Origin of the sequence: Sphingomonas hankookensis (assembly GCF_028551275.1) — a bacterium.
GTDB lineage: Bacteria > Pseudomonadota > Alphaproteobacteria > Sphingomonadales > Sphingomonadaceae > Sphingomonas > Sphingomonas hankookensis_A.
On the sequence record NZ_CP117025.1, the window covers coordinates 2,523,192 to 2,635,126 of the forward strand.

Annotated in this window: 114 protein-coding genes, 1 tRNA gene and 1 other RNA gene (2 of these 116 cut by a window edge); 65 read left to right on the forward strand and 51 right to left on the reverse strand. The window is 66.8% G+C overall.

Features of this window, described 5'->3' with window-relative positions; all coding sequences use genetic code 11:
• A protein-coding gene (locus tag PPZ50_RS11840) for an autotransporter assembly complex protein TamA (RefSeq protein ID WP_443018791.1) crosses the window boundary here: on the reverse strand, nt 1-1,407 show its 5' portion. 702 nt of this gene lie to the left of the window's left edge; the window shows 1,407 of its 2,109 coding nt (coding positions 1-1,407); it begins with the start codon at nt 1,405-1,407; its stop codon lies beyond the left edge, outside the window.
• 199 nt (nt 1,408-1,606) lie between these two features.
• Between PPZ50_RS11840 and PPZ50_RS11845 the strand changes: the two genes are divergently transcribed.
• Nucleotides 1,607-2,611: a YihY/virulence factor BrkB family protein gene (locus PPZ50_RS11845; RefSeq protein WP_232307934.1), complete on the forward strand. Its 1,005-nt coding sequence runs from the start codon at nt 1,607-1,609 to the stop codon at nt 2,609-2,611.
• Here PPZ50_RS11845 and PPZ50_RS11850 read toward each other — a convergent pair.
• Nucleotides 2,605-3,066 (reverse strand): MarR family winged helix-turn-helix transcriptional regulator, encoded by a 462-nt coding sequence (locus PPZ50_RS11850; protein ID WP_232307933.1) that lies wholly within the window; start codon nt 3,064-3,066, stop codon nt 2,605-2,607. The two genes, PPZ50_RS11845 and PPZ50_RS11850, sit on opposite strands and share 7 nt — an antisense overlap.
• 103 nt (nt 3,067-3,169) lie before the next feature.
• On the opposite strand from PPZ50_RS11850, the gene gntA reads away from it, so the two are divergent.
• Both gntA and PPZ50_RS11860 read left to right on the forward strand, forming a co-directional pair.
• Nucleotides 3,170-3,856, forward strand: a complete 687-nt coding sequence (gene gntA / locus PPZ50_RS11855) for a guanitoxin biosynthesis heme-dependent pre-guanitoxin N-hydroxylase GntA (RefSeq protein WP_066689791.1) — start codon at nt 3,170-3,172, stop codon at nt 3,854-3,856.
• Entirely contained in the window at nt 3,853-4,440 is a 588-nt protein-coding gene (locus PPZ50_RS11860; protein ID WP_126013383.1) for a DUF1989 domain-containing protein, read from the forward strand. Before gntA ends, PPZ50_RS11860 begins: the two co-directional genes overlap by 4 nt.
• On the opposite strand, the gene PPZ50_RS11865 is transcribed toward PPZ50_RS11860, so the two are convergent.
• Nucleotides 4,437-5,183 carry a prepilin peptidase gene (locus PPZ50_RS11865; RefSeq protein ID WP_066689789.1) on the reverse strand — a complete coding sequence of 249 codons (747 nt, stop codon included), beginning with the start codon at nt 5,181-5,183 and terminating at the stop codon, nt 4,437-4,439. The two genes, PPZ50_RS11860 and PPZ50_RS11865, sit on opposite strands and share 4 nt — an antisense overlap.
• Nucleotides 5,184-5,269: 86 nt before the next feature.
• Here PPZ50_RS11865 and PPZ50_RS11870 point away from each other — a divergent pair, with 86 nt between their 5' ends.
• The 12 genes from PPZ50_RS11870 (at nt 5,270) to PPZ50_RS11925 (ending at nt 20,551) form a co-directional block, all read left to right on the forward strand.
• A complete protein-coding gene (locus PPZ50_RS11870; protein WP_066689788.1) occupies nt 5,270-6,454 on the forward strand; it encodes an acetyl-CoA C-acyltransferase in 1,185 nt (394 codons plus the stop codon).
• A 63-nt stretch (nt 6,455-6,517) separates the two neighbouring features.
• Entirely contained in the window at nt 6,518-8,794 is a 2,277-nt protein-coding gene (locus PPZ50_RS11875) for an FdhF/YdeP family oxidoreductase (RefSeq protein ID WP_066689787.1), read from the forward strand.
• Entirely contained in the window at nt 8,794-9,573 is a 780-nt protein-coding gene (gene fdhD, locus PPZ50_RS11880; protein ID WP_066689786.1) for a formate dehydrogenase accessory sulfurtransferase FdhD, read from the forward strand. The genes PPZ50_RS11875 and fdhD overlap by 1 nt, the downstream gene beginning before the upstream one ends.
• Nucleotides 9,570-10,118 (forward strand): molybdenum cofactor guanylyltransferase, encoded by a 549-nt coding sequence (gene mobA, locus PPZ50_RS11885; RefSeq protein ID WP_066689785.1) that lies wholly within the window; start codon nt 9,570-9,572, stop codon nt 10,116-10,118. The genes fdhD and mobA overlap by 4 nt, the downstream gene beginning before the upstream one ends.
• Complete coding sequence (locus PPZ50_RS11890) at nt 10,118-10,588, forward strand: chemotaxis protein CheW (RefSeq protein WP_066689784.1); 471 nt, start codon at nt 10,118-10,120, stop codon at nt 10,586-10,588. Before mobA ends, PPZ50_RS11890 begins: the two co-directional genes overlap by 1 nt.
• A complete protein-coding gene (locus PPZ50_RS11895) occupies nt 10,585-11,862 on the forward strand; it encodes a CheR family methyltransferase (protein ID WP_198158532.1) in 1,278 nt (425 codons plus the stop codon). Before PPZ50_RS11890 ends, PPZ50_RS11895 begins: the two co-directional genes overlap by 4 nt.
• Nucleotides 11,859-12,371, forward strand: coding sequence for a chemotaxis protein CheW (locus tag PPZ50_RS11900; RefSeq protein WP_066689782.1), 513 nt, complete (start codon nt 11,859-11,861; stop codon nt 12,369-12,371). The genes PPZ50_RS11895 and PPZ50_RS11900 overlap by 4 nt, the downstream gene beginning before the upstream one ends.
• Before the next feature lie 3 nt (nt 12,372-12,374).
• Nucleotides 12,375-14,033 (forward strand): methyl-accepting chemotaxis protein, encoded by a 1,659-nt coding sequence (locus PPZ50_RS11905; protein WP_066689781.1) that lies wholly within the window; start codon nt 12,375-12,377, stop codon nt 14,031-14,033.
• 15 nt (nt 14,034-14,048) lie between these two features.
• The gene (locus tag PPZ50_RS11910) at nt 14,049-16,052 is read left to right on the forward strand and encodes a hybrid sensor histidine kinase/response regulator (protein ID WP_066689780.1); all 2,004 of its coding nucleotides are present in this window, start codon (nt 14,049-14,051) and stop codon (nt 16,050-16,052) included.
• Nucleotides 16,053-16,056: 4 nt separating this feature from the next.
• On the forward strand, nt 16,057-17,097 hold the full coding sequence (locus PPZ50_RS11915; protein ID WP_198158531.1) for a chemotaxis protein CheB: 1,041 nt from the start codon (nt 16,057-16,059) through the stop codon (nt 17,095-17,097).
• Nucleotides 17,094-18,746, forward strand: a complete 1,653-nt coding sequence (locus tag PPZ50_RS11920; RefSeq protein WP_066689779.1) for a response regulator — start codon at nt 17,094-17,096, stop codon at nt 18,744-18,746. The genes PPZ50_RS11915 and PPZ50_RS11920 overlap by 4 nt, the downstream gene beginning before the upstream one ends.
• A gap of 5 nt (nt 18,747-18,751) precedes the next feature.
• Complete coding sequence (locus PPZ50_RS11925) at nt 18,752-20,551, forward strand: response regulator (RefSeq protein ID WP_198158530.1); 1,800 nt, start codon at nt 18,752-18,754, stop codon at nt 20,549-20,551.
• Here the strand turns inward: PPZ50_RS11925 and PPZ50_RS11930 are convergent.
• Both PPZ50_RS11930 and PPZ50_RS11935 read right to left on the reverse strand, forming a co-directional pair.
• Nucleotides 20,526-21,284, reverse strand: a complete 759-nt coding sequence (locus PPZ50_RS11930; RefSeq protein ID WP_066689777.1) for a hypothetical protein — start codon at nt 21,282-21,284, stop codon at nt 20,526-20,528. The genes PPZ50_RS11925 and PPZ50_RS11930 overlap by 26 nt on opposite strands.
• Complete coding sequence (locus PPZ50_RS11935) at nt 21,271-21,885, reverse strand: L,D-transpeptidase family protein (RefSeq protein WP_066689776.1); 615 nt, start codon at nt 21,883-21,885, stop codon at nt 21,271-21,273. Before PPZ50_RS11935 ends, PPZ50_RS11930 begins: the two co-directional genes overlap by 14 nt.
• A 175-nt stretch (nt 21,886-22,060) precedes the next feature.
• Here PPZ50_RS11935 and PPZ50_RS11940 point away from each other — a divergent pair, with 175 nt between their 5' ends.
• Both PPZ50_RS11940 and PPZ50_RS11945 read left to right on the forward strand, forming a co-directional pair.
• The gene (locus tag PPZ50_RS11940) at nt 22,061-22,768 is read left to right on the forward strand and encodes a murein L,D-transpeptidase catalytic domain family protein (RefSeq protein ID WP_066689775.1); all 708 of its coding nucleotides are present in this window, start codon (nt 22,061-22,063) and stop codon (nt 22,766-22,768) included.
• 223 nt (nt 22,769-22,991) lie between these two features.
• Nucleotides 22,992-25,043 carry an NAD(+) synthase gene (locus tag PPZ50_RS11945; protein ID WP_066689774.1) on the forward strand — a complete coding sequence of 684 codons (2,052 nt, stop codon included), beginning with the start codon at nt 22,992-22,994 and terminating at the stop codon, nt 25,041-25,043.
• Between the two features lie 155 nt (nt 25,044-25,198).
• Here PPZ50_RS11945 and PPZ50_RS11950 read toward each other — a convergent pair whose 3' ends face one another.
• A complete protein-coding gene (locus PPZ50_RS11950; protein WP_066689773.1) occupies nt 25,199-26,056 on the reverse strand; it encodes an oxygenase MpaB family protein in 858 nt (285 codons plus the stop codon).
• 103 nt (nt 26,057-26,159) lie between these two features.
• Here PPZ50_RS11950 and PPZ50_RS11955 point away from each other — a divergent pair, with 103 nt between their 5' ends.
• Together PPZ50_RS11955 and PPZ50_RS11960 are read left to right on the forward strand one after the other, a co-directional pair.
• Nucleotides 26,160-27,791: a histidine kinase famiy protein gene (locus tag PPZ50_RS11955; protein WP_066689772.1), complete on the forward strand. Its 1,632-nt coding sequence runs from the start codon at nt 26,160-26,162 to the stop codon at nt 27,789-27,791.
• 85 nt (nt 27,792-27,876) lie between these two features.
• Nucleotides 27,877-30,045, forward strand: a complete 2,169-nt coding sequence (locus PPZ50_RS11960; protein ID WP_272815301.1) for a histidine kinase dimerization/phosphoacceptor domain -containing protein — start codon at nt 27,877-27,879, stop codon at nt 30,043-30,045.
• Between the two features lie 120 nt (nt 30,046-30,165).
• On the opposite strand, the gene rplS is transcribed toward PPZ50_RS11960, so the two are convergent.
• Nucleotides 30,166-30,555 carry a 50S ribosomal protein L19 gene (rplS, locus tag PPZ50_RS11965; protein WP_066689771.1) on the reverse strand — a complete coding sequence of 130 codons (390 nt, stop codon included), beginning with the start codon at nt 30,553-30,555 and terminating at the stop codon, nt 30,166-30,168.
• Nucleotides 30,552-31,289: a tRNA (guanosine(37)-N1)-methyltransferase TrmD gene (gene trmD, locus PPZ50_RS11970; protein ID WP_066689770.1), complete on the reverse strand. Its 738-nt coding sequence runs from the start codon at nt 31,287-31,289 to the stop codon at nt 30,552-30,554. The genes rplS and trmD overlap by 4 nt, the downstream gene beginning before the upstream one ends.
• 62 nt (nt 31,290-31,351) lie before the next feature.
• On the opposite strand from trmD, the gene PPZ50_RS11975 reads away from it, so the two are divergent.
• The 3 genes from PPZ50_RS11975 to PPZ50_RS11985 are packed head-to-tail and all read left to right on the forward strand — an operon-like array spanning nt 31,352 to nt 33,220.
• Nucleotides 31,352-32,293, forward strand: a complete 942-nt coding sequence (locus tag PPZ50_RS11975; protein ID WP_066689769.1) for an NAD(P)/FAD-dependent oxidoreductase — start codon at nt 31,352-31,354, stop codon at nt 32,291-32,293.
• 59 nt (nt 32,294-32,352) lie between these two features.
• Nucleotides 32,353-32,772 carry a hypothetical protein gene (locus PPZ50_RS11980; RefSeq protein ID WP_066689768.1) on the forward strand — a complete coding sequence of 140 codons (420 nt, stop codon included), beginning with the start codon at nt 32,353-32,355 and terminating at the stop codon, nt 32,770-32,772.
• 52 nt (nt 32,773-32,824) lie between these two features.
• A complete protein-coding gene (locus PPZ50_RS11985; protein ID WP_066689767.1) occupies nt 32,825-33,220 on the forward strand; it encodes a BLUF domain-containing protein in 396 nt (131 codons plus the stop codon).
• A gap of 3 nt (nt 33,221-33,223) precedes the next feature.
• Here PPZ50_RS11985 and rimM read toward each other — a convergent pair whose 3' ends face one another.
• The 4 genes from rimM to ffh all read right to left on the reverse strand — a co-directional run bounded on the left by rimM (nt 33,224) and on the right by ffh (nt 35,848).
• Nucleotides 33,224-33,682: a ribosome maturation factor RimM gene (gene rimM / locus PPZ50_RS11990; RefSeq protein ID WP_066689879.1), complete on the reverse strand. Its 459-nt coding sequence runs from the start codon at nt 33,680-33,682 to the stop codon at nt 33,224-33,226.
• A gap of 25 nt (nt 33,683-33,707) precedes the next feature.
• Nucleotides 33,708-33,833 (reverse strand): hypothetical protein, encoded by a 126-nt coding sequence (locus tag PPZ50_RS11995; RefSeq protein ID WP_269746903.1) that lies wholly within the window; start codon nt 33,831-33,833, stop codon nt 33,708-33,710.
• Between the two features lie 89 nt (nt 33,834-33,922).
• Nucleotides 33,923-34,306, reverse strand: a complete 384-nt coding sequence (gene rpsP, locus PPZ50_RS12000; protein ID WP_066689766.1) for a 30S ribosomal protein S16 — start codon at nt 34,304-34,306, stop codon at nt 33,923-33,925.
• A gap of 48 nt (nt 34,307-34,354) precedes the next feature.
• Nucleotides 34,355-35,848 carry a signal recognition particle protein gene (gene ffh / locus PPZ50_RS12005; RefSeq protein WP_066689765.1) on the reverse strand — a complete coding sequence of 498 codons (1,494 nt, stop codon included), beginning with the start codon at nt 35,846-35,848 and terminating at the stop codon, nt 34,355-34,357.
• 243 nt (nt 35,849-36,091) lie between these two features.
• Here ffh and PPZ50_RS12010 point away from each other — a divergent pair, with 243 nt between their 5' ends.
• A complete protein-coding gene (locus PPZ50_RS12010) occupies nt 36,092-37,729 on the forward strand; it encodes a putative bifunctional diguanylate cyclase/phosphodiesterase (protein ID WP_066689764.1) in 1,638 nt (545 codons plus the stop codon).
• Here PPZ50_RS12010 and PPZ50_RS12015 read toward each other — a convergent pair.
• The gene (locus PPZ50_RS12015; protein ID WP_126013350.1) at nt 37,704-38,282 is read right to left on the reverse strand and encodes a DUF924 family protein; all 579 of its coding nucleotides are present in this window, start codon (nt 38,280-38,282) and stop codon (nt 37,704-37,706) included. The genes PPZ50_RS12010 and PPZ50_RS12015 overlap by 26 nt on opposite strands.
• Here PPZ50_RS12015 and mtaB point away from each other — a divergent pair.
• The 3 genes from mtaB to PPZ50_RS12030 are packed head-to-tail and all read left to right on the forward strand — an operon-like array spanning nt 38,281 to nt 41,074.
• A complete protein-coding gene (mtaB, locus tag PPZ50_RS12020) occupies nt 38,281-39,516 on the forward strand; it encodes a tRNA (N(6)-L-threonylcarbamoyladenosine(37)-C(2))-methylthiotransferase MtaB (RefSeq protein WP_272815302.1) in 1,236 nt (411 codons plus the stop codon). The two genes, PPZ50_RS12015 and mtaB, sit on opposite strands and share 2 nt — an antisense overlap.
• Nucleotides 39,513-40,442, forward strand: a complete 930-nt coding sequence (gene ftsY / locus PPZ50_RS12025; protein WP_272815303.1) for a signal recognition particle-docking protein FtsY — start codon at nt 39,513-39,515, stop codon at nt 40,440-40,442. Before mtaB ends, ftsY begins: the two co-directional genes overlap by 4 nt.
• Nucleotides 40,439-41,074 carry a septation protein A gene (locus PPZ50_RS12030; RefSeq protein ID WP_066689760.1) on the forward strand — a complete coding sequence of 212 codons (636 nt, stop codon included), beginning with the start codon at nt 40,439-40,441 and terminating at the stop codon, nt 41,072-41,074. The genes ftsY and PPZ50_RS12030 overlap by 4 nt, the downstream gene beginning before the upstream one ends.
• 217 nt (nt 41,075-41,291) lie before the next feature.
• Here PPZ50_RS12030 and PPZ50_RS12035 read toward each other — a convergent pair whose 3' ends face one another.
• Together PPZ50_RS12035 and pspF are read right to left on the reverse strand one after the other, a co-directional pair.
• On the reverse strand, nt 41,292-41,903 hold the full coding sequence (locus PPZ50_RS12035) for a superoxide dismutase (protein WP_066689042.1): 612 nt from the start codon (nt 41,901-41,903) through the stop codon (nt 41,292-41,294).
• 116 nt (nt 41,904-42,019) lie between these two features.
• Entirely contained in the window at nt 42,020-43,045 is a 1,026-nt protein-coding gene (gene pspF, locus PPZ50_RS12040; protein ID WP_066689047.1) for a phage shock protein operon transcriptional activator, read from the reverse strand.
• A 169-nt stretch (nt 43,046-43,214) separates the two neighbouring features.
• On the opposite strand from pspF, the gene PPZ50_RS12045 reads away from it, so the two are divergent.
• The 10 genes from PPZ50_RS12045 to PPZ50_RS12090 all read left to right on the forward strand — a co-directional run bounded on the left by PPZ50_RS12045 (nt 43,215) and on the right by PPZ50_RS12090 (nt 46,995).
• Nucleotides 43,215-43,358, forward strand: coding sequence for a hypothetical protein (locus PPZ50_RS12045; RefSeq protein ID WP_157092689.1), 144 nt, complete (start codon nt 43,215-43,217; stop codon nt 43,356-43,358).
• Nucleotides 43,359-43,424: 66 nt separating this feature from the next.
• The gene (pspA, locus tag PPZ50_RS12050; protein WP_066689049.1) at nt 43,425-44,093 is read left to right on the forward strand and encodes a phage shock protein PspA; all 669 of its coding nucleotides are present in this window, start codon (nt 43,425-43,427) and stop codon (nt 44,091-44,093) included.
• Between the two features lie 4 nt (nt 44,094-44,097).
• Nucleotides 44,098-44,382 carry an envelope stress response membrane protein PspB gene (gene pspB, locus PPZ50_RS12055; protein ID WP_066689054.1) on the forward strand — a complete coding sequence of 95 codons (285 nt, stop codon included), beginning with the start codon at nt 44,098-44,100 and terminating at the stop codon, nt 44,380-44,382.
• A complete protein-coding gene (gene pspC, locus PPZ50_RS12060) occupies nt 44,382-44,762 on the forward strand; it encodes an envelope stress response membrane protein PspC (protein ID WP_066689058.1) in 381 nt (126 codons plus the stop codon). The genes pspB and pspC overlap by 1 nt, the downstream gene beginning before the upstream one ends.
• Nucleotides 44,763-44,800: 38 nt before the next feature.
• Nucleotides 44,801-45,094 carry a hypothetical protein gene (locus tag PPZ50_RS12065; protein WP_066689060.1) on the forward strand — a complete coding sequence of 98 codons (294 nt, stop codon included), beginning with the start codon at nt 44,801-44,803 and terminating at the stop codon, nt 45,092-45,094.
• Nucleotides 45,095-45,155: 61 nt separating this feature from the next.
• A complete protein-coding gene (locus tag PPZ50_RS12070; RefSeq protein WP_066689169.1) occupies nt 45,156-45,461 on the forward strand; it encodes a hypothetical protein in 306 nt (101 codons plus the stop codon).
• Nucleotides 45,462-45,472: 11 nt separating this feature from the next.
• Nucleotides 45,473-45,736 (forward strand): hypothetical protein, encoded by a 264-nt coding sequence (locus tag PPZ50_RS12075; RefSeq protein WP_066689062.1) that lies wholly within the window; start codon nt 45,473-45,475, stop codon nt 45,734-45,736.
• Between the two features lie 26 nt (nt 45,737-45,762).
• Nucleotides 45,763-45,993 (forward strand): hypothetical protein, encoded by a 231-nt coding sequence (locus PPZ50_RS12080; RefSeq protein ID WP_066689064.1) that lies wholly within the window; start codon nt 45,763-45,765, stop codon nt 45,991-45,993.
• 23 nt (nt 45,994-46,016) lie between these two features.
• Nucleotides 46,017-46,439: a SufE family protein gene (locus PPZ50_RS12085; RefSeq protein WP_066689070.1), complete on the forward strand. Its 423-nt coding sequence runs from the start codon at nt 46,017-46,019 to the stop codon at nt 46,437-46,439.
• A gap of 118 nt (nt 46,440-46,557) precedes the next feature.
• Complete coding sequence (locus tag PPZ50_RS12090; protein ID WP_126013347.1) at nt 46,558-46,995, forward strand: hypothetical protein; 438 nt, start codon at nt 46,558-46,560, stop codon at nt 46,993-46,995.
• Nucleotides 46,996-47,009: 14 nt separating this feature from the next.
• Here the strand turns inward: PPZ50_RS12090 and PPZ50_RS12095 are convergent, their stop codons facing one another.
• From PPZ50_RS12095 to PPZ50_RS12145, 11 genes are all read right to left on the reverse strand, one after another.
• Nucleotides 47,010-47,312 carry a (2Fe-2S) ferredoxin domain-containing protein gene (locus tag PPZ50_RS12095; RefSeq protein ID WP_066689074.1) on the reverse strand — a complete coding sequence of 101 codons (303 nt, stop codon included), beginning with the start codon at nt 47,310-47,312 and terminating at the stop codon, nt 47,010-47,012.
• Nucleotides 47,313-47,322: 10 nt separating this feature from the next.
• Nucleotides 47,323-47,859 (reverse strand): J domain-containing protein, encoded by a 537-nt coding sequence (locus PPZ50_RS12100; protein ID WP_066689076.1) that lies wholly within the window; start codon nt 47,857-47,859, stop codon nt 47,323-47,325.
• Between the two features lie 51 nt (nt 47,860-47,910).
• Nucleotides 47,911-48,315, reverse strand: an RNA gene (gene rnpB / locus PPZ50_RS12105) — RNase P RNA component class A.
• 33 nt (nt 48,316-48,348) lie between these two features.
• Nucleotides 48,349-49,032, reverse strand: coding sequence for an N-acetylmuramoyl-L-alanine amidase (locus PPZ50_RS12110; RefSeq protein ID WP_066689170.1), 684 nt, complete (start codon nt 49,030-49,032; stop codon nt 48,349-48,351).
• Nucleotides 49,033-49,099: 67 nt separating this feature from the next.
• Nucleotides 49,100-49,936 (reverse strand): CheR family methyltransferase, encoded by an 837-nt coding sequence (locus PPZ50_RS12115; protein WP_066689078.1) that lies wholly within the window; start codon nt 49,934-49,936, stop codon nt 49,100-49,102.
• Nucleotides 49,933-50,985: a chemotaxis protein CheB gene (locus PPZ50_RS12120; RefSeq protein WP_241215443.1), complete on the reverse strand. Its 1,053-nt coding sequence runs from the start codon at nt 50,983-50,985 to the stop codon at nt 49,933-49,935. Before PPZ50_RS12120 ends, PPZ50_RS12115 begins: the two co-directional genes overlap by 4 nt.
• A gap of 11 nt (nt 50,986-50,996) precedes the next feature.
• Nucleotides 50,997-51,362, reverse strand: coding sequence for a response regulator (locus PPZ50_RS12125; protein ID WP_066689080.1), 366 nt, complete (start codon nt 51,360-51,362; stop codon nt 50,997-50,999).
• A 64-nt stretch (nt 51,363-51,426) separates the two neighbouring features.
• Complete coding sequence (locus PPZ50_RS12130; protein WP_066689082.1) at nt 51,427-51,867, reverse strand: chemotaxis protein CheW; 441 nt, start codon at nt 51,865-51,867, stop codon at nt 51,427-51,429.
• Between the two features lie 2 nt (nt 51,868-51,869).
• Nucleotides 51,870-54,212: a chemotaxis protein CheA gene (locus tag PPZ50_RS12135; protein ID WP_272815304.1), complete on the reverse strand. Its 2,343-nt coding sequence runs from the start codon at nt 54,210-54,212 to the stop codon at nt 51,870-51,872.
• Between the two features lie 245 nt (nt 54,213-54,457).
• Nucleotides 54,458-55,096, reverse strand: a complete 639-nt coding sequence (locus PPZ50_RS12140) for a histidine phosphotransferase family protein (protein WP_066689092.1) — start codon at nt 55,094-55,096, stop codon at nt 54,458-54,460.
• The gene (locus PPZ50_RS12145) at nt 55,093-55,587 is read right to left on the reverse strand and encodes a Mov34/MPN/PAD-1 family protein (RefSeq protein ID WP_084401383.1); all 495 of its coding nucleotides are present in this window, start codon (nt 55,585-55,587) and stop codon (nt 55,093-55,095) included. The genes PPZ50_RS12140 and PPZ50_RS12145 overlap by 4 nt, the downstream gene beginning before the upstream one ends.
• A 17-nt stretch (nt 55,588-55,604) precedes the next feature.
• Between PPZ50_RS12145 and PPZ50_RS12150 the strand changes: the two genes are divergently transcribed.
• The 3 genes from PPZ50_RS12150 (at nt 55,605) to mtgA (ending at nt 58,394) form a co-directional block, all read left to right on the forward strand.
• The gene (locus PPZ50_RS12150) at nt 55,605-56,558 is read left to right on the forward strand and encodes an RluA family pseudouridine synthase (RefSeq protein ID WP_066689094.1); all 954 of its coding nucleotides are present in this window, start codon (nt 55,605-55,607) and stop codon (nt 56,556-56,558) included.
• Between the two features lie 55 nt (nt 56,559-56,613).
• The gene (gene rpoH / locus PPZ50_RS12155; protein WP_055792879.1) at nt 56,614-57,519 is read left to right on the forward strand and encodes an RNA polymerase sigma factor RpoH; all 906 of its coding nucleotides are present in this window, start codon (nt 56,614-56,616) and stop codon (nt 57,517-57,519) included.
• Nucleotides 57,520-57,668: 149 nt separating this feature from the next.
• Nucleotides 57,669-58,394: a monofunctional biosynthetic peptidoglycan transglycosylase gene (mtgA, locus tag PPZ50_RS12160; RefSeq protein ID WP_066689096.1), complete on the forward strand. Its 726-nt coding sequence runs from the start codon at nt 57,669-57,671 to the stop codon at nt 58,392-58,394.
• Between the two features lie 197 nt (nt 58,395-58,591).
• Here mtgA and PPZ50_RS12165 read toward each other — a convergent pair whose 3' ends face one another.
• The 6 genes from PPZ50_RS12165 to PPZ50_RS12190 form a co-directional block, all read right to left on the reverse strand.
• Nucleotides 58,592-58,840, reverse strand: coding sequence for a hypothetical protein (locus PPZ50_RS12165; protein WP_066689098.1), 249 nt, complete (start codon nt 58,838-58,840; stop codon nt 58,592-58,594).
• Nucleotides 58,841-58,916: 76 nt separating this feature from the next.
• Entirely contained in the window at nt 58,917-59,240 is a 324-nt protein-coding gene (locus tag PPZ50_RS12170) for a YbaB/EbfC family nucleoid-associated protein (RefSeq protein ID WP_066689100.1), read from the reverse strand.
• Nucleotides 59,237-60,883 (reverse strand): DNA polymerase III subunit gamma/tau, encoded by a 1,647-nt coding sequence (locus PPZ50_RS12175; RefSeq protein ID WP_066689102.1) that lies wholly within the window; start codon nt 60,881-60,883, stop codon nt 59,237-59,239. Before PPZ50_RS12175 ends, PPZ50_RS12170 begins: the two co-directional genes overlap by 4 nt.
• 77 nt (nt 60,884-60,960) lie before the next feature.
• Nucleotides 60,961-61,467: a CbrC family protein gene (locus PPZ50_RS12180; protein ID WP_084401378.1), complete on the reverse strand. Its 507-nt coding sequence runs from the start codon at nt 61,465-61,467 to the stop codon at nt 60,961-60,963.
• A gap of 110 nt (nt 61,468-61,577) precedes the next feature.
• Nucleotides 61,578-63,434 carry an ABC-F family ATP-binding cassette domain-containing protein gene (locus PPZ50_RS12185; RefSeq protein ID WP_272815305.1) on the reverse strand — a complete coding sequence of 619 codons (1,857 nt, stop codon included), beginning with the start codon at nt 63,432-63,434 and terminating at the stop codon, nt 61,578-61,580.
• Nucleotides 63,435-64,315: 881 nt separating this feature from the next.
• Nucleotides 64,316-66,043, reverse strand: coding sequence for a class I adenylate-forming enzyme family protein (locus tag PPZ50_RS12190; RefSeq protein ID WP_066689106.1), 1,728 nt, complete (start codon nt 66,041-66,043; stop codon nt 64,316-64,318).
• A gap of 181 nt (nt 66,044-66,224) precedes the next feature.
• Between PPZ50_RS12190 and PPZ50_RS12195 the strand changes: the two genes are divergently transcribed.
• From PPZ50_RS12195 to PPZ50_RS12210, 4 genes are read left to right on the forward strand one after another with little or no spacing between them, the layout of a single operon-like run.
• On the forward strand, nt 66,225-68,249 hold the full coding sequence (locus PPZ50_RS12195) for a 3-hydroxyacyl-CoA dehydrogenase NAD-binding domain-containing protein (protein ID WP_066689108.1): 2,025 nt from the start codon (nt 66,225-66,227) through the stop codon (nt 68,247-68,249).
• Nucleotides 68,246-69,424, forward strand: coding sequence for an acyl-CoA dehydrogenase family protein (locus tag PPZ50_RS12200; protein WP_066689113.1), 1,179 nt, complete (start codon nt 68,246-68,248; stop codon nt 69,422-69,424). The genes PPZ50_RS12195 and PPZ50_RS12200 overlap by 4 nt, the downstream gene beginning before the upstream one ends.
• Before the next feature lie 22 nt (nt 69,425-69,446).
• On the forward strand, nt 69,447-70,574 hold the full coding sequence (locus PPZ50_RS12205; protein WP_272815306.1) for an acyl-CoA dehydrogenase family protein: 1,128 nt from the start codon (nt 69,447-69,449) through the stop codon (nt 70,572-70,574).
• Nucleotides 70,574-71,446 (forward strand): acyl-CoA thioesterase, encoded by an 873-nt coding sequence (locus PPZ50_RS12210; RefSeq protein WP_157092690.1) that lies wholly within the window; start codon nt 70,574-70,576, stop codon nt 71,444-71,446. The genes PPZ50_RS12205 and PPZ50_RS12210 overlap by 1 nt, the downstream gene beginning before the upstream one ends.
• Nucleotides 71,447-71,561: 115 nt before the next feature.
• On the opposite strand, the gene PPZ50_RS12215 is transcribed toward PPZ50_RS12210, so the two are convergent.
• Genes PPZ50_RS12215 through PPZ50_RS12230 form a run of 4 tightly spaced genes read right to left on the reverse strand, consistent with a single transcriptional unit; the run spans nt 71,562 to nt 75,741 of the window.
• Nucleotides 71,562-72,641 (reverse strand): catalase family protein, encoded by a 1,080-nt coding sequence (locus tag PPZ50_RS12215; protein ID WP_066689172.1) that lies wholly within the window; start codon nt 72,639-72,641, stop codon nt 71,562-71,564.
• Between the two features lie 58 nt (nt 72,642-72,699).
• Nucleotides 72,700-73,494 (reverse strand): SDR family NAD(P)-dependent oxidoreductase, encoded by a 795-nt coding sequence (locus PPZ50_RS12220; protein ID WP_232307887.1) that lies wholly within the window; start codon nt 73,492-73,494, stop codon nt 72,700-72,702.
• Nucleotides 73,494-74,507, reverse strand: coding sequence for a phosphotransferase family protein (locus tag PPZ50_RS12225; protein WP_066689118.1), 1,014 nt, complete (start codon nt 74,505-74,507; stop codon nt 73,494-73,496). The genes PPZ50_RS12220 and PPZ50_RS12225 overlap by 1 nt, the downstream gene beginning before the upstream one ends.
• Nucleotides 74,497-75,741, reverse strand: a complete 1,245-nt coding sequence (locus PPZ50_RS12230; protein ID WP_066689173.1) for an acyl-CoA dehydrogenase family protein — start codon at nt 75,739-75,741, stop codon at nt 74,497-74,499. The genes PPZ50_RS12225 and PPZ50_RS12230 overlap by 11 nt, the downstream gene beginning before the upstream one ends.
• A 131-nt stretch (nt 75,742-75,872) precedes the next feature.
• On the opposite strand from PPZ50_RS12230, the gene PPZ50_RS12235 reads away from it, so the two are divergent.
• The gene (locus tag PPZ50_RS12235; RefSeq protein WP_084401380.1) at nt 75,873-77,090 is read left to right on the forward strand and encodes a TetR/AcrR family transcriptional regulator; all 1,218 of its coding nucleotides are present in this window, start codon (nt 75,873-75,875) and stop codon (nt 77,088-77,090) included.
• Nucleotides 77,091-77,093: 3 nt separating this feature from the next.
• On the opposite strand, the gene PPZ50_RS12240 is transcribed toward PPZ50_RS12235, so the two are convergent.
• Nucleotides 77,094-78,668 (reverse strand): long-chain fatty acid--CoA ligase, encoded by a 1,575-nt coding sequence (locus tag PPZ50_RS12240; RefSeq protein ID WP_066689120.1) that lies wholly within the window; start codon nt 78,666-78,668, stop codon nt 77,094-77,096.
• A gap of 47 nt (nt 78,669-78,715) precedes the next feature.
• Nucleotides 78,716-82,306, reverse strand: coding sequence for a DNA polymerase III subunit alpha (gene dnaE / locus PPZ50_RS12245; protein WP_272815307.1), 3,591 nt, complete (start codon nt 82,304-82,306; stop codon nt 78,716-78,718).
• 94 nt (nt 82,307-82,400) lie between these two features.
• Here dnaE and PPZ50_RS12250 point away from each other — a divergent pair, with 94 nt between their 5' ends.
• Both PPZ50_RS12250 and PPZ50_RS12255 read left to right on the forward strand, forming a co-directional pair.
• Complete coding sequence (locus PPZ50_RS12250; RefSeq protein ID WP_272815308.1) at nt 82,401-82,940, forward strand: HdeD family acid-resistance protein; 540 nt, start codon at nt 82,401-82,403, stop codon at nt 82,938-82,940.
• 287 nt (nt 82,941-83,227) lie between these two features.
• Nucleotides 83,228-83,446, forward strand: coding sequence for a hypothetical protein (locus PPZ50_RS12255; RefSeq protein WP_126013317.1), 219 nt, complete (start codon nt 83,228-83,230; stop codon nt 83,444-83,446).
• A gap of 118 nt (nt 83,447-83,564) precedes the next feature.
• Here the strand turns inward: PPZ50_RS12255 and PPZ50_RS12260 are convergent, their stop codons facing one another.
• The 3 genes from PPZ50_RS12260 to PPZ50_RS12270 are packed head-to-tail and all read right to left on the reverse strand — an operon-like array spanning nt 83,565 to nt 85,958.
• The gene (locus tag PPZ50_RS12260; RefSeq protein WP_066689124.1) at nt 83,565-84,044 is read right to left on the reverse strand and encodes a glutathione peroxidase; all 480 of its coding nucleotides are present in this window, start codon (nt 84,042-84,044) and stop codon (nt 83,565-83,567) included.
• Nucleotides 84,041-84,715, reverse strand: coding sequence for an ABC transporter ATP-binding protein (locus tag PPZ50_RS12265; RefSeq protein WP_066689125.1), 675 nt, complete (start codon nt 84,713-84,715; stop codon nt 84,041-84,043). The genes PPZ50_RS12260 and PPZ50_RS12265 overlap by 4 nt, the downstream gene beginning before the upstream one ends.
• Nucleotides 84,708-85,958 carry a lipoprotein-releasing ABC transporter permease subunit gene (locus PPZ50_RS12270; RefSeq protein ID WP_066689126.1) on the reverse strand — a complete coding sequence of 417 codons (1,251 nt, stop codon included), beginning with the start codon at nt 85,956-85,958 and terminating at the stop codon, nt 84,708-84,710. The genes PPZ50_RS12265 and PPZ50_RS12270 overlap by 8 nt, the downstream gene beginning before the upstream one ends.
• A 583-nt stretch (nt 85,959-86,541) precedes the next feature.
• On the opposite strand from PPZ50_RS12270, the gene PPZ50_RS12275 reads away from it, so the two are divergent.
• A complete protein-coding gene (locus PPZ50_RS12275; protein ID WP_066689127.1) occupies nt 86,542-87,030 on the forward strand; it encodes an Hsp20 family protein in 489 nt (162 codons plus the stop codon).
• A gap of 215 nt (nt 87,031-87,245) precedes the next feature.
• Here the strand turns inward: PPZ50_RS12275 and PPZ50_RS12280 are convergent, their stop codons facing one another.
• Nucleotides 87,246-88,895, reverse strand: a complete 1,650-nt coding sequence (locus tag PPZ50_RS12280) for a CTP synthase (RefSeq protein WP_066689128.1) — start codon at nt 88,893-88,895, stop codon at nt 87,246-87,248.
• A 96-nt stretch (nt 88,896-88,991) separates the two neighbouring features.
• The gene (secG, locus tag PPZ50_RS12285) at nt 88,992-89,360 is read right to left on the reverse strand and encodes a preprotein translocase subunit SecG (protein ID WP_066689130.1); all 369 of its coding nucleotides are present in this window, start codon (nt 89,358-89,360) and stop codon (nt 88,992-88,994) included.
• A gap of 225 nt (nt 89,361-89,585) precedes the next feature.
• Between secG and PPZ50_RS12290 the strand changes: the two genes are divergently transcribed.
• The 8 genes from PPZ50_RS12290 (at nt 89,586) to eda (ending at nt 97,598) form a co-directional block, all read left to right on the forward strand.
• The gene (locus tag PPZ50_RS12290; RefSeq protein WP_055761039.1) at nt 89,586-89,912 is read left to right on the forward strand and encodes a MarR family transcriptional regulator; all 327 of its coding nucleotides are present in this window, start codon (nt 89,586-89,588) and stop codon (nt 89,910-89,912) included.
• Entirely contained in the window at nt 89,842-90,738 is an 897-nt protein-coding gene (locus tag PPZ50_RS12295) for a C40 family peptidase (protein ID WP_164523839.1), read from the forward strand. The genes PPZ50_RS12290 and PPZ50_RS12295 overlap by 71 nt, the downstream gene beginning before the upstream one ends.
• The gene (argC, locus tag PPZ50_RS12300) at nt 90,735-91,664 is read left to right on the forward strand and encodes an N-acetyl-gamma-glutamyl-phosphate reductase (RefSeq protein WP_126013311.1); all 930 of its coding nucleotides are present in this window, start codon (nt 90,735-90,737) and stop codon (nt 91,662-91,664) included. The genes PPZ50_RS12295 and argC overlap by 4 nt, the downstream gene beginning before the upstream one ends.
• 123 nt (nt 91,665-91,787) lie before the next feature.
• On the forward strand, nt 91,788-93,248 hold the full coding sequence (zwf, locus tag PPZ50_RS12305; protein ID WP_066689135.1) for a glucose-6-phosphate dehydrogenase: 1,461 nt from the start codon (nt 91,788-91,790) through the stop codon (nt 93,246-93,248).
• Between the two features lie 130 nt (nt 93,249-93,378).
• On the forward strand, nt 93,379-94,083 hold the full coding sequence (gene pgl / locus PPZ50_RS12310; RefSeq protein WP_066689136.1) for a 6-phosphogluconolactonase: 705 nt from the start codon (nt 93,379-93,381) through the stop codon (nt 94,081-94,083).
• On the forward strand, nt 94,083-95,903 hold the full coding sequence (gene edd, locus PPZ50_RS12315; protein ID WP_198158503.1) for a phosphogluconate dehydratase: 1,821 nt from the start codon (nt 94,083-94,085) through the stop codon (nt 95,901-95,903). Before pgl ends, edd begins: the two co-directional genes overlap by 1 nt.
• A gap of 121 nt (nt 95,904-96,024) precedes the next feature.
• Complete coding sequence (locus PPZ50_RS12320) at nt 96,025-96,993, forward strand: glucokinase (RefSeq protein ID WP_066689138.1); 969 nt, start codon at nt 96,025-96,027, stop codon at nt 96,991-96,993.
• Entirely contained in the window at nt 96,990-97,598 is a 609-nt protein-coding gene (gene eda, locus PPZ50_RS12325) for a bifunctional 4-hydroxy-2-oxoglutarate aldolase/2-dehydro-3-deoxy-phosphogluconate aldolase (protein ID WP_066689139.1), read from the forward strand. The genes PPZ50_RS12320 and eda overlap by 4 nt, the downstream gene beginning before the upstream one ends.
• Nucleotides 97,599-97,739: 141 nt before the next feature.
• Here eda and mltG read toward each other — a convergent pair whose 3' ends face one another.
• From mltG to fabD, 7 genes are all read right to left on the reverse strand, one after another.
• Nucleotides 97,740-98,708 carry an endolytic transglycosylase MltG gene (gene mltG, locus PPZ50_RS12330; RefSeq protein WP_066689141.1) on the reverse strand — a complete coding sequence of 323 codons (969 nt, stop codon included), beginning with the start codon at nt 98,706-98,708 and terminating at the stop codon, nt 97,740-97,742.
• A 4-nt stretch (nt 98,709-98,712) separates the two neighbouring features.
• Nucleotides 98,713-99,969, reverse strand: coding sequence for a beta-ketoacyl-ACP synthase II (gene fabF / locus PPZ50_RS12335; RefSeq protein WP_066689178.1), 1,257 nt, complete (start codon nt 99,967-99,969; stop codon nt 98,713-98,715).
• 115 nt (nt 99,970-100,084) lie between these two features.
• Entirely contained in the window at nt 100,085-100,321 is a 237-nt protein-coding gene (locus tag PPZ50_RS12340) for an acyl carrier protein (RefSeq protein WP_055760552.1), read from the reverse strand.
• Between the two features lie 90 nt (nt 100,322-100,411).
• Nucleotides 100,412-100,921: a hypothetical protein gene (locus PPZ50_RS12345; protein ID WP_066689143.1), complete on the reverse strand. Its 510-nt coding sequence runs from the start codon at nt 100,919-100,921 to the stop codon at nt 100,412-100,414.
• Entirely contained in the window at nt 100,918-101,655 is a 738-nt protein-coding gene (gene fabG, locus PPZ50_RS12350) for a 3-oxoacyl-[acyl-carrier-protein] reductase (protein WP_066689145.1), read from the reverse strand. The genes PPZ50_RS12345 and fabG overlap by 4 nt, the downstream gene beginning before the upstream one ends.
• 1 nt (nt 101,656) lies before the next feature.
• Nucleotides 101,657-102,082: a GxxExxY protein gene (locus PPZ50_RS12355; protein ID WP_066689147.1), complete on the reverse strand. Its 426-nt coding sequence runs from the start codon at nt 102,080-102,082 to the stop codon at nt 101,657-101,659.
• 37 nt (nt 102,083-102,119) lie between these two features.
• Complete coding sequence (gene fabD, locus PPZ50_RS12360) at nt 102,120-103,055, reverse strand: ACP S-malonyltransferase (RefSeq protein WP_066689180.1); 936 nt, start codon at nt 103,053-103,055, stop codon at nt 102,120-102,122.
• A gap of 168 nt (nt 103,056-103,223) precedes the next feature.
• Between fabD and PPZ50_RS12365 the strand changes: the two genes are divergently transcribed.
• From PPZ50_RS12365 to PPZ50_RS12405, 9 genes are all read left to right on the forward strand, one after another.
• Nucleotides 103,224-103,601, forward strand: coding sequence for an RcnB family protein (locus tag PPZ50_RS12365; RefSeq protein WP_066689149.1), 378 nt, complete (start codon nt 103,224-103,226; stop codon nt 103,599-103,601).
• A gap of 152 nt (nt 103,602-103,753) precedes the next feature.
• Nucleotides 103,754-104,170 carry a 30S ribosomal protein S6 gene (gene rpsF, locus PPZ50_RS12370; protein ID WP_066689152.1) on the forward strand — a complete coding sequence of 139 codons (417 nt, stop codon included), beginning with the start codon at nt 103,754-103,756 and terminating at the stop codon, nt 104,168-104,170.
• 12 nt (nt 104,171-104,182) lie between these two features.
• Nucleotides 104,183-104,407 (forward strand): 30S ribosomal protein S18, encoded by a 225-nt coding sequence (gene rpsR / locus PPZ50_RS12375; RefSeq protein ID WP_010543816.1) that lies wholly within the window; start codon nt 104,183-104,185, stop codon nt 104,405-104,407.
• Nucleotides 104,408-104,419: 12 nt separating this feature from the next.
• Nucleotides 104,420-105,013, forward strand: a complete 594-nt coding sequence (gene rplI, locus PPZ50_RS12380) for a 50S ribosomal protein L9 (RefSeq protein WP_066689154.1) — start codon at nt 104,420-104,422, stop codon at nt 105,011-105,013.
• 345 nt (nt 105,014-105,358) lie between these two features.
• Nucleotides 105,359-105,433, forward strand: a tRNA-Glu gene (locus tag PPZ50_RS12385).
• Nucleotides 105,434-105,602: 169 nt separating this feature from the next.
• Nucleotides 105,603-106,022, forward strand: a complete 420-nt coding sequence (locus tag PPZ50_RS12390; protein ID WP_066689182.1) for a MerC domain-containing protein — start codon at nt 105,603-105,605, stop codon at nt 106,020-106,022.
• 126 nt (nt 106,023-106,148) lie between these two features.
• A complete protein-coding gene (locus tag PPZ50_RS12395) occupies nt 106,149-107,255 on the forward strand; it encodes an AI-2E family transporter (RefSeq protein WP_066689155.1) in 1,107 nt (368 codons plus the stop codon).
• Nucleotides 107,256-107,324: 69 nt separating this feature from the next.
• Nucleotides 107,325-108,428, forward strand: coding sequence for a Gfo/Idh/MocA family protein (locus PPZ50_RS12400; RefSeq protein WP_066689157.1), 1,104 nt, complete (start codon nt 107,325-107,327; stop codon nt 108,426-108,428).
• Nucleotides 108,425-108,883 carry a cupin domain-containing protein gene (locus PPZ50_RS12405; RefSeq protein ID WP_272815309.1) on the forward strand — a complete coding sequence of 153 codons (459 nt, stop codon included), beginning with the start codon at nt 108,425-108,427 and terminating at the stop codon, nt 108,881-108,883. Before PPZ50_RS12400 ends, PPZ50_RS12405 begins: the two co-directional genes overlap by 4 nt.
• A 45-nt stretch (nt 108,884-108,928) precedes the next feature.
• On the opposite strand, the gene PPZ50_RS12410 is transcribed toward PPZ50_RS12405, so the two are convergent.
• Nucleotides 108,929-111,502 (reverse strand): TonB-dependent receptor plug domain-containing protein, encoded by a 2,574-nt coding sequence (locus tag PPZ50_RS12410; protein WP_066689159.1) that lies wholly within the window; start codon nt 111,500-111,502, stop codon nt 108,929-108,931.
• Nucleotides 111,503-111,758: 256 nt separating this feature from the next.
• Here PPZ50_RS12410 and rplU point away from each other — a divergent pair, with 256 nt between their 5' ends.
• A protein-coding gene (gene rplU / locus PPZ50_RS12415) for a 50S ribosomal protein L21 (RefSeq protein WP_055785208.1) crosses the window boundary here: on the forward strand, nt 111,759-111,935 show its 5' portion. Its footprint extends 150 nt past the window's final position; only the first 177 of its 327 coding nucleotides appear in the window; it begins with the start codon at nt 111,759-111,761; its stop codon lies off the right edge, out of view.

Genomic DNA, 111,935 nt, shown 5'->3' on the forward strand with positions numbered 1-111,935 from the left:
ACGCTTCTGCCAGATCGGCGTCGAATCGTACGACCAGCGGATGCCGAGCGTACCCGTAAACGCTTCGAACGCATCGTAATTGGTGCGGCTGGCATTGGCGAGGATCTGGAACGTCCGGTCGCGGCGACCGGCATTGGACCGGCGGAAGGTGACACCCGCCCCCTGTTCCTGCGTGCCCGCGACCCCGCGCACGATCAGCGCGCCTTCCGGCGGGAACAGGTTGCGATGCGTCCAGGATCCTTCCAGCCGGACGCCCTGCCCGGTGCCATAACCCGCTTCCCCGGCCAGCGTCCGCGCAGGCCCGGCATCCTGCTTGACCAGCAGATTCACATATTCCGTCCCGTCCGGCGCGATCTGCCCGGTGCGCTGCGGCTCGACCGACACGCCGGAGAACAGTCCCGTCGACACGAGCGCGGCGCGAAGGTCGTCGACCTTGCGGTTGTCGTACAACTCACCCTGCTTGAACCGGGCAAGCACGCCGACATGCTCGGCATCGAACGCCAGCTTGCCGGTCGTCGAATAGGTCCCGAACGACGATCGCGGACCGGTGGTGACCGGCAGGGTATAGGCGCCGGTTACGGTCGTATCGTCGAGCAGGATGTCGCGTTGCCCGACCTCGACGAACGGATAGCCCTGCTGCGGCAGCTTCAGGCTGACATTCACCTCGGCTGCCTGGATGCGTTCGGCATCGATCGGATCGCCGACCTTCAGCGGCAATTCGCGCTGGACCAGATCCGGCGGGACGGTCGGCTGGGTATCGATGCGGATCGACCCCAGCGTGAATTGCTTGCCCGGAATGGCGGTCACGACCGCACGCAGCCGCTGCCCCGGCGGCTGTTCGATCGCGGAGGTAGCGGTGCCGTCATAATAGCCCTTGGCCCGCATGATGCGGACCGCGAGTTGCTCGTCCTCCTTGGCACGGGCCTGCACCATCGCGGCGTTGGCCGCCTTGCCGTCGCCTTCGCGCAACGCGGAGAGTTCACGAAATTGCGTCGTGCCGTCGATCTCGTCCAGCCCGTTGACGACGGTATCGTACCGGATTTCCACCGCCTTCTTGTCGTCGACGCCGGCAACCTCGACCGGGGTGACGTCGAACGACGATAGCGGCGTCAGCGGCTGGGCCAGTTCCGGCGCCTCGGGCAACACTGCGTCGGGCAGGGTTTCGGCGGGCACCTGCGCCTCCGTCGTCGGAGCGGTCGGGGTTGGCAGGGGCGGCGTATGCGTGGTCGGTGCGGGCTTCGCATCGAATGCCGACATCGGCTCCAGCGGCGCGTTGATGTCGCCCGACAGGGTCGGCAGTGCGGAGTCGAACTCGCTGTTGGGAACGATCGGTTCGACCGGCGGTTGCTGCGTACGGACTGTCGTAGGCGACGACGCCTGCTGCTGCGCAGAAGCGACCGGGATCATCATCGTGCTGGCAAGCAGCACAACAACTGTCCTTGCGCGAAAATCCCCCAAACCCTGTCCCCGTCCCCTTGGCAGGCGTCGTGACGTACGACCCCCGTTCACCCCGAAAACGCCAAGCAGCGGATTTGGTTCAATTTGTACGCCACGCTGCATCCGATCGACCGGCGCTGCGTTGGTCCGGGCAGCAAGGGGAGCCACATTGACCGACACCGTACCGCCGATCGATCCCGCCAACGTGCCGGGCAGCCAGTCCGAACATCCGTGGCAGCACCCCTGGCCGGCGTGGCGCGCGATCTTCGTCCGTGTCTATACCATGGTCGGCTATCACAATCTGACGCTGATGGCGGCGGGGGTCGCTTTCTATGCCTTCTTGTCGTTCGTTCCGCTGCTGGGCGCGATCGTGATGACCTATGGCCTGATCGCCGATCCCTCGACGGTCGCCCGGCACATGGAGACGATCTTCGACCTCGTACCCGCCGATGCCGCGCGGCTGATTTCGGACCAGTTGATAGCGGTCGTCACTACCGCATCGTCGCAGGCCGGGCTGGGCCTGTTCGTCGCGCTGCTGCTGTCGATCTACGGCGCGATGCGTGCCGCCAGCGCCATCATCCAGGCGCTGAACGTCATCTATGAGGAAGAGGACGAGCGGAGCATCGTCGTCACCACGGCATTGGCGGCGATGCTGACCGTCGCGGCGATCATCGCCGCCATCGTCGGCATCCTGTCGGCCGGCGTATTGACCTGGATCCGGAGCCAGACCCAGTTCCTCGGCACCGCCGGCGCGATCGCGATTCAGGGGGCGACGTGGCTGGTCGCGGCGAGCATCGCCAGTGCCGCCATCGCCTTCGCCTATCGCTATGGTCCGGATCGGGCGCGCGCCAAATGGCGGTGGCTGTCGGTCGGTTCGGTTGCAGCGACGCTGTTGTGGTTGCTGGCGACCGTGCTGTTCGGCGTCTACGCGGCCAATTTCGCCAATTACAACGCGACCTACGGCGCGCTGGGCGCCGTCGTCGTGCTGCTGATGTGGCTGTTCGTGTCGAGCCTGGCGATCCTGATCGGCGCGGAGATCAATGCAGAGGCGGAGCGACAGACGGCGGTGGATTCGACCGTCGGCCATCCCCGGCCGATGGGCCATCGCGGTGCCCGCCTGGCCGATACGCTGCCCAGCAAGCGACAGATGAAGCCTCGCCGCGACCGCTACTGATCGCCGGTGCGTTGCTCCATGGCGTCGGCCGCCGCCTGGACCCGTGCCAACATGTCGCGCAGGACGTCGATCTCCTGCGCGCTGAACGAAGCGAACAGTTCCTGTTCGATCAGCAGCGCCTTGGGCGCCACCTCTTCGTACAAGGCCCGCCCGGACGCGGTGAGCCGTAGCAGGTGCGACCGCTGATCCCCGGCATTGGCGCGTCGTTCGACCAGCCCGCGGTCGACCAGCGCGATCGCGCCGCGACTGACGGTCACCTTGTCCATCCGCGTCGCGACGCACAGCGCCTGCTGCGTGATCCCGTCGCTCTCGGCGATCACCGTCACCAGCCGCCATTCGGGAATGCGCAGTCCGAACAACGACCGATAGGTCGATGCAATCGCATCCGAAACCCGGTTCGATGCGATCGACAGGCGATAGGGAAGGAAGTCATCCAGGAGCAGGCGTTTGTTCACAGCTGCGATTGTTGCCGCCGTCCCCGCCACGCGTCAACCGGGCGGAACCTGTATCGGCCGCGAAACGTAGTGTCGTTCCAATCACCGGGTCGGGATCTCCGCAATGTTCAACTGGAAACACGAGGCACAGGACCGCCTCGAAGCCCTGCTGTTCGCCCATATCGACGACCGCGCATTTCCCTGCGTGGGCGCAAAATCCGCGATGGCGCGGGGTACGCTCGATGTACTCGCCTGCTCCAGCATCGACAGCGCATGGGACGATGTCCGCATTCACGATGCCCTGATGCGACTGGCCGAAGATTATCGCCGCGACCGGGCGATGTACCGTAGCTTCGCGGTCGTGTTCGAAGGGCCGGGCGACCTGTCCGAACCGGAATTCGAACGTGCGCTGTGGCAACGGGTCCAGTCGCTGTCCGACAAGGATGTGTGGCGCGGACAGGACTATGACGCGCGGGTCAGCGCCGACCCGGACAATCCGCATTTCTCACTGAGCTTCGGCGGCGAGGCCTTTTTCATCGTCGGCCTCCACCCGCGCGCCAGCCGTCCGGCGCGACGGTTCGAACGGCCGACGCTCGTCTTCAACCTGCACGACCAGTTCGAACGGCTGCGCGCCGAAGGCAAGTATGAGACGATGCGCGAGAAGATCCTCGTGCGCGACGAAGCGCTGGCGGGCAGCCGCAACCCGATGCTCGCCCGCCACGGCGCCGCCAGCGAGGCGCGGCAATATAGCGGCCGGGTGGTCGACGAACGCTGGGCCTGCCCGTTCCATTATTCGGGGGAGGCGAAGTGAACGTCACCATCCCCGAACGGTCGGGCACGGCGTTTCGCCTGAAAACGGGGGATACGCTGGTCGTGGTCGACCCGCGCGGGTGCCAGGTGGCCGACCTGCTGGCATTCAATGCCGACGACATGGACGAAGTCATCTCGTCCGGGCGGACGCTGGATTATGCCGAGACGATCCGCCTGACGGCCGGCCATAAACTCTATTCGAACCGCAGCCGGGTAATGCTGGACATCACCGACGACACGGTCGGGGTGCATGACTTCCTGCTGACGCCATGCTCCTACGACACATTCCACCATTTCTACCCGGACCTGCCGCCGCATCGCGGCTGTTTTGGCAATCTCGCCGCCGCGCTGGAACCCTATGGCGTGACGCCGGACCGCATTCCGGTAGCGTTCAATTGTTTCATGAACGTGCCGGTGGACGGCACGACGGGCAGGCTCAGCGTCCTGCCCCCGATCAGCAAGGCAGGGGACACGATCACCTTCCGCGCCGCGATGGACCTCGTCATCGGCCTCACCGCCTGTTCGGCTCCGGCGTCCAACGGTGGCAGCTTCAAACCGATCGAATATCGGATCGAACCGGCCTAAAGCGCCCAGCATAGAAAGGCCGCCCCGGCGAGCAGCGTGCCCAGCGGCAAGCGGTCGGTCGCCGTCACCCGGCGGCCGGCGAGCGCCATCGCGAGCACGATGGCCAGCCCGGCAAGCGCCGCCACCAACAGCACCTGCGGCAAGGCGCGCCAGCCGAGCCACAGGCCGATTGCACCGAACAATTTCGGATCGCCGCCGCCCAACCCGACCCGGCCGCGCAACGATCGATAGAGAGCGGCGACCAGCCACAGCACGCCGAACCCCGCAATGCCGCCGATCAGCCGTGCCGAAAGATCGGCACCGAAGCCTCCAACGCCCCCCGTCAAGGCGACGACGGCCAGCGATGCGGTCAGGACGTCAGGCAACCAGAACGCGGCGAGGTCGATCGCCCCCAGCGCCAGCAACAGCCAGCCGCATGCGGCCCCCGCCACCCCTTCCCAACCCGGCGCGGTCAGGCCGGCGACCACGCCGATCCCCGCGCCCAGCAGTTCGGTCACGACATGTCCCGGCGCGATTTGCGTTCCGCACGTCCGGCACCGGCCACGCAGCGCGACGAAGCTAAGCACCGGCACCAGTTCCCACGCAGCTAGCGTCCGCGCGCACCCGTCGCACGCCGATCGCCCGGTCGAAACCGACCGTCCGGCCGGCCAGCGGATCGCGATCGTCGCGATGAAGCTGCCGAACACGGCACCCAGCATCCCCAGCAGGATCGGCCAGAAGGCAGGAGGCAGCGCGGACGACATCGTTCAGCGCCTAGCGCGATTGCGGCGGCGCGGCCATCGCCCTAGATGATAACAAACGAAACAAGAAATATCCCGGAGAGCGTTTCATGTCCGACCCCGTCGTCATCCTGTCCTATGCCCGCACGCCGATGGGCAGCTTCCAGGGGTCGTTGTCGGGTGCCACCGCCACGCAACTGGGCGCGACGGCGGTCGGTGCGGCGGTCGAGCGCGCCGGCCTGTCGGGCGAGGCGATCGAGCGTATCTATATGGGCTGCGTGCTGCCCGCCGGCCTCGGCCAGGCGCCGGCACGACAGGCGGCATTGGGCGCAGGTCTGCCGCAGCATGTCGAGGCGACGACTGTCAACAAGATGTGCGGATCGGGCATGCAGGCGGTGATGATGGCCGCCGATACCATCGCCGCCGGTTCCGCGGACATCATCGTCGCGGGCGGCATGGAGAGCATGACCAACGCGCCCTATCTGTCGCAGCGCCATCGCAGCGGCGCGCGGATCGGCCATGATAGGCTGATCGATCACATGTATATGGATGGGCTGGAGGACGCCTATGAACCCGGCCGGCTGATGGGCAGCTTTGCCGAGGAAACCGCGGTATCCTATGGCTTTACCCGCGAGGCGCAGGACGCCTTCGCGATCGAATCGCTGACCCGTGCGCAGGCGGCGCAAGCCTCCGGTGCGTTCGATCGCGAAATCGTGCCCGTCGAGATCGCCGGTCGCAAGGGAACGACGACCGTTCGGCTCGATGAACAGCCCGCGCGCGGCGACGTGGCCAAGATTCCGACGCTCAAACCCGCCTTTGCGAAGGATGGTACGATCACCGCCGCCAATGCCTCGTCGATTTCGGACGGCGCCGCGGCGCTGGTACTGGCGCGCGCCTCGGTGGCCGACCGGCTGGGGCTGACCCCGATCGCGCGGATCGTCGCCCATGCCGGCTTCGCCCACGCCCCCGCCCGCTTCGCCACCGCCCCGGTCTTCGCGATGCGCCGCGCGATGGAGCGCGCGGGATGGAGCGCGGAACAGATCGACCTGTTCGAGGTGAACGAAGCCTTTGCCTGCGTCACCATGGCGGCGATGCACGACCTGGACCTGCCGCACGACCGGGTGAACGTCCATGGCGGTGCCTGCGCACTCGGCCATCCGATCGGGGCCAGCGGTGCACGGGTGCTGGCGACCCTGTTGTCGGCGTTGGAGACGCGCGGGAAGAAACGCGGCCTCGCCTCGCTATGCATCGGCGGCGGCGAAGCGACGGCGCTGGCGCTCGAATTAGTCGACTGACGAACGGAACATTATCCCCCCGCCCGGCGTAGGCTACGCCACAGGCGTAGAGAAGGAATTGCCGTGGCGGATCGGGACGATGTGGTGGGATATGACGGCCCGGCAGGCGGCTGGGGCTCGGTCAAGGGGATGTCCAAGGTCCTTGCCAAGGAGCGTAACCGCCCCGCCGCGCTGGCGCAACTCGCCCGGCAGAACAAGCCCAAGGGCTTCATGTGCACGTCCTGCGCATGGGGCAAGCCCGCCGAGCCGCACCCGTTCGAATTCTGCGAGAATGGGGCGAAGGCGACGTTGTGGGACCTGACGCCCAACCGCTGCACGCCGGAATTCTTCGCGAAGCATTCCGTGACCGAGCTGAAGACGTGGAAGGATTTCGATCTCGAACATGTCGGGCGGCTGACCCATCCGCTGCGCTACGACCACGCGACCGATCATTATATCGAATGCAGCTGGGACGAAGCCTTCGCCGCGATCGGTGCGGAACTACGCGCGATCGATCCGAAAAAGGCGATCTTCTACGCCTCGGGTCGCGCCAGCCTCGAAACCTCCTATCTCTACGCGCTGTTCGCCAGGCTTTATGGGCACAACAATCTGCCCGACAGTTCGAACATGTGCCACGAAACGACGTCGGTTGCGCTGAAGAAGACGATCGGCGCGCCGGTCGGCACCTCGATCCTCGACGATTTCGAGCATTGCGATGCGATGTTCTTTTTCGGGCAGAACACCGGGTCGAACAGCCCGCGTTTCCTCCACCCCTTGCGCGACGCGGTGAAGCGCGGGTGCAAGGTCGTGACGTTCAATCCCGTCAAGGAACCCGGACTGGTCGCCTTTACCGACCCGCAGAACCCGTTCGAGATGGCGACCCGCAGCGAGACGAAGATCAGCTGCCAATATCATCAGGTGAAGCCCGGCGGCGACGTCGCGGTGATGATCGGCCTCGCCAAGCATGTGCTGGCGGCGGAAGACAAGAGCTGGGCCGAGCACAAGGTCCATGTCCTCGACGTCGACTTCATCGAACAGCACACTACCGGCTTCGCCGAGTTCGAGGCGATGGTCCGCGCAACCGACTGGGCTGATATCGAACGCGAAAGCGGCCTCAGCCGCGCCGATATCGAGGCAGCCGGCCAGGTCTATGTCGAGGCGGATCGGACGATCGGCATCTACGGCATGGGCCTGACCCAGCAGGTCAACGGGTTCGACAATGTCGCGACCTACGTCAACCTGCTGCTGATGAAGGGCAATATCGGTCGCGTCGGCACCGGCATGTCGCCGGTCCGGGGGCATAGCAACGTGCAGGGCCAGCGTACCGTCGGCATTTCGGAAAAGCCCGAACTGGTGCCGATGGACCGGTTGCGCGAACTGTTCGATTTCGAACCGCCGATGGACCATGGCCACAATACCGTGACCGCCTGCGAAGACCTGTTGAAGGGCGAGATCGACGCCTTCCTATCGCTCGGCGGCAATTTCCTGCGCGCGATCCCCGATCTGGAACGGATCGAGGCGGCATGGCCGTCGATGCGCCTGACGGTGCAGATCGCGACCAAGCTCAATCGCAGCCACCTGATCAACGGCAAGGTCGCCTATCTCCTCCCCTGCCTCGTCCGGACCGAAGTCGACAAGCAGGCCGGCGGCGAACAGATCGTCACGATCGAGGACACGTTCAGCCATATCCACGGGTCGATCGCGACCCATGAACCGGCCAGCGAGCATCTGAAGTCCGAAGTCGCCATCGTCGCCGGGATCGCCAAGGCAACGCTCGATCCCCATCCGAAGGTCGACTGGGACGGCTGGACCGGCGACTATGCAAAGGTCCGCAAGCTGATCGAGGCGACCTATCCGGAGGAGTTCCACGATTTCGAGGAACGCATGTTCACGCCGGGCGGCTTCTATCGCGGCAATTCGGCGCGCGAACGCGTGTGGAAGACCGAGAGCGGCAAGGCGGAGTTCACCGTTCCCCGGTCGCTGTCCGGCACCGACATTCCCGATGCGCCGGGTCGGCTGCGGCTGGTGACGCTACGGTCGAACGACCAGTTCAACACGACCATCTACGGCTATGACGATCGCTTTCGCGGCATTTCGGGCACCCGCGATGTCGTGCTGATGAACCCGAAGGAGATCGAGAAGGCCGGCCTGCACAAGGGGCAGGTCGTGACCATCGTCGGCGACAGCGACGACGGGATCGACCGCCGCGTGGCCGGGCTGAAGGTCGTGCCGTTCGACCTGCCCGATGGCTGCATCGCCGGCTATTATCCCGAGCTCAATCCGCTGGTCCCGCTGAACTGGCACGACCACGGATCGCAGACGCCGGCGGCGAAGGCGGTGCCGGTGCGTATCGTCGCCTGATGGATCAGGGGGGTAGCGCCACCCGGCGGTTCGACCGGGTGGCGGCATCGGGGGATGCCGAACGACAGGAACGCGCCATCGCGATCGAGGCACCGGTCGCGATCGAGGTGAATGGCCTGGGCTATGCCGTGCTGATGGCGACGCCGACCGATCTGGCCGACTTGGCTTACGGCTTCGTCTTGTCCGAACGGCTGGTGGATGATGCTGGCGAAGTGGTCGAGGTGTCGACGCACCCGGCGGCATCGGGCACGCTGCTGCGCATCACGCTCAGCGCGGAACGGCACGACCGGGTCGCCGAGCGCGTGCGGCACCGCATCTCCGAATCCTCCTGCGGGCTGTGCGGGATCGAAAATCTCGAACAGGCGCTGCGCCCCCTGCCCGCCGTGTCGGAACGAAGCGGAGCATCGCCCGCCGCCATTGTCGCTGCGGCGGCGGCCTTGCGCGACTATCAACCCCTGGCGCAGGCAACCGGCGCGACCCATGCCGCCGCGCTGTGCGCCATCGATGGCAGTGTCCGGCTGGTGCGCGAGGATGTCGGTCGACACAACGCGTTCGACAAATTGATCGGCGCGATGCGGCGTGCCGGCCAGGACTGGGATGGCGGCTTCGCGCTGCTGTCGTCGCGCTGCTCCTATGAACTGGTCGAAAAGGCGGTGCTGGCAAACTGCCCGCTGCTCGCCACCCTCTCGGCCGCCACGTCGCTGGCGCTCGACCGCGCGGCGAGTGCCGGGCTGCCGCTCCGAACGCTCGTCCGCGGCGACGCGATGCTGGCGATATGACCCGCGTCCTCGGAACGATCCTTGCCGGCGGGCGCTCGACCCGCTTTGGCAGTGACAAGGCATTGGCGACGCTCGACGGGCGCGCCCTGATCGACCGGGTCATGGATGCGCTCGGTCCGCAGGTGGACGCATTGGTCGTGGTCGGTCGCTCGCATCCGGGCGTCCCCTGCATCCCCGACCGGCCGGCACCCGACCTCGGACCGCTCGGCGGAATAGCGGCGGCGTTGCATCACGCCAGGGCGCACGGCTTCGAACAGGTGCTGACCGTACCCTGCGACGCGCCGTTCCTGCCGACTACCCTCCGACAACAGCTGTCCGACGCCGGTCCCGCTGCCTATTACGCCGACCTGCCGGTGGTCGGATGGTGGCCGTCCGGCGCCAGCCCGGTGCTCGACATGCTGCTGGCAGAGGGCGGATCGCGCTCGGTCCGGGCCTTCACCGATCGCATCGGCGCGACGGCCGTGGCCGCATCGGGTGAAATTGCGAACATCAACACGCCGGATGATCTGGCGCTGCTGGCGAAGCGCGATATAGCCGAACGGTGATGACCGCGTCGTTCCTGATCCTGCGTGTCGGCGATACCCGCCTCGCGCTGCCCATGGCGGCAGTGCGGGAAGTGCTGCCGTTGCTGCCGATCGACACGCCGCCCGGTCTCCCGCGCCCGCTGCTGGGCTTCGTGACGCTGCAGGGGCTGCCGGTGCCGGTCCTCGCCCCGCACCTTCTGCTCGATCCGCAGCAGCAGACGGGACCCGTCGACCTGTCCGCCCATCTGGTCCGGCTGCGCGACGATGTCTGCCTGCTGGTCGACCGCGCGGAGGATGTCGCGACCGGCGACGTCGGCCCGCTCGACCCCGGCCATAGCCTGAACGACGCGATCACCGGCGAACTCGCGCTGCCCGATGGGACGGTCCATGTCGTCGCCCCCGACCGCCTGCTGCTGGACAGCGAACGGGCGGTGTTGGCCGAGCTGACCGCCGTTGCCGCCGAACGCCGTTCGCTATGGACCGCGGCATGATCGCCGACGACGCCTTTGCGGAGGTGAAGGCGCTGGTCATCGCGCGGACCGGCCACCATTATTACGTCGATAAGGACAGCCAGCTGGCCGACCGCATCGCGCAGCGGATGGCGGCCACCGGCGATGCGACGCTGGCCGACTATGGCGCCCGCCTGCGTGACCCCACCGATCCCGAATGGCGGCGGCTGGAAAGCGCGGTCACGATCAACGAAACCTTCTTCTTCCGCTTCGCCGAACAGTTCGCGGCGCTGCGCACGACCATCCTGCCGGCGATGATCGATCGCCACCGGGACGACAAAAGGCTGCGCATCTGGAGTGTCGGCTGTTCGACCGGAGCGGAGGCCCACTCGGTCGCGGTGGTGCTGGACGATCTGCTGGGCGAGGCGATCGCGGACTGGCGCATCGCGCTCACCGGAACCGATATCGACGAAGCGGCACTGGACGCCGCGCGGCGCGCGGAATATTCGTCCTGGGCGCTTCGCACCATGGGCGAGACGGAGCGGGCGCGGTTGTTCGACCGCACCGGCGATCGCTACCGCCTGAAGGACCGCTACCGCGGGATCGCGCGGTTCGAACGCCACAACCTGTTGTCGATGATCGACGCGGCAGCGCCGCTGGGGTTCAGCGATTACGACCTGATCCTGTGCCGCAACGTGCTGATCTATTTCCGGCAGGAGGATGCGACCGCGATCGTCGGCGCGCTGGCCAGGCGGCTGGCGACGGACGGCGTCCTGCTGCTGGGGCATGCCGAACCCAATCCCGGCTTCGATGCGGTCGCCGATAGCGAACTGATCGCTGGAATCCTGACCTATCGGACGCTCGGCACCCGGCCGAAGCCGGTGCCGCCCACCCCGCCCGTGATCGAAACCGTCCCCGCGCCACACGTCGATAAATCACGCTCGGCGCCGCTCCCAAGGCCCCCAGCGCCACCCCCGCCGACGCCAAAGACGGAAGCGCCGCTGGTGGTGCGCACGCCCGATGCCGTTGCCCATTATTTCGCGGCCCTCGATGCGCTGGCTGCCGACGACAAGGAGCGCGCCGAACGGGCGTTTCGCGACGCGCTATACCTCGATCGATCCTTTGCGATGGCGCATTACCAGTTCGGCCACTACCTGCTGGCACAGGGCCGCGCGCCCGATGGTCGCCGCAGCCTGACCAACGCGCTGCGGGTCGCCAGCGCGCTTGCGCCCGATACCGAACTGGCCGAAGGCGAAGGCATGACCGCCGGCGCGATGGCCACCGCCATCCGCCACACCATCGGACCCCATCGTTGAGCGCACCGCTGATCCTTGCCGACGGCCTCGATGCCGATGCCATCGCCGCGATCCTGGCCGCACGGCAGCGGGCCGTCGGCAGCACGCGCTCCCTGGACGATCGACCGACCGAAACGCTGCTCGTCTTCGACCTGGGCGGCGTCGCGCATGGCCTGCCGATCGACTGCGTACGTGCGGTCGCGCCGCTGCCCAAGGTGACGCGCCTGCCCCATCCCCCGGCCGCGCTGACGGGGCTGGTCGCATGGCGCGGCACGGTCGTGAACCTGTTCGCGCTGGCGGAGCTGCTCGACCGTGATGCGGCGGGCGCGACGGCGATGATCGTGCTGCGCCACGACGCGCCCCGTATCGCCCTTGCCGTCGATGCCGTGTCCGGCGTCACGACGATTGCCCGCCAGCCGGCCGCCTCGGCGCTTGCCACGCTGGTCGTCGATGGCGACCAAAGGTTGACACGCATCGACCCCGTCATGCTGATCGAACGATTGCTCCCTGCCCGTCTTCAGGAAGGATAAGGTTTGTCCGTCTCTACCCGGATCGCCGCCGGCTTCGCCGCCCTGACCGCGATCCTCCTCGCGCTTGGCGTCTATGCGCTGGTCCAGATCGGCGACGTCCGCCACACCGTCGACATGATCGTCGAACGCGACCTCGCGTCGATGGAGGCGCTCAATCGCATCGACCACGCCCTGTCGCGCAAGGTCGAACAGCGCGCCAGCCTCGTCCAGGCCTTCCTGACCGGCGACAACAGTCGCGTCCGGGAGGCAACGACCGGATGGCGCAACGCCGTCGAGGAAGCGCAGCGCGGCATCGCCGAACAGGAACGCGCCGCCGAAACCTATCGCGACAATTCGGTGACGGGCGCGCGGTCCGAACTCTGGGCACGGATGGCCCGCCAACTGGCCGAGGGCGACCGCGCGCTCAAACAGACTCGGGCGGATGTCGAGACCCAGCTGGCCGCAATCGCTGCAGGCGACCGGGCGGCGGTGCTGGCGACCGAGGCCGATATCGTGCGCGACCATGCCGCGACGGTCGGCCGGATCGGCCAAGCGCGCGAAACGCTTAACGTCGCCATCGAACGTGGGCGGGATGCGACCCGCGACGTCTATAACGCCAGCCGGATTTCCATCATTCTGGGGCTGATGGTCGCGATCGTCGTCGCCATTGCCGTCGCGGTGACGACCCGCCGTTCGATCGTGCGGCCGCTCGATGCGTTCATGGGCTTTGTCGGGCGCATCGGCGAAGGCAATCTGTCGACGACCACCGACGTGACCGGTGCCGACGAACTCGGGCGCCTTGGCCGCACGCTCAACGACATGGTCGGCGGGCTGCGCACCATCGCAACGCAGAACCGCGCAGCGACCAACGACCTGAACGCGGCGACCACCGAAATCCGTGCGTCGACGCAGGAACAGGCGGCGTCGGTCGAGGAGCAGTTGGCCGCGGTGCAGGAAACCGCCGCCACCGTCGACGAGATCACTCATAGCGGCGCGCAGATCACTCGCCGCGCGCAGGAGGTGATCGCGCAGGCGCAGGCGACCGCCCAAGTCAGCAACGCCGGCCTGACTGCCGTCGCCGATACCGCGCGCGCGATGGATGCGATCCGCGAACAGGCCGAAGCGGTGGCGACCAACATCGTCGCCCTGTCGGAAAAGACCCAGGCGATCGGCGACATCATCGCGACGGTCAACGACGTGTCGGAACGCTCGCACCTGCTCGCGCTCAACGCCTCGATCGAGGCGGCGGCGGCGGGTGAACAGGGGCGCAGTTTCGCCATCGTCGCATCGGAGATGAAGCAGCTGGCCGATCAGGCCAAGGGCGCGACACGCAACGTCCGCTCGATCCTGGGCGATATCCAGCGCGGGATCAATTCGTCGGTGATGCTGACCGAGGAGGCGGTGAAGCGCGTCGCGTCGGGCAAGGAACGCACCGATGCCGGCCATGCCGCGATCGAGGAACTGGCGACCCGCGTGCAGGAAAATGTCCAGACCTTCCAGCAGATCGTCGCATCGACCAACCAGCAGCAGATCGGCATCGAACAGGTCACCATCGCCCTGCAGAATATCCGCGAAGCGTCGCAACAGACCGCTGCCTCCACCCGTCAGCTCGATCAGGCGGCAAGCGACCTGGGCGAATTGTCGCGCACGCTGGTCGGCCTGACCGAACGCTACCGCCTGTAACGGCAGGACGCGCGCGTGGACGAGCTTCAGGCCGAATTGCTGGCGGCATTCGCGTCGGAACTGGCCGAACACATGGCCGGCATCCGCGCGGCGCTGGCCGATGCTGATGCCGGCCGCCCGGTCGACCTGCGCGAATTCAGCCGCCGGGCGCACAGCCTGAAAGGCGCGGCGCGCGCGGTTGAACTGCCGGAGAGCGAAGCCGCCGCGCATGAGGCGGAGGCGCTGATCCTCGCCATCGAACGCGGCGAACGGGCGATGGACGGCGCGGCGATCGCCGAGCTCCGCCGCCTCGCCGATGCGATCGAGGACGGCGCCGCCCCGGATACGAACGACAGCGCGACCGACATCGAGCCCGAACGGCGTGTCGCGGTGTCGGGCCACCGGGTCGAGCGGCTCGGCCGTTCGCTGCACGTCATGGCGACGCAGATCGCCGAACAGGGCATGGTCGCCGACCGTTTGAACGCGCTGGCCGAGGATCTTGCCGCACTGTCGCCTCTGCTCGCCACCGCCGGCGACAGCGAAGCCGCACGACGGCTGCGACAGGCGACGGGCGAGCTGGACCGCATCCGCCGCCTGCACGGGCGGCTGCGCGACGCGCTGGACCGGTCGAGCGCCGAACTGGAACGCGATGGCGAGCGGCTGTTGCTGCAACCGGTGGCGACGCTCTTCGACGGCTATGAACGCGCCGTCCGCGACCTGGCGACCGCCGAGGGCAAGGTCGCACGGCTACGAACGACCGAAACGGATGGCGAGGCCGATCGCCGCGTCCTGAATGCGCTGCGCGATCCGCTGCTGCACGTCCTGCGCAATGCCGTGCGCCATGGCATCGAAACGCCCGACCGTCGCCATCGAGCGGGCAAGGAGGACACAGGCACGATCAGCATCGACACGCGGATCGATCGCGGGCGGCTGATCATCACCGTCCGTGACGACGGTGCCGGGCTGGACGATGCGGCGATCGTCGCCCGTGCCCGCGCTGCCGACCTGATCCCCGCCGATGCCCCCCCGCCCAGAGGACAGGCGTTGCATGCGCTGCTGTTCGAACAGGGACTGTCCACCGCCGACCGGCTGGACGAGGTCGCCGGGCGCGGCATCGGCCTGTCGGTCGTGGCGGAGGTCGCCCGCCGCCTGCACGGGTCGGCCAGCATCGCGCCCGGCTCGGGCGGCGGGACCGTCGTGACCATCGCCGTGCCGGTCGCACTGACCCGCCGCACATTGCTGATGGTCGAGGTCGGCGACACGGTCTGCGCCCTACCCGCCGATGCGGTGCGACAGGTACTGCGGATCGATCCCGCCGACCTTTCCCCCAGCGGAGCGGAGGTGATGCTGCCGGTCAATGGCCAGCCGCTGCCCGTTACGCGGCTCGGCGACATATTGGGCACGGCACAGGCCGATGCCGCCGGTCCGCTGCGGGCGGTGGTGCTGGAGGCGGAGGGCGTCCGCCGCGTCCTGATCGTCGATGCGCTGCGCGATGTCCGGGCGCTGCTGGTCGGCGATGCCGCGGCGATCGCCGCCGATCTGCCGCTGGTGCTGGGCACGGTGCTGACGAATGGCGAGGTCGTGCTGGTGCTCGATCCGGCCCAGCTGGTACGCGACCGGGCCAGCGGCCGGGCGGCAAGCCCCTACGTCGCGCCCCAGGCCGAAGCGCAAAGCCGCACCATCCTGGTCGTCGACGATTCCATCACGACCCGTACGCTGGAGCGCAGCATCCTCGAAGCGCAGGGCTATCGCGTACTGGTCGAGGTCGACGGACTGGCCGGGCTGGAACGGCTGCGCTCCGGCCTCGATGCCATCGATCTGGTCGTCGCAGATGTCGAGATGCCGCGCATGGATGGCTTCGCTTTGCTGGCGGCGATACGGAACGATCCGGCACTCAAAACTTTACCGGTCATCATGATGACATCGCGCAACAGCCCCGACGATATCGAACGCGGCCTCAGCCTCGGCGCCGACGCCTATGTCACCAAACAGGATTTCGATCAGGGCATGTTGATCGGCACCGTCCAGCAGCTGATCTGACGCAATGACGGCCCGCACCGCCCCTGCCCGCGTGATGATCGTCGAGGATTCGACCGTGGTCCGCACGCTGCTGACGCATATCGTCGGCAGCGACCCGCGCCTGACCGTCGCCGCCAGCTTCGCCACCGCCGAAGAAGCGATCGAGGCGCTGCCGGTCCTCCGCCCCGATGTCATCTCGATGGATATTCGCCTGCCCGGCATCGACGGGCTGGAGGCAACGCGGCAGATCATGGCCAGCCATCCGACGCCGATCGTGGTGATCTCCGCCAGCATGGACGGCGGCGCGATGGGCGACAGCATGGACGCGCTGCGCGCCGGGGCGCTGTCGGTCGTCGAAAAGCCGGTCGGGCTGGGCGATGCCGCCTATGCCCAGGTCGCGCACGAGATACGGACGCAGCTTGCAATCATGAGCGAGGTGGCGGTGGTGCGGCGACGGATGCCGGCCGCGCCCAAAATTCCGGTTCAGCCCGTCCGACAGCGCGCCCCCTCGGCCCTCCTGTTCGCGGCATCGACCGGTGGCCCTCCGGCACTCGCCCGGTTGCTGGGCGCGCTCCCGGCCGATCTGCCGCTGCCGGTGCTGCTGGTGCAGCATATGGGGGCCAGCTTCATGGCCGGCTTTGCCAGCTGGCTCGACAGCGTTGTCCCACAGCGGGTCGAGCTTGCCCGCAACGGCGAGATGCCGACGCCGGGAACGGTCCATGTCGCGCCCGGCGACGCCCATCTGACGCTCGCACGCGGAGGCACGATCCGTCTGGCCACCGACGGACCGGTCGGCGGCCAGCGCCCCTCCGCGACCCGCCTGATCGAGAGCGCCGCCGTGGCACTGGACGGTGCGGCGCTGGCCGTCGTCCTGACCGGAATGGGTGAGGACGGCGCGGCCGGCGTGCGGGCGCTGCTCGCGGCTGGCGGACAGGCGGTGGCGGAGGACGCCAGCACCTCGATCGTCTATGGCATGCCCGCGGCTGCGCATCGCGCCGGTGCGCTCTCGCTGCCGCTCGACCTGATCGCCCCGCATGTCCGCCGCATCGTGGAGCGCGCGCGGTGAACGACGACGCAGCGATCCTGCTGATCGAGGATTCCGATACCCAGGCGCTGCAATTGCGGCGGATGTTCGAACGTGCCGGCTTTCGGATCGACCGGACGCGCGATGCCGAAACCGCGCTGGAAACGCTGAACCACAGCCGGCCGGACCTGCTGGTCGTCGATTATCGCCTGCCGGGCATGAACGGCGACGAACTGGTGCGCATCGTGCGACAGACCGGCGCCACCCGCACGCTGCCGATCCTGATGCTGACCGGCGACGATGCATCGGATGTCGAACGACAGGGGCTGGACAGCGGTGCCAACGCCTATGTGCCCAAGCGCGGCGGGGCCGAGCTGATCCTGTCGCGGGTCCGCGCCCTGTTGCGGCAGGTACGCGCACGGCCGCTGGGCGACGGCCCGGCAGCGGCCTTGCGCCAGGCGCGCCTGCTGCTGCTCGCCCCGCAGGACACGGCGTCGGATCAGCTGGTGTCCGACCTTGCCGCCGAGGGCTATCACGTCGGCCATGTCGCCGGGATCGCCGATACCCTGAAGGCGATCGACGAGGAAGCGGCCGACGGCATCCTCGTCGTCGAACAGCCGGGTGATCCGTCCTTCGGCCTGTCGGCAAAACTGGACGCGCGCCGCACCGCGCGGGCAAGCGGCGTTGCGCTGGTTGCGCTGACCGACGATGCCGAGCCGGCGACGGTACTGGCTGGCCTCGCCGCCGGAGCGGACGACGTGGTGTCGCGCGGGCGCGACGGCGACATGCTGCTCGTCCGTATCCGGGCCATCGTCCGGCGCAAGCTGGCGCGCGACGAGGAGGCCGCGGGTATCGCGCGCGAACAGGCGCAGGCGATCGCACTGGCACAGGCCCGCGCAGAGGCCGACGCGGCGGAACGGCTGGCGCAGGCCAATGCCGAACTGGCCGGCGCCAACGCCCTGCTGCGCGAAACCCAGGCGCAACTGGTCCAATCGGCCAAGATGGCGTCGTTGGGCGAACTGGTCGCGGGCATCGCGCATGAGATCAACAATCCGCTCGCCTTCATCCTGGCCCATCAGGCCACTGTCGAACGGGCGGTCGCCGGCGCGGCGAATGCCGATGACGATGCGCGCGGCGCACTGCTGACCAAGGCGGCGGACCGGCTCCAGTCGATCCGGTCCGGCCTGACCCGTATTCAGGAACTGGTGGTGAAGCTGCGGCGCTTTTCGCGGCTGGACGATGGCGAGGTGTCGCGGATCGACATTCCCGATGCCATCGACGCGGTCCTGACCCTGCTCGCCCCTCGTCTGGGCAGCGTCGAGGTAGTCCGGACCTACGGGCCGGCACGGATGCTCGAATGTTCGGGGGCGCTGGTCAATCAGGTCGTGATGAACATCGTCGCCAACGCCGCCGATGCGGTCGATCCGGTCGCGGGCCGCATCGCCATCACCACCGGTGCCGCCGACGGCATGTTCTGCATCCAGGTCGACGACAATGGCCCGGGCGTTCCCGAGGACCGTCGCGAGCGGGTGTTCGAACCCTTTTTCACGACCAAGGATGTCGGCTCCGGCACCGGCCTGGGTCTTGCCATCGCCTATGGCGTCGTCCGCTCGCACGGCGGGACGATCGCGATCGAGCGCGCGGTACAGGGTGGCGCTTCCTTCATCATCAGGATACCAGAACGGCCGTAATGGATATGCCCGGTTCCCCGCCCCTGCTGCTGCTGGTCGATGACGAGCCGGAAATCCTGGTCGCGCTCGGCGATCTGCTGGAGGACCGCTACCGCATCCTGTCGACCGCATCGCCGGTCGAGGCGCTGGAACTGGTCCGCGCCCATACCGACATCGCCGTCATCGTCTCCGATCAGCGCATGCCGGAGCTGACCGGCAGCCAGTTCCTCGCCCGCGCCCGCCAAATGACCGATGCGGAGGCGATCCTGCTGACCGGCTATGCCGATCTGTCGGCGGTCGTCGCGGCGCTCAACGACGGCGCGATCAGTGGCTATGCGAACAAGCCTTGGGATGCCGAGGCGCTGATCGCGATGGTCGCCGCCGCCGCCGACCGTTATGCCCTGCGGCAGGCGCTGGCGTTCGAACGCGCCGCCTTTCGCGGGTTGGCCGACGGGTCGGGCGATGTCGTTACCATCCTCGATCAGCATGGCCACGTCGTACGCGGCGCCACGCGCCCGAACGGTATCGATCCCCGCGACCTCGCCATTCTCGGCCAGGGCGGCAGCGATGACGAGGACCGCCATCTGGTCCAGCCCTGGGGCGACAGCTGGACGCATATCCGGCGCATCCCCTTCACCATCGGGCCGAACCGCTACCTGCTGAAGATCGAGCGCGACGATACCGGTCGCCGCCTTGCCGAACGACGCCACCACCAGTCGGAAAAGCTGGAGGCGCTGGGCACGCTGTCGGGCGGCATCGCGCATGATTTCAACAATCTGCTGGCGGCGATCGTCGGCAATCTCGAACTCGCCGAGCGGCGGATCGACGACCGCGACCGGCTCCGCCGCTATCTCGACGCGGCGAGCGAGGCGGCCGGTCGTGGCAGCGCGATCACCCGCCGGTTGCTCAGCTTCAGCCGTCAGCGCGATCTGGCCGCCGAAATCTTCCGTCCCGACGACGTGATCCGGTCGATCGAGGAACTGATCGTGCGCACCGCCGCCGGGCGGATCCGCGTCGCCTATGACTTTGCCGAGCCCGGCTGGTCGGTGAAGACCGATGTCGGGCAGTTCGAACTCGCTATCCTCAATCTCGCGATCAATGCGCGCGATGCGATGGATGGCAGCGGCACGGTACGGATCGGCACCGCCAATATCGACGATGCCGGCGTCTTCCTGCCGAATTTGTCGGGCGGGTTCGTCCGCATCACCGTCAGCGATACCGGCAGCGGCATGGACAGCGCGGTGCGCGAGCGGGTGTTCGAACCCTTCTTCACCACCAAGGCGCAGGGGGCCGGCACGGGCCTCGGCCTGCCGATGGTGCGGGCAATGGCACGCGCCGCCGGCGGCGACGTGACGATCGATAGCGAGGTCGGTCGCGGTACGCATATCCACCTCTGGCTGCCCCGGATCGAGGCACGCCCCACACCCGCCGCGCAGGAGTCGACCGGGCCGACCGGTCCGCTTCGGCTGATGCTGGTCGAGGATGATTCGGAAGTGCGCGCGGTGGTCGCCGCGCAGTTGGAGGCCGCCGGGCACAGCATCGTCGTCCATGATTCCGCGGTGCAGGCTGTCGCCATGCTCGAAGCGGGCGACCGGTTCGACATGGTGCTGACCGACTATGCGATGCCCGACCTGTCGGGGATCGAGGTCGCGGCGCGCGTGCGGGCCTGCTGCCCCGATACGCCGGTCCTGCTGATCACCGGCTTTGCCGAGATCGGGGATACGCAGATCGGCGTCCCCGTCCTGACCAAGCCGTTTACCGGCGATCAGTTGCTGACCGCGATCGCAAACGCCTCCGCGGCTACTGCGGACAGCGTATCCGGCTGAACGGACGTCCGTCCGTCACGATCACCAACCGGTCGCCTTCGACCCGCAGCGTCTGTGTCGCGGTCCAGCGTTCACCCTCGCCTTCATAGGCGGCAGTGACGCGGATCTGATCGGGTCCGATCGGTTCGACCCGCTTCACTACGCCGACGCTCTCGTGGAACCACAATTCGCTGGGCGTCACCCGGACCCCCTCGATCGACGCAGCGGGGGTGGCGCAGGCTGCGGCATCGCGGTTCCACCGGCCGATGAACCGCGCCGGAATGGTGGCGGCCACCGGCGACGCCTCGCCGGGTGGCGGCGCAGGCGTACCGACAAAACCGCAGCCTCGCACCGTCGCGCGCCCGTCGATGGTAAGGGTCGCCGTGAAGTCGCGCGGCGCGCCCGACATGTCGTCCTCGCACGGTGCACGCACGACCCGGACGCCGATCGTCCCGCGATCATCGCGCGCCTCCCATGCCCGCGCTTCGACCGCGACGTGGCGATTGACCACCCGCAACGTGCGCCGTGGCATATCGACACCTGTCAGCGTCAACACATCGCGATCGATCGCAACCGAATAGAACGGCTCGTTGGTCGTGACCGTCAACCGCTCCGGCACGCGGCTGGCCACGACGGAAGGGGTAGCGGTCGGGACGGAAGCCGGCGACGCGACATTCGCGGACGGCGCATCCTCGCTGTCGCCGCAGCCGGCCAGCGCCAGCAACGCCAACGCAGCCATCTCAACGCGGCGCATGGCTGCCCTTGCCGACGCTTACCCGATCGTCGCGGCTGGCGAGCGCCCCGACGCCCTCGTCCGACAGGCGCGGCGTGGTATCCGCCGGGCGATAGGCCGGAAAGGCGATCACGTCGTTGACCACCGCCACCTGCCCGCCCAGCTGCGTCACGTTGAACAGCTTTTGCGCAAACGCCGTAGGGATGCGAATACAACCATGTGACGCCGGAAAGCCGGGCAGGTTGCCGGCATGCAGCGCCACCCCGTCCCAGGTCAGGCGTTGCATGAAGGGCATTGGGGCGTTGTTGTACAAGTTGGAACGGTGGAACGGGCGCTTCTGCAGGATGGTATATTCGCCGATCGGCGTCATCTTGCCCGGCTTGCCCGTCGATACCGTGGTGGCCCCGATCAGCCGGTCGCCGCGATAGACGAACGCCATCTGCATCGGCACGCTGACGACGATGCTGACCGGACCCGACAGCGTCGGGTCGTCCGCCCAGCGATGGTCGCCCGGCCGCATCGCCACCGCCGCCCGCTCGACCGCCAGCGCCGCCGGTTCCTGCGCGACCGCGGGCATCGGCAGCAGAGCAGCCATCAGGCCGAGACGAAGCGCGAACGACATCCCACCGTTATTCCGCAGGACGCACCGGATGGCAAATCCGGCGGTAACCATATTTGTCGGAGTCGACCGCCCGTGCCCTGCGCACGACAAGCGGCGGAACGACCGCACCCACGTTAATTGAATGGAAGGCGCGTCGCCCGTATCTCTAACCCTCAACGATCTGGCGAGGAATTGGATGCGGGACGAAGCAGTTCGATCGCGGCGAGCGGTGCTGAAAGCGGCAGGCGGCCTGGCCGGTGCCGTACTGGCACAAGGTTGCACGACGAACGCGATCATCCCGGTTGCGCAGAACGCGTCCTTCGTGCCGCCGCCGCAGCGGCTGGCATCGGCGCCGGTTCCTGCCGCCCCCGTCAAGCAGATGCGGGCGCCCGCCACGGTCAATCCGCGCCTGTTCGAACGCGCGGTGGCATCGATGGACCGCCATTCGGGCCGCATCCGCCGCACCGATCGCATCGCCATCGCCGACTTCGCGGTCGATTCCGCCCATCCCCGGTTCCAGTTCATCGACATGCACAGCGGCGTCGTCTCGGCGATGCGCGTCGCGCATGGCAGCGGGTCGGACCCGGCGCATTGCGGATTGCTGACTCGCTTCAGCAACGTCCCCGATTCGAACGCCACCTCGGAAGGCGCGTTCATCACCGACAATTATTATGTCGGCAAGCACGGCCGGTCGCAGCGGCTGGTCGGCCTCGATCCCACCAACGACAATGCGCTGATGCGCGCGATCGTCGTGCACGGGGCCTGGTACGCCAACCCGGAAATGATCGCACAGCACGGGAAGCTCGGCCGCAGCCAGGGCTGCTTCGCGGTTGCCGAAGGCGATCTGGCGCGGGTGTTCGACCTGTTGGGCGAAGGCCGGATGATCTACGCCGCGAAGGTTTGAGGCCGGGGGCTCTAGCTCCGTTATCACACTCCGTTCGGTTCGAGCAGCTTCGAGCTTGTCGGGAAGCGTTTGTCGACAACACCTGCCCAGCGGAACCGCGTTCTCGATACGCGCTCTCGACAGGCTCGATCGCTACTCGAACCAAACGGATGAATTGGAGATAGGGTGAAAGATCCGGGAGCTACCGGTTCCGCATCATCGTATCTCCCTATAGGGTGACGCCATGACCCACCCGTTCCATTCGATCCACACCCACGGCCTGATCCGCGTCGGCGCCTGCACTCCGCCCGCCAGCGTCGGCGATGTTGCCGCTAACGGCCGGGCCGCGATCGACCTGGCACGGCAGGGGCATGTAGCCGGCGCCGACCTGCTGGTCTTCCCCGAACTCAACCTCACCTCCTACGCGATCGACGACCTGCATCTACAGGACGCGCTGTGCGACGCGACCGAAGCGACGCTGTCCGAGGTGGTCGCGGCCAGCGCGGACCTGCGCCCCGTCCTGCTGCTGGGCGCGGCGCTGCGGCGCAACGGACGGCTGTACAATTGCGCGGTGGCCGTATCGCGCGGGCGCATCCTCGGCGTCGTGCCCAAGACGTACCTGCCGAACTACCGCGAATATTATGAGAAGCGCTGGTTCGCGCCCGGCGTCGGCTTAACCGGGCTGACGATGACGCTCGCCGGACAGGACGTGCCGTTCGGCACCGACCTGATCTTCGCCGCCCGTGACCTGCCCGATTTCGTGGTCCATGCCGAAATCTGCGAGGATTTCTGGTCCCCCCTGCCCCCCTCGACCGCCGGAGCGATGGCCGGAGCCTTGGTGCTGTGCAACCTGTCGGCGTCGAACATCGTCATCGGCAAGGCACGCGACCGCGAGATGCTGTGCGCGTCGCAATCGGCGCGGACCGTCTCGGCGTATATCTATGCCGCGGCCGGGATCGGCGAGAGCACGACCGACCTGTCATGGGACGGCCAGGGTTCCGTGCATGAATTGGGCGAATTGCTGGCCCAGTCGGACCGGTTCGACCAGTCGTCGGGCATCGCCTATGCCGATGTCGACCTCGAACGGCTGCGGCTGGAGCGGATGCGGACCGGCACGTTCAACGATTGCGCGGCGGCCAGCGGTCATCCCGAAACCCGCTTCCGCCGGATCGGCTTCGACCATGCACCGACGCAGGACGATATCGGGCTGCTGCGCCCGGTCCGGCGCTACCCCTTCGTCCCCAGCACGCCCGAGCGGCTGGACGACGATTGCTACGAAGCGTTCAACATCCAGGTCGAGGGATTGCGCAAGCGGTTGGTCGCGTCGGGGACGAAGCGGCTGGTGATCGGTGTGTCGGGCGGGCTGGATTCGACCCACGCACTGATCGTCGCGGCGAAGGCGTTCGACCGACTCGGTCGTCCGCGCACCGACATATTGGGCTTCACCATGCCCGGCTTCGCCACCGGCGAAGCGACCAAGGGCAATGCGTGGAAGCTGATGACGGCGCTGGGCATCACCGGCGACGAAATCGACATCCGTCCCGCCGCGCGCCAGATGCTAAGCGACATGGGCCACCCCTTTGCCAGCGGCGAACCGGTCTATGACGTGACGTTCGAAAATGTGCAGGCCGGGCTGCGCACCGATTACCTCTTCCGGCTGGCCAATCAGCGGGAAGCGCTGGTCCTGGGCACCGGCGACCTGTCGGAGCTGGCGCTCGGGTGGTGCACCTATGGCGTCGGCGATCACATGAGCCATTACGGCGTCAATGCCGGCGTGCCCAAGACGCTGATCCAGTATCTGATCCGCTGGACGATCCGCACCGACCAGTTCGACCGCGACACCGACGCCGTGCTTGATGCGATCCTGAACACCGAGATTTCGCCCGAACTGGTGCCCGCCGATGCCGAGGGCCGGATGCAGAGCACCGAGGACCGCGTCGGTCCCTATGCGCTGAACGACTTCTTCCTCCACCACATCGTCCGCTATGGGCAGCGCCCGTCGAAGGTCGCCTTCCTGTGCTGGCACGCGTGGCGCGATGCCGCCGCCGGCCGCTGGCCGATCGACTTTCCGGACGAAGCCAAGGGCAGTTACGACCTACCGACCATCGCGCGGTGGCTGGAAAAATTCCTGTGGCGCTTCTTCCAGACCAGCCAGTTCAAGCGGTCGGCACTGCCCAACGGGCCCAAGGTCTCGGCCGGCGGCGCGCTGTCCCCGCGCGGCGACTGGCGCGCGCCGTCCGACGGGGTGGCGACGCCCTGGGTCGAGGAACTGCGGGCGGGATTGCCGCCACTTTAGAGCGGCCTGCCCCGAAACGTACCTTTCCGTTTTCGTCACCCCGGGGTTTACCCGGGGTCCCGCTTTTTCGGAAAGCGTTGAAAGAAAGCAGGACCCCGGGTCAAGCCCAGGGTGACGGGTGAGGCACGCGATGGATCGCCATCGAAACTCGGCCGCTACCCCTGTGCCCGTGCCGTCTTTTCCGACGCCGACCCACCCAGCGCCCAGCGCAGCATCCTCGCCATACCCTGCGCCCCTGCCCGCACGCCCATCGGCGCGGGACTGCGCAACTCCAGCATCGCCCGTGCCCAATGCGGCAGCAGGTCGATCGCGGCGGCGGTGTTCAGCGCCCCGAACCCTTTCAGGAACGGGTTCGGCAACGGCTGGTGCAGCAGCGCGTCGCGCACCGCGCGGGTGCGGGCGTCGCAGCGCAGTTCGCCGCGCACCGCCGACAGCCATGCATCGACCGTAGCCCGGCTGTCGGGAACATCGCGCGCGCCCAGCCGCTCGGCCACCACGACATTTTCGGCGAAGTACCGGTCCTGATCGGCGCGCGACAGTTCTGGATCGCGGTAGCGCAGATAGGCGCGCAGGAACGAATCCGTCTCCGCGACATGGACCCAGGTCAGCAGATGCGGGTCGTTCGCATCATAGGGCAGGCCGTCGGGCAGGACGCCGTGCACCCGGTCATGGATATGGCGGACATGGCCGATCAGCCGCTCCGCCTCCGCCGTGCTGCCATAGGTGGTGCCGGCGATGAACTGCGCGGTCCGCTTCAGCCGCCCCAGCATGTCGCGCTGGAAATTGCTATGGTCCCACACTCCCGCCAGCGCACCGGGATGCAGCATCTGCATCAGCAACGCGGCCGTACCGCCGATCATCATCGACGAAAAATCGCCATGCACCCGCCAGCTGACCGATCCCGGCCCGAACAGCCCGTCATCGCCGGGCGGTCGCCGCAGGTCGATCGCGCCGTCGCCGGCACCGGTCAAGCCGCGGATCTGGCGTGCAATTGTCTGGCGAAGCGGGTTCATGGGTAGTGAACGAGCGGAGCGGACCTGCGGGTCCGATCGTTACGGAACCAAATCGCTCTCTCGCGACCTTTGTCGCCACATCCTCGAACCGACAGGCCCGTTCATGTCCTCACCGTCCAGCCCGGAAAAGCCGCTCGACCCGGTGCAGCGGGACGCTGCCATGGCGGGCCGCGAGATGCACGATCCGGGCAACGGCATCTTCTTCGCGGCGGTGAAGACCACGCGGATGCCGATGATCGTGACCGACCCCAATCTGCCGGACAATCCGATCATCTTCGCCAACCCGGCCTTTCTCAGCATGACCGGCTATGACGCGGACGAGGTGCTGGGTCGCAACTGCCGCTTCCTGCAGGGCGCGGAGACCGATCCGGACACCGTGGCCGAAATCGGCCTCGCGATCCGCGAACAGCGGCAGGCCTCGGTCGAATTGATCAATTACAAGAAGAATGGCAGCGCCTTCTGGAGCGCGCTGTTCATTTCGCCGGTGCTCGATGGCGAGCAGAAGCTCCGCTATTATTTCGCGTCGCAGCTGGACGTCACCCGCCGCCGCGATGCGGAGGAAGCGCTGCGCCAGGCGCAGAAGATGGAGGCGGTCGGTCAGCTGACCGGCGGCATCGCACATGATTTCAACAATCTGCTGACGGTGATCCAGGGGTTCACCGACGTCCTGCTCAACCAGCTGGATCGCAGCGACGCCCTCAACCCCGATCGCGCGCGCCGCTCGCTCCGGGCGGTGATGGAGGCGGCGGATCGCGGGGCCGAACTGACGCAGCAGCTGCTCGCCTTTTCGCGCCGGCAGAAGCTGTCGGGCCGGGTCACCAATATCGACGATCTGGTTCGCGCGCTGCTGCCAATGCTCAAGCGCACCATCGGCGATGCGGGGATCACGATCGACGTCGAACCCTGTGGCGACCATTGCAACGCGCGGATCGACCCGGTGCAGGCCGAGGCGGCGATCATCGGCATCGTGATGAACGCCCGCGACGCCATGCCCGATGGCGGCACGATCACGATCTCGGCCCAACCTGTCACGCTGGACGGCAGCGATCCGCGCTATGGCGACAAGCTTCAGGGCAAGTTCGTCGCTCTGTCGATCACGGACACCGGCACCGGCATGTCGGAGGAGGTCCGCGCGCGGGTAACCGAGCCGTTCTTCACGACCAAGGATCAGGGCAAGGGCACCGGCCTCGGCCTGTCGATGGTCTATGGATTCATGAAGCAGTCCGACGGCGCGTTACACATCGAATCGCAGAAGGGCAGCGGCACCACGATCCGCCTGCTGTTCCCGGCGGCGGGTTCGGTGGCCGAACCGATCCGCGCGCGGCGCCCCCGCAGCGACAGCGACCTGCGCGGGACCGAAACCATCCTCGTCGTCGAGGACCAGCAGGATGTCGGCGACCTGGCCGAGGCGATCCTGAAGGATTTCGGCTACGCCGTGCTGCGCGCCGGCAACGGGGCGGAGGCGATCGCCGTGCTGGAAAGCGATGCGCCGATCGACCTGCTGTTCACCGACCTGATCATGCCGGGCGGGATGAACGGCGTCATGGTCGCCCGCGAAGGGCGGCGGCTGCGCTCCCGGCTGAAGGTGTTGCTGACCACCGGCTATGCGGAGGCGTCGATCGAACGGGTCGATGCGCGCGGGACCGAATTCGACCTGATCGGCAAGCCGTACAAGCGTGTCGATCTGGCAACGCGGATCCGGCAGGTACTTGACGGCCACACCGGCAGCGGTTGAAACAGTCCGTTTTCAGTTATAGTGCAGTATCTTCCCGTACCGATCCCGATCGCCGGGCAGCCACAGGATGACGAAGGGGCTACGCTTGGCGACCAATGCAACTGCCCAGGACGACGGGCTGGCGACCTCGCCTTCCGACCTCGGGCACGACCTGACGATCTGCGACCGCGAACCGATCCATATCCCCGGCGCGATCCAGCCGCATGGCATGCTGCTGATCGTCGATCCTGCCGAGGGGGTGATCGTCGGTGGCGCGGGCGACGTCGCGTCGCTGCTCGGCGCCGACTGGCTGGGCGGGACGATCCTCGACCTGATTGGCGAGGCGGGATTGGCGATCCTGCGCTCGACCGTCGCCGGGCCGGTGGTGCTCGGCACGACCGGGCAGACGACGCTCTCGGTCGTCGCCAGTCGCGAAGGGCGTTTCTGGCTGATCGAGCTGGAGCCGACCGCGCCTGGCGAACCGGGCACCGACGACGCGCTCACCTGGATCGAACAGGGGGGCGAGGAATTTTCGCGTGCGGTCGATCTCGACGACCTGACGGCGCGGGCTGCGTCGATCTTCGCGCGGCTGACCGGGTTCGACCGGGTGATGATCTACCGCTTCCTCGACGACGATTCCGGAAAGGTCGTGGCGGAGCGTCATGCGCCCGACATTCACGGCTTCCTTAACCACCACTTCCCCGCATCGGACATCCCCCGACAGGCGCGCGCGTTGTATATCCGCAACCGGGTCCGCGTGATTCCCGACGCCTCCTACACCCCGGCCCCGATCATCGGCCTCGATCCGACGCTTTCCGCCGTCGATCTGAGCAATGTCGGCGTCCGTGCGGTGTCGCCGATCCACGTCCAGTATCTCCGCAATATGGCGGTCGCGGCGTCGGCTTCGGTGTCGATCATCAAGGACGGCATGCTGTGGGGGCTCGTCGCGTGCCACCATCGTTCCCCCCGCAATCTGTCCTACCTGCAACGCAAGACCTGTGAGTTGATCGCGGCGTCGCTGGCGCAGCAGATCGGTGCCAAGGAAGAAGCGGCCGAATATCGCGAACGGCTGCGGCTGCGCACCGCGGAGGACGCGCTCGCGCAGCGGTTCGCGCAGGAATATGACCCCGACCAGCTGTCCGCGCTGATCGGCAGCGACCTGCAGCGGCTGCTTCGCGCCGACGGCTTCGTACTGCAACGCGGGCCGATGCGCTATTCCAGCGGCCATGTCCCGCCGCCCGAAGCGATCAGCGACATCCTGCAATGGGTACGCGCGCAGGGGAACATCCTGCTGCACACCGCGGCGCTGGAACATCGACTGCCCGCCGCCCATGCCTATCGCGACATGGCGAGCGGATTGCTGGCGATCACGCTGTCAGCCGACGAACCGGTCGTTCTGCTGTGGTTCCGAGCGGAGACGTTGCAGACGATCCAATGGGCCGGCAACCCGCACAAGGCGGTCGAGCAGGAGCCCGACCGTCCGCTGACCCCGCGCGCCTCCTTCGCGGCGTGGAGCGAGGAAATCCGCGGCCGCGCCCTCCCCTGGAGCCCGGCGGAGATCGAGGCGGCCCACCGCCTGTCGCGGCTGCTGTTCGACGCGCGCCAGCGGCGCCGCATCAGCGAATTGAACCGCGAACTGACCCGCGCGGTCACCGACAAGGATGCGCTGCTCGCGCAGCAGGAAACGCTGATCAAGGAAGTGAACCACCGGGTGCAGAACAGCCTGCAGTTGGTCGTCGCGTTCCTGGCGATGCAGGCCAATGCCGAGAATGACGAGACGCTGACCCGCCATCTGGGCGAGGCGCAGCGGCGGTTGTCGGCCGTCGCGCTGGTCCATCGCCGGCTCTATTCCGAGGATACGGTCACGGTCATCGATCTCGGCCGCTATATCGAGGATCTGCTGGCCGAGATGCAGTCGTCGATGGGCGACGAATGGACCGGGCGACTGACCATGGACCTCGCCCCGCTGTTGATCTCCGCCGACGCCGCGGTGCAGGTCGGACTGGTACTGGTCGAACTGGTCATCAACGCCCAGAAATATGCCTATGGCGGAAAGCCGGGGCCGATCGCGATCACGTTGGAAAAGGTACGCAACCGCTTCCGGCTGACCGTCGCCGACCGGGGTCAGGGGCGGACGGGTAACCGCACCGGCTTCGGCACGCGGATGCTCGGCGCGATGGTCAAGCGGCTCGACGGTACGATCGAGGAAAGCGACAATGCTCCGGGCCTGCGCTTTACCGTGTCCGCGCCGATTGCGACGCCCGAGGACGTTTAACGCGGGTCCGCGTCGGAGGGTAATACGACCCTGGGAATATCACTCCAAGTCTAGACGCAAAAAGGGCGCGGCAGCCATCGGCTACCGCGCCCTTTGCCTGGCGCAATTGCGCGCCGCCGATTACTCGGCAGCGGTCGCCTTGGCCGGACGCGGATCGCGACGTTCGGCGATACGCGCCGACTTGCCGGTGCGACCACGCAGATAATAGAGCTTCGCGCGACGCACGACACCGCGACGCACGACTTCGATCGAATCGATGTTCGGCGAATAGAGCGGGAAAACGCGCTCGACGCCTTCACCAAAGCTCATCTTGCGGACGGTGAACGACGAACCCATGCCCTTGTTCGAACGGGCGATGCAGACGCCTTCGTAGTTCTGCACGCGGGTACGCTCGCCTTCGACGACCTTCACGCCGACCTTGAGGGTGTCACCGGCGCGGAATTCCGGGATCTTCTTCGATTCGTTGAACTTGGCGATCTGTTCGGCTTCGATCGTCTGGAGGAGGTTCATTTCTTCTGACCTTCGTCTTGCTTGTGCGCGCCAGAGGGCGACTGGACCCGAGCGTCGACATGACGCTCCCACAGGTCCGGCCGCCATAGCCGTGTATCGGATTCGGACCGTGCCTTGCGCCACGCCGCGATCCGCGCATGATCCCCCGATCGCAACACCTCGGGGATCACACGCCCTTCCCATTCATAGGGTCGGGTATATTGAGGGTATTCCAGAAGGCCGCTTTCGAAGCTCTCCTCGATACCACTCGAAGCCGCGCCCATTACGCCGGGAAGCAGCCGAACGCAAGCATCCAGCAGCACCAGCGCTCCCATTTCGCCGCCCGACAGTACATAGTCGCCGATCGCCACCGGCTCGATATCGCGCGCCTCGAACAGCCGTTCGTCGAACCCTTCGAACCGGCCGCACAGGATGATCGCGCCCGGCCCGTCGGCCAGTTGCCGTACCCGCTCCTGCGTCAGCGCCTTCCCCCGCGGAGTCATCGCCAGCACCGGGCGGCCGTCCGTCACGCTGTCCAGCGCCGCCGCCAGCACGTCCGCACGCAACACCATGCCGGCGCCGCCCCCGGCCGGCGTATCGTCGACCGAACGATGCTTGTCGGTCGCGAAGTCGCGAATCTGCACCGTATCGAGCGACCAGCGTTCCTCGCGCAGCGCCCGTCCGGCGAGCGACACCCCGAGCGGTCCGGGGAACATTTCGGGGTAGAGCGTCAGGACGGTCGCGGCAAAGGTCATGGCGACAGCCTCTGCCCGCTTGTTCGGGGGAACGAAAGACCTGCCGCGTCATTTGCGTCGCTATGCCCCCCGCCCCCTGCACGCCCGACGCCGACGCGATCGATTGCGCCATCATCGGCGCCGGTCCGGCCGGACTGACCGCGGCCATCTATCTTGCGCGTTTCCATCTCGAAATTCGCATGTTCGACTGCGGATCGAGCCGGGCGGCGATGATCCCGCGTACCCACAACCATGCCGGCTTTCCCGGCGGGATCACGGGTCCCGACCTGCTGGCAAGGATGCACCGGCAGGCGCGCGACTATGGTGCGACCTGCGAGGCGGCGACGGTCACCGCGATCGAGCGCGATGGCGACGATTTTATCGTCCGCACCGATCGCAGCACGCTGCGCACCCGTACCGTCCTGCTGGCGACCGGCGTGGTCAACCACCGCCCCGCCGGACTGGACGACGCGCTGCACGACACGGCGCTGACCCGCGGACTGTTGCGCTACTGTCCGATCTGCGACGGCTATGAAGTGACCGACCGGCGGGTAGGCGTGATCGGCACGGGCGACCATGGCATGCGCGAGGCGCTGTTCCTCCGCGGCTATAGCAGCGACGTGACCCTGATCGCGCCCGATACCGATCACGAACTGGACGATGCGTGCCGCGCCGCGCTCGACGATGCGGGCATCCGCCGGGTCGACGGACCGTGCGGCGACTATCGGATCGACGGCGACCGCTTCGTCGTTCGTACCGCCGAGGGAGACCTGGCATTCCACAGCGTCTATCCGGCGCTCGGGTCGCACATCCGGTCCGAATTGGCGATCGCCGCCGGGGCACGGGCCAGCGAGGATGGCTGCCTGGAGGTGGACGATCACCAGCGTACCTCCGTCCCCGGCCTGTTCGCCGCGGGAGATGTGGTGAAGGGGCTGGACCAGATCAGCCACGCCATGGGCGAGGCGGGCGTGGCAGCGACCACGATCCGCAACCTGTTGGCGGAGCGCCGTCCGATCCGGCGGTAGCGGCTTGTCGATCGCGATGGCACCGGGTAGCCTTGTTGCCGATGCGGCCCTGCCTTCTTTTGATCGCTTTCCTGCTGCCGACTGCACCGGCGGACGCGCAATCTTTCGACCGCATCCTCGCCGCTGCCGCCGAGCGGGAAGCGGCACGGAACTGTTTGGCGGCAGGCGCCGGCGAGATTGTCGTGTGCGGCGACCCTGATCGCGGCGACCGTTATCGCCTGCCGCTGCCGACGGTTCGCGAAGTCGGTGAACAAGGAGCGGTCATCGGCGAGGTCCCGCCGACATCGGTACAGGACCCGTTCCTGTCGGGCTGCGGCATGTTTCGCGGACAGCGCCGATGTTCGAAGCGGGAGGCGGAGGGCCATGGCTATCGTCGCGGTCGCGACCCGGTGACGCTGGTCGGCCGGCTCGTAACCATATTGGTCGATCCCGACGCGGAAATCGGTCCGCCCGCGACCATACCACCCGCCAGACACTAATCGTTACGCAGCAGGCTTGTTCGATCGCCGGGGTCATCGTATCCGATCGAGCGTGACCGAGACGCAGTTCCGCCAGCTTTTCTATACCAGCCGCAGCGCGCCCGGGGTCGATGTCGACTGCATCCTGCAACAATCCCGCCATAACAACGCGGTGGACGGTATTACCGGCCTGCTATGGCATGACGGCAGCCATTTCCTGCAGGTGATCGAAGGCCCCGAATCCAGCGTCGCCGCAACCTATGCCCGGATCGCGAACGATCCGCGCCACAGCGAACTGACGATCCTGTCGGACCGTTCGCTCGGCACGCGGGAATTCGGTTACTGGAGCATGGAGCGCGCGACGCGCTCGCTCCACGATGGCGAGGCGGTACTGGCGCGGATCGAGCGGCGATTGGCGGGCGCACCCGAACCGTTGCGCGCCGCCTTTACCGCCGCCGTAACGCGCTAGCCATCAATCGACGGCGAACAGCGCGTCGACCACCAGACGTTCGTCATTCCATTCGGGTACGGCATGAGGCTGCATCGGCACCATGAACCGCTTGCCGCCGGGCCGTTCGATCTCGATCACGTCGCCCGCGCCGAAATCGTCGATGGCGACCACCTGCCCCAGCGTCTCGCCCGTACTGGACACGACGGCCAGGCCGAGCAGATCGGCGTGATAATATTCACCTTCGCCCAGCGGCGGCAGCTGGTCACGGCCGATCCACAATTCGGTCCCGCGCATCGCCTCCGCCTTGTTGCGGTCGGCGATTTCGCGGAACCTGCCGATCACGCCGTTGGTCGCGGGGCGCACCGAGACCAGGGTCAGCGCGCCACCGTTCAGCGTCGCATAGGCCGACAGGTCGTCGGTGAACAGCTTCAGCCGCACCTCGCCATGCAGCCCATGCGCCCCGGCGATCGCCGCCAGCACGACGCGACTGCGGTCGACCGCGACGTCAGGCGTCGGGCGAGCCTTCGCCGCCGTCGGGGGTGTCGTCGCGGCCTTCGGCGGGTTCTTCCGCCGATTGGCCGACATTGGTGGCGTCTTCGTCATGGGGGCGCTGTTCTTGCGGGTCGATCATGCGTCATGCTCCTGGTCGGGATGACCCGCAACGCATGACGCAGATCAAAGGATGCCGGCGCGCCCAAAAAGACGCGCCTGCACAACCCCTTACGCTTCGGCGGTTTCGGCCGGGGCGTTGGCGGCTTCCTCAGCGGCCTTCGCCTTTTCCGCACGCTCCTCGGCGCGTTCGACGGCCTTTTCGCCCGGCTTGCCCTTGTTCGGGTTGTTGCGGGCAGCGCGTTCCTTCACACCGGCCTTGTCGAGGAAGCGGGCGACACGGTCGGTCGGCTGCGCGCCGACGCCCAGCCAGTGGGTCGCACGCTCGGCGTCGAGCACGACGCGCTTCTCGTCTTCCTTGCCCAGCAGCGGGTTGTAGGTGCCGATCTTCTCAATGAAGCGGCCATCGCGCGGGCTGCGCGCATCGGCGACGACGATGCGGTAGTAGGGACGCTTCTTCGAGCCACCACGCGACAGACGGATGCTGAGTGCCATTATTCTTCTTCCTTCGTTGGTCTGTGTAAGCCGGAGCCTTGCCGGCGGTTACTTCTTCTTGATCAGGTTTTCGAAGCCGGGGGGTAGCTGCGGCATCCCCTTGCCACCGGTGAGACCGGGCAGGCCGGGCATTTCGCCCCCCGCCTTGCTCATCAGGTCGCCAAGACCGGGGCCGCCGAGCGCATTGCCGAGGCCGCCCATGCCGCCCTTGCCCAGCATCGCCATCATGCCCTTGATGCCGCCCATCTTCTTGAGCTTCTTCATCGCGGTCTGCATTTCCTGATGCATCTTCAACAGCTTGTTGATGTCCTGCACCGTCGTGCCCGATCCCTTGGCAATGCGGATCTTGCGCTTGGCGTTGATCAGTTCGGGCTTGGCGCGTTCCTTGGCGGTCATCGACGTGATCATCGCGTCCATGCGCAGCAGGATCTTCTCATCGACCGCGCCCGACGCCATCGCCGCCTGCGCCTTCTTCATGCCCGGGATCATGCCGGCCAGCGCACCCAGGCCGCCCATGCGCCGCATCTGCGCCAGCTGCCCGCGCAGGTCGTTCATGTCGAACTGACCCTTGGCCAGGCGACCCGCCATGCGCTCCGCGTCTTCGGCCTCGATCGACTGTGCGGCCTTTTCGACCAGCGACACGACGTCGCCCATGCCGAGGATACGGCCGGCAACGCGCTTCGGGTGGAACGGCTCGATCGCGTCCAGCTTTTCGCCGGTGCCCGCGAACTTGATCGGCTTGCCGGTGACGGCGCGCATCGACAATGCGGCACCGCCGCGCGCATCGCCGTCCATGCGGGTCAGGATGACACCGGTCAGCGGCACCTGTTCGGAGAAGTTCTGCGCAACGTTGACCGCGTCCTGCCCGGTCAGCGAGTCGACGACCAGCAGCGTCTCGTTCGGCTTGGCGATGTCCGAGACGGCCTTCATCTCGTCCATCAGCGCCTGATCGACGTGCAGACGACCGGCGGTGTCGAGCATGACCACGTCATAGCCCTGCAGCTTCGCCGATTGCAGCGCGCGCCGGGCGATGTCGACCGGCTGCTGCCCCGCCACGATCGGCAGGGTCGCGACCTCGACCTGCGTGCCGAGCACCGCGAGCTGTTCCTGCGCCGCCGGGCGATTGACGTCCAGCGACGCCATCATCACCTTCTTGCCCTCGCGCTTGGCGAGCAGCTTGGCGAGCTTGGCGGTGGTCGTGGTCTTGCCCGAGCCCTGAAGCCCGACCAGCATGATGACGGCGGGCGGCGTGACCGCGACGTCCAGCTCGGCCGTATCCGGTCCCAGCATGTCGACCAGCGCGTCATGGACGATCTTGACGACCTGCTGTCCCGGCGTGATCGAACGCAGGACATTCTGGCCAACGGCGGCCTCGGTCGCCTTTTCGACGAATTCGCGCGCGACGGGCAGCGCGACGTCGGCTTCCAGCAGCGCCACGCGGACTTCGCGCATCGCCGTCCGGACATCGGCCTCGGTCAGCGCGCCGCGACCGCGCAGACGATCGAACACCCCTCCCAGCCGGTCACTCAGACTTTCGAACACGCGCGCACTCCAATTGCGAAACCCTATGAAAAACACTCAAGCAAAACACGCCGGCGGACGAAACCTCGTCGGCCGGCGTCGCCCTTGGGCGGCATTGCTGAACGATTCCCAACGGAAACGATGCGGCGCCTCTAGCGCATCGCGCCGTCCCGCGCAAGTCGCGACGACCGGAGCCCGGGTGACGACAGGACGAACACGGCCTTTAACACCTTCTATACCGATGTGCGCCGATAACGGCCGCGTATGGAATGGGATCGGCAACGCGGAACAGAGGGCACGGCCCCAGCGGAAGCGCCGCAGCGGGGGAACCGCTGGACGCTGCCGATCTATATCGCGGGCATCGTGCTGTTCGCCGGGCTGGCCATCGCGGTCATCAGCGGCTTCCTCGATCACCGCTATTTCGGTGGCGCCCCGGTCGAGCGGCACCTGTTCCTGGCGCTGATCGCCAACGCCGTCCTCGTCTTCTTCTGCTGGTTGCGCCATCGCGCCGCCGCGATCGAGATGCATGGCCGTTCGGCGGCGGAGGAACGCGCCCGGATGCTGGCGTCGCGCGATCCGCTCACCGGATTCCTCAACCGCCGTTCGCTCAGCGAAGCCGGCGCGGCGCTGCTGCGCGCGGCGACCCGGCGGGATCAGGCGGTAGCGCTGATGATCGTCGACCTCGACCATTTCAAGATGGTCAACGACATGCACGGCCATGAAGCGGGCGACGCCGTCCTGCGTGCCGCCGCCCACGCCATCGCCGATGTCATGCCGTCCGCCGCACTCACCGCGCGATTCGGCGGCGACGCCTTTGCCTGTGCCTTTGTGTTCGACGCCCGCGACCCGTCGACGGTCGATCATGTCGCATCGCGCGTGATCGCCGCGCTGTCGCAGCCGATCGAGGTCGACGATCGGCGCATCCACCTGACCAGCTCGATCGGCGTCGCGCGGTCCGACTTCGACGGGGCGGGCATCGACACGCTGCTGCGGTCGGCCGACATCGCGATGTATTGCGCCAAGAAGTCCGGACGCGGCGGCGTCACCTGGTTCAATCGCGCGATGGAACACGCGCTGATCGACCGCAACGATATCGAGAACGGCCTGCGCCAGGCCATCCCCGCCGGGCAGATCGTTCCCTATTTCGAACCGCAGATCGACCTTGCCACCGGCCGGCTGTGCGGGTTCGAGGTATTGGCGCGCTGGGTCCATCCGACGCAGGGGATTATCCCGCCCGACCGTTTCATCCCGGTCGCCGAGGATTCGGGCCTGATCGCCGAATTGTCGCTGGCGATCATGCGACAGGCGTTCGCCGCCGCGCGCGACTGGGACCCGACCTTGTCGTTGTCCGTCAACATCTCGCCATATCAGCTGCGCGATGCGTGGCTGGCGCAGAAGATCATCAAGGCGACGGTCGAGGGCGGCTTTGCCGCCAACCGGCTGGAAATCGAGGTCACCGAAAGCGCGCTGTTCGACAATCTGGCCTTGGCCCAGTCGATCGTCGGTTCGTTGAAGAATCAGGGCGTCCGCCTCGCGCTGGACGATTTCGGCACCGGCTATTCATCGCTGGCGCACCTCCGCGCGCTGCCGTTCGACCGGATCAAGATCGACAAGAGCTTCGTCCTGTCGATGCTCGACAATGCCGATTCGGCGGCGATCGTGAATGCGATCATCGGCCTTGGCGCCAATCTCAACCTGCCGGTCACCGCAGAAGGGGTTGAAACCGACACCATCGCCGAACGACTGGCGGCGCTGGGATGTGCGAAGGCGCAGGGCTGGAATTATGGCAAGCCGCTGTCGATCGCCGATACGCGGCGAATGCTTGCCGCGCGCGGGCTGCTCCATGCCGGCACGACCGAACCCGATCTGCCCGATCTCACCACCCGGCGTCAGGTCGGCTGAGATAGGCCGCCTCGGCCTCGGTCGACACCCGGCCGAGCGCCGCGTTGCGCGAGGGGTAACGGCCATAGCGTGCCAGCACCTCGGCATGGTCGCGCGCGAATTTCAGGTTCACCGGATTGCCCAGCGCTTCGAAACAATGGAGCGAGAAGCGCGCCACCCCCGCATCCTCGCTATGCATGAGCGGCATATAGAGGAACGCCCGGCGCTCCGGGGGCAGTTCCCGGTCATAACCCCGCGCGATCCCGATCAGCGCAAGCTCCAGCGCCAGCGGATCGGCCGCGAATGCCGCCGCCTGTCCCCGGAACAGGTTGCGCGAAAACTGGTCGAGCACGATCACCGCCGCGAACAGGCTGTCGCGGTCGTCGCGCCATCCCGCCGCCTCGGTCGTCAGCAAGCGCCGTTGCAACGCGCCGAAACGGTCCGCGATCATGGCGTCGAGCGCATCGTCCTTCGCGAAGTGCCGCTCCGGACCAACTTCTCTGAACCAGAAGTCGAGCACTTCGCGCGCCTGTCCGTGGACTTCCCCTGCCGCTGTCCCTAGATCGTCGCCCATGCCATCCTCCTGTGGTCCCGCCATCATAACGCTCGGCTGCCGGCTGAACATCGCGGAAAGCGATGCGATCCGCGGGCTGGTCGGCGCGCGCGACGTGGTGGTGATCAACAGCTGCGCCGTGACCAACGACGCGGTCGCCGCGACCCGCAGGGCGATCCGCAAGGCCCGACGCGACCGACCGAACAGCGAACTGGTTGTCACCGGCTGCGCGGCACAGATCGACCCGGCGAGCTTCGCGGCGATGCCCGAAGTCACGCGCGTGATCGGCAATTCGGACAAGCTGAACCCCGTCGCATGGGGGTCGAGCGAACCGGTCATCGTCCGCACCATCGACCGCGTGCTCGACACCGCACCGCAGCTCGCCGGCGGGTTCGAAGGGCAGACGCGTGCCTTTGTCGAGGTGCAGAATGGCTGCGACCATGCCTGCACCTTCTGCGCGATTCCCGCCGGGCGCGGCCCATCACGGTCGGCGACGATCGACGGCATCGTGGCGCAGGTCGAAGGAATGGTCGCAGCAGGCCATGCCGAAATCGTGCTGACCGGCGTCGACCTGTCGAGCTATGGCCACGACCTGCCCGACACGCCCAAGCTCGGCGATCTCGTAGAAGCGATCATTGCGCGCACCTCGCTGCGGCGGTTGCGCCTGTCCTCGCTCGATCCCGCAGCAATTGACGACAAGCTGCTGGAATTGCTGACGTCGGAACCGCGCGTGATGCCGCACGTGCATCTGTCGTTTCAGGCGGGCGACGACATGGTGCTGAAGCGAATGCGCCGCCGCCACAGCCGCGCCGACGCCGTCCGGCTGGTCGAGCGCCTGAAAGGCGCACGCCCGGAAATCGCCATCGGCGCCGACCTGATCGCCGGGTTTCCGACCGAGGACGACGCGATCGCGGCGAATACGCTGGCGCTGATCGACGATTGCGCCATCGTCCACGCCCATGTCTTTCCCTACAGCCCACGCGCGCGCACGCCCGCCGCACGGATGCCGCAGGTGCCGCCGCCCATCGCCAAGGCGCGTGCGCAGGCGTTGCGCGATGCCGCCGCCCGCCGGCACCATGACTGGCTGTCCGCACAGATCGGCACCATCACCGACATTCTGGTCGAACGACCCGGCACGCGCGGGCACAGCCCCGGCTTTGCCGACGTACGGCTTCCCCCCTGCCCGCCCGGTCGCATCGTCACCGCGCGGCTCACTCAACTCGAAGGCGATCAGTTGATCGGCATGCCCCTATGAGCCTTTCGTGGCACGAACGCCTGCTCGGCGGCCTGAAAAAGACCTCCGACCGCCTGACCGGCAATCTGGTCGGCCTGTCCGCCGCGCGCCTGGACGAATCGACGCTCGACGAGATCGAGGAGGCGCTGATCGCCTCCGACCTCGGCCCCGCCACCGCCGCCCGTGTCCGCACCTGCCTCTCCGAGGGGCAGTATGAGCGCAACATGGAGGAACTCGGCATCCGGCTGGTCGTGGCGGAAGAGATCGAAAAGGTCCTGACCCCGGTCGCCAAACCGCTGGAGATCGAGGCGTTTCCGCGGCCGCAGGTGATCCTGGTCATCGGCGTCAACGGCTCGGGCAAGACGACTACCATCGCCAAGCTCGCCAAGACCTTGGTCGAACAGGATTATGGCGTGATGCTGGCGGCGGGCGACACCTTCCGCGCCGCCGCCATCGGCCAGCTCAAGACCTGGGCCGAACGCATTGGCGTGCCGATCGTCAGCGGGGCCGAAGGTGGCGACGCGGCCGGAATCGTCTATGAAGCGGTCAAGCAGGCCACCGCCACCGGCATCGACGTGCTGATCGTCGACACCGCCGGGCGGTTGCAAAACAAGCGCGAGCTGATGGACGAACTGGCCAAGGTCCGCCGCGTCCTCGGCCGCCTGAACCCGGCGGCACCGCATGACGTCGTCCTCGTCCTCGACGCGACGACGGGGCAGAACGCGCTCAACCAGATCGAGGTGTTCAAGGAAACCGCCGGTGTCACCGGGCTCGTCATGACCAAGCTCGACGGCACCGCGCGCGGCGGCGTTCTCGTCGCGGCGGCGGAGAAGTTCGGGCTGCCGATCCATGCGATCGGCGTCGGCGAAACCGCCGACGATCTGCGTGGGTTCGATGCCCATGAAGTCTCGCGCATCATCGCGGGTGTGGAGCGGGTGCGCAAATGACGACCGAACCCAAGGCGCCGGTATCGCCGCTGTTCCGCATGGCGCTCGATTATGGCCCGTTGCTGGTCTTCTTCGTCGCGAACCTGCTGGCGGGCAAGATCGGCCTGCCCGACATGGTCGATTCGCTGGCGCAGGTCATCATCGCCAGCACCGCCTTCATGATCGCGAGCGTCGCGGCGATCATCGTATCGAAATGGAAGACCGGCCATGTCTCGCCGATGCTGTGGCTGTCGGCCGGCCTCGTCGTCGTGTTCGGTGCGCTCACCCTCTATTTCCGCGACGATACCTTCATCAAGATGAAGCCGACCATCGTCTATGCGATGTTCTCCGCGATCCTGACCTTCGGGCTCGTCACCGGGCGGCCCCTCCTCCAACAGCTGCTGGAAACCGCCTATCCGGGGTTGAGTGCGGCGGGCTGGCGCAAGCTGACGCTCAACTGGGCGATCTTCTTCGCGTTCATGGCGGTGCTGAACGAGGTCGTCTGGCGCCATTCGAGCTGGGATTTCTGGGTCGGGTTCAAGCTGTGGGGCGCGGTGCCGCTGACGCTGATCTTCGCCGCGGCGAATATCCCGATGCTGTTGCGCAACGGGTTGCAGATGGAAAAGGACGCCCCGCTGCCCCCGGCGGACTGACAGGATAGCAGGGTCCCCGTTCGACGCCTTCGTCATCCCGGCGAAGGCCGGGATCCATTGTGTCGGGTGTTCGCGGCTCTTTCGAACCGGTCGATGTCCGTGGATTCCGGCCTTCGCCGGAATGACGGGTGGTTGAGGTCCGCGAACGAAAAAAGGGGCCGTCCTCGCGGACAGCCCCCTCTCCCAACCCTCTCCCCTTCCGGTAGAGGGCTACAAGTTACTTCACCGCAGCATCATAACGCTCACCGACCTTGTCCCAGTCGACCACATCCCACCACGCCTTCAGATAGGCCGGACGCGCATTGCGGTACGTGATATAGTACGCGTGCTCCCACACGTCGTTGCCCAGGATCGGCGTGCCCTTCACCGGCGCTACGTCCATCAGCGGATTGTCCTGGTTCGGCGTAGAGGTGATGGCGAGCTTGCCGTCCTGCCCGACGATCAACCACGCCCAGCCCGAGCCGAACTGGTTCGCGCCCGCCGTGTTGAACTGCTCCTTCAGCTGATCGAGACCACCGAACTGCTGGTCGATCGCGTCCTTCAGCGCGCCCGACGGCTGCGACCCGCCGCCCTTCATCGTTTCCCAGAAGAAGGTGTGGTTCCAATAGCCACCGCCATTGTTGCGCAGCTTGGCCGGCGCGCCCGACATGTTCGCCATCAGCTCCTCGATCGACTTGCCCTCGAGGCTCGGATCCTCCGACACCGCTTCGTTGAGCTTGTCGGTATAGGCCTGATGATGCTTGTCATGGTGCAGCGTCATCGTTTCCTTGTCGATCGTCGGCTCCAGCGCGTCATAGGCATAGGGCAGCGGCGGAAGTTCGAAAGCCATGGGGGTTCCTCCTTGGGCATGTAAGCTCTGGTCGACCGAACGAAGGTCGGCGCGCTTGGCTCCGGTCGTTACGTTCGAGGAACATCTAGGCGTTGGGGGAGCCGGTGCAAGGCCGCTCAGCCCCCCTGCCCCAATAAACCATGCCGTTTCAGCGCGTGGCGCAGCTGGTCGTAGGTCAGCCCCAGCGCATCGGCACAGGTCCGCTGATTATAGCGCGCCTCGGCCATCGCCCGGGTCAGCAGCTGGCGTTCGAACCGGTTCACCCGCGTCTTGAAATCGTCGCACGGATCGTCCGGCGCGGCAGGCTCGGGTGCGTCACCCGTAATGGGCGCCGCCGCCGGTATAGGCGCGGCACCGGCGGTACGTGGCCGGAAGGGTGAGGCGAACGGATCGATCTCCACCAGATCGATCGGCCCCGGCCGTTCCCAGCGATAGACCGAGCGTTCGACCGCGTTGCGCAGTTCGCGGACATTGCCCGGCCAGCGATGCTCCATCAGCTGATCGACCGCGTTGGGGCCGAAGCCCGGCCATTCGTCGCGCCCGATCTCCGCCGCCATGCGCCGCCCGAAAAAGTCGGCCAGCACCATGATGTCGCCCGGCCGCGCGCGTAAGGGGGGCAGCGTCACCACCTCGAAGCTCAACCGGTCGAGCAAATCGGCGCGGAACGTGCCGCGCTCCACCCGGTCGGGTAGGTGCTCGTTGGTCGCGGCGACGATGCGGACATCGACCCGGATCGGGCGCGACGACCCGATGCGCGTCACCTCGCCATATTCGACCGCGCGCAGCAGCCGTTCCTGCGCACCCATCGACAGCGTGCCGAGTTCGTCGAGGAACAGCGTGCCGCCGTCGGCCTCCTCGAACCGCCCGGCGCGCGCCTTGGTCGCGCCGGTGAACGCGCCCGATTCATGGCCGAACAGTTCCGCCTCGATCAGCGTCTCGGGCAGCGCGGCGCAGTTCATCACCACCAAAGGCTGATCCCAACGCCCCGACAGGCGGTGGAGCCGTTCGGCGACCAGTTCCTTGCCGGTCCCCCGCTCCCCGATCACCAGCACCGGACGGTCGAGCGCGGCGGCCCGGCTGGCCCGTTCGAGGGCATCGAGAAAGGGGCCGGATTGGCCGACGACCTGGCTTGCGCGTTCCATCGCCGATGTGTGGCGTATTTTCCCAAACATTCGCAAGCGTCAAATTCATCGACCGGGCGGCCACGCGAAAAGTGACGCAAAACCGTCATTTTCGAAATTGGCACGCCTCCTGCAATGTATTGTGCAAGCCCGGCACAGGGCGCACAAAACAGCTTCAGGGAGTTCCACCATGATCCGCATCAACAAGAACGTGACCGCCCGCCAGTCGATCCTCAGCCTGATGGGCGCGGTCGCGGTCTGCTTCTTTGCCTTTGGCGTCACGACCGCAACCGGTCCGACCGCCGCAACCGTTGCCGCCGCGCCGATGGCGTAAGGCGGCGGGCCGGGGCGGTTCCGCCCCGTTCCACCCCGGCCACCCAGTATCTGTCAGGAGTAACCGATGGGCATTTTCTCCCGCACCCGCGACATCATCGCCGCCAACGTCACCGACCTGCTCGACAAGGCGGAAGACCCCGCGAAGATGATCCGCATGATCATCCTCGAAATGGAGGAAACCCTGGTCGAGGTCCGCGCCTCCGCCGCGCGCACCATCGCCGACCAGAAGGAAATGCGTCGCCACATCACCAAGCTGGAAAAGCTGCAGGACAGCTGGACCGAAAAGGCGGAGCTGGCGCTGAGCAAGGACCGCGAAGACTTGGCGAAGGCCGCGCTGGTCGAACGGCAGAAGGCGGTCGACATGATCGAACAGCTCAATGCCGAGATCGTCGTGCTCGACGATGCGCTGCGCGCGTCGGAAGCCGACATCGCCAAGCTGCAGAACAAGCTGCGCGAGGCGCGGACGCGGCAGAACGCCATCCAGACCCGGATGGAAAGCGCCAACAACCGCACCAAGCTGCGGGAGATGTATGCAGGGTCCAAGACCGCCGAAGCCTTCAGCCGCTTCGACGTGCTGGAACGCCGTGCCGACCTTGCCGAAGGTCGCGCCGAAGCGGCCGGCATGGGCCAGGGTGGCAAGAGCCTGGAGGACGAGATCGCCGAGCTGCGCCAGTCCGACAAGATCGACGCCGAACTGGCCGCGCTGAAGGCCCGCCTCAACCGGGAGGGCTGATCGCATGGGCGATTTCCTGACGGCGGCGGTCGCGATCAGCGTCCTCTTCATCGGTCTGCCGTGGCTGATCCTTCACTATATCACCAAGTGGAAACAGTCGCCGACGCTGACCAACGAGGACGAGCGACTGCTCGACGACATGCACGTCACTGCCCGCCGGCTCGAAGAGCGGCTCCAGACGATCGAGCGGATCATCGCCGCCGACAATCCCGACTTCCGCCCTTCGATGCCGCGCCGGGAATATCCGGAAAGCGATTTCCGCAACAACGATTACGCACGGAGGGACTGATGTCCGGCGCACGCACCAAATTCTATGTCGACAAGGCGAATGGCAAGATGTCGGGCGTGTGCGCCGGCATCGCCGACTATACCGGTGTCGAGGTCATGTGGATCCGCATCGGCACGGTGTTGCTGACGCTGGCCGGTGGCTTTCCCTGGACGGTGATCGCCTACTTCATGATCGCCTGGATGGCGCAGAAGAAGCCGGTCGGCCTGTACGAAAGCTATGAGGACGAGAAATTCTGGCAGGGCGTCCGGTCGAACCCGACCCGCTCGGCATCGGAAATGCGCTCGACCTTCCGCGATATCGACCGTCGCCTTGCCGACATCGAAATGTACTATACCAGCCGCAACACCCGTCTGGCGGACGAGATCGACAGCCTGCGCTGATCGGGTCCCCGCCTGAGCGGACGAAAGGGAGAGAGACGATGAGTTGGGGTGGACCGGGGTTCGTGCTGGCCCTGATCGCGATGAGCATGATCGGCTGGGTCGTGACGACCGCCATTCGCGCCAAGCACGGCTATCCGCTGAACGACGATTGGGGCGGCCCCGCCGCCCGCCGCGACGAGGTGGAACCCAGCCGGCAGGCCCGGCTGATGGCCGAGGAGAACGAACGTCTCGCAGCAAAGGTCGGCCGGCTGGAGGAGCGCATCGCCGTCCTCGAACGCATCGCCACCGATCCTGCCACCCGCACCGCCCGCGAAATCGACGCGCTGCGCTGAACCGTACGGAGTTCCAGTCATGATGAGCTATGTCGACAATGCCACGCCGGAAAAGGTCGCGATGATGCAGATGATCTTTCCCTTCATCGGAACGATCGTCGCCATCTCCGTCGCCGGATGGGTCGTCACCACATGGCTGCGGATCAAGCACGGCTATCCATTGCAGGGCGGCTGGGGCCAGAGCGTCTATCCCAAGCGCGACGACGAGACCGTCGAACGCGTGAAGCTGCTCAGCCAGGAAAACGCCCAGCTCAAGGCCGAGCTGGGATCGATCAAGGACCGGCTCGCCAATGTCGAGCGGATCGTGACCGACGGCGCCCACAGCCTCGACCGCGAAATCGAAGAGCTGCGCAGCCGCGCGAACTGAAAGGACCGGCCATGAGCCCCTTCATCATCCCCATGCTCGCCCTGATGATCCCGATCGTCGCGATCCTCAGCAAGCTAGTGTTCCAACCCTGGCTGGAACTGAAGGAACGCGAACTGCAGGTTCGCGGCACCGAAACCGCCGAAAAGGCCGCGCAATACGCCGCACAGACCGAACGGCTGGAACAGCGGGTCCGCGTCCTCGAACGCATCATCACCGACCGCGGCGTCGACCTCTCCGACGAGATCGAACGGCTCCGCGACAAACCGCTCAACTGACAAACCCGAATGAACAGGGCAGTCCGATGAACCTCACCCTTACCCTCGCACTCGCCATCACCACCCTCGCCGCCGTCGCGATCGTGGCGGTCACGACGCTCGCCGGCTGGCGCGGCTGGCTGGCGCTTCAGCAACAGCGCCTGGGCGACAAGCCGATGGCCCAGCCGACGCCGAACGCCGGCACCCGGATCGAGATCGCCGACCTGAAGGAGCGCATCCGCAAGCTCGAAGCGATCGCCGCCGGGGTGGAACTGTAGGACCAAATGCCTATAGCGGCGTCATGCAGAGCATCGACGACATCCGCGAAGAATATGACTTTCTCGACGGCGACGACCGTTACCGGCTCCTGATCGATCTGGGCCGCCAGCTGGAGCCGATGCCCGATCCCCTCAAGACCGATGCGACCCTCGTCCGCGGCTGTTCGGCATCGGTCTGGGTCTATCCCCAGCCGCAGGGGGACGGCACGCTCCATTTCCTCGCCGACAGCAACGCTGCGATCACCAAGGGGATCATCGCGCTGGTGCTGGCGACCGTACAGGACCGGCGGGCACAGGCGATCCTCGACACCGATATCGAAGCCGCCCTCGCCCCGTTCGACCTGCGCAACCAGCTGAGTTCGAACCGGACGCAGGGCATTCCCAACATGATCGCGCTGATCCGGGAAACGGCCGCGCGGCTGGCCGGAGCCCCCTCCGGCCAATAGCCCGACGCCCCTCGTCGGCGCGACCGGTTCGCCCGGCGGGCATCCGCACGTCGTTCCCGAAAAATTAACCAAGAACCGTATACCAATGGGCCGCATCGGCGGACGGCAGGGAACGGGGATGCGGGTAGATATCAGACTGCTGGAGCAGCAGCACGCCACCATCCGCGCGGCGATCGAGGAACTGCATGCGCTGACCGACATGCCGGCCGATCGCGGGTTACCGATGGTCGTCAAGGCCCGGCTGCGGCTGGCAAAGGCGGTCGCCGACAATGTCGCAACGGAAATCGCCCAAATCCATGCCCCGCTGAAAGCCCATCGGCTGACGCATCACATTCCCGAATATGGCGCGATCGAAGCCTGTTCGAACGAATTGCGCGGGCTCTTTTCCACCCATATCGCCCGGTGGACACTGCCTGCGATCCGACAGGACTGGGTCGGCTATGCCCGATCGATGCGCGACATTACCGGCCAGCTGGCCGACCTGATCGACCGCGAAGACCAATGGCTCTTCCCCGCCGCCGCCGCGCTTCTGGCCAGGATCGAGCCGACCGGATAGCCGGTCGCCGCACCCTATTTTCCCGCCAGCCCCAGCCGTTCGGCCACCGCGTCCAGATCGTCGCCCGGCCGCACCAGCAGCCAGTCGTTCGGCCGCGCGCTGTCCACGACGACCACCGCGCCCTTGGGACATACGTCGAGGCACTTCACCTCGACCACGCCGGCGGCGGATTTCGGTCCGTTCTTCAGCTTCAGATGCTTGCGCAGCGCCTTGGCCAGCGGCTTGCCGCCGTCGCCGAACCCGTCGTCCAGCTTCTTCGAACATTTGGCACAGACCAGCACGGCCTTGTCCCAGCGCGATCGGACGCCGGTTCTCACTGGGCGCTCCTCACGCCGGCTTCCAGCTCCGCCGTTCCTCGGCCACGCGAAGGACATCATAGGCCGCCTGGATCGCGTGGAATTTCTTCGCCGCCTCGGCATCACCCGGCCGGACGTCGGGGTGGAACACCTTGGCCAGCTTGCGCCATGCCAGCCGGATCGTGTCGAAATCGGCATCGGGGTCGCATTCCAGCACTTCGAGCGCGCGCATCTCGTCGCGCGACCGGGTGCCGTCGCCCGATCCGGCCCAGGCGTTCGACGCCGATGCCGCGTAGCCATTGGCGGTGCGGCGTTCCTCGGCTTCCCTCGCGCGGGCCTCTTCCTCGTTCAACCCTTCGAAGTAATTCCAGCCCTTATTGTATTCGGCGGCATGGGTTTCGCAGAAATACCAGCGATCGGGGTTGTTGGGCGATTTGGGCGCGGGGCATTTGCCGGGTTCGGTGCAGCCGTGGCGATCGCACAGCTTGACCGTCTGCGCCTCGCGGCCCTCGCTATAGCCGCGCCAGCGGGGAAAGCCCCAGTCGTTCGATCGCGTTTGTCGTGCCATTGGGTCCGAAATAAGCCGCCGCAGCCTGCACGCAACCCATTGTCGCGTACGAATGTCAGAGGGTCTGTAAGCCGGGTTCTGTCCACCCGCCGAAAGCGGGATAGGCGACCATTCCTCTCGGACGACGCTTGCACGCCGTCTCCAGCAACCAACCCGGGCAGCGGGCCGGAACATGCCCCGAAGCACTTGCGCACTCCATGCCGCCCCTATTCGGTCTTGCTCCCGGTGGGGTTTGCCATGCCGCTGCCGTTACCGGCCGCGCGGTGCGCTCTTACCGCACCCTTTCACCGTAACCCGGCCGAAGCCAAAGGCCGTCTGCTCTCTGTGGCACTGTCCCTGAACCCCGCATGCCGAAGCCTGCGAAGCCCGCCGGGCGTTACCCGGCACCGTCGTTTCCGTGGAGCCCGGACTTTCCTCGGCACGTTCGACACGTGACGCGGCCGCCCGACCCTCTGACGCACCCGCCCCTAGCCGAGCGCGCGCGCCGGTTCAATCGTCGCCTTGCGGCTTGGGCAACAGCAGCGCGAGCAGCAGCATCCGGCATTCGCCGTCGATCACGCCATCGACCATCTCCGGCCGAAACCGCCGCTGGAACGCCGTCACCGCCGCCGTCGCATCCGCCACATCGTATCCGAAGCGCTCCAGCGCCAGCAGGAACCCGGCATCGCTCCATCCCGGGTCCATCAGGTTGCGGGTCGGGCGCGGCAAGGCCAGCCGCAGCCGCGCCAGCCGGTTCCACGGGAACAGTTCGCCCGGATCCTGCTTGCGCACCGGTGCGATGTCCGAATGGCCGACGACATTGCCGCGCGTGATCTGGTGGCGGTCCTTGATCGCATGGACCAGCGGGATCAGCGCGTCGATCTGCGCATCCGGAAACGCGCGATAGCCCCATTCATGGCCGGGATTGACCAGCTCGATGCCGATCGAAGCGCTGTTGACGTCGGTGATCCCGCGCCAATGCGACCGCCCGGCATGCCAGGCGCGCTTGTCCTCGGCCACCATGCGGTGGATCGTGCCGTCCTCGTCGACCAGATAATGCGCCGACACCTGCGCCGCGGGGTCGGTCAGCCGGGCGATCGCCGACGCGGAATCGGTCATGCCGGTATAGTGCAGGACGATCATCGTGATCGGCAGCATGCGTTCGCCGAAGTTCGGCGACGGCGTCTCGATCATGTCCACCCTGGCGCTCCCCTCGTCCACGACCCTCCCCGATTGCGGCGGGACGGACCGAAAGGCAAGCCTAGTGCGCGGCGGGCCGGTACATGCCGCGATAGCGTTCCGACGGCACCAGCGCCTCGGTATGCCCGATCACCGTCTCGCCCGCGCCCAGCACCAGCAGCCCGCCGGGCCGCAACACGCCGGCGATCCGATCCAGCACCTGCCGCCGTGTGGCCGGCGCCAGATACATCAGCACGTTGCGGCACAGCACGATGTCGAACTTGCCCGCCGGCATCGGGTCGGACATCAAATTCTGCTGGCCGTACAACAGGCGGAAACGCAGCTCGGGCTTCGCCTCCCACGCTTCCTCGTGCACATCGAACCAGCGCATCATCCGCCGGATCGACAGCCCGCGCTGGATTTCGAACTGGGTATAGCGCCCCGCCCGCGCACGCTGCAGCGCCCGCGCCGAAATATCGGTCGCGCGGAATTCGGGCATGGTCAGCCCGTCGCGCTCCTGCGCCTCGGCGAACAGCATCGCCAGCGACAGCGGCTCCTGCCCGGTCGAGCAGGCTGCCGACCAGACGCGCAGCCGGCGCTGCACCGACTGCGCCATGTCAGCGGCGGCCGCCACGACCTGATCGAGGACCGACGAATCGCGGAAAAACGAGGTTTCCTGATTGAGCAGCGCGTCGACGACCAGGTCGGCCAGCCCCTGTTCGCACCGCCCGCCCGCGGCGATGCGCGCCACCAGTTCGTCGAGCGAGGTCAGCCCGCGCTCGCGCAGCATCGGCTGCAACTGGCTGTCGATCCGCCATGCGCGCCCGGCGTCGAGCTGTTGCCCGGTCCGCTGCTCCAGCAGGGTGACGATCTTGTTCGCGGCGCTGCTGAGCGGCGGGTGGACCTGCGGCGGCGTCATGCGGAACGCTTTCTCCGGGCGATGAACGCGCCCAGTTCTTCGGGAGTACCTATGGTGGACGCAAGGCCGCTGACCGCGATCGCGCCGGGCATGCCCCACACGACCGAGCTGCCCTGGTCCTGTACCGCGACGACGCCACCGGTCGCGCGGATGCGTTCGGCGCCGCGGCATCCGTCGCGCCCCATGCCCGACAGCACGACCGCCAGCGCGCGCGCACCGAACACTTCGGCGACCGATTCGAACATCGGGTCCACCGATGGCATGCAGCCGCTGACCGCCGGGGTGCGATCCAGCCGGGTCGCCGCCCCTTCGATCGTCGGGACGACGCGGATATGCGCGTCGCCGGGCGCCAGGATCATCCGCCCGCGCTGGATGCGCAGGCTGTCGGCCGCGACATCGACCGGGCGCCTGGCGAGCGCCGCCAGCTGCTGCGCGAAATAGTCGGTGAACGACGCCGGCAGATGCTGGGTGATCAGGATCGGCACATCGAGATCGTCGGGCAGCGCGCGCAGCAGCGGGGCGATGGCGTGGATGCCGCCGGTCGACGCCCCGATGGCGATCACGTCGAACGGACTGCCGCCCGCTGCCGCCATCGTCGCGGCGATCGAATGGGGCGATGCGGCCATCACCTCGCCGACCAGCGCGGTCAGCCGCGCGGCGAAACCCCCGGCCAGCGGCGAGGATTCGGGCTTGGCCAGCGTCGCCGCGGCGCCAAGCGACAGCGCGTGCAGCGCGGTCGGCGACCCGGCGGCGCAACTGCCCGACAGGACGATGACCCGTGCGTCGGGGGCGACCGCGAACAGGGCGGGCAATCCCGACAACCCGTCCCGGCCGGGCAGGTTGATGTCGAGCAGGATCAGGTCCGCCGCCCCCTTGCCCAGCACCGCTTCGGCCTGGGCGATGCTGCCGACCGCCGCGATCACCTCATACTGCGGGATCGCATCGACGATCCGGGCGATGACGCAGCGCGTGACCGCCGAATCATCGACGATCAGCACGCGCAGCGTGCCCGAGGGCGACGCCGCCGGTCGTGGACAGGCCGCCGCCACCCTGGGTGCTTTTACGAAACGCCGACGATCTGGAGCTTGCTTTCCAGCGTCTCGCGATCGAACGGCTTCATCACATATTCGTCGGCCCCGGCCTCGATCGCGGCACGGATATAGGCCATGCCGTTCTCGGTCGTACAGAACACGACCTTGGGGTGCATGCCGCCTTCGCTCTGGCGCAGCGCGCGCAGGAAATCCATGCCGCTCATCACCGGCATGTTCCAGTCGAGCAGGATCACGTCGGGCTGCCGTTCGGCACAGCGGTCCAGCGCCTCGCGTCCGTCGCCCGCCTCGCGGACCTCGAACTGCAGCGTTTCCAGAATGTGTCGCGCAACCTTGCGGATCACCTTCGAATCATCGACGACCAGGCAATTCTTCATCACGACATCCTAACTCTGCACGCATCCAGCCTAGCGCGACTTCGTAAGCAGCCCGTTAAAGCCTTCAGGCAGCGGCACGTTCTGTGCCCGCCGCCCGCGCGACGACGGCGGACAGGTCGAGCACCAGTACCGCACGGCCCAGATGATCGATGACACCGGACACCACCGGCCCCCATGCCGCACCCGGCATCAGCCCCGATGCCAGCGGCCGCACCTCGCAGCGATAGGCATCGTCGAGCATGTCGACCAGCAACGCATAGTGATGCCCGTCGACCTGCGTCACCACCGCCCGCTTCCGCCGGGACGGCTCGCCATCCGGGTCGATCGCCAGCGCGGTGTCGATCACCGTCACCACCCGGCTGCGCAGCGCCGCCAGGCCGCATACCGCAGGCGCGGTGCGCGGCACCGGCGCGATCGCGGCGATATCCACCACCGATTCGACATGGTCCGACAGGATCGCGACGTCCTGCCCGGCGACCTGGGCGAGAAGGAACAGCTTCGGCATCGTTACCTCCCCACCGCCTGTCGCACCGCCTGCAACACGCCCTCCCGGTCATAGCGATAGACGCTGCCGTCGCCGGTATCGGCCACCGACGCGCGCAGCCGCACGACCGGAGTCGCTCCCGCCGCCGCCACAGGGCCCTCCGCCTGCGCCAGCACCAGCGCGGGGCGTTCGTCGTCCTTCAACCGTTCGACCGCGCGATACCCGGCCTGTTCCAGCATCGGCCGCAGGAAGGTCCGCATCCATCCGCTGCCGCCATCGGCCAGCAGGCAGGTCGGCCGCGCGTCGGAACCCCTGGCCCCCACCCCCGGCGCCACGTCACGCGCATGGCGTTCGAACAGCCAGAGCGGATCGACCTGCTCGACCTGCTCGCCCTTCAGCAGCACGATCCCGCCGCTCGGCCCGAACTCACCCGCCGGCGCCGCCAGCTCGGGCAGCATCACGATGTCGACCGCGTCGTCGATGGCATAGGCCAGCTCGACCATGCCGTCGGTCAGGCGCAGGACCGTCGTCACGCGGTCGATCCCTTCGACTGCGCACGCCGCCACCGGCAGCACCCGTCCGTCGATCGACAGCCAGATACGCCCGCCGCTGCGTTGCAGGCTGCCCGCGCGAATCCGTTCGATCCGGTCGATCACCGCCAGCGGGATGACCCGCCGCCGCCCGTCAAGATCGTCGAACAGCAGCGCGGCGATCCCCGGGTCCGCCACCTCCTCCGCCTCGGTCGCCAGCTCGCGGTCCATCGCGTCGGCAAAGGTCAGGCCGGCGGCACTCGCGACGCCAGCACAGTCGAGCATCAGCATCGGCTGCCCGGTGTCGGGCAGGGTCTGCCCGGCGAACAGCCCGGTCGCCATCACCGCCGGAGCGGCCGGCTTGACCACCAGTTCCTCGGTATCCAGCACCTCGTCGACCGACACGGCCAGGTCGCCGCCGGCGATGCCGACCACGACCAGCATCTTGCCGCACGCCTCGGGCCGCGATTCGACGCCCAGCACCTCGCACAGGTCGACCATCGGTATCCGCCGGTCGCGGATCTGCGCGATGCGGATATCGCCCAGCCGGTCGATCCGGATATGCGCGCCGCGTTCGCGCACGATCTCGCCGATGGTCTGGCGCGAAATGGCGAAGCGATGCTCGCCCGCACGCACGACGATGGTCGACACGATCGACAGCGTCAGCGGCACCTGCACCGCAATCCGCAGCCCCCGGCCGGGCTTGTTGTCCAGCGTGATCCGCCCGCCGATCTGGTCGATCGCCGATCGCACCACGTCCATGCCGACACCGCGTCCCGAAATCTCGGTCGCGACGTCGCGCGACGACAGGCCCGGTGCAAAGACCAGTTCGCATTGCTGGCGCTGGGTCATCCGCCGCAGCTCGGCCTCGCTGCGCTGTCCCGAACCCGCCATCTTGGCGATCAGCCGCTCGGTATCGATGCCGCGCCCGTCGTCGATCACCTCGATCACGATCTGGTTGCCCGACTGGCGCGCCGCGACGTGCAGCCGCCCGCTCTCGCGCTTGCCGGCGGCGCGGCGTTCGGCGGGCGACTCGATGCCATGGTCGATCGCGTTGCGCACGACATGGACCAGCGGATCGCGCATCACCTCGATCATCTCGCGGTCCAACTCGACATCGCTGCCGTCGACGCTCAGCGTCACCGCCTTGCCCACCGCCGCCGCCGTGTCGCGCACGATCCGCGGCAGCGGAGAGAACAGCGTCTCGATCTTCTGCATCCGCGTCCGCGTCACCGCGTCACGCATATCGGCCACCGACGCCGACAGCCGCTCCAGCGCCCCTTCGACCGCCGGATCGAGGTCGAGGTCGCGCAGGCGTCGGAACAGTTCGTTGCGGACCAGCACCATGTCCGACATGCCGCTCATCATGCGGTCGAGCAGGTCGACGTTCAGCCGGACGCTGCGCAGCGGCGTGCGCCCCTGCGCGATCGCCGCCGCCGCGACCGGCGTCGTCGCCTGCGCGATGCTCGCCCCCGGTGCCAGCGCGGCGATCAGCTCGTCCTCACCCTCGTCGGTCAGCGGCAGGCCGGCGTCGATCGCCTCGACCAGTTCGCCGATCCGGTCGACGATCGCCAGCACCGCGTCGACCAGCGCGCGGTCGGGCCGCCGCGTCCCGTCGCGGACCTCGCACAGCGTATCCTCGGCGGCATGGCTCAGCCGCAACAGGCGCGGCAGGTCGAGGAATCCGCAGCTGCCCTTGACCGTGTGGACGAAGCGGAAGATCGCATCCAGCCGCGCCCGATCCTCGGGCGCCGCCTCCCACGCGACGACCTCCGTCGACAACGCTTCCAGCGTCTCGCGGGTCTCGGCAATGAATTCCTGTAACAGATCGTCCATGCGGCCCCGCCCGGTTGTGGCGCGACCATGGGCGGGATCAGGTTAAGGCGGGGTTAGTGCAGGCGCCAATGTCGCGCACGACCGCTTCCACTTCCGTTACCCCGGACTTGATCCGGCGTCCCGCTTCCTCTTGACCTTCTGCATGCAAACGTCACCCCGGCGCAGGCCGGGGTCTTGGGCGGCTCTTGTCCCGCGCGATAACCGGGAAATCCCGGTCTTCGCCCGGATGACGCGATGGGGAGCGATCACCCCGTAACCAGCGACGCCCCGAACAACAGCACCGGCGAATCGACCGGCGAAACCTGCAGCGTCCCGCCGCCCTGTTCGACCAGTTCGCGCACCAGGCACGCCGCTGCCGCACGCGGGGTCATCATCGCCGCGTCGCCCAGCAATGCACCGCGCAGCTCGGCGTCGAGCACGATCCGCAACCCGTCGGCACGCACCGCGATGTCGATGCCGTTCGCGGTCGGCTCCGCCCCGATATCCAGCTGCCCGCCGCGCACCAGCGCGTCGCCCGCGATCAGCGCCAGGTTCAACAGCACCTTGACCGCCGGCTTCGGCAGCGAAGGCGCATCGACCATCCAGCCCAGCTTCACCCGGTGATTGTCGCCGAACAGCCCTTCGAGCGCCGCCCGCGCCTCGCGCGTGTCGATCGAATCGCCCAGCCCGCCCGACGCGCCGAACGCCAGACGGAAGAATTTCAGCTTGTTCGCCGACGCCCGCGCGCTGTCGGCGAGGAGTTCGAGGCAGCGGGCGCGCATGTCCGGATCATGTTCGTCGGCCAGCAGTTCGAGGCCGTTGTTGAGCGCCCCGACCGGGCTCAGCAGGTCGTGGCACAGTCGCGAACACAGCAGGCTGGCGAAATCGGCTGGGCTGATGTTCAATGCGACGACCCTTGTGCTTTGGCGAACGTCATCGTCCGCCCGGCCCGGTCCATGTGCACCGCTTCGCAGTTTTTTTCAACGTGGCCGCCGTCCTTTACCGTGAAGGCGACCGGGTCGAACCGGCCATGGCGTGCCCCGTCCGCGATCGCCCGCCACAGCCGCGCGGTGCCGCCGCCCAGGATCAGCCAGATCATGCCGTCCGCCGCCGCCTGCGCCGCATCGGTCGCCGACGGATCGGCGCTGCCCGAGGGATGCGAATGATACCAGCCCAACACCGGCATCCCGCCCCGCCGCGCATCGCGCAGCGCCACGAACAGCGCGGCGGGATCGATCTCGAAGTGCCGCGCCGGGTCCACCGCGACGTTGCGCGCCGGCTCGGCAGCAATGATCCGGCCGTCGCTTCCCCGCAGGATTCCGCAGATTTCGACAGCACTTTCGTTGGCCGTCCGTAACAGTCGGGCCAGCAGTTCGCTTGAAATTTCCGGTTCCATCCCCATCTCCATACGCAATGGACCGGGGGGTTTCCACGATCGAGGCGCGCATCACCGATGCGGCGCACGGGCAACGGATCGACAAGGCATTGGCCGAGGTCGTCGCCGACCTGTCGCGCGAACGGATCAAGGCGCTGATGGCCGCCGGCCATGTCCGGGGCGAGGACGGACCGGTGTCGGACGGCAAGCGCAAGGTGTCGGCCGGGCAGGTCTTCACCATCACCCTCCCCGCCGCCGTGCCGCTCGACAATGTCGCGCAGGATATTCCGCTGATGATCGCCTATGAGGACGATCACCTGATCGTCATCGACAAGCCCGCCGGGCTGGTGGTGCATCCCGCGGCGGGCAATCTCGACGGGACGCTGGTCAACGCGTTGCTCCACCATTGCGCGGGCAAGCTGTCGGGCATCGGCGGCGTCGCGCGGCCGGGCATCGTGCATCGCATCGACAAGGATACGTCGGGCCTGCTGGTCGTCGCCAAGGACGATGTGGCGCATGAAGGGCTGGCGCGGCAGTTCAAGGATCACAGCATCGATCGCCGCTATCTGGCGATCGCGGCGGGGCGGGTGGCAACTTCGGCGGGAACGGTGGACGCCCCGCTGGCGCGTTCTCCCAATGATCGCAAGAAGATGGCCATCGTCCACAGCCCCACCGCAAAACATGCGGTGACTCACTTTCGCAAACTTCGGCAGCTTCGCGACGCGTCGCTGATCGAATGTCGGCTGGAGACGGGGCGCACCCATCAGGTGCGGGTGCACATGGCGTCGATCGGCCATCCGCTGCTGGGCGATCCGGTCTATGCCGGGCGGCGACCGGCGTTGAAGGCCCAGCTGGAAACCCTGAATTTCCGGCGACAGGCATTGCACGCCGCACATCTGGGGTTCATCCATCCGGTCACAAAAAACGCTTTGTCGTTCGATAGTGACCTTCCGGCAGACATGCAGGAACTGTTGGACCATCTTCACGTATAGGTTTCGGCGATTCCGCGGTGCGGTGTAGCCACAAGGACAAAGGGAGTTTCACGCGATGGCAACTGGCAGCAACGTCCCGGCGACGATCCCGGCGCTTGGCGGCGAGGCGAGCCTCAACCGCTATCTCTCCGAAATCCGCAAGTTCCCGATCCTCGCGCCCGAGCAGGAATATATGCTCGCCAAGCGGTTTCAGGAACATGGCGATCCGGAGGCGGCGGCGCAGCTCGTCACCTCGCACCTGCGCCTCGTCGCAAAGATCGCGATGGGCTATCGCGGCTACGGCCTGCCGGTCAGCGAACTGATTTCCGAAGGGAATATCGGGCTGATGCAGGGCGTGAAGAAATTCGAACCCGACCGCGGCTTCCGCCTCGCCACCTATGCGATGTGGTGGATTCGCGCCTCGATCCAGGAATTCATCCTGCGCTCGTGGAGCCTCGTGAAGATGGGCACCACCGCCGCGCAGAAGAAGCTGTTCTTCAACCTGCGCCGGATGAAGTCGAAGCTCGACGCGTTCGAGGACGGCGACCTCAGCCCCGAACACCTCCAGAAGATCGCGACCGACCTCGGCGTGACCGAAGAGGAAGTCACCTCGATGAACCGCCGCATGGCGATGGGCGGCGACACGTCGCTCAACGTCCCCATGCGCGAGGATGGCGAGAGCCAGTGGCAGGACTGGCTGGCCGATGACAGCCCGTTGCAGGACTCGGTCGTGGCCGAGGCACAGGAAGCCGATGTCCGCCACGGCATGCTGGTCGAGGCGATGGACGACCTGAACGACCGCGAAAAGCACATCCTGACCGAACGCCGCCTGACGGACGACCCCAAGACGCTGGAAGAGCTGAGCCAAGTCTACGGCGTCAGCCGCGAACGCGTCCGCCAAATCGAGGTCCGCGCCTTCGAAAAGCTGCAAAAGGCGATGATGCGCCTCGCCGGCGACCGCCGGATGCTCGCCGCGGTGTAAGGCCGGGGGCGGGGGTGGCGACGGACCACCCCCGCCCCAACCGTCATCCCGGCGAAGGCCGGGATCCATAACCCATGCCGCCCATGGCTCCTCCACCAACGTCAGTTGCCACCTTGCCCTCGCCCGCTCGCTCCGGCTAGCGAGCCTTCATGGCCGCCCGCACCGCATCCCGCCCAAAGCCCGCTGCGAACCGCCGCTGGCCCCGCCGCCTGACCGGCTGGGCGATCAAGGCGATCCTCGGCTTCGTCATCCTCTCGGTCCTCTGGGTGCTGATCCTGCGCTTCGTGCCGCCACCGATCACCCTCACCATGCTCGGCGACGTGCCCACCGGCCACGGCGTCACCAAGAGCTGGCGCCCGCTGTCCAAGATCGACCCCGACATGCCCCGCGCGGTCATCGCGGCGGAGGACAGCCGCTTCTGCGCCCATAACGGCTTCGACTACATCGCCATCGCCAACGCCGCCCGTCGCAATGCCGAGGGCGGGCGCATCCGCGGCGGATCAACCATCAGCCAGCAGACCGCGAAGAACGTCTTCTTGTGGCAGGGCGGCGGCTATTTCCGCAAAGGCTTGGAGGCCTATTTCACCGTTCTGATCGAGGCGATGTGGGGCAAGCGGCGGATCATGGAAGTCTATCTCAACGTCGCCGAAACCGGCATCGGCACCTATGGCGTCGAAGCCGGCGCGCGTCGCTACTTCAAGCACGGCGCCGACAAGCTGGGCGCGCGCGAGGCCGCCCAGATCGCCGCCGTCCTGCCATTGCCCAAGAAGCGCGCCGGCATCGCCCCGACCGGCTTCACCCGCCGCTACGCCCGCACGATCGAACGCCGCATCGCCATCGTCCGCCGCGAGGGGCTGGACAGCTGTCTCAAGTAGCTGCCCCCGCCCCAAACGTCATCCCGGCGAAAGCCGGGATCCATGGTTACGAAACGTCAGCGGCTCCATCGAACCGGCCCGTATCCATGGATTCCGGCCTTCGCCGGAATGACGAGGCAGGGCATAGGAAGTACCTGCCAAAGCACGTCACCCCAGCCTCCGCTGGGGTGACGCTCGTCTCCGGTCAGAAAACGACGTTACTTCGTCGCCCGCTCAACCGCATCGCCGGCCTTGTCCGCCGCATCGCCGACGCTCTTCGCCGCCGACGTCACCGCACCGGTCCGGGCGTTGTCGTTGTTCGCGTTGTTCAGCAGGAAATAGGCCCCGACGATCACCGCCAGCAGGATCGCCAGCCCGATCAACAACCCGCCGCCCGACCCGCGCCGCTCGACGATCACCGTCTGCGGCGCGCCATTGGGGTTGGTTTCGATCCGATCGGGTTCCATGGCCTCTCTCCCTCAATGATGGATGAGCCCAAGAACCGTCACGCCCGCCGCTTGTTCCAGCAGCGTTCCGAACCGCTCAGAACGGCAGCTTGAATCCCGGCGGCAGCGGCAGGCCGTTGGTCAGCTTCGACATTTCGGTCGAGCTCGCCGCATCCGCCTTTGCCCGCGCATCGTTGAACGCGGCGACGATCAGGTCTTCGAGCATCTGCTTTTCCGACGGCTGCAGCAGCGAATCGTCGATATCGACGCCCAGGATGCGCCCCTTGGCCGAGGCACGGACCTTGACCAGCCCCCCGCCCGATTGTCCGTCGACCTCGATCGTGTCGAGGTTCGCCTGCGCCTTGGTCAGTTCGTTCTGCACGTTCTGCGCCATGGCCATGATGTCGTCGAGATTCTTCATCGCGCGATACTCCCGTCGCTGCGTTGCCAATGATCGAGGGTGGCGTCCGGAAACGCCGCCAGTGCCGCCTGTACCAGCGGCGAGTTGAGGACCTGATCGCGCTCCGATTCCGCCTTGGCCGTTTCCTGTTCGCGCAAGGTCGGTTCGCCCGTCCCCTCGCCGATCAGAACGCGCCAATGGCTGCCGGTGATCCCCTTCAGCGCATTTTCCAGATCACGGGTGAAGTCGGCAGGCAAGGGCCGCGCGCCGCTCAGTTCGATCAGCTGCGGCTCCAGCCGGATCAGCCGCGCGCAATTGCGAAACTGCGCCTCCAGCGAATGCCGCCCATGCTTCGATAGCAGCTGGGCGACCTGTTCGGCCGTCTCCGGCACCGGATCGGCCACCGCCACCGGTTCGGCGGCAGGCGCGGGCGCCGGCGCAGGAGGCGCGCCCATCGCCGGAACCTGCCCCGCCGCCAACTGCTTCGCCAGCGTCCCCGGATCGGGCAGCGACGATGCATGGACGATGCGCAGCAACGCCATCTCGCACGCCTCGATCGGCAACGCCGCGCGCGACACTTCCTCATGCCCCTTCAGCAGCAACTGCCACAGCCGGTGCAGCATCGGGAACGACAGCGCGCTCCACCCGTCGAACGCCGCGCGCTCCTCCGCCGACTGGCCCGGTCCGCGATCGCCGCCGACCTTGACGATCGTCACCGCATGCACGGTTTCGAGCAGCGTCCGCAGCACCGACGCCGGATCGACGCCCAGATCATATTGCGCCCTGAGCGCCCGCAGCGCCCCCGGCCCATCCGCCTTCAACAGCAGGTCGAACAGCGTCCGAATCGCCCCCCGATCCGACAGGCCCAGCATCTGCCGCACGGCATCGGCCCGCACGCCCTCGCCGTCCAGCCCGCCATGCGCGATCGCCTGGTCGAGGATCGACAGCCCGTCGCGCGCCGATCCTTCCGCCGCCCGCGCGATCAGTTGCAGCGCCTCCGGTTCGGCCTCGACGCCCTCCGCCTCGACCACATGCGCGAAATGCCCTGCCAGCAGATCGGCAGGAATCCGCCGCAAATCGAACCGCTGGCAACGCGACAGCACCGTCACCGGCACCTTGTGCACCTCGGTCGTCGCCAGCAGGAACTTGACGTGCGCGGGCGGCTCTTCCAGCGTCTTCAGCAGCGCATTGAACGCCGGCGTCGACATCATGTGCACTTCGTCGATGATGTAGATCTTGAAGCGCGCCGACACCGCGGCATAGCGCACCGCCTCGGTCATCTCGCGCACGCTGTCGACGCCGTTGTTCGACGCGGCGTCGATCTCGACCACGTCGATATGCCGCCCCTCGGCGATCGCCCGGCATGGCTCGCACACCCCGCAAGGATCGATCGTCGGCCCGCCCTGCCCGTCCGGCCCGATACAGTTCAGCGCCTTGGCGATCAGCCGCGCGGTCGACGTCTTGCCGACCCCGCGCACCCCGGTCAGCAAAAACGCATGCGCCAGCCGCCCACGCTTGATCGCATTGCCCAGCGTCGTGACCATCGCATCCTGGCCGATAAGCTGGCTGAACGTCTGCGGCCGATATTTGCGCGCGAGCACGCGGTACGGCTGCGCCGCTGCAGGCTGTTCGGGGATATCGAGGGCGAGGAAGGAGTCGGACATTGGGGGTGTCTTAGCGGCTGGCGGCGGCGGTGTCGCCTGTCGTCCGCTACCGTGTGCCGCGGACATCGTCTTGGCACTCAATCGAGGTCGACGACTACGCGATACCTGTCGCCATCCAGTTGCTTGAAGATGAGCGCGTAAGGAACAAGACTGGACTCCTGCCTATATCCAGCGAAACCTTCCTCGATAGCTTCGTCGACTCCAGGGAGGTTTATCAATGCGGCGTTGTCACCATATCCCATAAATGCAAGTGGAATTCCATTGATGACTGGCCACTCGAATGGATTAAAGCAACGTACGCCAGGTGTTCGTGTTAGAACTTCCTTTGCAAGCGAAATCTCTGCGCCAAAGATATCCACATCATGCAGTGTAGCAAGATCATCTTGGAGAAAACCTAAAAGACGATCCTCGGCAATGCATCGTGCACAAACGGTCGGTCGTAGGGAAGTCGTGTAGATGTTACCCGTATATTCCCAGACACTTGCTCGCCGACACAGCTCGCAAACGTCTTGGGAACGTTTGAATGATATTTCGTCCACATACGCATTTGGGTTGAAGCGAAAGAACGGTTGATCAGCGTCCATCACTACAGCTTGCTCGCCATACCAAATGTCCGCAAGCGAATTTTAGCATTGCCCGGCGGCACATACACCAAGACGCATAATTCGACGGGATAGCGGTGACGCCAATCCCCCTACGCCGCCAGCGCCTCCAACGCCCCGTTCGCCTCCATCCACTTCGTCTCCGCCACCTCGATTTCGGTATCGAGGCTCGCGCGGCGCTTCATCAACTGCGCCATCGTCAGCTTGGCCAGCGCAGGCGACGCCTGCCCCGCCATCGCCGCATCCAGGGCATCGCGCTGTTCGGTCAGCCGCGCCAGATCGCGCTCGATCGCCTGCGCCCCCTTGCGCAACACCTGCGCCTTTTCGCGCGCTTCGGCGGCGGCCTTGCGGTCGTTCTTCTTGTTGGCCTTGGCTGCCTTTTCCTTCGCCGAATTGCCCAGCACCAGCGCGATATAGTCGTCGATGGTCCCGTCGAACTCCTTCGCGGTCCCCTCATCGACCAGCACCAGCCGATCCGCCGTCGCCTCCAGCATATGCCGGTCGTGGCTGACCAGCAGCACGCAGCCGGTATAGGCGTTCAATGCCTGCACCAGCGCCTCGCGCGCATCGACGTCCAAGTGGTTGGTCGGTTCGTCGAGGATCAGCATGTGCGGCGCATCCCGCGTAATCAGCGCCAGCGCGAGGCGCGCCCGCTCGCCGCCCGACAGCTTCCCGACCAATGTCGTCGCCTTGTCCCCCGAAAAGCCGAACCGCCCCAACTGCGCGCGGACGGCGGCGGGCGACGCGCCCTTCATCTGCCGCGTCATATGCTCCAGCGGGGTGTCGTCGGTGCTCAGTTCCTCCACCTGATACTGGGTGAAGTAGCCAACCTTCATCTTGCCCGCGGCGTTCATGTCGCCGTCCATCGGCGCCAGTTGCGCCGCCAGCAGCCGCGCCAGCGTCGTCTTGCCGTTGCCGTTGCGGCCCAGCAGCGCGATGCGATCCTCGGGATCGATGCGCAGGTTCAGCCGCTTGAGGATCGGCGTCTCGCCATAGCCGACACTCGCCATGTCGAGCGTGATGAGCGGCGGACGCAGCTCATCGGGATCGGGGAAGTCGAACGACAGGCTGGGGTCCTCGGCCATCGCCGCGATCGGCTTCATCTTGGCGAGAATCTTCAGCCGCGACTGTGCCTGCTTGGCGGTCGAGGCGCGTGCCGAGTTCTTGGCGACATATTCCTGCAGCTTGGCCCGCTGCGCCGCCTGGTTGGCGCGCGCCGCCTCCAGCTGCGCCAGCCGCTCGGCGCGCTGCTTCTCGAACGCGTCATATCCACCCGGATACAGCGTGATCTTGCCCTGATGCAGGTGCAGGATATGGTCGACGACGTTGTTCAGGAAATCGCGCTCGTGGCTGACGACGACGATCGTCGCTTTGTACCCTTTCAGGAAATCCTCGAGCCACATTACCGCTTCAAGGTCGAGGTGGTTCGACGGTTCGTCGAGCAGCAGCACGTCCGGCTGGCTGAACAGCAACGCCGCCAGCGCCACGCGCATCCGCCAGCCGCCCGAATAGCTCTCCAGCGGCCGGTTCTGCATCTCCTCGTCAAAGCCCAGCCCGACCAGAATCCGCGCCGCGCGCGCCGGGGCACCATAGGCGTCGATCGCCAGCAGCCTTTCGTGAATATCGCCTAGCCGGTCGGGATCGGTCACCGTCTCGGCATCGTGCATCAGCTTCGCACGCTCGACATCGGCTTCCAGCACGGTTTCGAACGGCGTCGCCTGTCCGGCCGGCGCTTCCTGCGCGACATAGCCCAGCCGACTGCCCCGCGGCATCTCCGCCACGCCATTATCGGGCTCCAACTGGCCGGCGATCACCCGCACCAGCGTCGACTTGCCCGCGCCATTGCGCCCGATCAGCCCGACGCGGCTGCCCGGCGGCAGCGCCGCACTGGCGTTGTCGAGGATCGTCCGCCCGCCCAGGCGCACCGTGATACCGTTCAGATTGAGCATGGCCGGGCCGTTAGCAGTTTTCACGGCACTTGCGAAGGGTGGCGGGAACGGCCTTTCCTACACGCCATCACCGGCGCATGATCCGCCCCGGCCGCCCCCACGCGCCTGCTCTTTGACACGTCCGATCGCCTGCGCGCGCTTCGCTAGCCGCGCGCATTCAACCGCCCCAGACGTCATCCCAGCGAAGGCTGGGATCTCCCCGTGACGGCACGGGACAATCGCCGCGAATGCTGGATGAACCGTTATTGCAACTGAATAGCATTGTTTCGCTGACTATGTGGCGAGTGTGAACTTAGTGAACTTTAACCGCCTCACACGGTCCGTACCTAAAGCCCGCCACGGGCAAAGCCCGTGTCGTCGGACGGCGCTTCAAGCGCCGCCGGCCGGCCGCGCCTGGAGGCTCGGCCTAGCTGCGCTACGCCTTCGCCCGGCGCGGCGAGTGTGAACTTAGTGAACTTTGACCGTCGCACCTGGGCCCGTACCGAGGCCCGCCGCGGGCAAAGCCCGCGTCGTCGGACGGCGCCTCACGCGCCGCCGGCCGGCCGTGCCTGAAGGCTCGGCCTAGCTGCGCTACCCCTTCGCCCGGCGCGGCGAGTGTGAACTTAGTGAACTTTGACCTTCTCACACGGTCCGTACCGAGGCTCGCCACGGGCAAAGCCCGCGTCGTCGGACGGCGCCTCACGCGCCGCCGGCCGGCCGCGCCTTGGGGACGCGGCCTAGCTGCGCTAGGCCTGGCCCGGCGCGGCGAGTGTGAACTTAGTGAACTTTGGCCGTCGCACCCGGGCCCGTACCGAGGCCCGCCACGGGCAAAGCCCGCGTCGTCGGACGGCGCCTCACGCGCCGCCCACCGGCCGCGCCTCCTGCGGCTCGACGTAGCTGCGCTACGCCTTGCCCGGCGCGGCAAACATCTGGCGCAGCTCGCTTTTCAAAATTTTCCCATTGGCATTGCGCGGCAGCACCGTGTCCGAGAACCGCACCGCCACCGGCACCTTGAACGCCGCCAGCCGCGCACGGACGAAGGCCTGCAGCTCCGCCTCGCTCGCCTCGCATCCCGGACACAGGTGGACGACCGCCGCCGGCACCTCGCCCAATGCCGGATCGGGCACGCCGACCAACGCGGCATCGGTGACCGAAGGATGCGCGTACAACACGTCCTCCACCTCGATCGAATAGATATTTTCGCCACCGCGGATGATGATGTCCTTGGCGCGGTCGACGATGGTGCAAAAGCCCTCCTCGTCCAGCCGCGCCAGATCGCCGGTGCGCACCCATCCGTCGACGAAGGTCTTGGCCGTCTCCTCCGGCGCGTTCCAGTACCCACGCACGATCATCGGCCCGCGCGCCCACAGCTCGCCGACCTCGCCGACCGGCCGTTCGGTCACGCCGTCATCGGCCATGATCTTCAGGTCGGCGACCGGCACCGGCGCACCGCAACTGGTCGGCCGCGCCAGATAATCCTCGCCGACATGCTGCGTCACCGTCGCCATCGTCTCGGTCATGCCCCAGCCATTGCCGGGCAGCGCACCGAACACGTCGAAGATCCGCTTCACCAGATCGGGCGCCGACGGCGCGCCGCCATATTGCACGACCTCCAGCGACGACAGGTCGTATTTCTCGCGGTCGGGATGCTCCAGCAACTGCCACGCGATCGTCGGCACGCCGCCGGTCACCTGCACCCGCTCCCGCTCGATCAGCGCCAGCGCCTCGCCCGCATCCCATTTGCGCATCAGCACCAATGTCGTGCCCCCGGCCAGCGCCCCCATCAGCGACGCGCTGCACGCCGTCACATGAAAGAACGGGATGACCAGCAACCCGACCTTCGGCTCCGGCTCGGGTGGCATCTCGCCCCGCCGCAGATAGGACCTTGCCGCAACATAGGCCGCCGACAGGATATTGGTCGACAGGTTGCGATGCGTGCCCAGCGCCCCCTTGGGCCGCCCGGTCGTGCCGCTGGTATAGAAGATCGTCGCCGCATCGTCAGGCAGGATCTCGACCGCCGGCAGCGCAACCTCAGGCAGCGACGCATAGCCGCTACAATCGCCGATCGCATCCTCCAGCCGCCGGCAGATCCCGCTCAGCGGCACCCGCGCCCGCGCGACCAGCACCGCCTCCAACCCCGGCATCGCGCGATAGTCGCCGTCCAGCCGGTCGTGCCGCTGCCGGTCGACGATCAGCACCCGCGCGCCCGAATCGTTGACACCGAACGCCAGCTCCTGCGGGCTCCACCACGCGTTGAGCGGCACGCAGATCGCCCCGGTCGCGACGATGGCAAAGAAGGCCACCGGCCATTCGGGCATGTTGCGCATGGCCAGCGCCACCCGGTCGCCCTTCGCCACTCCCATCGCGCGCAGTTCGGCGGCGAGCGTCGCGATGGCGCGATACTGCGCCTCATAGGTCACGCGCTGGTCCTCATGGATCGTCGCCAGCCGATCGCCATGCGTCCGCGACAGCGCGATCAGCTGCGTCAGGTTCGCCGGCGCATTCTTCCACACCCGCGTCGCGATCCCGTCGATCGTCACCTGATCCATCTCGAACGGCTGGCCCGGCGCGGTCAGCGCACCCCGTACCGCCGCCATCGACATGCGCGGCCAGTCCGCCGGCACCGTCATCCCTGCTTCGCTACCTGCCACGCAACCGCTCCTGACTATCTGTCGAAGGTCGGGTTTGCCCCGCTCCTTCCGCTTTTCATGGCCGACACTATTGATTGTCATCCCGCGAAAGGCAATAGAATGCAGCAACCCCGCCGGCGTTTAGAATGACCGGTATGGCATTTTATGGAGAAGATGCGACATGCCCGTGACTACCGAACGCCATGGCGACGTCCTGGTCGTCATCGCCGACAATCCCCCGGTCAACGCCCTGTCGGCTCCGGTCCGCAAGGGGCTGACGGCCGCGATCGAGGAAGCCGCCGGCGACGGTTCGGTCCGCGCGGTGGTGATCGCCTGCGCCGGGCGGACCTTCTTCGCCGGGGCCGACATCACCGAATTCGGCAAACCCCCGATCGAACCGATGCTGCCGGAGGTGGTCGACCGGATCGAGGCGTCGGACAAGCCGGTCGTCGCCGCGATCCACGGTACGGCGCTGGGCGGCGGGTGCGAGGTTGCGATCGCCAGCCACTACCGCATCGCCGTTCCCAGCGCGAAGCTCGGCACGCCCGAGGTGAAGCTCGGCCTGCTCCCCGGTGCCGGAGGCACCCAGCGCCTGCCTCGGCTCGCCGGCGTCGCGGTCGCGCTGGAGATGGTGGCGAAGGGCGATCCGATCTCCGCTGCCAAGGCTAAGCAGGCCGGCATCGTCGACCGATTGGCCGGCGAGGACAGCCTGCTCGCCGACGCCATCGCCTTCGCCCGCGAAGTCGCCGACGTCCGCCCGATTCCCCGCGCGTCCGAGCGCCCGCTCTCCCCCGACCCGGAAGCTATCGCCGCCTTCGAGAAAACCAACGCCCGCCGCTTCCGCGGCTTCGAAGCACCCGCCGCCAACATCGCTTGCGTCGTGAAGGCAACCGAAACCCCCTATGCCGAGGGGGTCGAGTTCGAACGCCAGCAGTTCATGAAGCTGATGTTCGGCGTCCAGTCGGCGGCCCAGCGCCATATCTTCTTCGCCGAACGCAAGGCATCGAAGATCGACGGCATCGCCGACGACGTGAAGCTGCGCCCGATCGACCGCGTCGGCATCATCGGCGCCGGCACGATGGGCGGCGGCATCGCGATGAACTTCCTGTCGGCAGGCGTGCCCGTCACCATCGTCGAGATGCAGCAGGACGCGCTCGACCGCGGCACCGCCACGATCCGCAAGAATTACGACGCCACCGCCGCCAAGGGCCGGATGAAGCCCGAACAGGTCGACCAGGCGATGGGCCTGCTCACCCCCACGCTCGACCTGAACGCGCTGGCCGATGTCGATCTGGTGATCGAGGCTGTGTATGAGGAAATGTCGGTCAAGCAGGACATTTTCGCCAGGCTCGACGCGATCTGCAAACCCGGCGCGATCCTCGCGTCGAACACCAGCTATCTCGACGTCAACGTCATCGCCCAGGCGACGAAGCGGCCGGAGGACGTACTCGGCCTGCACTTCTTCTCGCCCGCCAACGTCATGAAACTGTTGGAAATCGTCCGCGGTGATGCGACCGCCGACGATGTGCTGGCAACGGCGATGGCGCTGGCCAAGAAGATCCGCAAGGTCGCGGTCATCGCCGGCGTCTGTCACGGCTTCATCGGCAACCGCATGCTGGAACCGCGCCAGGTCGAAGCGTTGAAGCTGCTGCTGGAAGGCGCCACCCCGGAACAGGTCGACCGGGTCCATGTCGAATTCGGCATGCCGATGGGCCCGTTCCAGATGGCCGATCTGGCCGGCGTCGACATCGGCTGGCACCGCGATCCCAACCGGATCGAAAACCTGCGCGACGCCCTCGCCGCCGAAGGCCGCTGGGGCCAGAAGAAGCAGGCCGGCTTCTACGATTACGACGCGAAGCGGACCCCGTCGAACAGCCCGCGCGTCGCCGAGATCATCGAGGATTTCCGCAAGAAGACCAACACGCCGCAACATGAGGTGACCGATCAGGAGATCATCGAGCGGACGCTCTACACGCTGGTCAACGAAGGCGCGAAGATCCTGGCCGAGGGCAAGGCGCAGCGCGCGTCGGACATCGATGTGGTCTGGATCTATGGCTATGGCTGGCCGGTCTATCGCGGCGGCCCGATGTTCTGGGCCGATACCGAAGGGCTGAAAAAGATCGTCGAGGGGTTGGAGCGCCACGGTTTCGAGGTATCGCCGCTGCTGCGCGAGAAAGCCGAACAGGGCGGGAGGTTCTCGGCATGAGCGACCTCGCCCAATTCCGCGCCGACACCCGCGCCTGGCTGGAGGAGAATTGCCCGCCCTCGATGCGCGAACCGGTCCGCTCCGACAAGGATGCGACCTGGGGCGGCCGCAACGCGACCTACGCCAACCCCGACCAGAAGATCTGGCTCGACCGCATGGCGGCACGCGGCTGGACCGTGCCCGATTGGCCGACCGCCTATGGCGGCGGCGGCCTGTCGCCGGCCGAAGCCAAGATTTTGCGCGAGGAAATGGCGGCGATAAACGCCCGCAACCCGCTCTATTCCTTCGGTATCTCGATGCTCGGGCCGGCGCTGCTGAAATACGGCACCGAAGAACAGAAGCTGGAGCATCTGCCGAAGATCGCCCGCGGCGAAATCCGCTGGTGCCAGGGCTATAGCGAACCCGGCGCCGGCTCCGACCTTGCCGGGCTGCAGACCAGCGCGGTGGAGGATGGCGACGACTTCATCGTCAATGGGCAGAAGGTGTGGACCAGCTATGCCGACAAGGCCGACTGGATCTTCTGCCTCGTCCGCACCGACCGCTCGACCAAGCAGGGCGGCATCAGCTTCCTGTTGTTCGACATGGCCTCGCCCGGCGTCGCCACCCGCCCGATCAAGCTGATCTCCGGCAACTCGCCCTTCTGCGAAACCTTCTTCGACGATGTCCGCGTGCCCAAGACCAATCTGATCGGCGAACGGAACAAGGGCTGGGACGTCGCCAAATATCTGCTCGGCCATGAGCGGGAGATGATCTCCGGCATGGGGCTGACCGATGATCGTCCGCTGATCGACCGCGCGGTGGCGACGGTCGGGCACGACGATCAGGGCCGGCTCGCCGATCCGATGCTGCGCGCCACGCTCGCGACCTTCGATGTCCGCGCCCGCGCCTTTGCCGCCATGTCCGAACGCTTCATCGACGAACTGAAGGCGAACCGCGCCCATCCGGCGCAGCCCAGCATGATGAAATATGTCGGGACCGAGCTGAACAAGACGCGCCACGAGCTGATGATGGCGGCGGGCGGCAGCGACCTGCTCGAATGGGAGGGCTCCGACAGCCGAGACGGCGCCGAAGCCCGCGCATGGCTGCGCACCAAGGCCAATTCGATCGAGGGCGGCACGTCCGAAATCCAGCTCAACATCATCGCGCGTCGTATTCTCGACCTGCCGACCCAGTAACCGTCTGTCAGGAATTACCATCATGCCGTTGTTTCTGAACGAAGATCAGACGATGCTCGCCGATACGGCGCGCGAATTTCTGGGGGAGGCCGCGCCGGTCGCGCATCTGCGCGCGCTGCGCGATGCTGACGACCCCACCGGCTTCGACCGCGACCTCTGGGCCAAGTTCGCCGAGATGGGCTTCACCGGCATGATGGTGCCCGAAAGCGCCGGCGGCCTGGGCCTTGGCCATGTCGAGGCCGGCATCGTGCTGGAGGAGATCGGCCGCAACCTGTCGCCCTCCCCGTTCCTCACCACCTCGGTCGCCGCCGTCGCGGCGCTGGCCGGCACGTCGTCCGGCGAACGCTGGCTTCCCGAAATCGCCGCAGGCCGAACCGTCGCCGCGCTCGCCATCGACGAGCGCGCCAAGCATGGCGACAGCGTGGCGCTCCGCGCCGAGCGCGCCGGCAACGGCTTCCGTCTGTCGGGCACCAAGCAGTTCGTGACCCATGGCCATGTCGCCGACCTGATCCTCGTCGTCGCCCGCACTGCCGGCCAAGCCGACGACAAGGACGGCCTGACCCTGTTCGCGCTGCCGGCCGGCACACCGGGCATGACTGCCGATCCGCGGCGGCTGGTCGACAGCAGCATCGCCGCACGGCTGACCTTCGATAACGTCATGGTCGATGGCGACGCGGTGGTCGGCGCGGTCGATGACGGCGGGACGGCGCTTGCCCGCCTGCTCGGCGCCGCACGGACCGGGGCGGCGGCGGAATCGCTCGGCGTCGGCGATGGCGCCGCCACTCGCACCCTCGACTATCTGCGCCAGCGCAAGCAGTTCGGCCAGACCATAGGCAGTTTCCAGGCGCTGCAACACCGCGCCGCGCATCTTTATTGCGAACTGGAGGTCGCCCGCGCCGCCGTGCTGAAGGCGCAGCAACTGCTCGACCAGGGTTCGCCCGACGCCGACCTCGCCGTCTCCGTTGCGAAGGCGATGACCGGCATCGCCACCACCCTGTCGGTGCAGGAAGCGGTGCAGATGCATGGCGGCATTGGCATGACCGACGCGGCTGATATAGGCTTCTTCATGAAGCGCGCCCGCGTCCTGACCGAAATGTTCGGCGATATCGGCTATCACACCGACCGTGTGGCGCGCGCCGGGGGATATTGATGGAGCCAACACCCGACGATCTGATCGCCGGTCTCGTCCGCCTGCTCGATATCGAGGAGATCGACACCGACCTGTATCGCGGCGCCCGCAATCCGGGCGGCGTCGGCCGGGTGTTCGGCGGGCAGGTTATTGCTCAGGCGCTGCAGGCCGCCCAGCGTTCGATCGGCGGGGAGAAGATCGCGCACTCGCTCCACGCCTATTTCATGCGGCCGGGCGATGAACAGCATCCGATCGTCTATCGCGTGGTCCGCGACTTTGCCGGGCGCAGCTTCGCCAATGCCCGCGTGATCGCGATGCAGCGCGGGCAGGCGATCCTTAACATGGCGGCATCGTTCCAGCTGCCCGAGAACGGGCTGGCGCATCAGGATGCGATGCCCGACGTGCCGCCGCCCGAGGCTTTGCCGACCGACCGTGAACTGCGTGAAACGATGCAGGACCGCATTCCGGAGAAGTTTCGCCGCCTGTTCCTGCGCGCCCGTCCGATCGAGATCCGCCCGGTCGAGGCCGAGCACTGGAGCGACCCGACCAAGCGCGCCCCGCTGCAACATGGCTGGTTCCGGGCGGTCGCGCCGATCGGCGACGACATGACGCTGCACCGCGCGATCCTCGCTTATGCCAGCGACATGATGCTGCTCGGCACCTGCATGTTGCCGCACGGCATCCACTGGATGATGGACCAGGTACAGACCGCCAGCCTCGACCACGCGCTCTGGCTGCACGAACCGTTCCGCGCCGACGACTGGCTGCTGTACCAGACCGACAGCCCCTGGGCCGGCCACGCCCGCGGCTTCAACCGCGGCCGCTTCTTCAGCCGCGACGGGCGGTTGGTGGCAAGCGTCGCGCAGGAAGGGCTGGTGCGGGTAAGGGAGTAGCCACGCCCGCTCCATGACCGTACCCCCGCGAAGGCGGGGGTCCAGGGTTGCCCTGTCACAAACGTTACCGTTTGCCGCCCTGGACTCCCGCCTCCACGGGAGTACGAAAGCCCCCTCAACCCGGCTCGTGCAACGGACACCCGTTGAACCGCCGTCGATACTGCACCGAATGGTCGTAGATCGGCTTGCGCACCCGGTTCACCCCGCCCAGCGGCTGATGCGCCGCCAGCCCGGTCCACACGCTGAAGCGCAGATTGTCGTCCACCTCGGCCACCTGGTCCGCCGACCAGCTGTCCTGCGGCTCTGTCCGGATCGTCGCGACGGTGATGAACGGGCTGACATCTTCCGGCCACGGCGTCGCCGCATCCTCGATCGGCTGGGCATCGGTATCGCGCAGCAGCTGCACCCGGACCTCCCATTCGCCGCGCACCCGGCGGGCATCCGCCTGCATATCCTCACGGATCGCGTTCGGCCGGTCGCTCGTATCGATCACCCGATCGGTCAGCGCGACCAGATCGGGCGACACAGGCACCAGCTGATATTTGGCGACGAACGCCCCGTGGCGGAACGGCGTCGCGGAGAAATAGGTCTCGCCCAGCGGATGGACGTTCTTCGACCCGCCCATCGTCTTGAGCAACGTACTCTCGGTCCCGACCGCTTCCAGCGCCGCTTCCGCCCCGCGCAGGACATAGGACAGCGCCTTCTTCGCCCATTCCGCCTTGTCGGTCGTCTTGGCGAGCAGCTTCAGATTGCCCGCGAATTTCTGCGGCGTCGGCGCGGCGAAGGCAGGCGCATTGACCATCACGAAGTCCTGCGTCCGCCCCTCCGCACCGGAAAGCCGCTCGCCGTCGACCTCCAGCACCTTCCACGCCAGACCACGCGGCAACCCGATCGCATCGTCGATGATGTCGCCCGGATTGGTCGAGAATCGCAGGATCACCGGATGCACGCCCGGCGTCGCGAACAGCCCCTGCGCCAGTTCCGGCGGCAGGTCGTCATGGATGGTCAGCTCACCCTTCAGGATGCCATGCCCCTTGGCATGGACCGCGCGAACCGCCTTGCCATAATCCTTCGAGGTCGTCTCCAGGATCGTGTCGAACGACCGCTCCATATCCGCGACCGCCTCCGCTTCGTCTGGCTGCGGCTGCTCCAGGCTTGCCGAATAGCGGATCGGCGGTTTCAGCAGGGCGGTCATCGGCAAACTCCTTTGTCTTTGAACGACAAAGGGCGGCAATCCGATTCGTTCCGCCCCGTCAGATGGCGGTACGCCCATAGTCCTGCCGGGTGACCGGATGGCTCGACGACAGCCCGCCATCGACCGCCAGCGCCTGCCCGTTGACATAGCTCGCCTCGGCCGAGCTCAGGAACAGCACGACTGCCGCCACCTCCTCCGGCTCGCCACCGCGCCGCAGCGGGTTCAGCCGCCCGATCCGTGCTTCCTTGCCCGACTGCCGCGCATGGTCGTACACCATCGCGGTCATGCCGGTCTCGACCAAGCCGGGGCATACGGCATTGACCCGCACGCCCGATCCGGACAGCTGCTGCGCGGCGGTCTGCACCAGGTTGATGACGCCCGCCTTCGACGCCGAATAGGCCGCGCCACCCGCGCCCGATCGCAGCCCGGCAACGCTGGCGGTGCACACGATCGCCCCGCCGCCGGCCGCCGCCATGATCGGCGCGGCATGGCGGATCGCCAGGAACGGGCCGATCAGATTGACCCGCAGGATTTCCGACCAGTCCTCGGCGGTCGTGTCGAACAGCCCGGCGATCCCGCCCGATATGCCGGCATTGGCATGCACCACGTCGATCTCGCCGAACGTGTCGACCGCCAGTGCGATCGCCCGCGCGACATCCGCGTCCTCCCCGGCATCCATCGCGCACGCGACCGCCCGGCCGCCCATGTCCTCGATCATCGCCGCCGTCACGTCGCCCTGCGCCACATCGGCACACACCACGCCCGCCCCTTCGCGGGCAAAGGCCAGCGCGGTCGCACGCCCGATGCCGGATCCCGCCCCGGTGACCAGCACCGACTTGCCCGCAAAGCGCATCACGCCCCCGCCTTCTTCGCGAAATCCCATGCCATTGCCGCCAGCATCGGCACCTTGGCCGCCATCGCCGCCGCCTGCGCGCTCGCGGCATTGCCGTCGCGCAGCCGCTGCTTGATGCCCTGCACGATGCCGGTCAGGCGGAACAGGTTATAGGCGAAATACCATTCCAGCTGCGGCACGTCGCGCCGCCCGGTCGCGGTGCAGTAGCGCGCCACCACCTCGTCCATCGTCGGAATGCCGCTGTCGCCGCCCGCCAGCCCCTTGATCCCCGACCGCCCATCCGGCTCGGTGCCCCAGTTCATCAGCAGATAGGTGAAATCGGCCATCGGATCGCCCAGCGTCGACAATTCCCAGTCGAGCACCGCCGCGACGCGCGGTTCGGCTTCGGCAAAGATCAGATTGTCGATCCGGTAATCGCCATGAACGATCGACACCCGCTCCTGCGCCGGTACGGTGCGCGGCAGCCAGTCGATCAGCCGTTCGACATCGGGCAGGTCGTCGGTCTGGCTCGCACGATATTGCCGGGTCCAACGCGCCACCTGCCGCTCGAAATAATTGCCCGGCTTGCCATAATCGCCCAGGCCCACCGCCACCGGATCGATCGCATGCAACGCGGCCAGCGCATCGATCATCGCCTCATAATGCCCCCGCCGCTCGACCGGGGTCATGTCCGGCATCGACCCGTCCCAGATCGTCCGCCCGGCCACCCGCTCCATCAGGTAGAAGGGCGCACCGATCACCTCCGTATCCTCGCACAGCGCGATCGGCCGCGGCACCGGAAAGCCGGTCGGATGCAGCGCCGCGATCAGCGCATATTCCCGCTCGACAGCATGGGCACTGGGCAACAGCGGTCCGAACGGCTTCCGCCGCAAGACGAACGACCCCGCTGCCATCTCGACCCGGTAGGTCGGATTGCTCTGCCCGCCCGGATAGCGCGTAACCTCGACCGGCCCCTCGCCCACCGTCGCCGCCAGCCACGGCCCCAGCCGCGCGAGATCGAGGTCAGCGTTCATCGGCCACCTTCGCGAACTCGGCACGGGCGATGGCGCGGTTGTGGACCTCGTCCGGCCCGTCGGCAAAGCGCAGCGTGCGCACCCCGGCCCATGCGGCGGCGAGCGGAAAATCCTCCGACACCCCGCCCCCGCCATGGGCCTGGATCGCATCGTCGAGAATTTGTAGCGCCATGGTCGGCGCCTGCACCTTGATCATCGCGATCTCGCCCTGCGCCGCCTTGTTACCCGCACGGTCCATCATGTCGGCCGCCTTCAGGCACAGAAGCCGCGTCATCTCGATATCGATCCGCGCGCGCGCGACCCGCTGTTCCCACACCGAATGCTCGGCGATAGCCTTGCCGAACGCCACGCGCGATTGCAGCCGCTTCGCCATCGCCGCCAGCGCCATCTCCGCCACGCCGATGGTCCGCATGCAATGATGAATGCGCCCCGGCCCCAGCCGCCCCTGCGCGATCTCGAACCCGCGCCCCTCGCCCAGCAACAGGTTCGCAGCCGGCACCCGCACCTGCTCCAGCACCACCTCGCCATGGCCGTGCGGGGCATGGTCGTACCCATAGACCGGCAGCATCCGCTCGATCCGTACCCCCGGCGTGTCCATGGGCACCAGGATCATGCTCTGCTGCTGGTGCCGCCGCGCATCCGGATCGGTCTTGCCCATTACGATCGCCACCTTGCAGCGCGGATCGCCGGTGCCCGACGACCACCATTTGCGCCCGTCGATCACATAATCATCGCCATCGCGCACGATCCGCGTCTCGATATTGGTCGCATCCGAAGACGCCACCGCCGGCTCGGTCATCAGGAAGGCGGAGCGGATCGTGCCTTCCATCAGCGGCTTGAGCCACGCTTCCTTCTGCTCGCGCGTGCCATAGCGGTGCAGCACCTCCATATTGCCGGTGTCGGGCGCGGAACAGTTGAACACCTCGCTCGCCCAATGCCATTTGCCCATCTCCTCGGCGCACAGCGCATATTCGACGTTGGACAATTGCGTCCCTTCGAACGCAAAGCTCTCATCGACCATCGGCGCGCCCGAATGCGGCGGCATGAACAGGTTCCACAGTCCGGCGGCCTTCGCCTTTTCCTTCAGCGGCTCCAGCATCGCGACCGGTGCCCAGCGATCGCCGCGCGCGACCTCGGCATGATATGCATGGTCGGCCGGGGCGACATGCTCGGCGATGAACGCCGCCACGCGGTCGCGATATTCGGTTTCGCGCGCACTGAACCGAAAGTCCAACATCCGTCTCCCATTGCAACTGTTTTGCCCGGTCTACGCCATACCGGATATTCGGTAAAGCGCAGATGACGTCGCGGTATGGTGCGATAATGGGGCTTGGGGTCCACACCCGATCTGCTAGAGATGGGACCATGACGACGACCGACGGGGCCACCAAACGCTACCGCGCCAAGCGCGACGCCATCCTTGCCGCAGCAGCCGAGGCGATCAACGAAGCGAGTGCCAAGGGCATGACCTTTGCCGATGTCGCGCGCCGCGTTGGGCTGAACACCACCAGCGTCACCTATTACTTCAAGCGCAAGGAGGACCTCGCCGCCGCCGCCTTCGACCACACGCTCGACTGGCTGCACGCGGCGCTCGACGAATCGCTGCGCCAGCCGACGCCACAGGCGCGCGTCGCCGAATTCCTGTCGATCCATTTCGACCGCCAGCGCCGGATCGAGGCGGACGAGGAACGTCCCGTCGCGATGCTGTCCGACCTGCGCGCGATGGAGGATCCGTTCAAGGCCCGGCTGCTGGCGCGCTGGCGCGACGTCTTCCGCAAGGCACGCACGTTGTGGGGGGAACCACGCGACCGCATCGCCAAGGATGTGCAGGGTGCCCGCGCGCACATGCTGCTCGAAAACTGCTTCTGGCTGACCGTCTGGATCGACCGTTACGAACCCGACCAATATGACCGGGTGGAGGCGCGGTTGATGGACGTGTTCACCCACGGCCTTGCCGGCCCCGGCCAGCGCTGGGACCCCGAACCGCTGGTGCTGGAACAGGCGGATGCGGAGCCGGCGCGCGACGCCTTTCTGCGTGCCGCCACCCGGCTCATCAACGAACTCGGCTATCGCGGCGCCTCGGTGCAGCGGATCGCGTCCGAACTGAACGTGACCAAGGGGTCGTTCTACCATCACCTCGATGCCAAGGACGATCTGGTCGCCGCCTGTTACCAGCGCAGCTTCGACACCATTTCCGCCGCGCAGCGCGCCGCCGACCGTGACGGCGGCAGCCACTGGCAACGCCTGTCCAGCACGCTGGCGACGCTGGTCGACGCGCAGTTCACCGAACAGGGGCCGCTGCTGCGCACCACCGCGCTCGCCGGCCTTCCCGTCGGCGTGCGGCAGGCGATGGTCGACCGCTCCAACCGGATCGCCCGCCGCTTTGCCGGCACGATCAGCGACGGCATCACCGAAGGATCGGTCCGTGCGGTCGACCCGCTGATCGCCGCACAGGCGCTGATGGCGTTGCAGAACGCCGCCTTCGACCTGCGCGGCTGGGCGGCGACCATGCCGCGCGACCGCGCGGTCGGCTTCTATGCCTCGACGGTGATGACCGGGCTGTTCACCGACCCGGTCGTGTAGCGATCACGCCAGCACCCCGCGATATTCCCCGCGCAGCGCGGCCTTCTTCAGCTTCCCCGTGGCGCTGTGCGGCAGCGCGTCGACGAAGATCACCCGGTCGGGCAGCCACCATTTCGCGACCTTGGTCGCCAGATGGGCCATCACCGCTTCGACCGTCACCTCCGCATCTGGCCGTTTCACCACCAGCAGCACCGGCCGTTCGTCCCAGCGCGGATGCGGCACGCCGATCGCCGCCGCCTCGGCAACACCCGGACAGCCGACCGCTGCATTCTCCAGATCGACCGAACTGATCCATTCGCCGCCCGATTTGATGACGTCCTTCGCCCGGTCGGTAATCTGCATCGTGCCGTCGGGGTGCAGCATCGCCACGTCACCGGTGTCGAACCAGCCATCCGGCGTCAGCGCGTCGCCCGCCTCGTCGCGGAAATAGCGTTTGATGACCCAGGGGCCCCGCACCTGCAACTGGCCCGACGTCTGCCCGTCGCGCGGCAGGACGTTGCCCTCCTCGTCGACGGTGCGCAGCTCGACGCCGAACGGGACCTTGCCCTGTCGGCACACCTGATCGACCCGCTGGTCGAAGCTCAGATCGTCCCAGTCCGACCCCGGCGCACCCATCGTCCCGATCGGCGATGTCTCGGTCATGCCCCATGCGTGATTGACCCGCACGCCCATCCGCATGATCCGCTCGATCATCGCGCGCGGCGCGGCCGACCCGCCGATCGTCACGACCTTCAGATGCTCGGGCGCCTGCCCCGTCGCGTCCATATATTGGAACATCGCGAACCAGACGGTCGGCACGCCTGCCGAATGCGTCACCCGCTCCCGGTTCATCAGGTCGCACAGCACGGCGGGATCGTTGACCGCCGAGAACACGATCTTCGCCCCCACCGCCGGCGCCGCAAAGGGCAGGCCCCAGCCGACCGCATGGAACATCGGCACCACCGGCAGGCAGACGGCGCGCTGCGACAGGTCGAACTCGTCGGGTTGCAGCTCGGCGATCGCGTGCAGCACGTTCGACCGGTGCGAATAGATCACGCCCTTCGGATCGCCGGTCGTGCCGCTGGTATAGCAGATCATGCAATGCTCGCGTTCGTCCCCCTCGACCCAGGCATAGTCGCCGGTTTCAGGCGCGATCAGCGCGGCAAAGCTGTCCGGCCCGTCGCCGTCCATCACGATGAAATGCTCGATACCCGACAGGCGGGGCTTCATCCGCTCGATGATCGGCGCGAACACCGCATCGTAGAACAGCACCCGATCACCGGCATGGTCGGCGATATAGGCCAGCTGGTCGTCGAACAGCCGCGGATTGATGGTATGGATGATCCCGCCCATGCCGATCACGCCGTACCACGCGATCAGGTGATGGGCGTGGTTCATCGCCATCGTCGCCACGCGGTCGCCGCGCCGGATACCCAGCCGCTCCAGCGCTTGCGCCAGCCGCCGCGCATCCCGCGCGATACCGGCCCAGTTGGTCCGCGTCTCGGTTCCGTTCGCCCAGCGGGTGACGATCTCGCGACCCCCATGCTCACGCTCGGCATGGTCGAGCAGTCGGGGTACTCGAAGTTCGAAATCCTGCATTCCGCCCAGCACGCGCACTCTCCTTCGCGAACGGGGCTGTCACGCCCCTATCCCACGGCGGCGAGCGGTGCCTTCACCGTATCGAACGCCGCCTGGGTGACACCTTGCAGCCTGCCGACCCGTTCGGCAAGCTCGCCATCGATCCGGAAATCGCGGCCCAGGCATACCCGGGCTTCGATTCCTGGCGTAGCCGGCACCGAAACCCAGATCTCGCCGCGTGCTCCCCGCTCATGCTGGACCAGCCCGGCCAGCGCCGGATAGGCGGCGGGATCGTCGATGGTGAGGTCAAGCCGCAGCCGCACGTCGCGGGCGATAACGTCGAACGGCTTCAACGACTTGACCGTCGCCCGCGCACTCTCGTCACCCGCCCGCCGGTCGAGTTCCAGCGTGAACAGCCCGCACCCGCCGACCTTGCCCGCCGCCTCCAGATCGTTCGCCGGCCCCTCGTCGAAACACGTCACCGGCACCTGCCCGGTCGCATCGGACAGCGTCGCCATCATGTACCGCTTGCCACGTGCCGAGGTCCGCCAGCGCGCATCCTCGACCAGCGCCGCCACCGTCGCGCCGACTCGGCCGCCTTCGGGCACATGGGTATCGGCCAGATCGGCTATCTTGCGCGCGCCATGCGCACTGGCGAGATGCGCGTAACGGTCGAGCGGATGGGCCGAGAAATAGAATCCGAACGCATCCTTCTCCGCCGCGATCGCTTGCGTGAGCGACCAATGGACGTCGGGCACGCGCATCGCGGTCTCGACGGCACCGCTCGCTTCCCCGAACAACCCGCCCTGCCCGCTCGACCGGTTCGCCTCGGTCCGCTGCGCGGTCGCCATCAGCGTATCGGCCAGCGCGTGCACGCCCGCCCGGTCGCCCTCGACGCATTCGAACGCGCCCGCCGCCGCCAGCGTCTCGATCTGCCGCTTGTTGAGCAGCTTGGGATCGACCCGCCCCGCGAAATCGTCGAGCGACTTGTACGGCCCCTTCGCCGCCCGCTCCTCGACCATCAGTTCCATCGCCCGCTCGCCGACGCCCTTCAGCGCCGACAACGCATAGCGCACCGCAAGGCCACCTTCCGGCGTCTCCTCGACCCCGAAAGTCGCATCGCTCGAATTGATGCAGGGCGGCAGGCAGTCGATGCGCAACCGCTTCATGTCATCGACGAAGATCGCCAGCTTGTCGGTCTGCGCATAATCGAACGCCATCGACGCCGCGAAGAACTCATGCGGATGATGCGCCTTCAGCCACGCCGTCTGATACGCCAGCAGCGCATAGGCCGCCGCGTGGCTCTTGTTGAACCCGTATCCTGCGAACTTGTCGATCAAGTCGAACAGCTCGTTGGCCTTCGCCTCCGGAATCCCGTTCACCTCGGCACAGCCCTTCACGAAGATGGATCGCTGCGCGTCCATCTCCGCCTTGACCTTCTTGCCCATCGCGCGCCGCAGCATGTCCGCGCCGCCCAGCGAATAGCCCGCCAGGATCTGCGCGGCCTGCATCACCTGTTCCTGATAGACGAAGATCCCGTAGGTCTCCTTCAGGATCGGTTCGAGCAGGTCGTGGGGATAGATGATCTCTTCCCGTCCGGCCTTGCGCGCGCCGAACGAGGGGATGTTGTCCATCGGCCCCGGCCGGTACAGCGACACCAGCGCGATGATGTCGCCGAAATTGGTCGGCCGCACCGCGGTCAGCGTCCGCCGCATCCCTTCCGATTCCAGCTGGAACACCCCGACCGTGTCGCCGCGCTTGAGCAGTTCGTAGGTCGCCGGATCGTCCCAGAGCAGACTGTCGAGATCGACCACGACCCCCCGCCGCGCCAGCAATTCGACCGCGAACTTCAGCACCGACAGCGTCTTGAGGCCCAGAAAGTCGAACTTCACGAGGCCCGCGCCCTCGACATATTTCATGTCGAACTGCGTCACCGGCATGTCGGACCGCGGATCGCGGTACAGCGGCACCAGTTCGCTAAGCGGCCGGTCGCCGATCACCACGCCCGCCGCGTGGGTCGAGCTGTGCCGCGGCAACCCCTCCAGCTTCATGGCGAGGTCGAGCAGGCGGCGCACATCCTCCTCCCGCTCGTACTGCTGGTTCAGCTCGGATACGCCGTTGATCGCCCGGTCCAGCGTCCACGGATCGGTCGGATGGTTCGGCACCAGCTTGGCGAGGCGATCGACCTGGCCATAGCTCATCTGCAGCACGCGGCCGGTATCCTTCAGCACCGCGCGCGCCTTCAGCTTCCCGAAGGTGATGATCTGCGCCACCTGATCGCGGCCATATTTCTGCTGGACGTAGCGGATGACCTCGCCCCGCCGGGTTTCGCAGAAGTCGATGTCGAAGTCGGGCATCGACACGCGTTCCGGGTTCAGGAAGCGTTCGAACAGCAGCCCCAGCTTGATCGGGTCGAGATCGGTGATGGTCAGCGCCCAGGCGACCGCCGAACCTGCGCCCGAACCACGGCCCGGCCCCACCGGAATATCATGGTCCTTCGCCCATTTGATGAAGTCGGCAACGATCAGGAAGTAGCCCGGAAACCCCATCTGACAGATGACGTCGAGTTCGAAATCGAGCCGGCTGAAATAGTCGGGGAAGCGCGCGACCAGCTCGTCCTCGGACAATTCCGACACCTCGCCGGTCGCCGCCGGCGTCGGCGCATCCTCCCATGGTGCGGGTGCCGCGACCGCGACCTCGGCGGTCACCATGCCCTCTTCCAGCGCGACGATCTTGCGCAGCCGGTCGACCAGCCCGGCACGCGAATCGACGCGCAGCTTCAACGCCTCGCCCTCGCGATCGCCGGCCAGGCTCGGCAGGATCGGCTTGCGCTTGGGCGCCGCCACCGCGCAACGCTGCGCCACGACCAGCGTGTTGGCCAGCGCCTCGGGCAGGTCGGCGAACATTGCCTGCATCACCGGCGCCGGCTTCAGCCACGCCTCGGGCGACGACCGCTGGCGATCCTCGCTCGCGACATAGCTTGAGGAGGCAATGCACAGCATCGCGTCATGCGCATCGTGGAAATCCGCCTCGGCAAAGCAGCACGGATTGGTCGCGACCAGCGGCAGGTCGCGGGCATAGGCGAGGTCGAGGAGGAACGGCTCCGCCCGCTGCTCGACGCCCTCGCCCCGCCGCGCCAGTTCGACATAGAGCCGGTCGCCGAACAGCGCCTGCAACCGGTCGGTATAGGCCAGGGCTTCGTCCTCGCGCCCGGCAGCGAACAGCCGCGCCAGCGCCCCGTCGCCCGCCCCGGTCAGCGCGACCAGCCCGTCGCTGCGCCCGATCAGCGCATCGATCGGCACATGCGCCGGAATCTCGACCGGCCGGTCGAGATGCGCCATCGACACCAGCGCACACAGATTGTCGTAGCCTTGGCGGTCCTGCGCGAACAGCGGCAACCAGTCGATCTCCGGCTCGACGCCCTCGACCCCGCCCGGCCGCGCAACCGCCAGCAGTGTGCCGACCACCGGCTGCACGCCCTGATCCTTGCACGCATCCGAAAACGCCATGGCTGCGTACAGCCCGTTGCGATCGGTCAGCCCGGCGGCGGGAAAGCCCAGCTTGCGTGCCTGTTTCGCGATCGCCTTGGGATCGATCGCCCCTTCAAGCATGGTGAAGGAGGAAAAGATACGAAGCGGTACGAACCCGGAATGCGCCATCCGACGGACGTAACCATCCGGGCCTGATTCGACCAGAGCGCCTCGCCCGGAACCGCGACGAACCATACCCGTTCCGATGGTATACAGGAGGAGCATGATGACCGATTTCGCCCGCGAACCCCGCAAAGCTGCCCCCGGATGGGGCTGGACGCTCGCCTATGGTGTCGTATCGGTACTGATCGGCATCCTTGCCTTCGCCGCGCCCTTCCCGGCGACGCTGGCGGCGACGATCGTGGTCGGCTTCTTCTTCCTCGTCGGCGGCATCGCCTCGCTGATCGCCGCCTTCCGCAACCGCAGCGGGCGGGGCTATGCGCTGTTCTTCGGGCTGCTGTCGGTCCTTGCCGGCGGCTATATGATCGTCCTGCCGGTCGGCGGCGCGCTGTCGCTGACGCTGATGATGATCATCTGGCTCGGCGCCCGCGGCGTCATGGAGCTGGTGATCGGCTTCCGCTTCAGGCGTTTGCGCGTACCGATGCTGCTGCTCGGCGCGCTCAATATCGTGCTGGCGATCCTGCTCTACACGACCGTGCCTTGGTCGGCATTGACCCTGCCCGGCTATATCCTCGGCGCCAGCTTCCTGTTCGGCGGCATCGTCGCAATCCTCGGCGCGCTCTCCGACCGGCGCGAGGCATAACGACGCCCCCTCGCCCACCCGTCACCCTCGGCGAACCCGGGGGCGAACCTGTCGAGCTGGGGACGTCCCCTCACTCACACGTCACCCCGGGCCCGACCCGGGGTCCCGCTTCCTCTCCTGCAACGGTAGGAACAGGCGGCACCGGGATGCACGGCGAAACCACTAGGGAAGTCCCCAATCCGCACCCCGGCGAAGGCCGGGGCCCAGTTGGGAAACGCCAGTACCGTACGGCAAAGCCTTCCCAACTGGACCCCGGCCGCCGCCGAGGTACGCTGGCCGTTAGGGGATTGGGCGACGCAAGTCCTCTTCGACCACGGGTCAGCGAGCGAGCCTATCCCAACGTCGCGACGACCGCCCCGAACATCGTGCTGGCGATCCCGCTCTACACGACGGTGCCATGGTCGGCACTGACCCTGCCCTGCTATATCCTCGACGCCAGCTTCCTGTTCGGCGGCATCGTCGCGATCCTCGGCGCGCTATCCGACCGGCGCGACCAGGCGGCGTAACGATAAGCCGCCCCTACACACCGTACCCCCGCGCAGGCGGGGGTCCAGGGCCAAGTAACGAGCGTTAGCGTCTGGAACCCTGGACTCCCGCCTGCGCGGGAGTACCGAAACGGCAAGCCTACCCCAACGCCGCGACAACCGCCCCTTCCAGTTCCTCCGGCTTCGTCGTCGGCGCGAACCGCGTAACGCTTCCATCCCGCCCGACCAGAAACTTGGTGAAGTTCCACTTCACCGCCTCGCTGCCCAGCACGCCCGGCGCCGCCTTCTTGAGCGCCCGGAACAGCGGCGCCGCATCGGCCCCGTTCACATCGACCTTCGCGAACACCGGAAAGCTGACATCATAGGTCAGCGAGCAAAACGAAGCGATCTCCGCCGCATCGCCCGGCTCCTGCCCGCCGAACTGGTTGCAGGGAAACCCCAGCACCGCAAAGCCCTGCGGACCGAATTGGCGATGCAGCGCCTCCAGCCCGACATATTGCGGCGTGAACCCGCATTTCGACGCGACGTTGACGATCAACAACACCTGCCCGCGATAGTCCGCCAGCGTCGTGTCCGCCCCATCGGCGGTCCGCACCGGCAGGCCGTACAGGTCGCTCATCGCAGCACCCCGTCGTGCAGCCGCACCACCCGGTCCATCCGCGCGGCAAGCCGTTCGTTATGCGTCGCGACCAAAGCCGCCGACCCTTGCCCCCGCACCAGCCGCAGGAACTCGGCGAACACCACATCGGCGGTCGCCTCGTCCAGATTGCCGGTCGGCTCGTCCGCCAGCACCAGCGCCGGCCGGTTGGACAGCGCGCGCGCCACCGCGACCCGCTGTTGCTCGCCGCCCGACAACTGGCTCGGCCGATGGTGCAGCCGCTTCGACAGGCCCAGCGCGGTGAGCAATTCGGTCGCCCGCGCATCCGCCTCGCCCCGCTCGGCGCCACGCACCAGCTGCGGCAGCACGACATTCTCCAGCGCGTTGAAATCGGGCAGCAGATGGTGGAACTGATAGATGAAGCCCATCCGGTCGCGCCGCACCTCGGTCCGCCGGTTGGCCCCCGCCTTCGCGACCTGTTCGCCGCAGACCAGAATCTCGCCCTCGAACCCGCCTTCCAGCAGGCCGACCGCCTGCAACAGCGTCGACTTGCCCGACCCCGACGGCCCCAGCAGCGCGACGATCTCACCCGGCGCGACGGTCAGCTCGACCCCGCGCAGCACGTCGATCGTCGCATCGCCCTGGGTAAAGCTGCGGCGCAGGTTGCGGGTTTCTAGAACCGGCTCAGTCATAACGCAGCACCTGTACGGGATCGGTATTGGCCGCCTTGAACGCCGGATACAGCGTGGCGAGGAACGAAAAGAGCAACGCGACCAGCGCGATGGTGACGATCTCGACCGGATCGACCTTCGACGGCAATTCGGTCAGGTAGCGCATCGTCGGGTCCCAGATGTCGATGCCCGTCAGCGCGCCGATCCCGCCGACGATCTGCTGCCGGAACGCCAGGAACACGAAACCGAGGATCAGCCCCGCCCCCACGCCCAGCGCGCCGATGGTGGTGCCGACCGTCATGAAGATGCGCAGCAAACCGCCGCGGGTCGCCCCCATCGTGCGCAGGATCGCGATGTCGCGCGTCTTGGCGCGCACCAGCATGATCAGCGACGACAGGATGTTGAACACCGCGATCAGGATCAGGATCGACAGCACGGTGAACGTCACGATCCGGTCGACCGCCAGCGCCTGGAACAGCTCGCCGTTGAGCTGCCGCCAGTCGACGATCTGCGCGCTCGCCACGAACTTGCGCGCCAGCGGGGCGACGATCTGCTCCACCTTGTCGGGATCGGTCGTCTCCAGCTCGATCGACCCGACCGTGTCGCCGCTCAGCAGCAGCGTCTGTGCATCCTCGATCGGCATGATGACATAGGCCTTGTCGAGGTCGTACACCCCGACCTCGATGATTGCGGCGATGCGGTACGGCACCTGCCGGATCATCGTGCCGAACGGGGTGGTCGGCCCCTGCGGGCTGATGATCGTCAGCTCGCTGCCAACGGTGACGCCCAGCGCCTGTGCCAGCCGGCTGCCGATCACCACATTGCCGCTGCCCGGGGTGATCGACCGCAGCGACCCCAGCTTCACATTGTCGCGGATCGTCGGGTTGTCGCGAATATCCTCGATCCGCATGCCGCGCATCAGGATGAATTCGGACCGGCCGTTATAGGTCGCGAACAGCGGCTGTTCGATCAGCGGCGTCGCGCTCGTCACGCCCGGCGTCCGCCGCGCCTCCGCCGCGATGGTCCGCCAGTCGGGCAGCTGGTTGTTATACCCCTGGATCAGCGCATGGCCGTTCAGCCCGACGATCTTGTCGAACAGCTCGGCGCGAAAGCCGTTCATCACGCTCATCACGATCACGAGCGCGGCGACGCCCAGCATGACGGCGACCAGGCTGATCGAGGCGACCAGCGCGATGAACGCCTCCCCCCGACCGGGGAGCAGATAGCGGCGGGCGATCATCCGCTCGTAACGCGATAGCAGCATAGGGGCGGTCGATATCCTGACAGGCGAGCCGAAGTTGGCGCTGTAGGTAGGCGATGCCGCATCCGCAATCCATGCTGTTGCGGAATCGACACATGGTTAGCAAAACCGTAGCAAACGTGCCGCTACCCCGGTGACAGACGAACGCGGGCATCCTACGACGTCCCCACGAAGCGCAGGCAATACAGGCCACGGTTCGGGGAGGCCAACCGGCTCCGCCCTGGAAGGGGGGAAGGGGCGTAGAAGCGGTGGCAACCAAGGGGGCTGACGAGCGATCGTCACGCAGGCGGCCGGGCTGGAAACAGTCCGGCCGTTTGCCGTTCGGGGCCTTCGCGCCCCCGCCGGTGTCAACTTATGCGCCGTTCGTCACCTTCGCCGCCAACATTCCCCCTCCCCGCGCGCGGCATCCGAAACCCCGTTTCGTGTAACCTTCGCTACCTTCGAAATTCCGCAACCGGCCCTCTTGAAGCCGCTCGTCCACGAACCATATCGGTTCACGAACGGTGCCTCCGGGGCCGTTCACGAACCGGCATCGCAACCTTGGATGCCGCCTTCGATCAATTCGCTTCGCCATGGAGGATTTGACATGCGTACCTTCGATTTCACCCCCTATCGCCGCTCGACCATCGGCTTCGACCGGTTGTTCGACCTGCTGGAAAACAACACCCGCGCCAACACGGGCGAGAATTACCCGCCGTTCAATCTCGAACGCGTCGCCGAGGATCGCTACCGCATCACGCTGGCGGTCGCGGGCTTCAAGCGGGACGAGGTGGACATCACCGCCCAGCAGAATCTGCTCGTCGTCTCCGGCCGCAAGGCGGATCAGACCGATGCGCAGAAGAGCGCGGTGCTGCATCTAGGCATCGCCAATCGCAGCTTCGAACGCCGCTTCGAACTGGCCGATTTCATCGTCGTGGAAAGCGCCGACCTGGCCGATGGCCTGCTGACCATCGAACTGCGTCGCGAAGTACCCGACGCGATGAAACCGCGCCGCGTGGTGATCGGCGAGGCGACCGCCCACCCGGTCATTGCCAACGATGCGGCCAAGGGCGACGATTCGGCGAACGCCGCCTGAACGCTACGGCGCGTTGCTCCCTTGCGCGCCGTGGGCGGGCGCCCGGACCTATCTGGTTCGGGCACCCGTTCGTATTTCCGGGTAACATTCCCATGCACCACGACGTCACCCCGGACTTAATCCGGGGTCCCGCTTCTTCTTTGCCGTCCGAAGAAGAACAGCGGGACCCCGGGCCAGGCCCGGGGTGACGCTATGGGTGGGACTACCGGTTCAGCTCAAACCAACCGCGACTGCTTCACTGCCGCCGCAATAAAGCTCGCGAATAACGGGTGCGGATCGAACGGCTTGGACTTCAATTCCGGGTGGAACTGCACGCCGACGAACCACGGATGGTCCGGCCGCTCGACGATTTCCGGCAGCATCCCGTCGGGCGACATGCCCGAAAATACCAGCCCACCCGATTCGAGCATGTCGCGGTACGCCGTGTTCACCTCGTAACGATGGCGATGCCGCTCGCTGATCGTGGTCCCGCCATAAATCGATGCGACCACCGAATTGCCGGCCAGCGTCGCCTCATAGGCGCCCAGCCGCATCGTGCCGCCCAGATCGCCGTCCGATTCGCGCTTCTGGATACCCTCGGGCGACATCCATTCGGTGATCATGCCGACCACCGGCTGCTCGGTCGGGCCGAACTCGGTCGACGACGCATTGGCGATGCCGCCGGTCGAGCGCACGCCCTCGATGCACGCCATCTGCATCCCGAAGCAGATGCCGAAATAGGGCACCTTGCGCTCGCGCGCGAAGCGGACGCTGGCGATCTTGCCCTCGGCACCGCGCTCGCCGAACGCGCCGGGGACCAGGATCGCGTGACACGGCTCCAGCTCGGCGGCGACCATGTCGTGATCGCCCTCGAACAGCTCCGCATCGATCCAGCGGATCTTGACCTTCACCCGGTTGGCGATGCCGCCATGGACCAGCGCTTCGTTCAGCGACTTGTACGCATCCTGCAGCCCGACATATTTGCCGACCACGCCGATCGTGACTTCGCCTTCCGGGTTCTGCAACCGGTCCATGATATCGGACCAGCGCGACAGGTCGGGATTGCCCTCCGGCTCGATGCCGAAGGCACGCAGCACTTCGGCGTCCAGTCCTTCGGCATGATACTGCTCGGGCACCGCATAGATGCTCGGCGCGTCGAGCGCGGGAATGACCGCACCGGCCGGCACGTTGCAGAACAGCGCGATCTTCGCCCGCTCGCTCGCCGGCAGCGGCTTTTCGCAGCGGCAGACCAGCACGTCAGGCTGCACGCCCAGTGCCGCCAGTTCGCGCACCGAATGCTGGGTCGGCTTGGTCTTAAGTTCGCCCGCTGCCGCGATATAGGGCACGAGGGTCACGTGGATGCTGATCGACCGGCCCCGGCCGAGTTCGTTCTTCAACTGGCGAATCGCCTCGATGAACGGCAGCGATTCGATATCGCCGACCGTGCCGCCGATCTCGCACAGCACGAAGTCGAGATCCTGCCCGTCGTCATCGACCGTATCCGCCTGCGCGAACGCCTTGATCGCATCCGTGACGTGCGGAACCACCTGCACCGTCGCGCCCAGATAATCGCCACGCCGTTCGCGCTGGATGATCGTCTGGTAGATGCGCCCGGAGGTCACATTGTCCGACTGGTGCGCCGCGACGCCGGTGAAGCGTTCATAGTGACCCAGGTCGAGGTCGGTTTCCGCCCCGTCGTCAGTCACATAGACTTCGCCATGCTGGTAGGGCGACATCGTGCCCGGATCGACGTTCAGATAAGGATCGAACTTGCGGATGCGGACCTTGTAGCCGCGCGCCTGCAAGAGAGCTGCGAGAGAGGCCGCCATGAGGCCCTTGCCGAGCGACGAGACCACGCCGCCGGTGATGAAGATATACCGCGCCATGGGAGATATCGCCTAGCGTCGAACGCCATCGCCGCCAAGCGCGAGGTTGCCCCCACGCCCGCGAAATACGACGGACCGGTTGATGGAAAGGGTTTTTTAGCGCGCCAGCGGGACGGCGCCGTTGTCGGCCACGGGTGCGCCGGTCAGGTTGCCGACCGGATCGGCCGCCGGATTGGCCGGGCCGTTCACCGCCGGCGGCGGAGTCGTCGGCCGGGCGAGCGAGGTGTCGATCGAGCCACCGCCCCGATTCGCGGCGATCACCGCCAGCGCGATGCTCATCGCAATGAACAGCCCCGCCAGGATCGCCGTCGCCCGCGTCAGGAAATCGGCCGCCCCGCGCGCCGACATCAGCCCCGACGGGCTACCGCCGGTGGTCAGCCCGCCGCCTTCCGACTTCTGCATGAGGATCACCGTCACGAGCAGCGCGGCGATGATCGCATGAACGACGAGCAGGAAGGTGAACATGGTCGGGGAACATTTCCGAAAGAAAGGAGTGCGGGTGGCGAAGGGCGCCACATAGGCGAGGCCGCGCCCGCGATCAATGGAGCGCCAACGCTCCGTCTGTAACATTATCGTATCGACCGGGAAACCAAGCGCGCGATTGCGACGTTCATCTTTCGACCCCGCCCTACGGCTTTGTTCTGACGTTAGGTTCCAGCGATGTTCCCAACAATGCCCCTCAAGAAATGGATGGACGGCCTGGTCGATTATGTCCGCTCGGGCGAGCCGGACCTGACCAATCGTCAGATGGCGCTGATGATGATCGTCTATCTGCAACCCGGTCCCCATACCGTCCGCGGCCTCGCCCGCGCGCTCAACGTATCCAAGCCGGTCGTAACGCGCGCCTTGAACAGGCTGGGCACGCTCGGCTATCTCCGCCGGCAACGCGACGATGCCGACAAGCGGAACATCTTCGTTGCGCAGACCAGCGAAGGGGCAAATTTTCTTGCAGAGTTCGGGCAGTTCATGGGCGGCGACGGCGTCGGCGACTATCACCGGCGACACGCCAGCGCGTAACCGCTTCGCGCTGCGCACCCGCTCGGTCGCAATCGATTCCCGCACCGACGCGGTCCGGCGCGACCTTGCCGACATCCGGCTCGCCGACCGCGTCTTCGCCCCCCATTACGCTGTCCCTACGCGTCGCAGTATCGGCCGCATCACTGCGATCAGCGACAGCGTTGACGGAGTTACCCTGTCCCAGGCCTTGCCCGGTGAGCCGTTCGACGTGCTCGAATTTACCTCGACCCATGGCTGGGGCCGTTCGCCGATCGACGGCAGCGTCGGCTTCGTGTCGCGCGACAGCCTGATCGGCGAGTTCGAGGCGTCGCACATTGTCGTGGCACGGGACGCGACCCTGTACGCCGATGCCTCGACCGCGCGTCCGCTCCCCACTTCTCTGCCGATGGGTAGCCGTGTCGCTGCCATCTCCGCCAATGACGACTGGTGCGAAGTCGATGGCGGCTATGTCGCGGCCGACGCATTGCAGCGGCTCTCTGACGACGCCGGCGATGCGGTCGACCATGCACTCCGGTTGCGCGACACCGCCTTCCTGGCGGGCGGACGGTCCGGCGCGGGCGTCGATGCCGCCGGCCTGATCTTCCTCGCCTTCTCGCTGGCGGGTTCGCCCCCGCCCCGCTTCCTCGACCTGCAGGCCGAAACGTTCGGCACGGCCTTGGCGGAAGGCGACGTCCTGCGGCGCGGCGACCTGTTGTTCTTCGCCGACCATGTCGCCTTGCTGGTCGATGGCGAAACCGTGATCCATGTCGATGACGTCGTGCGCTGCGAGCCCCTTGCCGCGCTCGACCGGTTCGGCCCCATCCGCGCCCGGAGGCGCCCCGCATGACCGTTCGCGTCTTCATCGACGGTGCCGCCGGCACCACCGGCCTCGAAATTGCCGACCGGCTGGGCGACCGCCCCGAGATCGACTTCATCACGCTCGACGAAACGCGGCGCAAGGACGCGACGGCGCGGCGCGAGGCGCTGAACGACGCCGATTTCGTCATCCTCTGCCTGCCCGACGACGCCGCGCGCGAAGCGGTGGCGATGATCGCCAACGACCGGACGCGCGTCATCGACGCGTCGACCGCGCACCGCGTTGCCGATGGCTGGACCTACGGCATGGCCGAACTGGAACCGTCGCAGCCGGGCGCGATCGCGACGGCGATGCGGGTTTCCAATCCGGGCTGCTACCCGACCGGCTTCCTCGCGCTCATCCGCCCGCTGGTCCGCGCCGGGCTCGTGCCCCACGACTGGCCGGTCAGCGTCAACGCGGTGTCGGGCTATTCGGGCGGCGGCAAGGCGATGATCGCCGCGTTCGAAAATGGCGAGACCGACACCGCCTGGCTCGGCTACGGCCTGTCGCTCGCGCACAAGCACGTGCCAGAGATGCAGCGCCACGCCCGCCTCGCCCATCCGCCGCTGTTCCAGCCCTCGGTCGCGCGCGCCTATCGCGGGATGGTGGTCGAAGTGCCGCTCCCCCTGTTCGCCTTCCACCGCCGCCCCAGCCTGTCGGCGATCGAGCAGGCGCTGCACGACGCCTACCGCGAATCGCCGGTCGTCCGCGTCCTGCCCGGCGACGACAGCGCGATTCCGATCGAGGCCGATGCCGGCACCGACCGCCTGACGCTGCGCGTGTTCGGCAACCAGGACACCGGCCAGGCACGCCTCGTCGCGACGCTCGACAATCTCGGCAAGGGCGCGTCGGGTGCTGCGGTGCAGAATTTCAACCTGATGGCCGGGTTCGACCAGACCGCCGGGCTGACGCTGTAGCAGCAAACGCAATTTCGTAACGATCCGGGCGATCCTTGCGCACCGCATACCTATGCCGCCTTCGCGTTCGCGAAATAGGCTGCTAGAGGCGCGCACGACCACGATTAAAGAGCAGGAGTTGGCATGACGAGGGACCCGGTAGCGAAGCTGCTGCTGTTCGGTGCGACGGGCGATCTGTCGCAGCGGATGCTCCTCCCCTCGCTCTACGGCCTGCATGCCGACGGCCTGCTCCCCGACGGGCTGACCATCACCGGCACTGCGCGCCACGAACATGACGATGCCGGTTTCCGCGACTTCGCGAAACACGCGCTCGACCAGTTCCTGCCCGACGACCGCAAGGACGAGACGGCGATCGAGGGCTTCCTCGCCCGCCTGCACTACCAGCCGCTCGACGCGTCGAACGTCGACGGTTTCGCGGCGCTGGCCGAGAAGCTCGGCGACATCTCCGGCGGCCTCGCCATCTTCCTGTCGACCGCGCCCTGGCTGTTCGGCCCGACCATCACCGGCCTGAAGAGCGCCGGCCTCGCCGGCCCCAAGGTCCGCATCAGCCTCGAAAAGCCGCTGGGCAAGGACCTGAAGTCCAGCCAGGAAATCAACGACCTCGTCGCCGCCGCCTTCCCGGAGGAGCGGACCTACCGGATCGATCATTATCTGGGCAAGGAAACCGTCCAGAACATTCTCGCGCTGCGTTTCGGCAATGCGATGTTCGAACCGGTGTGGAACGCCCGCGGCATCGACAATGTCCAGATCACCATTGCGGAAACCGTCGGCCTAGAAGGGCGCGCGGGCTATTATGACGAGGTCGGCGCGCTGCGCGACATGGTCCAGAACCACGTCCTGCAACTCGTCGCGCTGATCGCGATGGAGCCGCCCGCCCGCTTCGACGGCACCTCGATCCGCGACGAAAAGGTCAAGGTCCTGCGCTCGCTGCGGATGATCGGCCCCGAAGAGGTAAACACCCACACCGTCACCGGCCAGTATGACGCCGGCGCGGTAAAGGGGGAGATCGTTCGCGGCTATGACGAGGAGCTGGGTAAGGAATCCGACACCGAAACCTTCGTCGCGGTAAAGGCGCATGTCGACAACTGGCGCTGGCAGGGCGTGCCCTTTTACCTGCGCACCGGCAAGCGGATGACCGACCGCCATTCGGAAATCTCGATCCAGTTCAAGCCGGTGCCGCATTCGATCTTCGCCGATCGCGGCGGGCAGTTGCAGCCCAACACCCTCGTCATCCGCCTCCAGCCGGAGGAATATGTCCGCCTGCTGGTGATGGCCAAGGAACCCGGCCTCGACCGCGACGGCGTGCGCCTGCGCGAAGTGCCGCTCGACCTGTCGCTGACCACCGCCTTTGCCGGCACCCGCCGCCGCATCGCGTATGAACGCCTCCTGCTCGACCTGATCGAGGGCGACCCGACGCTGTTCGTCCGCCGCGACGAAGTGGAGGCGCAGTGGACCTGGGTCGACGCGATCCGCGACGGGTGGAAGGCCAACGGCACCAAGCCCAAGGGCTATGCCTCGGGCAGCTGGGGACCGAATGCCAGCGTCGCGCTGACCGAACGCGACGGGGTGACGTGGAACGAGTGAGCCGCTGACGCGCTCCCCCTTTCAGTCTCTCCGTTTACTTCGAGCAGCATCGAGCCTGTCGAGATGTGCCCGTCGAGAAGCAGTTCTCGACAAGCTCGAACTAAACGGTTTTTTGCAGGATAAGAGATACATGACCGAGATCGAATGGTGGGAATATGACGAACCCGCCGAATTTGCCGAAGCATTGGCCGGCGACATCCAGTTCATCATCGAATCGGCGATCGACGCACGCGGCGCGGCAGTGATCGCGCTGGCCGGCGGTCGCACCCCCGCCCCGATCTATGACAAGCTGGTCAAGGCCAAGCTGGACTGGAAGCGGGTGACGATCGTCCCCACCGACGACCGCATCGTGCCGATGGGCGACGCGCTGTCGAACGTTACCGGCCTCGCCAAAATCTTCCTGCCCAAGGGCGCGCGGGTCATCCCGCTGACCGCCGAAAAGGCAGCGGATTACAAGGCTGCCGGCCGCGCGGCGGATGCGCGGTTGCAGGACCTGCACTGGCCGCTCGACCTCTGCCTGCTCGGCATGGGTGCCGATGGCCATACCGCCTCGATCTTCCCCGGCCCCGACCTGACCGAGGCGCTGACCGGGCCGAAGGAACGCCGCGCGCTGGGCGTCATGCCCGACCCGCTGCCGCCCGAAGCCCCCGTCGCCCGCGTGACCCTCAGCCATGCCGCGATCGCCTCGGCGCGCGCGCTGATGATTGCCATCACCGGAGACGAAAAGAAGGGTGTGCTCGAACGCGCGATCGATCAGGGCGCGTCCTCTTCCTACCCGATCGGCCGCGTGCTGGCCGAAGTCGAACTTCCCGTCGATATCCACTGGAGCGCATGATGGCCCTCAACGCCGCAATCGCCGCCGTCACCGACCGCATCATCGAAGCGTCGCGCGAAAAGCGCGCCGCCTATCTCGCGCTGATCGATCGGGAGCGTGAGAGCGGCGTCGATCGCCCGATGCTGGGCTGCGCGAACCTCGCGCACGCCTATGCCGGCACTGACGAGGATCGCGATGCGATGCGTCCGGCCAACCGGATGAACATCGGCATCGTCACCGCCTATAACGACATGCTGTCGGCCCACGCGCCCTATTATCGCTACCCCGAACAGATGAAGGTCTGGGCGCGCGAAGCGGGCGTGACCGCCCAGGTCGCGGGCGGCGTGCCGGCGATGTGCGACGGCGTGACGCAGGGTTTTCCGGGCATGGAGCTGTCGCTGTTCAGCCGCGACACCATCGCGCTGTCGACCGCGGTGGCGCTCAGCCACGGCACGTTCGAGGGTGCCGCGCTGCTCGGCATCTGCGACAAGATCGTACCCGGCCTGCTGATGGGCGCGCTGCGCTTCGGCCATCTGCCGATGGTACTGATCCCCGGCGGTCCGATGCGCTCGGGCATCCCCAACAAGCAGAAGGCAGCGGTCCGCGAAGCCTATGCCGAAGGGAAAGTCGGCCGCGAGGAACTGCTCGACGCCGAAATCGCCGCCTATCATGGCAAGGGCACCTGCACCTTCTACGGCACCGCCAATTCGAACCAGATGATGGTCGAGGCGATGGGCCTGCATGTCCCCGACGCCGCCTTCGCCAATCCGGGTACGAAGCGTCGTCAGGAACTGACCCGCTACGCCGTGCACCGTCTGGCCGAAGTCGGCTGGGACGGCGACGATTATCGTCCGATCGGGCGGGTGGTCGATGAGAAGGCGATCGTGAACGCCGCCATCGTGCTGCTCGCGACCGGCGGCTCGACCAACCACCTGATCCACCTGCCCGCCATCGCGCGTTCGGCCGGGATCATCATCGATTGGGACGATTTCAACCGTCTGAGCGACGTCGTGCCGCTGCTCACCCGCGTCTATCCCAACGGATCGGCCGATGTGAACGGGTTCGAGGATGCCGGCGGCCCTTCCTTCGTCATCCGCGAGCTGCTGCGCGGCGGACTGCTCCATGACGACGTCCTGACCATCGCGAAGGACGGCATGGCCGCCTATGGCCGCCAGTCGACGATCGAGAACGACCAGCTCGTCTGGAAGGATCACGCCGCGACGAGCGGCGACGACACCATCGTCCGTACCATCGACGCGCCCTTCTCGCACGAAGGCGGCTTCCGCATCCTGCAGGGCAATATCGGCCGCGCCTGTATCAAGGTGTCGGCGGTCGATCCCGATCGCTGGGTCATCGAAGCGCCCTGCCGCGTGTTCAGCGATCAGGCAGCGGTGCAGGCGGCGTTCAAGGCCGGCGAACTCGACCGCGACGTCGTGGTCGTCGTCCGGCATCAGGGTCCTAAGGCCAACGGCATGCCCGAACTGCACAAGCTGACCCCGCCGCTGGGCGTGCTGCAAAATCGCGGCTTCCGCGTGGCGCTGGTCACCGATGGACGCATGTCGGGCGCGTCGGGCAAGGTGCCGGCCGCGATCCACCTGTCGCCCGAAGCGCTGGGCGGCGGTCCGATCGGCAAGCTGCGTGACGGTGACGTGATCCGTCTCGACGCCAATGCCAACACGCTGCAGGCACTGGTCCCGGCGGACGAATGGGACGCGCGTGAACACGCACCCGTCCCGCCGGCGGCGGATGGCACCGGTCGCGAAATCTTCGCAATGATGCGGCAGGGCGCGAGCGAGGCGGAAGCCGGCGGATCGGCGATGCTGGCCGCGGCGGGGCTGTAACAGCCGACCATATTATGACGTACCCCCGCGCAGGCGGGGGTCCAGAGTTACAGGCGTGAACCTGCATAACTCTGGATCCCCGCCTTCGCGGGGATACGCTTTCGGGCTATAAGGAGAGGTCATGGAAGTCGTTGCGGTAGATATCGGCGGAACGCACGCCCGCTTCGCGATCGCCGAGGTCGAGAACGGCCAGGTCGTCCATCTGGGCGAACCGATCACGCAGAAGGTTGCCGAACATGGCAGCCTCCAACTGGCATGGCGCGCCTTCGAACGCGATCTTGGCCGCCCGCTGCCCAAGGCCGCCAGCCTTGCCGTCGCCTCTCCGGTCAACGACACGCTGATCAAGTTCACCAACAACCCCTGGATCATCCGCCCGCCGCTGATGCAGGAGCGGTTGGGCGTCGAAACCTGGACGATCATAAACGACTTCGGCGCGGTCGGCCATGCCGTCGCACAGGTGGCGGACGAGGATTTCATCCATCTCTGCGGCCCCGAAGGCCCGCTGCCTGACCGGGGCGTCGTCACCATCTGCGGCCCCGGCACCGGCCTTGGCGTCGCCCAGCTGCTGCGCGCCGCCGATCGCTATCACGTCCTCGAAACCGAAGGCGGGCATCAGGACTTCGCACCGCTCGACGGGATCGAGGATGCGCTGCTCAAGCGGCTGCGCCGTGCCCATGGTCGCGGGTCGAACGAACGTGCCTGTGCCGGTCCGTCGATCGTCGCATGGTATGAAACGCTGGCGGAGATCGAAGGCGTCTCGCTGGCCCATAGCGACGACAAGACGATCTGGGCCGCCGCGCTGGAGGGCACCGACAGTATCGCCGTCGCCGCGCTCGACCGCTTCTGCCTGACGCTCGGGGCCGTTGCCGGCGACCTTGCGCTGGCGCAGGGAGCGAAGGCGGTGGTGATCGCCGGCGGCCTCGGCCTGCGGTTGAAGGACCATCTGCTCGAATCGGGTTTCGGTACGCGCTTCACGTCGAAGGGCCGGTTCCAGACGCTGATGGCCGGCATCCCCGTCAAACTCATCACCCATCCCCAGCCCGGCCTGTTCGGGGCCGCCGCCGCCTTTGCGCAGGAGCACGCACGATGACCGTCACCATTTCCGACATCATGCAGACCAGCCCGGTCATCCCGGTCCTCGTCGTCCATGACGCGGCGCAAGCCCGCCCGATGGCGGAGGCGCTGGTAAAGGGCGGCCTGCGCGTGCTGGAGGTGACGCTACGCACCCCCGCCGCACTCGAAGCCATTGCCGAAATGAAGAACGTCGAGGGCGCGATCGTCGGTGCCGGCACCGTCGTCAGCGCCGAACAGTTCAAGCAGGCGATGGACGCGGGGTCGGAATTCATCGTCTCGCCCGGCCTCACCGAAACGATTGCGCGCCCGATCATCGACAGCCGCGTGCCGTTCCTGCCGGGCATCGCCAATGCCGGCGACATCATGCGCGGCCTCGACCTGGGCCTCACCCATTTCAAGTTCTTCCCGGCCGAAGCATCGGGCGGCCTGAAGGCGCTGAAGGCGCTCGCCGCGCCCTTCTACCAGGCGAAGTTCTGCCCGACCGGCGGCATCACCGAAGCCAGCGCGCCCGAATGGCTGGCGTTCGATCCGGTGCTCTGCGTCGGCGGCAGCTGGATCGTCGGCGCAACCCACGCCGAAACCGAAACGCGGGCGCATGCCGCAGCGGGTCTAAAGGCATAAGATCCTCCCCGCTCCGCGGGGAGGGGGACCAGCGAAGCTGGTGGAGGGGCGTTGCCGCGAGCGGTCGTTGCGTGTGCGGCACTCCCCTTCGACCATGCTGCGCATGGTCCCCCTCCCCATGAATGGGGAGGACATACAAGGTTACATCTCGCCCCGCGCCCGGCGGATGTCGTACCACTTCTTCACGTTCGCGTTATGCTCGGCCAGCGTCTCGGCAAACACATGCCCACCGGTGCCGTCGGCGACGAAATACAGCGCCTTGGTCTCCGCCGGATCGAGCACCGCATCGATCGACGCCTTGCCCGGATTGGCGATCGGCCCGACCGGTAACCCCGCCGACGCATAGGTGTTGTACCCGTTCTTCGCCTGCAACTCCGACTTGCGGATGCGCCGGCCAAGCGGTTTTCCCTTGGTAATCGGGTAGATAACGGTCGGATCGGCCTGCAACCGCATACCGTTGCGAAGACGGTTCGAGTAAACCGCCGCGACCATGCGGCGCTCCGAAGCCTTGCCGGTTTCCTTCTCGACGATCGAGGCGAGGATGAGCGCCTCGCGCGGCGACTTCACGACGGTCGTGGGTTTGCGCTTCTTCCATGCCGCGGCGAGGTAGCGGTCCATCGCCATCTGCATCCGCTTGACCAGCGCCGCGCGGTCGCCGTCGCGTTCATAGCTGTAGCTGTCGGGAAGGATGCTGCCCTCGGCCGGCAGCGGCGCGGTGCCCTCCATCTGCGGCGCCTTCGCCACCGCTTCCTGCACCAGGATCGAGGGCCAGCCCTCTGGCACCATCACGAAGCGCTGCAGCGTGCGACCGCCCTGCAGCAGCTTCAGCACATCCGCCTGGCTCAGCCCCTTGGGGATACGATACTCCCCGGCGCGGATCGGATCGTCGCTGCCAAGGAACCGCGCGAGCAGGCGGAAGCGGCTGGCCGAGCTGATAGCGCCAGCCTCTTCCAGCTGCTCGGCGGCGGAGGCGAGGCTCGCCCCCTGCGGCACCGTCACCGTCAGCGTGCGCTCCGCCGGACCGGCCCCGCCCCAGCTCTGCATCACCAGGAACAGCCCGCCAATGGCAAGCAGTCCGAGGATCAGGCCAAGGCATCCGATCCGGCGCATCGCGTCAGATCGCCTTCATCACCAGCGACGCATTGGTGCCGCCGAAACCGAACGAGTTGTTCAGCACCGCGCGCACCTGCCGCTTCTTCGCGACCAGCGGCACCAGATCGACACCCTCGGTCCCCTCGTCGGGATTGTGGAGGTTCAGCGTCGGCGGCACGATCTGGTCGCGCAGCGCGAGAATGCAGAAGATGCTCTCGACCGCACCGGCACCGCCCAGCAGATGGCCGATCGCCGACTTGGTGCTCGACATCGACGCACCCGACAGATCGTTGCCGAACACGCGCTTGGCGGCGGCGAGTTCGATTGTGTCCGCCATGGTCGAGGTGCCGTGCGCGTTGATGTAATCGATGTCGCTCGGTTCCATGCCCGCCTTGCGCAGCGCCATGCGCATCGCATTCTCGGCACCCTTGCCCTCGGGATGCGGCGCGGTGACGTGATAGGCATCGCCCGACAGGCCGTAGCCGACGACCTCGGCATAAATTTTCGCGCCGCGCGCCTTGGCGTGCTCATATTCCTCGAGCACGATGACGCCGGCGCCCTCGCCCATCACAAAGCCGTCGCGATCCTTGTCATAGGGGCGGCTGGCTTCGGTCGGACGGTCGTTCATGCTCATGTTGAGCGCCCGCGCCTGCGCAAAGCCGGCGACGCCCAGCGGGTTGACGGTGCTTTCCGCGCCGCCCGCCAGCATGATGTCGGCATCGTCGTCGCGGATCATCCGCGCGGCATCGCCGATCGAATGCGCACCGGTCGAGCACGCCGTCACGACCGCATGGTTCGGACCCATCAGCCCGTACTTGATCGACACCTGCCCGCTGATCAGGTTGATGAGCCGGCCATGCACGAAATGCGGGCTGACCCGACCCGGACCACGTTCGTGCAGGTTGACCGACTCGATCTCGATCCCCGGCAGGCCGCCGATACCCGAACCGATCGACACGCCGGCGCGCAGCTTCGTCGCCTCGTCCATCTCGGTCAGGCCGGCATCTTCCAGCGCCTGCCCGGCGGCATCGATGCCATAGATGATGAACGGATCGACCTGCCGCTGGATCTTGTGATCGACCCGCTTGTTCGGATCGAAGCCATATTCATGGTCCGCCGGCTTCACCTCGCACGCGATCTGGCACTTCTGGTTCGACGCATCGAAATGCGTGATCGGACCCGCGCCCGACTTGCCGGCGATCAGGTTCTTCCAGGCGGTTTCCACCTCGGCACCCAGCGGGGTCACGAGGCCGAGGCCGGTCACGACTACGCGGCGCATGGCATTCTCTCCGTTCAGATACGTAACGAACGACCCCCCGCCCATGGCTTTTCGCCGGGACGGGGGGCCGTGAAATCATGGCAATCGGCAGGGCGGCGGGGCCGCCCCGGCCGGATCAGCCCTTGTGCTCGTCGATATAGGTGATCGCGTCCTTGACGGTCGTGATCTTCTCGGCGGCATCGTCGGGGATCTCGACGCCGAATTCTTCCTCGAACGCCATTACCAGCTCGACGATGTCGAGGCTGTCCGCGCCCAGATCGTCGATGAAGCTCGCGTCTTCGGTAACCTTTTCCGCTTCGACGCCGAGATGCTCGACGACGATCTTCTTAACGCGTTCGGCGGTCTCGCTCATATTCATTCCCTCTTCACATTCGGGGTGTTTCTTACCTGAACGCCCCTAAAGCGCGTCCGGCCCGCGCGCAAGAGCGCCGGTGCGGACGCATTACCCCTTGGCAGCGAACAACCGGGCCAGCGTCGCGGCGTTGAAGGCGTACCCGCCCATCAGCCGCTGGACACGCGTATCCGCCTTTTTCGCCCCGGCAAGGTTCATCATGCCTTCCATGAAGGCGTCGACCTCGGCCGTCTGCTTGCGCGCCAGAAAGGCGTTCAGGACGGCAGGCGGCGTCTGGCTCAGGCGGCGGTTGACCGCCACCGGATCGACGCCCTTGGCCGAAAGCCCGGACGCCAGCGCCTCGACGGCGATGCTGGTGACGACGATATCACCCGCGCGCGCGTCCGCCTTGCCGGTGCCGGGCTGGCAGGTCGCGGCATGGCGACGGGTCGCCTTCACCAGCGCGTCCGTTGCCGGCGTCGGCTTCTTGCCTTCCAGCACGCCGACGATCATGCCCTGCTGCATCTTCGCCAGGTCGCCCTTGGGCAGCTTGGCGACCGCGCATTTGACGACATTGGCATCGCCCGCGGCCAGCATCGCCGCCATCAGCATCACGCTCATACCATCGCCATCCCGCCGTTCACATGGATCGTCTGGCCGGTCACGTAACCGGCGTCGCGGCTGACCAGATAGGCGACCGCAGCGGCGACGTCATCGCCCGTGCCCAACGCCCCGGCCGGAATCTTGCCCAGCAGGGCGGTTTTCTGCGCTTCGGGCAGCACGTCGGTCATCGCCGAAGACATGAAACCGGGCGCGACGCAGTTGACGGTGATGCCGCGGCTGGCGAGTTCTGCGGCCAGCGCCTTCGACATGCCGACCAGTCCCGCCTTCGACGCAGCATAATTGGCCTGCCCCGGATTGCCGGTCTGCCCGACGACCGAGGTGATCGAGACGATCCGGCCGAAACGGGCCTTCATCATCGGCTTGGCGGCGGCACGGCACAGCCGGAACGCGGCTTCGAGGTTGACGCGGATCACCTGGTCCCATTCGTCATCCTTCATGCGCATGGCGAGGTTGTCGCGCGTGACCCCGGCATTGTTGACGAGGATATCGAGCTTCCCGAGCGCCGCCACCGCCTGCGGCACCAGCCCATCGACCGCCGCGCCATCGGACAGGTCGCACACCAGCGGCACATGATCCCCGCCCAGTTCGGCGGCGAACGCCTCCAGCTTGGCAGCATTGGAGCCGGACAAGGCAAGGCGCGCACCCTGCGCGGCAAGGCCCTTGGCAATCGCCGAGCCGAGGCCACCGCTGGCACCGGTCACAAGGGCGGTCATTCCCGTTAGGTCGAACATTTCATTCTCCGGAAGATTGGTTCACGCGGAGGCGCGGAGACGCGGAGGGGCGGTAGTCGTTGACGATCCGGCGTAGCCCCTCCTTGAGCGTTTCGCCGCCAAAATTGATGAGCAGCCCTACGGGCTGTTTCGTCAGTCGCAAATAGGTCAGAAGCTGTTTGCCATGAACCGGTGCCAGCCGGTCCACCGATTTGACCTCCACTAACAAGCGCCCGGCGACGAGCAAATCGATCTTGAAAGCCGCGCGGAAGCATTGTCCGTCAAACACGACGTCGATCGGCTGCTGACGCACAACGGAATGCCCCATTTGTTCAAGCCGCCCGGCCAACAGCATCTCGTAAACGCTTTCCAGAAGGCCCGGACCCAATTCCCGGTGCAGTCGCAGCGCAACGTCGACAACATCACCGGAGATTGCTTCCAGGTCCATACTTCCTCCGCGTCTCCGCGCCTCCGCGTGAACCGATTTACAACCGCCCCACCAGCGCTTCGATATCGGCCATCGTCACCACGCTGGTCGCCGTCGCATCCGGCGCGATGCGCTTGACCATCGCGCCGAGCACCTTGCCGCCCAGTTCGACGAAGTCGCCGACCCCAGCATCCTGCATCGCCAGCACCGATTCCCGCCAGCGAACCATGCCGGTCACCTGCTCGACCAGCAGCGTGCGGATCGTCTCCGGATCGGCGACCGGAGCGGCGGTGACGTTGGCATAGACCGGCACGACCGGCGCCGACAGCGCGACATCGGCCAGCGCCGCCGCCATCGCATCGGCAGCGGGCTGCATCATCGGGCAATGGAACGGCGCCGACACGGGCAGCACCACCGCCCGCTTGATCCCCATGTCCTTGGCGAGCGGCACGGCGCGTTCGATCGCCGCCTTCGCGCCCGAGATCACGACCTGCGACGGATCGTTGTCGTTGGCCACGGTGCAGACTTCACCCTCGGCCGCCGCCTCTGCCAACGCCTGCGCCTTGGCCAGATCGGCGCCGAGAAGCGCGGCCATCGCCCCCTCGCCCACCGGCACCGCCGCCTGCATCGCCTGCCCGCGCAGCTTCAGCAGCCGCGCGGTGGTCGACAGGTTCAGCGCACCGGCGGCACATAGCGCGGTATATTCGCCCAGCGAATGCCCCGCCACGAAATCGGCCTTGTCGGCCAGGCGGATGCCGCCCTCCCGCTCCAGCACGCGCAACGTCGCGATGGCGTTCGCCATGATCGCCGGCTGGGCATTTTCGGTCAGCAGCAGGTCGGCATCGGGACCCTCGGTCATCAGGCGAAAGAGATGCTGCCCCAGCGCCTCGTCGACTTCCTGGAACACTTCGCGGGCGTGGGGGCTGGCCGCGGCAAGCGCGGCACCCATGCCGACCGACTGGCTCCCCTGCCCCGGAAAGATGAATGCGCGCATCGCCGACGTCTCCTGCAAATCCAAGCCGCGCGGCCTAGTCCTTCGGCCAAGCTGAACGCAAGGGGGCGTGTTGCGACGGACTGCGACCATTTCGCGGCTTTGCTGACAAACGCCGGTTACAGGGCATCGCCATCTTGGCTCCAACAGCAAATCCAATGGAGACGTGAGATGAAGAAGCTGATCCTCGCCGCGATGACCGCATCGTTGCTCGCCACCCCGATGGCCGCATCGGCGCAGAGCCGCACCGTCATCAAGGAACGCCCCGGCCGGACCGTGGTCGTCGAAAAGAACCGCCATGGCCAGAATGTCCGCCGGACCGTCGTTCGCCAGCAGCCGGCCCGCTATACGAACTGGCAGCGCGGCCAGCGGTTCGACCGCAACCGGGCGCCCAACTATCGCCAGATCGACTATCGCGCCTATCGGCAGCGCGGCGTCTATGCGCCGCCCCGCGGTTATCAGTGGGTGCAGTCGGGCAACGACGCAGTTCTGATCGCGATCGCCAGCGGGCTGATCGGCGCGGTGGTCGGCGGCGCGCTCCTCAACTGACCTTGCCTTTCCGCCCGATTCGGGTAAGGGGATGCGCATCCGGGGTGACGGGACCAGTGCCTGTCGCCCCGGACTGCATTTGAAGACGACAGCCGGAGGGGCGTTCGCGATGGTCGCGGCGTCAGCGATCGGCCAACAGACGAGAAAGACACATGGCTCTCTACGAGCACGTGTTCCTTGCGCGCCAGGATCTGGCACAGGCGCAGGTGGACGCGCTGGCGGAAACCGCCACGAAGATCGTTCAGGACATGAACGGCAAGGTCGTGAAGACCGAGACCTGGGGCCTGCGCAGCCTCGCCTATCGCATCGCGAAGAACCGCAAGGCGCATTACGTCATGCTCGAAATCGACGCGCCGGGCGACGTCGTGGCCGAGCTGGAGCGCCAGACGCAGATCAACGAAGACGTGATCCGCTTCATGACCGTCAAGGTTGACGCCCATGAAGAAGGTCCGACCGTGATGATGCGCAAGAGCGAGCGTTCGGAGCGTGGCGACCGTCGTGGCGGCCGTGATCGTGACGACCGTGGTCCGCGCCGTGAGCGCGAGCCGTCGGCCGAAGTCGAAGCGTAAGGAGCAGCACCCATGGCACGTCCGTTTTTCCGCCGCCGCAAGAGCTGCCCCTTCTCCGCGAAGGACGCTCCCCGGATCGACTACAAGGATGTTCGTCTGCTGCAGGGCTTCGTGTCCGAACGCGGCAAGATCGTCCCGTCGCGCATCACCTCGGTGAGCGCCAAGAAGCAGCGCGAACTGGCCCAGGCCATCAAGCGCGCCCGCCATCTGGGCCTGCTGCCCTACATCGTTAAGTAAGGAGCGCCCAACATGGACGTCATTCTGCTGGAACGCGTCGAGAAGCTCGGCGCCATCGGCGACGTGGTGAAGGTAAAGGACGGCTTCGCCCGTAACTTCCTCCTGCCGCGCAAGAAGGCGCTGCGCGCCAACGAAGCCAACAAGAAGGTGTTCGAGGCGAACCGCGAGCGGATCGTCGCAGAGAACGCCGCCCGTCGCACCGACGCCGAAGCCGAAGCCAAGACGCTGGAAGGCGTTTCGGTCACGCTGATCCGTCAGTCGTCGAACACCGGTCAGCTCTACGGTTCGGTCGCGGTTCGCGATCTGGTCGACGCGCTGGTCGCCGACGGCCATAAGGTCGACAAGTCGCAGGTCGCCCTCGACCGTCCGATCAAGGCGATCGGCCTGCACGACGTGAAGATCGCGCTCCACCCGGAAGTGTCGGTCACCGTCAAGGTGAACGTCGCCCGCTCGCCGGAAGAAGCCGAGATGCAGGCGCAGGGCGTCGACGTCATGGCCTCGATGTTCGAGCGTGACGATGCCGGCTTCACCGAGGATTACGATCCCAACGCCGAGCCGGGCGAAATCGCCCGCGACGACGCGAACACGGAAGAAGCGCAGGGCTGATCCCCGCCGCTACGACCAACAGGAAAGGCCGCCGGAGCGATCCGGCGGCCTTTTTTGGTTGGCGATGTGGCAACATGTGTGTGGGTCAGGGGCACGCCACGCAAGCACCGATCACGGCAGCGAGGGGGATCAACGAGAGGATGACGGGAACGGCCTTGGCCATGATGCTTGCCCTGCGATGAATGGTTCACCGGGTTCAAAGCATGGGAAATCAAAAGGTTTCGCTTTCCTGAACGGTATACGTATCGAAACGAAACTTTCCTGACCGTCGATTACGCATTTCGCGACACCTTTGGCAACTTGACGCCATGTCGAAGGGAGCGTAGGAGCGCCCCTCCCGCAAACGGCCCCTTCGTCTAGCGGTTAGGACGTCGCCCTCTCACGGCGAAAACACGAGTTCGATTCTCGTAGGGGTCACCAGCGACAGCGCGATTGAAGCGCACGCTGCAGGGATCATGGCGGGCTTTCCAACAGTAACGGGCCGGCTCTTCTGCAGAGCATGTGCCGAAGTGATATTTTCGCGGCACCCTTGCGATCCGTCAGGACGGGAATGATATGTTGTATCATTCTCATTAGGTTGATCCGATCCATGCCCGGCCATTCCCCTACCCTCCCCCGCTCCGCCCCGCACAGACAGAAGCTGCTCGACGGGTTCGCCGTCACAGCCTCGCTGCTCTGCCTGATCCACTGCCTCTTGCTGCCGACCCTGTTGATCGCCTTGCCCGTGCTGGCCACGATGCTAGCTGTTCCGGAATCCTTCCACGCCGCAGCCTTCGCCATCGCCGTGCCGACCAGCATCCTCGCCATGTGGTCCGGCGTCGTTCGCCACGGCCGCCGAGCGCCGGTTCTTGTGGCCGCACTCGGCCTGACGTTGCTGGGGATCGGGGCGTTTGCGATCGATAGCGAACTGGCGGAGAGGGCGGTGACGTCGATCGGTGCGGTCACTCTGGCCATCGCCCACGTCGCCAACTGGCGAACGCGCCCCCGCTGTTCGGAGGTGACACGATAATCGAACACCTGGTTTTCGCCCTTTCGACGACGGCCGAGGGAGCATAGAAGCCGGCGAGGCGTTCCGCCCCCGCAACGAAACTGCCCGGCGACCGGCCGGCATTGAACGAAACCGAGGCTGTCCTGCATGGCAATCGTCCGTCAACGCGTCGAATCCGGCGGGTTCATCCTGTTTCTGGCATTGATCACCGTCGCGCTGACGCTGGTCGTCTCCAGCTTCATCGGCGCGTTGCTATGGGCAGCGTTGGCGGCTTTGCTCTTCCAGCCCCTGTTTCAGCGTCTGCTGCGCTGGCGGCCGGGACAGCGCAACCTTGCCGCCGCGCTGACGCTGCTGATCATCACGGTCGCGGTCGTCATTCCGGCGATGATCATCGTCAGCATGGTCATCGATCAGGCAGCGGGCGTGTACGGCCAGCTGCGCACAGGACAGATCAACTTCGCGACCTATTTCGAACAGGTCCATGGCGCCCTGCCCGAACGAATCCGCCGGGCGATCGACAGCGCCGGCTTCGGCAGCTTCGAACGCGCCCAGCTGAAGATTTCGCAGGCCGCCAGCGCCAGCGCCAGCGTCCTCGCCCGCAGCGCGCTGTCGATCGGCGCGAACGCCGCGGCGTTCCTGCTGGCCTTCGGCGTCGGCCTGTACGTCACCTACTTCCTGCTCCGCGATGGCGAGCGGATCGGCCCTGCCGTCGTCCGCGCGCTGCCGCTCGAACCCGGCGTGGCGCAGCGGCTGGCCGACAAGTTCGTCGCCGTCGTGCGCGCGACGATCAAGGGGTCCGGCGTGGTCGCCCTCGTGCAGGGTGCGCTGGGCGCCATCACCTTCTGGATCGTCGGTCTGCCGGCCGCCTTGCTCTGGGGCGTGGTGATGGCGATCGTCGCGCTGTTGCCCGCCGTCGGGCCGGCGCTGATCTGGACTCCGGTCGCCATCTATCTGCTTGCGACAGGCGCGATCTGGCAGGGGGTCGTCGTGATCCTGTCGGGCGTGCTCGTCATCGGTCTTGCCGACAATATCCTGCGCCCGGTGCTGGTCGGGCGCGATACCGGCCTGCCCGACTGGCTGGTGCTGGTGACGACGCTGGGCGGGATCGACCTGATGGGGTTGAGCGGGATCGTCGTCGGACCGGTCGCGGGCGCGCTGTTCCTGACCGGGTGGCAGGTGTTGACCGAACAGCGGCGGATGCGCGCCGATACCGATCCGGCAGCCCAAATCGCCGCTACCGACGATACAGTATAATCCGACAAATAGCTTGTTCGCTTCTAGCTCCGGCGCCATCGTACCCGCATAACCGCTGGAGATGCCGAGATGGAACTTGCCCGCCGCGATCTGATCCTCAGCGCGGCCGCGCTGTCGCTGGCATCGAGTACACGGGGATTTGCCGCCGGCGACCGGCCGCTCGGCTATGCCATCGTCGGGCTCGGCAATTACGGCCTGGGCCGGATCATCCCCGAATTCGCCAACTGCCGACACAGCCGGCTGGCGGCGGTCGTCAGCGGCGACCGGGCCAAGGCGGAGAAGGTCGCCGCCGAGCACAATCTTCCCGCCGGATCGATCTACAACTACCGCGATTTCGACCGCATTCGCGACAATCCGGCGGTCGACATCGTGTATGTCTGCCTGCCCAATGCGATGCATGCCGAATACACCATTCGCGCCGCACAGGCCGGCAAGCATGTGCTGTGCGAAAAGCCGATGGCGGTATCGGTCGCCGAATGCGAGGCGATGATCGCCGCCTGTCGCAAGGCCGATCGCAAGCTGATGATCGGTTATCGTTGTCATTTCGAGCCGTACAATCTCGAAGCGATGCGACTGGCGAAGAGCGGTGCCGCGGGCAAGATCCGTTATATTCGGTCGGAACACGGCTTCACGGCAAGCGACCCGACGATGTGGCGGCTGAAGCGCGCCCTGTCGGGCGGCGGGTCGCTGATGGACATGGGCGTCTACAGCCTGCAGGCGGCACGCTACATGACCGGCGAGGAGCCGGTGGCGGTTACCGCGCGGGAGTCGACCGACCGCCGCGACCCGCGCTTTACCGATGTGGAGGACATGATCGACTGGACGCTGGAATTTCCCTCCGGCGCGATCGGCAGCTGCCAATCCTCCTACAGCGCCAACCACAATCACATCCTGCTGATGGGCGACAAGGGCCGGATCGAGCTGGAGCCCGCGACCGGCTATGCGGGGCAACGGATGTGGGTCGGCAACGGCCGCGAGCGCGAAGTCACGCCGCCGCCCGGCCCGGCAAAGACGCAATTCGCCGGGCAACTCGACCATCTGGCCCAATGTGTCGCGACGGGTCGGACCCCGATCGTCTCCGGTGAGGAAGGATTGCGCGACATGCGGATCATCGAGGCCATCTACCGATCGGCACGCGAAAACCGCACCATCCGGCTGGACGGCCGGGCATGAGCATCGCGCTACGCCTCGCGCCGCTTGCCCTGCTCTTGGCTGCGCCGACTACGGGCCAGGACTTCGCGAGCGGCAATGACATCGCCGCCCGCGTGGAAGCAATGGGCAAGGCGATGAAGCCCGGCCAGGGCTTTGCGTGGGAACCGGTGGTCCGCGACGGGGAACGGGTCGCGGCGCTGGAATATTGGAAGGCGCCGGGCCGACCGGCGGTGTATCCCGATCAGGCGGAATATGCCATCGTCATCGCTGGCGCCGGCACCCTCAGGACCGGCAAGTCGATGGAGGGCGGGAAGCAGACGCAGCCCGGTCTGATCGAGGGCGACCGGATCGTCGATCCGCTCGACCGGCCGCTGAAACCGGGCGACGTCCTGTTGATCCCGGCGGGCGTTCCCCACTGGTTCGGGATTACCGGTGACCGGCTGGTCCTGCTGGGGACCAAGATCCCGGCGAAATAGTAGGCGACGGGCAGGCGCGCGATGCCCCTGCCCGCCCGCCCCTCGTCAGAACTTCACGCCGGCGCGGGCGTACAGATAGCGCCCGTTGAAGCCGAACGGCGAGAAGCTCGAATAGGGAATGAAGTAGTTGTTGATAGCCGTCGCGCCAAGGATCGGGTTGCGCGTCGGATAGACGTCGAACAGGTTGTTCGCGCCGATCGCCAGCTCGAACTGCCCCGGCGTCGCGCGGAGTTCGAGATCGGTTAGCCACTTCGGTTCCAGCTCGACATCGGTGATCGCCGCGCCACCCGGCGACAGCGTGTTGCCGAAGCGGTTCGTGCGCGCCGTGATCCCGAAGATGCCCTGCGACCAGTCGAGGCCCAGATTGACCTTCGACCGCGGCTGCCCCTCGGTCAGGCGCAGCGATTCCTGCCGCCCGAACAGGGTAACACCCGGGATCGCCGACAGCGTCGACCGATCGGTGATGTCGGTCTGGTTATAGTTATAGCCGGCGGTCAGCGTGACGCTGCCGATACCCAGGTCCGGCACGCGATAGGTGCCGACCACCTCGACGCCCTGGGTCCGGGTGTCGATGCCGTTGATGAAGAAGCGCGCCGAGGTGATGTCCTGAATGCCCGCCGCGCGCAGCACGGCGACGACCGCCGTGCCCTGCAGGTTTTCGGACAGGATGATGCGATCGTTGATCTTGATGTTGTAATAGTCGGCGGTCAGCGTCAGCCCGCGCAGCGGGGTGAGCGTCAGGCCACCGCCGATATTCAGCGACTTTTCCGCCTCGAGCTGACGCGAACCCAGCGCACGCGCGACCGGATCGCCGACGCGGAAGGTGCCGATCTCGACCAGTGTCCCGCCGATATTCTGCGTGGCGAAGGACGAGAAGAACTGCTGCGCGAGGCTCGGCGCACGGAACCCGGTCGATATCGAGCCGCGGAGCGCCGCCCATTCGACCGGCGCGAAGCGCGCAGCGAGCTTGCCGTTCACCGTATCGCCGAAATCGCTGTAATGTTCGTAGCGGCCGGCGGCGACCACGTTGAACGCATCGCTGACCTTCGCGTCCAGTTCGGCATAGCCCGCGAAACTGTCGCGCGACGCATCGACGCGGCTGTTGGGCGAGAAGCCGGGGAAGCCCTGCGATCCGGCAGCGGCACCGTTGCTGAACGCGAACGGTCCGGCGGCATAGCTTTGCAATTCGCCGGCGACGATCTTGTAATTCTCGTTGCGATATTCGCCACCCAGCGCCAGCGATAGCGACGACAGGAAGCCGACGCTCAGCTCACGCTGCAGGTCGAGGTTGACGGTCTGCTGCCCAAACCGCGTACCGCCCGCGTTGAACGCCCGCTGCGATTGCGGGCCGAACGACGCGTTGTAGCTGTTCTCGATCCGGAAATCGAAGCTGTTGGTGCCGTAGACATAGGACAGGTCGTATTTGAACCCGGCCACTTCGCCCTTCACGCCCAGCGCGCCGGAGAAATCCTCCATCTGGCTGGTGATGAGCGGCAGGAAGCCATCGGCGTAATAAGGCGTGCAGACCGTGCCGGTGAAGGTGCAGTTGCGCAGGTCCTGGATGTTGCCAATGGTGTCGCGACCCGAAGCCCGACGGAAAAAGGCGGCGCTTTCGCCGTCACGCACGCCGTAGCTGCCGAAAATATAGAGTTCGGACGTGGCGCCGATGTCCACACCGCCGTTCAGGAAGAAGTTGAAGTCCGTCGTCTTCGCATCGCCGTAGCGGTGATTGACGCGGTTGGCGGTGAATTCGCGCGGGTCGACATTGCCGTTGCCGAGCAGGGGATAGAGCCGGCGCGGGTCGTAGCCGGCGCGGTCGGTCGGGTTGCGGTCGCGATATTCACCGGTCAGGTTCAGATAGGCGGTTTCCCCCATCGGAAGGCCCATATTGGCGGCGAAGGTGACAGTGCGGCCATCGCGGACCTCACGATCGCGCCCGGTTTCCTCCAGCACATAGGTGCCGTCGGCGCGGACCTGCGGCTGGCCGTTCGCCTGGCGCGCGATGCCCGAAACCTCGCCAACACCCTCCATCGACGAGATATATTTGCCATAGGTCATCGTCGCGCGGCCACCTTCGCGGCGCTTGAGCTGGACGTTGATGACGCCGGCGATCGCATCGGAACCATATTGCGAAGAGGCACCATCACGCAGCACGTCGATCCGCTCGATCGCGAGGCTGGGAATCGTGTTGAGGTCGACCGCCGACGAACCGCGCCCGACCGAGCCGTTGGCGTTGAGCAGCGAGGTGGTGTGGCGCCGCTTGCCGTTGACCAGCACCAGCGTCTGGTCGGGCGACAGACCGCGCAGCGTCGCGGGCCGCACGACGTCGGTGCCGTCGGTGATCGAGGGCTGCGGAAAGTTGAACGACGGGACCAGCTGGTTCAGCAGCTTGTTGGTTTCGGTATAGCCGGCATTGACCAGCGCATCGCCGGTGATGACGTCGACCGGCACCGGGCTTTCGGCCACGGTGCGGCCCTGCGCACGCGTGCCGACCACCAGGATCTCCTCGCCCGCCGGCACCTGGTCGGCAGGCGGCGGTGCGTCGGCGACCTGTGCGAAGGCGGGAATGGCGACCAGCGCACTCGACAGGAACAGGGCGCTGAAAACGGCTTTACGCATGAAAATCTCCCCCAGGCCGGGACCATTGCCCCGACCGTTGCCCCCTGAACCTCTCGCACGTAATATTCTGGCGCAAGGCGGCAGGGTGTCCGGTCACACGATTGTCACGCCACCGTTGCGGCGCTGCAACATCGCTTTTGGGCTCGAATCGCGCCTTCGCCATTGACAGCGCGGATCGGCTTGCCTAGTCACGATCCACTTGCCGCGTGGGGTATCTCCACGCGGACATATTGCATTTGGGAAAGAAGCAAGGGCCATGTTCGCAATCGTGCGCACGGGCGGCAAGCAGTATCGCGTTGCCGCAGGAGACAAGATCGTCGTCGAGAAGCTCGACGGCGAAGCTGGCAGCAACGTGACGCTCGGTGACGTGCTCCTTGCTGGCGAAGGTTCGGAACTGAAGTCGGTCGAAGGGCTGACGGTTTCGGCGGAAATC

Excerpts from the sequence above, each read along its gene's own strand:
- PPZ50_RS12355 (WP_066689147.1), bottom strand. The coding sequence starts at position 102,082 with ATGGACCTGGAAGCAATCTCCGGTGATGTTGTCGACGTTGCGCTGCGA.
- PPZ50_RS12320 (WP_066689138.1), top strand. The coding sequence starts at position 96,025 with ATGGAAGTCGTTGCGGTAGATATCGGCGGAACGCACGCCCGCTTCGCG.
- PPZ50_RS12390 (WP_066689182.1), top strand. The coding sequence starts at position 105,603 with ATGCCCGGCCATTCCCCTACCCTCCCCCGCTCCGCCCCGCACAGACAG.
- PPZ50_RS12235 (WP_084401380.1), top strand. The coding sequence starts at position 75,873 with ATGACGACGACCGACGGGGCCACCAAACGCTACCGCGCCAAGCGCGAC.
- PPZ50_RS12175 (WP_066689102.1), bottom strand. The coding sequence starts at position 60,883 with ATGTCCGACTCCTTCCTCGCCCTCGATATCCCCGAACAGCCTGCAGCG.
- PPZ50_RS12395 (WP_066689155.1), top strand. The coding sequence starts at position 106,149 with ATGGCAATCGTCCGTCAACGCGTCGAATCCGGCGGGTTCATCCTGTTT.
- PPZ50_RS12265 (WP_066689125.1), bottom strand. The coding sequence starts at position 84,715 with ATGACTGAGCCGGTTCTAGAAACCCGCAACCTGCGCCGCAGCTTTACC.
- PPZ50_RS11955 (WP_066689772.1), top strand. The coding sequence starts at position 26,160 with ATGTCCTCACCGTCCAGCCCGGAAAAGCCGCTCGACCCGGTGCAGCGG.
- PPZ50_RS11975 (WP_066689769.1), top strand. The coding sequence starts at position 31,352 with ATGCCCCCCGCCCCCTGCACGCCCGACGCCGACGCGATCGATTGCGCC.
- PPZ50_RS12190 (WP_066689106.1), bottom strand. The coding sequence starts at position 66,043 with ATGACGGTGCCGGCGGACTGGCCGCGCATGTCGATGGCGGCGGTACGG.
- argC (WP_126013311.1), top strand. The coding sequence starts at position 90,735 with ATGACCGTTCGCGTCTTCATCGACGGTGCCGCCGGCACCACCGGCCTC.
- PPZ50_RS12180 (WP_084401378.1), bottom strand. The coding sequence starts at position 61,467 with ATGGACGCTGATCAACCGTTCTTTCGCTTCAACCCAAATGCGTATGTG.
- PPZ50_RS12345 (WP_066689143.1), bottom strand. The coding sequence starts at position 100,921 with ATGAGCGTGATGCTGATGGCGGCGATGCTGGCCGCGGGCGATGCCAAT.
- PPZ50_RS11930 (WP_066689777.1), bottom strand. The coding sequence starts at position 21,284 with ATGCGCCGCGTTGAGATGGCTGCGTTGGCGTTGCTGGCGCTGGCCGGC.
- PPZ50_RS12150 (WP_066689094.1), top strand. The coding sequence starts at position 55,605 with ATGGACCGGGGGGTTTCCACGATCGAGGCGCGCATCACCGATGCGGCG.
- PPZ50_RS11945 (WP_066689774.1), top strand. The coding sequence starts at position 22,992 with ATGACCCACCCGTTCCATTCGATCCACACCCACGGCCTGATCCGCGTC.
- PPZ50_RS12030 (WP_066689760.1), top strand. The coding sequence starts at position 40,439 with ATGACGACCGAACCCAAGGCGCCGGTATCGCCGCTGTTCCGCATGGCG.
- PPZ50_RS12035 (WP_066689042.1), bottom strand. The coding sequence starts at position 41,903 with ATGGCTTTCGAACTTCCGCCGCTGCCCTATGCCTATGACGCGCTGGAG.
- rpoH (WP_055792879.1), top strand. The coding sequence starts at position 56,614 with ATGGCAACTGGCAGCAACGTCCCGGCGACGATCCCGGCGCTTGGCGGC.
- PPZ50_RS12205 (WP_272815306.1), top strand. The coding sequence starts at position 69,447 with ATGCCGTTGTTTCTGAACGAAGATCAGACGATGCTCGCCGATACGGCG.
- PPZ50_RS12220 (WP_232307887.1), bottom strand. The coding sequence starts at position 73,494 with ATGCGCTTTGCGGGCAAGTCGGTGCTGGTCACCGGGGCGGGATCCGGC.
- pspC (WP_066689058.1), top strand. The coding sequence starts at position 44,382 with ATGTCCGGCGCACGCACCAAATTCTATGTCGACAAGGCGAATGGCAAG.
- mtgA (WP_066689096.1), top strand. The coding sequence starts at position 57,669 with ATGGCCGCCCGCACCGCATCCCGCCCAAAGCCCGCTGCGAACCGCCGC.
- dnaE (WP_272815307.1), bottom strand. The coding sequence starts at position 82,306 with ATGGCGCATTCCGGGTTCGTACCGCTTCGTATCTTTTCCTCCTTCACC.
- PPZ50_RS12210 (WP_157092690.1), top strand. The coding sequence starts at position 70,574 with ATGGAGCCAACACCCGACGATCTGATCGCCGGTCTCGTCCGCCTGCTC.
- PPZ50_RS12290 (WP_055761039.1), top strand. The coding sequence starts at position 89,586 with ATGGACGGCCTGGTCGATTATGTCCGCTCGGGCGAGCCGGACCTGACC.
- PPZ50_RS12065 (WP_066689060.1), top strand. The coding sequence starts at position 44,801 with ATGAGTTGGGGTGGACCGGGGTTCGTGCTGGCCCTGATCGCGATGAGC.
- pspF (WP_066689047.1), bottom strand. The coding sequence starts at position 43,045 with ATGGAACGCGCAAGCCAGGTCGTCGGCCAATCCGGCCCCTTTCTCGAT.
- PPZ50_RS12195 (WP_066689108.1), top strand. The coding sequence starts at position 66,225 with ATGCCCGTGACTACCGAACGCCATGGCGACGTCCTGGTCGTCATCGCC.
- pgl (WP_066689136.1), top strand. The coding sequence starts at position 93,379 with ATGACCGAGATCGAATGGTGGGAATATGACGAACCCGCCGAATTTGCC.
- PPZ50_RS12185 (WP_272815305.1), bottom strand. The coding sequence starts at position 63,434 with ATGCTCAATCTGAACGGTATCACGGTGCGCCTGGGCGGGCGGACGATC.
- rplS (WP_066689771.1), bottom strand. The coding sequence starts at position 30,555 with ATGAACCTCCTCCAGACGATCGAAGCCGAACAGATCGCCAAGTTCAAC.
- pspB (WP_066689054.1), top strand. The coding sequence starts at position 44,098 with ATGGGCGATTTCCTGACGGCGGCGGTCGCGATCAGCGTCCTCTTCATC.
- PPZ50_RS12340 (WP_055760552.1), bottom strand. The coding sequence starts at position 100,321 with ATGAGCGAGACCGCCGAACGCGTTAAGAAGATCGTCGTCGAGCATCTC.
- PPZ50_RS12075 (WP_066689062.1), top strand. The coding sequence starts at position 45,473 with ATGAGCCCCTTCATCATCCCCATGCTCGCCCTGATGATCCCGATCGTC.
- PPZ50_RS12275 (WP_066689127.1), top strand. The coding sequence starts at position 86,542 with ATGCGTACCTTCGATTTCACCCCCTATCGCCGCTCGACCATCGGCTTC.
- PPZ50_RS11870 (WP_066689788.1), top strand. The coding sequence starts at position 5,270 with ATGTCCGACCCCGTCGTCATCCTGTCCTATGCCCGCACGCCGATGGGC.
- mltG (WP_066689141.1), bottom strand. The coding sequence starts at position 98,708 with ATGCGCCGGATCGGATGCCTTGGCCTGATCCTCGGACTGCTTGCCATT.
- PPZ50_RS12280 (WP_066689128.1), bottom strand. The coding sequence starts at position 88,895 with ATGGCGCGGTATATCTTCATCACCGGCGGCGTGGTCTCGTCGCTCGGC.
- PPZ50_RS12365 (WP_066689149.1), top strand. The coding sequence starts at position 103,224 with ATGAAGAAGCTGATCCTCGCCGCGATGACCGCATCGTTGCTCGCCACC.
- ftsY (WP_272815303.1), top strand. The coding sequence starts at position 39,513 with ATGAGCCTTTCGTGGCACGAACGCCTGCTCGGCGGCCTGAAAAAGACC.
- mobA (WP_066689785.1), top strand. The coding sequence starts at position 9,570 with ATGACCCGCGTCCTCGGAACGATCCTTGCCGGCGGGCGCTCGACCCGC.
- rplI (WP_066689154.1), top strand. The coding sequence starts at position 104,420 with ATGGACGTCATTCTGCTGGAACGCGTCGAGAAGCTCGGCGCCATCGGC.
- PPZ50_RS11950 (WP_066689773.1), bottom strand. The coding sequence starts at position 26,056 with ATGAACCCGCTTCGCCAGACAATTGCACGCCAGATCCGCGGCTTGACC.
- PPZ50_RS11935 (WP_066689776.1), bottom strand. The coding sequence starts at position 21,885 with ATGTCGTTCGCGCTTCGTCTCGGCCTGATGGCTGCTCTGCTGCCGATG.
- PPZ50_RS12400 (WP_066689157.1), top strand. The coding sequence starts at position 107,325 with ATGGAACTTGCCCGCCGCGATCTGATCCTCAGCGCGGCCGCGCTGTCG.
- zwf (WP_066689135.1), top strand. The coding sequence starts at position 91,788 with ATGACGAGGGACCCGGTAGCGAAGCTGCTGCTGTTCGGTGCGACGGGC.
- PPZ50_RS12115 (WP_066689078.1), bottom strand. The coding sequence starts at position 49,936 with ATGACGCCGCCGCAGGTCCACCCGCCGCTCAGCAGCGCCGCGAACAAG.
- fabF (WP_066689178.1), bottom strand. The coding sequence starts at position 99,969 with ATGCGCCGCGTAGTCGTGACCGGCCTCGGCCTCGTGACCCCGCTGGGT.
- PPZ50_RS12215 (WP_066689172.1), bottom strand. The coding sequence starts at position 72,641 with ATGACCGCCCTGCTGAAACCGCCGATCCGCTATTCGGCAAGCCTGGAG.
- PPZ50_RS12170 (WP_066689100.1), bottom strand. The coding sequence starts at position 59,240 with ATGAAGAATCTCGACGACATCATGGCCATGGCGCAGAACGTGCAGAAC.
- PPZ50_RS12015 (WP_126013350.1), bottom strand. The coding sequence starts at position 38,282 with ATGGGCGACGATCTAGGGACAGCGGCAGGGGAAGTCCACGGACAGGCG.
- gntA (WP_066689791.1), top strand. The coding sequence starts at position 3,170 with ATGTTCAACTGGAAACACGAGGCACAGGACCGCCTCGAAGCCCTGCTG.
- PPZ50_RS11915 (WP_198158531.1), top strand. The coding sequence starts at position 16,057 with ATGACGGCCCGCACCGCCCCTGCCCGCGTGATGATCGTCGAGGATTCG.
- PPZ50_RS11995 (WP_269746903.1), bottom strand. The coding sequence starts at position 33,833 with ATGATCGACCCGCAAGAACAGCGCCCCCATGACGAAGACGCCACCAAT.
- PPZ50_RS12090 (WP_126013347.1), top strand. The coding sequence starts at position 46,558 with ATGCGGGTAGATATCAGACTGCTGGAGCAGCAGCACGCCACCATCCGC.
- PPZ50_RS12080 (WP_066689064.1), top strand. The coding sequence starts at position 45,763 with ATGAACCTCACCCTTACCCTCGCACTCGCCATCACCACCCTCGCCGCC.
- PPZ50_RS12010 (WP_066689764.1), top strand. The coding sequence starts at position 36,092 with ATGGAATGGGATCGGCAACGCGGAACAGAGGGCACGGCCCCAGCGGAA.
- PPZ50_RS12260 (WP_066689124.1), bottom strand. The coding sequence starts at position 84,044 with ATGAGCGACCTGTACGGCCTGCCGGTGCGGACCGCCGATGGGGCGGAC.
- trmD (WP_066689770.1), bottom strand. The coding sequence starts at position 31,289 with ATGACCTTTGCCGCGACCGTCCTGACGCTCTACCCCGAAATGTTCCCC.
- PPZ50_RS12085 (WP_066689070.1), top strand. The coding sequence starts at position 46,017 with ATGCAGAGCATCGACGACATCCGCGAAGAATATGACTTTCTCGACGGC.
- PPZ50_RS12250 (WP_272815308.1), top strand. The coding sequence starts at position 82,401 with ATGATGACCGATTTCGCCCGCGAACCCCGCAAAGCTGCCCCCGGATGG.
- PPZ50_RS12045 (WP_157092689.1), top strand. The coding sequence starts at position 43,215 with ATGATCCGCATCAACAAGAACGTGACCGCCCGCCAGTCGATCCTCAGC.
- PPZ50_RS12165 (WP_066689098.1), bottom strand. The coding sequence starts at position 58,840 with ATGGAACCCGATCGGATCGAAACCAACCCCAATGGCGCGCCGCAGACG.
- PPZ50_RS11940 (WP_066689775.1), top strand. The coding sequence starts at position 22,061 with ATGCGGGACGAAGCAGTTCGATCGCGGCGAGCGGTGCTGAAAGCGGCA.
- pspA (WP_066689049.1), top strand. The coding sequence starts at position 43,425 with ATGGGCATTTTCTCCCGCACCCGCGACATCATCGCCGCCAACGTCACC.
- PPZ50_RS12410 (WP_066689159.1), bottom strand. The coding sequence starts at position 111,502 with ATGCGTAAAGCCGTTTTCAGCGCCCTGTTCCTGTCGAGTGCGCTGGTC.
- PPZ50_RS12110 (WP_066689170.1), bottom strand. The coding sequence starts at position 49,032 with ATGATCGAGACGCCGTCGCCGAACTTCGGCGAACGCATGCTGCCGATC.
- edd (WP_198158503.1), top strand. The coding sequence starts at position 94,083 with ATGGCCCTCAACGCCGCAATCGCCGCCGTCACCGACCGCATCATCGAA.
- PPZ50_RS12145 (WP_084401383.1), bottom strand. The coding sequence starts at position 55,587 with ATGGAACCGGAAATTTCAAGCGAACTGCTGGCCCGACTGTTACGGACG.
- PPZ50_RS11895 (WP_198158532.1), top strand. The coding sequence starts at position 10,585 with ATGATCGCCGACGACGCCTTTGCGGAGGTGAAGGCGCTGGTCATCGCG.
- fabD (WP_066689180.1), bottom strand. The coding sequence starts at position 103,055 with ATGCGCGCATTCATCTTTCCGGGGCAGGGGAGCCAGTCGGTCGGCATG.
- PPZ50_RS11925 (WP_198158530.1), top strand. The coding sequence starts at position 18,752 with ATGCCCGGTTCCCCGCCCCTGCTGCTGCTGGTCGATGACGAGCCGGAA.
- PPZ50_RS12240 (WP_066689120.1), bottom strand. The coding sequence starts at position 78,668 with ATGCAGGATTTCGAACTTCGAGTACCCCGACTGCTCGACCATGCCGAG.
- secG (WP_066689130.1), bottom strand. The coding sequence starts at position 89,360 with ATGTTCACCTTCCTGCTCGTCGTTCATGCGATCATCGCCGCGCTGCTC.
- rpsP (WP_066689766.1), bottom strand. The coding sequence starts at position 34,306 with ATGGCACTCAGCATCCGTCTGTCGCGTGGTGGCTCGAAGAAGCGTCCC.
- PPZ50_RS12125 (WP_066689080.1), bottom strand. The coding sequence starts at position 51,362 with ATGAAGAATTGCCTGGTCGTCGATGATTCGAAGGTGATCCGCAAGGTT.
- PPZ50_RS12225 (WP_066689118.1), bottom strand. The coding sequence starts at position 74,507 with ATGAACGCTGACCTCGATCTCGCGCGGCTGGGGCCGTGGCTGGCGGCG.
- PPZ50_RS12200 (WP_066689113.1), top strand. The coding sequence starts at position 68,246 with ATGAGCGACCTCGCCCAATTCCGCGCCGACACCCGCGCCTGGCTGGAG.
- PPZ50_RS12130 (WP_066689082.1), bottom strand. The coding sequence starts at position 51,867 with ATGCCGAAGCTGTTCCTTCTCGCCCAGGTCGCCGGGCAGGACGTCGCG.
- PPZ50_RS11865 (WP_066689789.1), bottom strand. The coding sequence starts at position 5,183 with ATGTCGTCCGCGCTGCCTCCTGCCTTCTGGCCGATCCTGCTGGGGATG.
- fdhD (WP_066689786.1), top strand. The coding sequence starts at position 8,794 with ATGGATCAGGGGGGTAGCGCCACCCGGCGGTTCGACCGGGTGGCGGCA.
- mtaB (WP_272815302.1), top strand. The coding sequence starts at position 38,281 with ATGCCATCCTCCTGTGGTCCCGCCATCATAACGCTCGGCTGCCGGCTG.
- fabG (WP_066689145.1), bottom strand. The coding sequence starts at position 101,655 with ATGTTCGACCTAACGGGAATGACCGCCCTTGTGACCGGTGCCAGCGGT.
- rpsF (WP_066689152.1), top strand. The coding sequence starts at position 103,754 with ATGGCTCTCTACGAGCACGTGTTCCTTGCGCGCCAGGATCTGGCACAG.
- PPZ50_RS11890 (WP_066689784.1), top strand. The coding sequence starts at position 10,118 with ATGACCGCGTCGTTCCTGATCCTGCGTGTCGGCGATACCCGCCTCGCG.
- PPZ50_RS12135 (WP_272815304.1), bottom strand. The coding sequence starts at position 54,212 with ATGGACGATCTGTTACAGGAATTCATTGCCGAGACCCGCGAGACGCTG.
- PPZ50_RS12405 (WP_272815309.1), top strand. The coding sequence starts at position 108,425 with ATGAGCATCGCGCTACGCCTCGCGCCGCTTGCCCTGCTCTTGGCTGCG.
- PPZ50_RS12270 (WP_066689126.1), bottom strand. The coding sequence starts at position 85,958 with ATGCTGCTATCGCGTTACGAGCGGATGATCGCCCGCCGCTATCTGCTC.
- rpsR (WP_010543816.1), top strand. The coding sequence starts at position 104,183 with ATGGCACGTCCGTTTTTCCGCCGCCGCAAGAGCTGCCCCTTCTCCGCG.
- eda (WP_066689139.1), top strand. The coding sequence starts at position 96,990 with ATGACCGTCACCATTTCCGACATCATGCAGACCAGCCCGGTCATCCCG.
- PPZ50_RS12100 (WP_066689076.1), bottom strand. The coding sequence starts at position 47,859 with ATGGCACGACAAACGCGATCGAACGACTGGGGCTTTCCCCGCTGGCGC.
- PPZ50_RS12070 (WP_066689169.1), top strand. The coding sequence starts at position 45,156 with ATGATGCAGATGATCTTTCCCTTCATCGGAACGATCGTCGCCATCTCC.